This is a genomic window from Streptomyces sp. NPDC001194 (assembly GCF_042896985.1).
Taxonomy (GTDB): Bacteria; Actinomycetota; Actinomycetes; order Streptomycetales; family Streptomycetaceae; genus Streptomyces.
Genome location: NZ_JBIAXU010000008.1, coordinates 113,674 through 226,942, shown reverse-complemented (window position 1 = coordinate 226,942; position 113,269 = coordinate 113,674). Strand labels below are relative to the sequence as shown.

The window sequence follows — 113,269 nt, the reverse complement described above, 5'->3', positions numbered from 1 at the left end:
TCCCCGGGGAGGTACGGGCCCTTGCGCGTTCGGGGGGCGGTCGGCCGGCTCAGCGCTCCGCGTCGTACGACTCGGTCAGCGTCCGCGCGCGCTTCACGTCGTCCGCGATGGCTTCGAGGAGGCCGTCCAGGGATTCGAACTTCGCCATGCCGCGCACGTACGCGAGGAAGTCCACGGTCACGTGCAGGCCGTACAGGTCCAGGCCGACCCGGTCGATCGCGTACGCCTCAACGGTCCGCTCGGTGGCGTCGAACTGCAGGTTCGTGCCGACCGAGATCGCGGCGGGCATCCGCTCGCCGCCCGCCGTGAGCCAGCCCGCGTACACGCCGTCCGCGGGGATCGCGGTGTGCGGTGGCGTCTCGACGTTGGCCGTCGGGAAGCCGAGCTCACGCCCGCGCTGGGCGCCCCGTACGACGATGCCCTCGACCCGGTGCGGCCGGCCCAGGATCTCGGCCGCGCCGTCCATGTCGCCCTCGGCGACCAGCCTGCGCGCCAGGGTGGAGGAGAACGGCACGCCGCCGCCCGCCTCGCCGCGCTCGACCAGGTCCACGACCTCGACCTCGTAGTCGTACGTGGCACCCAGCTCGCGGAGGAAGTCGACGTTCCCGGCGGCCCGGTGGCCGAAGCGGAAGTTCGGGCCCTCGATGACGGCGCGCGCGTGCAGCTTGTCGACGAGCACCTTCACGATGAAGTCGGCCGGGGAGAGCTGCGAGAACTCCGCCGTGAACGGCAGGATCAGCAGTGCGTCCACACCCAGCCCGGCCATCAGCTCGGCACGGCGGTCGTACGGGGCCAGGATCGGCGGGTGGCTGCCGGGGCGCACGACCTCGCTCGGGTGCGGGCTGAAGGTGACGACCACGGACGGGACGCCGAGCGCGCGGGCCTTGGCCACGGCCCGCCCGATGATCAGCTGATGGCCCCGGTGCACACCGTCGTACGAGCCGATGGTGACGACGCTGCGTCCCCAGTCCTGGGGGATGTCCTCCAAGCCACGCCAGCGCTGCACTGTGACCGCTCCTCGCCCGAACCGTGTAGGCCCTTTTACTGGTTGCCGATTGCTGGTCTAAGACTGCCATGCCCGTGCCCGGGGGCCAGCATCGGCATCTGGCCGGGGTCTGTCTCCGTCATATCGGGCGGTCGGCGCCCCGGCGGGGAAGGAGTGCGGAGGGCGAAAGCGCCCCCTTGCGCTCCCTCCAGTCACTCCGCGCGCCTGCCCGGACGGGTGAATACGAGGGCCCCGCTGGATAGAGACCTACCCGAGGGGGGTCGTGGAGCGGTGAGCGGCAGGCGATGTGCGCTCACCGCTCCACGTCGGAGCGGATCAAAAGACCAGCGGGTCGGGCGACGACCGGCGGATCAGCGGATCAGGCGAAGACCGCCAGCGACTTCGCCTTGCCGCCCTTGCTCTCCACGAGCCCGAGCAGTACGCCGTCCGGCCCGTAGACCGCCACGGTCCGTCCCGCGGGGTACGCGTCCGGCATGTCGATCCGCACGCCGTTGGCGAGCAGCGAGGCCCGCCGGGCGTCGAGGTCCCAGCGCGGGAAGGCCGCGGCCGCCGCCTCGCCGATCGGCATGACGGTCAGCTCCTCCTGGAGCTGGTCCAGGGTCCGTGCCCGGTCGATCTTGTACGGGCCCACCCGGGTGCGCCGCAGCGCGGTGAGGTGCCCGCCGACGCCCAGGTCGGCGCCCAGGTCACGGGCGAGCGCGCGGATGTACGTACCGCTGGAGCAGACGACGGAGACGACGAGGTCGACGACCTTGGTGCCGTCCTCGGCTTCCGCCTCGCGCATGTCGTACACCTGGAACGACGAGATGGTCACCGGCCGGGCCGGGATCTCGAAGTCCTCGCCGTCGCGGGCGCGCTTGTAGGAGCGCACGCCCTTGATCTTGATGGCGCTGACCTTCGAGGGGACCTGCATGATCTCGCCGGACAGCTTGGCGATGCCCGCGTCCACGGCCTCGCGGGTCACCGCGGAGGCGTCCGTGGAGGAGGTGATCTCGCCCTCCGCGTCGTCCGTCAGGGTGTCCTGGCCGAGGCGGATCGTGCCGAGGTACTCCTTCTCCGTGAGCGCGAGGTGGCCGAGGAGCTTGGTGGCCTTCTCGACGCCCAGGACGAGGACGCCCGTAGCCATCGGGTCGAGCGTGCCGGCGTGGCCCACGCGGCGGGTCTTGGCGATCCCGCGCATCTTGGCGACCACGTCGTGCGAAGTGAAGCCGGACGGCTTGTCGACGATGACAAGCCCGTCCGGCGTCTTCCCTGCGTTGTTGCTCATTCGGAGGCTGCGTCCTCGTCGTCCTCGTCGCCCGGCTTCTTGTACGGGTCGGCGTCGCCGGCGTACTGGGCGCCGGAGGACACCTCGCGCACCTGGGCGTCGGAGGTGCGCGCCTTCTCGAGGAGGTCCTCGATGGTCTTGGCGTTCTCCGGGAGGGCGTCCGCGACGAAGGTCAGGGTGGGCGTGAACTTGGTGCCCGCCGCCCGGCCGACCGCGGAGCGCAGTACGCCCTTGGCGCTCTCGAGGCCCGCCGCCGCGCTGGCGCGGTCCTCGTCGTCACCGTAAACCGTGTAGAAGACCGTGGCCTCCCGCAGGTCGCCGGTGACCCGGGTGTCCGTGATGGTCACGTGCGTACCGAGGCGGGGGTCCTTGACACCGCGCTGCAGCTTCTCGGCCACCACCTCCCGGATGAGGTCCGCCAGCTTCTTCGCCCGCGCATTGTCGGCCACTGGTCCGTCTCCTTCTTATGTCTTGCAGTCAGTCTTCATCACCGTGCAGCCGCCGTCTCACCGACAGCAGCTCCACTTCCGGACGTGCCGCGACCAGCCGCTCGCAGCGGTCCAGTACATCCGAGAGGAACCCCGCGTCCCCGCTGACCAGAGCGACCCCGATACGGGCCCTGCGGTGCAGATCCTGGTCGCCCACTTCGGCCGCGCTCACGGAGAACTTGCGTTGGAGCTCGGCGACGATGGGCCGGACGAGAGAGCGTTTCTCCTTCAGCGAGTGGACGTCGCCGAGGAGCAGGTCGAAGGACAGAGTCCCCACGTACATTCAGTTCCGGATATCCCGCCGGTTCGGGTTCGGTGGCCTGCCGGCCGTCGCGCGGCAGGGTCACCAGAACCGTACACGCAACGGCCGGGGCCGATCGACGGATATTCCGCCGACCGGCCCCGGGCTTACGACACGGTGCGAACCGCCTCGCGCTTACGCGCGGGGCTTCTCGCGCATCTCGTACGTCGCGATGACGTCGTCGATCTTGATGTCGTTGAAGGAACCGAGGTTGATACCACCCTCGAAGCCCTCGCGGATCTCGGTGACGTCGTCCTTGAAGCGGCGCAGACCGGAGATGGTGAGGTTCTCGGCGATGACCTTGCCATCGCGCAGGAGCCGCGCCTTGGTGTTGCGCTTGACCTCGCCGGAGCGGATGAGGACACCCGCGATGTTGCCCAGCTTGGACGAGCGGAAGATCTCGCGGACCTCCGCCGTACCGAGCTCGACCTCTTCGTACTCCGGCTTGAGCAGACCCTTGAGGGCCGCCTCGATCTCCTCGATGGCCTGGTAGATCACCGAGTAGTAGCGGACGTCGACACCCTCGCGGTCCGCCATCTGCGCGGCACGGCCGGCCGCACGGACGTTGTAACCGATGACGATGGCGTCGGAGCCCATCGCCAGGGCGATGTCGGACTCGGTGACCGCACCCACACCGCGGTGCAGGACGCGGATGTCGACCTCTTCGCCGACGTCGAGCTGGAGCAGCGAGGACTCGAGGGCCTCGACCGCACCGGACGCGTCGCCCTTGATGATGAGGTTGAGTTCCTGGACCAGACCGGCCTTGAGGACCGAGTCGAGGTCTTCCAGGGACACCCGGCGGACGCGCTTGGCGAAGTTGGCGTTGCGCTCACGCGCAGCACGCTTCTCGGCGATCTGACGGGCGGTGCGGTCCTCGTCGACGACGAGGAAGTTGTCGCCGGCGCCGGGGACGTTGGTGAGACCCAGGACCAGGACGGGGGTCGACGGACCCGCTTCCTCGACGTTGTTGCCCTTGTCGTCGAGCATGGCGCGCACTCGGCCGTAGGCGTCGCCCACGACCATCGTGTCGCCGACGCGGAGGGTACCGCGCTGGACGAGGACGGTGGCGACGGCACCGCGGCCGCGGTCGAGGTGGGACTCGATCGCAATACCCTGAGCGTCCTGCTCCGGGTTGGCGCGGAGGTCGAGCGAGGCGTCGGCGGTGAGGACGACGGCCTCGAGCAGGGAGTCGATGTGCAGACCCTGCTTGGCGGAGATGTCGACGAACATCGTGTCGCCGCCGTACTCCTCGGCGACCAGACCGAACTCGGTGAGCTGACCGCGCACCTTGACCGGGTCCGCACCCTCGACGTCGATCTTGTTGACCGCGACGACGATCGGGACGCCGGCGGCCTTGGCGTGGTTCAGCGCCTCGATCGTCTGCGGCATGACGCCGTCGTTGGCCGCGACCACGAGGATCGCGATGTCGGTCGACTTGGCACCACGGGCACGCATGGCGGTGAACGCCTCGTGACCCGGGGTGTCGATGAAGGTGATGCGACGCTCTTCGTCGTTGACCTCGGTGGAGACCTGGTACGCACCGATGTGCTGCGTGATGCCACCGGCCTCGCCCGCGACGACGTTCGTCTTGCGGATGGCGTCGAGCAGTCGGGTCTTACCGTGGTCGACGTGACCCATGACGGTGACGACCGGCGGACGCGGCATGAGGTATTCCTCGCCGCCCTCGTCCTCGCCGAACTCGATGTCGAAGGTCTCGAGGAGCTCGCGGTCCTCTTCCTCCGGGCTGACGATCTGAACCTGGTAGTTCATCTCGCCGGCCAGCATCTCGAGCGTCTCGTCCGAGACGGACTGCGTGGCGGTGACCATCTCGCCGAGGTTCATCATCACGGCGACGAGCGACGCCGGGTTGGCGTTGATCTTCTCCGCGAAGTCGGTGAGCGAAGCACCGCGCGACAGGCGAACGGTCTCGCCGTTGCCGCGGGGCAGCATCACGCCGCCGACCGACGGGGCCTGCATGGCCTCGTACTCCTGGCGCCTCTGACGCTTCGACTTGCGACCGCGACGGGCGGGCCCGCCGGGACGGCCGAAGGCACCCTGCGTGCCACCACGGGCACCGGGACCGCCGGGACGGCCACCGAAGCCGGGACGACCGCCGCCACCGGCGCCGGCCGGGCCGCCGCCGAAGCCGCCGCCACCCGGACGCGGGCCGCCGAAGCCGCCGCCGCCCGCGGGACGCGAGCCGGGACCGGCCGGACGGCCGGCGAAGCCGCCGCCACCGGGACGACCGGCGCCGCCACCGGGACGCGCGCCACCGGCACCGGGACCACGGCCACCGGGGCCGCCGCCGGGACGGGGACCGGGACCGCCGGCAGCGGGACGCTGCGGCATCATGCCCGGGTTCGGACGGTTACCGCCGGGGGCACCACCGGGACGCGGGGCGCCGCCCTGCGGACGGGGCATGCCGCCCGGGGTCGGACGACCCGCACCGGGACCCTGCGGACGCGGAGCGCCACCGGGACCACCCTGCGGGCGGGGAGCACCCTGGCCGCCGCCGGCGCCGGGGGCACCGGGACGGGGAGCGCCGGCCGGACGGGGCGCCTGCGGGCGCGCCATGCCGGTGGAGCCACCAGAGGTGAACGGGTTGTTGCCCGGACGGGGACCGGCCGGACGGGCGCCCTGCGGACGCGGGGTCTGCGAACCGGGACCGGCGGGACGCTGTCCCTGACCGGGGGCGGTGCCGGCCGGGCGCGGGGCGCCGGGACGGGCGCCGGCCTGGCCGCCCTGGGCCGCGGGACGCTGCTGCGCCGGACGCGGGCCGGGGGTCGCACCGGGACCGGCGGGACGCTCGGTGCGCGCCGGGGCGGCCGGGGCCGCCGGAGGCGCGGAGAACTCGGTCGCCACGGGAGCCGCCGGAGCGGGCTTCGGGGCGGCCGGGGCCTTCGGGCCGGGACGCGGGCCGGAGGCGGCCGGGGTCACCGGGGCAGCCGCGGCCGGAGCCTCGGCAGCGGCCGGCTTGGGGGCCGGTGCGCCGGGCTTCGGCGCAGCGGGACGTGCAACGGCACCCGGGGTGGGAACCCCGGGCTTGGCGGGCGCGGCCTTGCGGGGCGCGCCCGGCTTCGCAGCGGACTTGCCGGCGCTGCCGCCGGGCCCCTGCAGTGCGTCAGTCAACTTGCGTACAACCGGCGCCTCGATCGTCGAGGACGCCGAACGGACGAACTCACCGAGTTCCTGGAGCTTGGCCATGACGACCTTGCTCTCAACTCCGAACTCCTTGGCGAGTTCGTATACCCGGACCTTAGCCACTTCGCTCCTTTTAGGTCCGGGTTACGCCGGACCGTCGCTACTTCATGGGCGTACTCATCGCGTACTCATCGAGTGCTCATCGCAATCTCGACCTACTTCCAACTCGCGAGGTACCTGACCGCACGGGGTATCCGTGCCGTACTACTTCTTACGGTGTCGCCTCGGCCACGACGGCCACGGCTTTGCTCAGTCCGGTCGTGTCGAGTGCTCCCGGGGACCGAAGGGCCCGGGGGAACGCTCTGCGACGGACCGCCTTGTCCAGACAGACCACGGCAGGGTGCACGTAGGCGCCCCGGCCGGGCAGCGTACCGCTTGGATCGGGGACGCATTCGTCCCCGATCGCCACGATGCGCAGCAGATCGCTCTTGGCCGCTCGCTCCCGGCACCCCACACAGGTGCGTTCGGGGCATGCGCGGGCTTGCGTCCGGCCAGACACGCCTAAGTCTACCTCCCCGCACCGACCTCACCCCTTCGGGCGAAAAATCGAACGGATGTTGTCGAGATCTGCTGTCTTGATCCTGTCTACCGGCCGGACAGCTCCGACCGGTACGGATTTATTCCCCGCCCCGGGCCCGGTCGGCGTCCGGGGACACCTCGGTGTCGGGGCGGATGTCGATGCGCCAGCCGGTGAGCCGCGCGGCGAGGCGGGCGTTCTGGCCCTCCTTGCCGATGGCCAGCGACAGCTGGTAGTCGGGCACGGTCACCCGGGCGGAGCGCGAGTCCCAGTCCACGACCTCGACCTTGCTCACCCGGGCGGGTGACAGCGCGTTCGCGACCATCTCCGCCGGGTCGTCCGACCAGTCCACGATGTCGATCTTCTCACCGTGCAGCTCGGCCATGACGTTGCGCACACGGGCGCCCATCGGGCCGATGCAGGCGCCCTTGGGGTTGAGCCCCGAGCGGGTGGACCGGACGGCGATCTTGGTGCGGTGGCCGGCCTCGCGGGCGATCGCCGAGATCTCGACGCTGCCGTCCGCGATCTCCGGGACCTCCAGCGCGAAGAGCTTCTTCACCAGGTTGGGGTGGGTGCGCGACAGGGTCACGGACGGACCGCGGACACCCTTCGCCACCCGCACGACGTACGCCTTGATGCGGAGGCCGTGCGTGTAGTCCTCGCCGGGGACCTGCTCCTGCACCGGCAGGATGGCCTCCAGCTTGCCGATGTCGACGAGGACGTTCTTGGGGTCCTTGCCCTGCTGGACGACGCCGGTGATGACGTCGCCCTCGCGTCCGGCGAACTCGCCGAAGGTCAGGTCGTCCTCCGCGTCGCGCAGACGCTGGAGGATCACCTGCTTGGCGGTCGTCGCGGCGATCCGGCCGAAGTCCGACGGGGTGTCGTCGAACTCCTTGGCCTCCTGCCCCTCCTCCAGGTCCCGCGGGTCCTCCGTCGCCCAGACGACGACGTGGCCGTTGGTGCGGTCGAGCACCACGCGCGCCCGCCGGAAACTTCCCTCGGTGCGGTGGTACGCGATGAGGAGGGCCGACTCGATCGCCTCGACGAGCAGGTCGAAGGAGATCTCCTTCTCCCGGACCAGACCCCGCAGGGCACTCATGTCGATGTCCACGGCTACGCCTCCTCTTCCTTCTTGTCCTTGCGGTTGAACTCGATCTCGACCCGCGCCTTGGCGATGTCGGAAAAAGCGATGCGGCGGGCGGTGGCCTTGCGGCCCTTCACGCCCGGGACCTCCAGGTCCATTCCCTCGTCGTCCACGTCGAGGATGCGGGCGATCAGTTCCCCGCCCTCGGCGAGCTGGAACTTCACGAGGCGGTCGATCGCCCGTACGTAGTGACGGTGCTCGGTCAGCGGGCGGTCGGCGCCCGGCGAGCTCACCTCGAGGACGTACTCGTCCTCGCCCATCACGTCGGATTCGTCGAGCTTGTCGGAGACCTCACGGCTCAGCTCGGCACACGCGTCCAGTTCCACGCCCTCGTCGGAGTCCACGATGATGCGCAGCATCCGGCGCTTGCCGGCCTTGGACATCTCGATGTCCTCGAGATCCAGGCCCTTGGCGGCGACGAGCGGCTCCAGCAATCCGCGCAGCCTGTCGCTCTGGGTGGTGCTCATCCGGGTGACTCCTCGGCCGCGTGTGCTGTTGTGTTTACGTCGCGTGTCAGGTCAAAGGGTATCCGGTCGCGGAGGGTGTTGCCGTCCGTCGTGGAGACGGAGCCCCGGGTACGGTGATCACACCCTGCCCCGCCACCACTTTCGAGGACGCCTCCGTGCCCTGGACTCCGCCTTCGCGGCCCTCTCGCAGGAGCCTGCTCGCCGGCGCCGCCGGCGCCGCCGGCGTGGCCGGCGTGGCCGGCGCCGCGCTGCTCACCGGGTGCTCCGACGGGGGCGGCTCGCCCGACACCGGGGGCGGGGTTCCACTCGAACGGCGGATGCGCGAGACGGCCGTTCGGGAGAGCGAACGGCTGCTGGAACGTTACGACGCCACGGCCGCCGCCCATCCGGCCCTGGCCGCGCGCCTCGCGCCGCTGCGCGCCGCGGTCGCCGCGCACGCGGGGGCGCTGGCCTCCGCGGACCCCGCGCCCGGCAGGCCCCCGGGCTCCGCCCCGCCGTCCGCCTCGCCGTCGTCCGCCGCGGCCGGCGCCCCCGTGGCGAGTGCCGGTCCCGTGCCGCCGAAGCCCGAGGAGGCCCTGACCGCCCTGGCCGACGCCGAGCGGAGCCTCGCCGAGGCGCGGACCGTCACCCTCGCCGGGGCGCCCGGGGAGCTGGCCCGGCTGCTGGCCTCGGTGGCCGCCTGCGGCGCCGTACACGCCTACCTGCTGACCTCGCCCCAGGGAGACAAGCCGTGACCCCCGAACCCTCCGCCGGCCGCGCCCTGGAGGCGGCGCAGGCCGCGCTCGCCGCCGAGCACGCGGCCGCCTACGGCTACGGGGTCATCGGCGCCCGGGCCGCCGCCGGCCGGTCGGCCGAGGCCCGCGAGGCGTACGGCGGCCACCTCTCGCGCCGGGACGCGCTCGCCCGGACGGTGCGCGAGATGGGCGGCGCGCCGCGGCCCGCGGAGGCGGCGTACGCCCTGCCCTTCGAGGTGCGCGGCCCGGCCGACGCCGAGCGGCTGGCCGCCGAGATCGAGGACCGGGTGGCGGGCGCCTACTCCGACCTGGTGCGGGCGGCGGAGGGCCGGCTGCGCCGCGAGGCGGCCGACGCGCTGAGTGCCGCGGCCGTCCGCGCGGCACGCTGGCGCGGGGTCGGCGTAGCCTTCCCTGGGCTCACGGAACGTGGAGAACGAGCCCGGACCAGCTGAAAGGGATCACGCACGCATGGCTTTCGAACCGCCGCAGCGGCTTGTACGGGCGCTCGGCGAGACGCCGGATTCGGCGCAGAACGCGGACTGGCTGGGGCAGTTGCCCCGGCTCGCCGAGGAGGCGCCGGCCCGGCGTGGGGTGCGGGTCCAGCGGGTGCAGGCCCCCGGCGGCCGGAGCAGTCTGGTCCTCCTCGTCCACTACGCCGACGGGACGCCGGCCGCGCTGAAGCTGGCTCCCCCGCGGGCCCGGCCCGACCGGGAGCTGGCCGCGCTGGCGCACTGGGGCGGTTTCGGCGCCGTACGGGTCCTCGACACCCGGCACCACGAGGAGGACGGGGCGCTGCTGCTGGAGCGGCTCCACCCGGAGGTCTCGCTGCGCTCCCTCCCGGACACGAAGGCCCTGCTGGAGGCGTGCGGGACGCTGCGCAGGCTCTGGGTGGCCCCGCCGGCCGGGCACCCGTTCGAGACGGTGGCCGAGCGCACGGCCCGGCAGGCGGAGCTCCTGCGCAAGGCTCCGCCGGAGGCGGAGGCGCTGGCCTCCTCGGCGCTCGCGGTCCGCGAGGAGCTGACCGCGCTGCCCGGTGAGGAGCTGCTGCTGCACGGGAACTTCCGGCAGGGCAAGGTGCTGGCGGGCGAGCGCGCGCCGTGGCTGGCGGTGGGGCCCGATCCGCTGGTCGGGGACCGTGCGTACGACCTGGCGCGGCTGGTCCGGGACCGGCTGGAGGACCAGGTCGCCTCCTCGGCGGGGGCGGCGGGCGCCCGTCGCCGGGTGAACAAGCTGGCCGACTCCCTGGAGCTGGACCGGGACCGGCTGCGGGGCTGGACGCTGTTCCGCGCGGTGGAGTCCGGCAACCGGGCACTGGCCGCGGGACGGCGCCGGGAGGCGGAGCTGCTGCTGGAGTTCGCGGCCTGGCTGTAGGGCATACCGTGGATACGGGCGGGCAAGTGCCCCGCAGGAGGCCGTCATGGTCCAGGAACTGCTGACAGCGGCGATCGCGGCCGGCGCGGCGGTCGCGGTGTACTCGGGTGTGGCCGCGCGGGTGGTGCGGCAGTACGAGCGGGGCCTGGTCTTCCGCTTCGGCCGCCTGCGGCAAGGGGTCCGGGGGCCGGGATTCACCATGATCCTCCCGTTCGTCGACCGTCTGCACAAGGTCAACATGCAGATCGTGACGCTGCCGGTGCCCGCTCAGGAGGGCATCACGCGGGACAACGTCACGGTGCGGGTGGACGCGGTCGTGTACTTCAAGGTCGTGGACCCGGCGAACGCGATCATCGAGGTCGAGGACTACCGCTTCGCGGTCTCGCAGATGGCGCAGACCTCGCTGCGCTCGATCATCGGCAAGTCCGACCTGGACGATCTGCTGTCCAACCGGGAGCAGCTGAACCAGGGGCTGGAGCTGATGATCGACAGCCCGGCGGTGGGCTGGGGCGTGCAGATCGACCGGGTCGAGATCAAGGACGTCTCGCTGCCGGAGACGATGAAGCGGTCGATGGCGCGGCAGGCGGAGGCCGACCGCGAACGGCGGGCGCGCGTCATCAACGCGGATGCCGAGCTGCAGGCTTCGAAGAAGCTGGCCGAGGCGGCGGCGGTGATGTCGGAGCAGCCGGCGGCGCTGCAGCTGCGGCTGCTGCAGACGGTGGTGGCGGTGGCCGCGGAGAAGAACTCCACGCTGGTCCTGCCGTTCCCGGTGGAACTCCTGCGCTTCCTGGAGCGCGCGGCCCCGACCCCGGCGCCGGGCGGGACGGAGCCGGCCGGGGCGGCGGGGCCCGCGCCGCAGCCCCCGCCCGCGGTCGCCGCGCCGCCGCCCCCTCCCCAGGTCACCGGGCCGGACCCGGGACCCGCCACCGACACCGACAGCGACAGCGACACCGCCTCCGGCGGGCCGGAAGCGGACTGACCGCGGGGCCGGAAGGCGGGAGGCGGGAGGCGGATCAGGCCGTCGTCACCCGGGCGAGGGCTTCCGCCAGGGGGAGTTCCTCGCGCGTGCCCGTGGCACGGTGCTGGAGTTCGACCACCTCGTCGGCCGAGCGGCGGCCCGCCACCAGGATCCACGGGACGCCGATCAGCTCGGCGTCCGTGAGCTTCACGCCCGGGGACAGGCCCGGGCGGTCGTCCAGCAGGACCCGCAGCCCGGACTCCGCGAGGGCCTCGGCCGCCCGCTCCGCCAGCGCGAGCGGTACGGCCTTGCCCGCCGCCACGACGTGGACGTCGGCCGGGGCCACCTCCGCCGGCCAGGCCAGACCCCGTTCGTCCGCGGTCTGTTCGGCCAGCGCGGCCACCGCCCGCGAGACGCCGATGCCGTACGAGCCCATCGTGACCCGCACCGGCTTGCCCTCCCGGCCCAGCACGTCGAGCCCGAAGGCGTCCGCGTACTTGCGGCCCAGCTGGAAGATGTGCCCGATCTCGATCGCCCGGTCCAGCCGGAGCCCGGCGCCGCAGCGGGGGCAGGGGTCGCCCGGCTCGACGACGACCACGTCGAGGTAGCGGTCCACCTCGAAGTCCCGTCCGCAGACGACGTTCCGGGCGTGCGTGTCCGCCTTGTTGGCGCCGGTCACCCACGAAGTGCCGGGCGCGACACGGGGGTCGGCCAGGTAGCGGACCTTGCCCAGGCCCTGCGGGCCGACGTAGCCGCGCACCAGGTCGGGGCGGTCGGTGAAGTCCTCGGCCGTCACCAACTCCACCACGGCCGGGGCGAGATGCTCGCCGAGCTTGCCGAGGTCCACCTCCCGGTCACCGGGTACGCCCACGGCCGTGATCTCGCCGTCGACCTTCACCAGGAGGTTCTTCAGCGTCGCCGAAGCGGGCACGCCGAGGTGCGCGGCGAGGGTCTCGATCGTCGGGGTGTCGGGGGTGTCGACCTCCTCGATCGCGGGGTGCTCGGCGTCCACCGGGGCCAGTGCGAAGGTGACGGCCTCCGTGTTCGCCGCGTAGTCGCAGGACGGGCAGTCGACGAAGGTGTCCTCGCCGGCCGGCGCGGGCGCGAGGAACTCCTCCGACGCCGAGCCGCCCATCGCGCCCGACACCGCGGAGACGATGCGGTGGTCCAGGCCGAGGCGTTCGAAGATGCGCTGGTACGCGGCCCGGTGGAGGGCGTACGACTCGGCGAGGCCCTCGTCGCTCACGTCGAAGGAGTACGAGTCCTTCATCTGGAACTCGCGGCCGCGCAGCACGCCGGACCGCGGCCGGGCCTCGTCGCGGTACTTGGTCTGGATCTGGTAGAGCATGACCGGCAGGTCCTTGTAGGACGTGCACTGGTCCTTCACCACGAGGGTGAAGATCTCCTCGTGGGTGGGGCCGAGCAGGTAGTCCGCGCCCTTGCGGTCCTTGAGCCGGAAGAGCAGGTCCCCGTACTCCGACCAGCGTCCGCTGACCTCGTACGGCTCCTTCGGCAGCAGCGCCGGGAGCAGCACCTCCTGGGCGCCGATCGCGTCCATCTCCTCGCGGACGATGCGGGAGACGTTGTCGAGGACCTTCTTGCCGAGCGGCAGCCAGGTCCACACGCCGGCGGAACTGCGGCGGACGTATCCGGCGCGGACGAGGAGCCGGTGGCTGAGGGTCTCGGCGTCGGCCGGGTCCTCGCGGAGGGTCTTGGCCATGAGGCGGGACATGCGCTGCACGTGTTGCGATGACATGCCGGGAGGCTACCGGGGGTGCCCGGCGCCCCGGTAACCGTTTCAGGGGCGGCGCAGCGGCAGCGGGGCGCCCATCACGGCGTACGGGAGGCTGGCGCTCGGGAAGTGCACCTGGCGGGCCAGGTCCGTGTAGCCGAGGGCCCGGTAGAGCCCGCGGGCCGGGCTCTCGGTGTCGATGGCGGAGAGGATGGAGCGGGGCTCCTCGGCGGCGTCGGTGAGCCGGGTGATGAGGGTGCGGCCCACGCCGCGGCCCTGGAAGCCGGGGTGGACGTGCAGCTCGGTGATCACGAAGGAGCGGTCGAGCCATCCGTCGACCCCCTCGGACCGCAGGTACGGCTCGACGACGGAGGACCACCAGTACGCCCGGTCGTTCGGCATCCCGTACACGAACCCGGCGAGGGCGCCGTCGTCGGTGAACGCGCCGAGGGCGCGGGCTCCGCGGCAGGTCATGTGGCGCTGCACGATGTAGCGCCGGATGCCGACCTCCTCCGGGCTGAGCCCGAAGGCCACGGCCTGCACGCGCAGGGCCTCGTCCACGCGGTCGGCGAGGTCGAGGGGAGCGATGCGGAGTCCGGCGGGCCGGTCGGGGCCGTCGCCCTCGGGGGTAGGCAGCATGCCGCGACCTTACTGGGCGTCCCGCGCCGGCGTCCGTACGGCCCCCGGACCCGCGCGCAGCCGGTGGGGACTCGCGGGGGCGAGCCGTGCGGGCGGCGCGTTCAGAACAGCACGCTCATGAACGCGCCCACCTCGCGGAAGCCGACGCGGCGGTAGGCGGCGCGGGCCGCCGTGTTGAAGTCGTTGACGTAGAGGCTGACCACGGGAGCGATGTCGCGCAGTGCGAAGTCGACGACGGCGGCCATCCCGGTCTCGGAGTGCCCGCGGCCGCGGAACTCGGGGTCGACCCACACGCCCTGGATCTGGCAGGCGCGGGCGGTCGCGGCGCCGATCTCCGCCTTGAAGACGACCTTGCCGTCCTCGATGCGGGCGAAGGAGCGGCCGGTGCCGACCAGCTCGGCGACCCGGGCCTGGTAGAGCAGGCCGCCGTCGCCCGCCATCGGCGAGACGCCGACCTCCTCGGTGAACATGGACACGCACGCAGGCATGATCACGTCCATCTCGTCCTTGCGGATCCGGCGCACGAGGGGATCGGGACGCACCTCGGCGGACGGCTGCTCGGTGACCATGAGCGGCTGGTGGGAGCGGACGTCGCGGGCGGGTCCCCAGCTGGGCTCCAGGAGCCGCCACAGCAGCCGGGTGGCCTCGGCGGGGCCGACGATGGAGGAGCAGCGGCGGCCGGTGCGGCGGGCCCGTTCGGCGAAGGCCCGGACGGCGTCGGCGTCGGCGCAGACGGGGACCAGGTTGGCGCCGGCGTAGCAGAGGGAGCGCAGCCGGCCGTCGGTGTAGTAGCCCCACATCTCGCCGCCCAGACGCCACGGGTCGAGTCCGGCGACCTGGACCCGGGAGGTGACGAAGGCGTTCTCGACCGGCTCGCGTCCGAGGACTTCGAGGGCGGCGTCGAGATCACTGGGCTCAAGGACCCGGGTGGTGGTCTGCGTCAACACTGGGGCCTCACCATACAAGTCTGCTGATCTCCGCACTGTACCCGGCGTCACCTGAGGATGCCTGGTCCCACGGGTCACGAAAAAGCCCCGGCCCCGCCCGCTAGCTGCGGGAACGGGGCCGGGGCCGGTGCGTGCGGGGCGCCGGGCGCAGGGCCCGGGCGACCGGCGTGCTCAGACGCCGATGGCGACGGTGGGCTCGCCGGAGGCGATGCCGTCCTTCTCCATCTGCTCGGCGATCTTCATCGCCTCTTCGATGAGGGTCTCCACGATCTTCGACTCGGGGACGGTCTTGATGACCTCGCCCTTCACGAAGATCTGGCCCTTGCCGTTGCCGGAGGCGACGCCGAGGTCGGCCTCGCGGGCCTCACCCGGGCCGTTCACGACGCAGCCCATGACCGCGACGCGCAGCGGGACCTCCATGCCCGTGAGGCCCGCCGTGACCTCCTCGGCCAGCTTGTAGACGTCCACCTGGGCGCGGCCGCAGGAGGGGCAGGAGACGATCTCCAGGCGGCGCGGCTTGAGGTTCAGCGACTCCAGGATCTGGATGCCGACCTTGATCTCCTCCACCGGCGGGGCCGAGAGGGAGACGCGGATCGTGTCGCCGATGCCCTCGGAGAGCAGCGCGCCGAAGGCCACGGCGGACTTGATGGTGCCCTGGAAGGCCGGGCCGGCCTCGGTGACGCCGAGGTGCAGCGGGTACTCGCACTGGGCGGCGAGCTGGCGGTAGGCGTTGACCATCACGACCGGGTCGTTGTGCTTGACCGAGATCTTGATGTCGCTGAAGCCGTGCTCCTCGAAGAGGGAGGCCTCCCAGAGCGCGGACTCGACGAGCGCCTCGGGGGTGGCCTTGCCGTACTTCTTGAGCAGTCGCGCGTCGAGGGAGCCGGCGTTGACGCCGATGCGGATCGGGGTGCCCGCGTCCTTGGCGGCCCGCGCGATCTCCTTGACCTTGTCGTCGAACTGCTTGATGTTGCCCGGGTTCACGCGGACGGCGGCGCAGCCGGCGTCGATCGCGGCGAACACGTACTTGGGCTGGAAGTGGATGTCGGCGATGACCGGGATCTGCGACTTCTTCGCGATCACGGCGAGCGCGTCGGCGTCGTCCTGCGTCGGGCAGGCCACGCGCACGATGTCGCAGCCGGAGGCGGTCAGCTCTGCGATCTGCTGGAGCGTGGCGCCGATGTCGGAGGTCCTGGTGGTCGTCATCGACTGCACCGAGATCTGTGAGTCGCCGCCGACGGCCACCGAGCCGACCTGGATCTTGCGGCTGACCCTGCGGTCGGCAAGCTTCGTCGGCACGGCCGGCATTCCGAGTGAGATGGCAGTCATCTGCTGTGCAACCCCAAGGTGTGGATCAAGGTCCCGAGATCGGCGGGCTCCAGGCTTCGAGATTACGCCAATCACGGGGGCGCTCACGCATCCGAGGGGCCGGAACACCCGAACGTAGGGAGCCGGGCACGAAGCGTGCCCGGCTCCCTTACTGCTCCTGTACGTCCCGTACGGCTGCGGACGTACTAGGTGATCTTGATCGGGTTCACCACGTCGGCCACGAGCACGAGCAGCGTGAAGCAGACGAACACTCCGGCCACCACGTAAGCGGCCGGCATCAGCTTCGCCACGTCGAACGGGCCCGGGTCGGGGCGCCGGAACACGCGCGCCACGGTGCGCCGGACGGACTCCCACAGGGCGCCCGCGATGTGCCCGCCGTCCAGCGGCAGCAGCGGCAGCATGTTGAACAGGAACAGCGAGAGGTTGAAGAACCCGACGAGCTGGAGGAAGAACACCAGCCGCTGCTCGGCCGGGATGTCCAGGGTGGCGATCTCGCCGCTGATCCGGGCGGCGCCGACGATGCCCATCGGGGAGTCGGGCTCGCGCTCGGCTCCGCCGAAGGCCGCGTTCCACAGCGCCGGGACCTTGGCGGGCAGCTTGAGCAGCCCCTGGACGCTGTTGTCGACGACCTCGCCCATGTGGTCCACGGACTGGCCGAAGGACAGCGGGGCGATCTCGCTCTTCGGGGTGAAGCCGAGCCAGCCGGCCGTCACGTACTCGCCCTTGACGTACCCGCCGTGGCCGTCGGTCTTGGCGACCTTGTTCTCGATCAGGTTGACGGGGAGGGTCTGCTGCTGCCCGCCGCGCACGACCGTCACGGTGGCGGGACCGACGGTGTCGCGGATCTGCTTCTGCAGGGCGGCCCAGTCGGTCAGCTTGTGGCCGTTGAACGCCACGATCCGGTCACCCGCCTGGAGCCCGGCGGCCTTGGCCGGGGCGACCGGGTCGCCCGCCTTGCAGACCTCGCGCTTCTCGCTCTGCTGGATGACGCACGGCGAGACGTTCGCGACCTGCGTGGTCGTCTGGCTGATGCCGAAGCTCATCCAGACGCCGAAGAAGATCGCCAGCGCCAGCACCAGGTTCATGAACGGGCCCGCGAACATCACGATCACGCGCTTCCACGGCCTGCGCGTGTAGAACAGCCGCGTCTCGTCGCCGGGCTGGAGCTCCTCGTACGCCGCCGAGCGCGCGTCCTCGATCATCGAGCGGAACGGCGAGGTCGACCGGGCGGTCACCTTGCCGTCCTCGCCGGGCGGGAACATCCCGATCATGCGGATGTAGCCGCCCATCGGGATGGCCTTGATCCCGTACTCGGTCTCGCCCTTGTTCCGCGACCAGATGGTCGGGCCGAAACCGACCATGTACTGGGGCACGCGGATGCCGAAGAGCTTGGCCGTGGAGAGATGGCCGAGCTCGTGCCACGCGATGGAGACGAGCAGACCGAATACGAAGATGAGTATTCCGACCACCGTCATGAGTGCTGTCATGCGCGCGCCTCCACGGCGGCCCGGGCCGCCATCTCCTGTGCCCGGGCCCTGGCCCAGGTCTCCGCTTCGAGGACGTCCGCGACGGTCAGGGAAGTTCCCGCGTCCGGCGTTCCGTGCTCATCGACCACGGCAGAGACCGTATCCATGATTGCTGTGAACGGCAGCCGACCGGCCAGGAACGCTTCCACGCACTCCTCGTTCGCCGCATTGAACACGGCGGGGGCGGTGGAGCCCAGGGTTCCCACGTGCCGGGCCAGGCCGACCGAGGGGAAGGCCTCGGTGTCCAGCGGGAAGAACTCCCAGGTCGAAGCCTTGGTCCAGTCGAACGCGGGGGCCGCGTCCGGGACGCGCTCGGGCCAGCCGAGGCCGATCGCGATGGGTCCGCGCATGTCCGGCGGGGTGGCCTGGGCGAGCGTGGAGCCGTCGGAGAACTCCACCATCGAGTGGACGTAGGACTGCGGATGGACCACGACCTCGATGCGGTCGAAGGGGATGTCGTAGAGCAGGTGCGCCTCGATGACCTCCAGCCCCTTGTTGACCAGCGTCGCCGAGTTGATGGTGATCACCGGGCCCATGGCCCAGGTGGGGTGCGCGAGGGCGTCCTCGACGGTGACTCCGGCCAGCTCGGCACGGGTACGGCCGCGGAAGGGCCCGCCGGAGGCGGTGACCACGAGCTTGCGCACGTCGGCCCGGGTGCCGGCGGCGAGGGCCTGGAAGAGGGCCGCGTGCTCGGAGTCGACCGGGATGATCTGGCCGGGCTTCGCGAGGGCCTTGACCAGCGGGCCGCCGACGATCAGCGACTCCTTGTTGGCCAGGGCGAGGGTCCGGCCGGCCCGCAGCGCGGCGAGGGTGGGCGCGAGGCCGATGGAACCGGTGATGCCGTTGAGGACCGTGTGGCACTCGGACGCGGCGAGCTCGGTCGCCGCGTCGGGCCCGGCCAGGATCTCGGGCAGCGGCTCCGAAGCGCCGTACTGGGCGTTCAGGGCCTCCTTCAGGGCCGGTACGACGTCTTCGCGGGCGACGGCCACGGTGTTCACCCGCAGCTGCCGGGCCTGCTCGGCCAGGAGCCCGACGCGCCCGCCGGCGGCGGACAGGGCGGTCACCCGGAACCGGTCCGGGTTGCGCAGGGCGAGGTCGATGGCCTGGGTCCCGATGGACCCGGTGGATCCGAGGATGACGATGTCCCGCCGGCCGGCCGCGGGGTCGAAGAGGAGGTGCGGATCGGCAAGGGGGGCTGGGCGGTCGCTCATGCCCCCCATTGTTGCCGCAACTCAGGGGCGCGTGGACACGGAGTCCCCGTCGGTGACCCGCAGCAGCAGGTGCGGGAGCGTTCCGGCGAAGTCGGGGAGGGTGCGGGCCACCCGCCACCAGGCGTCCGGGTCCTCGCCGAGGGCCAGTGCGAACAGCCGGTCCGCCTCGGCGCGGGCGCCGAGCACGGCCCCGGGGCGGTCGTGCCGGTCGGGGTGGTCCACGTCACCGAGCCAGTGGTCCTCGTCCAGCGCCCAGCAGGCGGGCAGTTTGTGCCGGACCACGTCGGCGCCCGTGAGCAGGCCCCGGTCCAGGCAGTCCCGCACCCAGCGGACGTCCTCCTGGACGGTCTCCATCGGGACGGCGAGGCTGGCCAGGGCCAGTTCCCGCTCCACTCCCCCGGTCACCGGCTCGGCGGCGGTCGGGGCCAGCCGGCGTACGGCGCGCGCGAGGGCCCCGTCGGGCCCGGTCCCGCGGACCACGGCGGCGGGCGCGGCCGGGCCCTGCGGTCCGGGCGTGCCTCCCGCGACCACGGCGGCCACCAGCTCCGGCAGCGGCCCCGCGAAGCCGGGGGCGTGCCGCAGCAGTTCGGACCAGAGCCGGGGATCGTCCCCCAGCGGGGTCAGGGAGCGGGTGACGGCCGTGCGCATCCCCGCCTGTTCGGGCAGGTTCCAGCGCAGGCCCGGGCCGGGCGGGAGATCGCCGAGGAGCAGCGTGCGGCGGGCCGGGGCCACGTGGGCGACGAGCTCCTCGTGGGTGAGCCGGCCCATCCGGACCGCGCGGACGGCGGGGCGGTGCCAGGAGCGCCCGTCCGGTGCGGCGGCGGGGGTGGCGAGCAGCGCCCGTACGGTCTCGTCGGGGAGTTCCGCGGCGAGCAGCAGCGCCTCGACGGCGCCGGCCGGCAGCGGCTGCCGGGCGTGCTCGGCGGCCAGCCCGCCCGGGTCGAGTGCGTACGGGAGCCGCAGGACGTCGAGGGCGACGCGGGGCCTGCGCACGCCGTGCCGGCGCAGCAGGCCGGTCAGCTCCGCGGTGGTGAGGGCGCCCTCGGCGGGGTCGCGGCCGAGCTCGGCCCGCAGGAGGGGCGGCAGTTCGGGCGGCGTCCGGCGGCGGGCGTACCGGGCGGGGCCGGGCAGCCCGGGCAGGGGCCGCCCGACCACGCGGGGGTTGCGGGCTATGAAGTGGCGGTCCGCCTCGCTGCCGTGGCGCAGGAGCAGCGTGACGGCGGAGGCCGGGAGCCACTCGTCGCGGCACAGGTACTTGCGGGTCGGCCCGTCGAGCCGGCCCAGCAGGTCGAGGGCGATGTGGTCCGGTGCGTGGCGCAGGACGTGCGCCACGCACCAGGCCAGCCGCCGGCTGCCCCGGTCTTCCACGGCCGTCGACATCGCTGTCCGCCTTGCCCTCGTGCCGATGGGCGTACGCCCACCCGTGCCCGTGCACCCGTACATCAGTGCGCCTGAGGTCGATCCTCTCAGGTCAGCGGAGGGGACGGTGCACGTTTTTGTGACTCGACGGGCCGGGAGTGGCGTCCGCGATCCAGGGGCCGTCGCCGGAGGGGTCGAGCACGCCTTCCTCGAGCCAGGTGTAGGTGCCGGACAGGACGCCCGCGACGACCTTGCGGTCCAGGTCGTCGGTGTTGGACCAGAGCCGGCCGAAGAGCTCCTCGACGCGGATCCGGGACTGCCGGCAGAAGGCGTCGGCCAGCTGGTAGGCCTCGCGGCCGTGTTCCCCGGAGGCCCGCAGGTGCTCGGCGCGCACGCACGCCGCGCTCATGGCGAAGAGCTCGGCGCCGATGTCGACGATCCGGCCGAGGAAGCCCTGCTTGGTCTCCATCCGGCCCTGCCAGCGGGACATGGCGTAGAAGGTGGAGCGGGCGAGTTTGCGGGCGCTGCGCTCGACGTAGCGCAGGTGGACCGAGAGATCGGGGTGGCCGCCCGGGTGGAAGGCCCGGTACGTGCCGGGGACGTGGCCGGGGCCGGTGGCCAGCTTGGGCAGCCAGCGGGCGTAGAACCCGGCGGCGCGGGCTCCGGCCCTGGCCTTGTCGCCGAGGTCCTTCTCGGGGTCGATGAGGTCGCCGGCGACCGACAGGTGGGCGTCGACGGCCTCGCGCGCGATCAGCAGGTGCATGATCTCCGTGGAGCCCTCGAAGATCCGGTTGATCCGCAGGTCCCGCAGCATCTGCTCGGCGGGCACGGCGCGTTCTCCGCGGGCGGCCAGCGACTCGGCGGTCTCGAAGCCGCGCCCGCCCCGGATCTGGACGAGCTCGTCGGCCATCAGGCAGGCCATCTCGCTGCCGTAGAGCTTGGCGAGGGCGGCCTCGATGCGGATGTCGTTGCGGTCCTCGTCGGCCATCTGGGAGGCCAGGTCGACGACGGCCTCGAGGGCGAAGGTGGTGGCGGCGATGAAGGAGATCTTGGCGCCGACGGCCTCGTGCCGGGCCACCGGGCGGCCCCACTGCTCGCGCACGGCGGACCATTCGCGGGCGATCTTCAGGCACCACTTCCCGGCGCCGACGCACATGGCGGGCAGCGACAGCCGGCCGGTGTTCAGCGTGGTCAGCGCGATCTTCAGCCCGGCGCCCTCGGCGCCGATGCGCTGCGCCGCGGGCACCCGGACCCGGTGGAAGCGGGTGACGCCGTTCTCCAGGCCGCGCAGCCCCATGAAGGCGTTGCGGTGTTCGACGGTGATCCCGGGGGAATCGGCCTCGACGACGAAGGCGGTGATCCCGCCGCGGTGGTTCTCCGACTTCGGTACGCGGGCCATCACCACCAGCAGGTCCGCTACGACCCCGTTGGTGGTCCAGAGCTTCACCCCGTCGAGGACGTACGCGTCCTCGCCGTCGGGCACGGCGGTGGTGGCCAGCCGCGCCGGGTCGGAGCCGACGTCCGGCTCGGTGAGCAGGAAGGCGCTGATGGCGGTGGTCGCGCAGCGCGGCAGGTAGGTCTCCTTCTGCTCCTGCGTGCCGAACATCTTCAGCGGCTGCGGGACGCCGATCGACTGGTGCGCGGAGAGCAGGGCCCCGATGGCGGGGCTGACGGAGCCGACCAGGGCCAGCGCCTTGTTGTAGTACACCTGGGTGAGGCCCAGGCCCCCGTACTTGGGGTCGATCTTCATGCCGAGGGCGCCGAGCTCCTTGAGCCCGCGCACGGTCTCGTCGGGGATCCGCGCCTCGCGCTCGATGCGCGCCCCGTCGATCTCGGTCTCGCAGAACGCCCGCAACCGGGCCAGGAAGGCCTCGCCGCGCCGGACGTCTTCGTCCGCGGGCATCGGGTGCGGGTGGATCAGGTCGAGCCGGAAGTGCCCCAGGAAGAGTTCCTTGGCGAAGCTGGGCTTGCGCCAGTCCTGTTCCCGGGCTGCTTCCGCGACCTGCCGTGCCTCGCGCTCGGTCACCTTGGGCTGTGTTGCGGACATGAGGGGACTCACCTCGCCGCCGGAGTCGGTGGGACCGGCCTACTGGCCGGTGCTACCTGTGAGTCGTACCCAATCCGGGCGCGCGGGAAAAGGGGGACGGCCGGAGCCCCCGCACAGTGGGCTCCGGCCGTCGGCTTTTTGGCCGTACGCGAATCAGATGTCGAGGCCGGTCAGGACCAGGACTCGCTCGTACGTGTAGTCGTCCATCGCGTAGCGGACACCCTCACGGCCGACACCCGACTGCTTGACGCCGCCGTACGGCATCTGGTCGGCACGGTAGGACGGCGCGTCGCCGACGATCACGCCGCCGACCTCGAGCTCGCGGTGGGCGCGGAACGCGGTCTGGATGTTCCGGGTGAAGACGCCGGTCTGCAGGCCGAACTTCGAGTCGTTGACGGCGGCGAAGGCCTCGTCGGTGTTCTCGACCTTCGTCAGCGTCAGCACCGGCCCGAAGACCTCCTCGACGGCGAGGGTGGTGTCGGCGGGCAGGTCCGCGATGACGGTGGGCTCGTACGAGGCGCCCTCGCGCTTGCCGCCGGTCAGCAGCTTGGCTCCGGCCGAGACGGCCTCGTCGACCCAGGACTCGACGCGCTTGGCGGCGTCCTCGGAGACGAGGGGGCCGACGTCGGTGGCGTCGTCGTTCGGGTCGCCGGTGACCTGGGCCTGGACCTTCGCGACGACCTTCTCGACGAGGCGGTCGTAGACGGAGGCGTCGGCGATCACGCGCTGCACGGAGATGCAGGACTGGCCGGCCTGGTAGTTCGAGAAGGTCGCGATGCGGGTCGCGGCCCAGTCGAGGTCGGCCTCGGAGGACCAGTCGTCCAGGACCACGGCGGCGGCGTTGCCGCCGAGCTCCAGGGTGCAGTGCTTGTGGGGCACCGACTGCTGGATGGCGTAGCCGACCTTGTCGGAGCCGGTGAAGGAGATGACGGGCAGGCGCTCGTCCTTCACCAGGGCCGGCATCTTGTCGTTGGCGACCGGCAGGACCGACCAGGAGCCGGCCGGGAGGTCGGTCTCGGCGAGCAGCTCGCCGAGGATCAGCCCGGAGAGCGGGGTGGCCGGGGCCGGCTTCAGGATGATCGGCGCGCCGACGGCGATGGCGGGGGCCACCTTGTGGGCGCACAGGTTCAGCGGGAAGTTGAACGGCGCGATGCCGAGGACCGGGCCCTTGACGAAGCGGCGGGTCAGGGCGAGACGGCCGACGCCACCGGCGTCGGTGTCGAGGCGCTGGGCCTCTCCGCCGTTGAAGCGGCGGGCCTCTTCGGCGGCGAAACGGAACACGGACACCGCACGGCCGACCTCACCGCGGGCCCACTTGATGGGCTTGCCGTTCTCGGCGGAGATCAGCTGGGCGATCTCCTCGGTGCGCTCGGCGAGGCGCTTGGACACGTGGTCCAGGGCGGCGGCGCGGACGTGGGCGGGAGTCGCGGAGAACTCGGCCGTCACGGCGTACGCCGCGGCCACGGCCTCTTCGACCTGGGCGTCGGTGGGCACGCTGACGGTGCCGACGAGCCGGTTGTCCCACGGGGAGTGGACGTCGAAGCTGTCCTCGCCGGTGGCCTGGCGGCCGGCGAGCCAGAAGGCGTGGGTGGAAGTCATGCGAATCCCGGCCCTTCGAGTGTGTGCGGGGTCCTTGTCCCCTCCACCGTAGGACTCCGTCCGGGTTTCGGTGTTTAGCCGGGGTGGAGCATGCCGGGCACCGGCCGCGCCGCTTTGTCAGTGTCGCGCCGCGGGCTGACGCCGCGCGGGGTCGGTTTTCGGCCCGGCTACGCGGCGGGCGAGGTGGCCTTCAGGGCGAGCCACAGCTCCATGCGGACGTCCGGGTCGTCGAGGGAGCGGCCGAGGATCTCCTCGACCCTGCGCATCCGGTAGCGCAGCGTGTGCCGGTGCACCCCGAGATCGGCCGCCGCCGCGTCCCACTGCCCGTGCCGCGACAGCCATGCCCGCAGCGAGGCCACCAGGTCCCCGCGCCCCTTCTCGTCGTGTTCGCGCAGCGCCCGCAGCGTGCCGTCCGCGAAGGCCCGCACCGCCTCGTCCGCCAGCAGCGGCAGGACCGACCCCGCCGCCAGGTCCTCGTGCTCCACCATCGGCCGCCCGCGCCGCCGGGCCACGGCCAGCGCCTGGTCGGCCTGTCTGAACGCCGCCGCCACCTCGGAGGGCACCGCGGCGGCGGACAGCCCCATCACCAGCTCGTCCGGCTCCGGACCGGCCGCCTCCCGCCCGCGCCGCGACTCCAGCGCGTCCGCGTGCTCCGTGGTGGCCTGCACCGCCGCGCCCCCGTCGGCCGCCAGCACCACCAGCCGCCCCGGCTCCGGCACCACCAGCAGGGCCTCCCCCGCCCGGGCCGCCGCCGACTCCACCGCGTCGGCCAGCAGCGCCAGCCCCTCCGGCTGCGCGGTCCCCTGCAGTGCCGGCTCCGCCACGATCAGCCGGAAGGGCGCCTCCAGCAGCGCCCCGTACAGGTCCCCGGCCACCGCACGGGCGTGCTCGGCCTCGCCGTCCAGCAGCATCCGCAGCACCGCGGCCCCCAGCCGGGACTCGGCGTCGTGCAGCGACCTCGACCGCTCGGTGGTCAGGGTCAGGAGGGCCACCGCCGAGTGCACGGCGTACCGCTCGGCCGTGCCCAGCGGTGCCCCCGTGCCGACGGCGAGCGCGCCGCGGGCCCGCCGGCCCGTCCCGAGCGACTGGAGCTCGACGCGGTCCTCCGACCCGCCGACCACCGCGCTCGCGGGCGCCGGGCGCTCCCGCAGCCGCTCCACGTCGGGGGTCAGCCGGGCGGCGCGCCGCGCCGCCCATTCCGGGGCGGCCGCGACCACCGCGCCCGAGGTGTCGTACAGGGCCGCCCAGCCGTGCACGTGCGCCGCCAGCCTGGCCAGCAGCTCGGCCGGCCCGTCGGCGGAGAGCGCGGCCCGGGTCAGTTCGCGCTGCGCCTCGAAGCCGGCGGTCACCGCGCGGTACTGGTCGGCGGCCAGCGCCGCCGAGACGGCCTTGCTGATCGCGAGGAAGGGGGTCCTGCGCGGTACCTCCAGCAGCGGCAGGTCCTCGGTCCGCGCGGCTTCGACCAGGGCCTCGGGGATCGCCTCGTAGTTCACGCCGACGGCGAAGCCGATGCCGACGACCCCGGCCGCGGCGAGGCGGCGTACGTACCGGCGCATCTCCTGCGGATCCTCCGCGTCCAGCTTCATAGCGGTGATCAGGAGCAGCTCGCCGCCCTCCATATAGGGGACGGGGTCGGCGAGCTCGCTGACGTGGGCCCAGCGCACGGGGGTGTCGAGGCGGCCCTCCCCCGCCCGGACGCTGAGCTTGAGCGCCGAGTGCTGGACGAGTGAGGCGAGGGTGAGCGGCATCGGGTTCCAGGGGCCTTAGAGGAGGGAGGGGTACGAGAGAAGGGAGAGGCGCCGGAATTTCGCCTTGTCGTATGAACGACCCCCCTCGATTCTGCCACCTCGTACGGGTCGGCTCAGCCTGTCGCGAGCAGCCGCACCAGCAGGGGAGCCGCCCGCTCCCCCTTGACCGAGGTCAGCGAGAGCACGGCGTACCCGGGCGGTACGGCGTGCGCCAGCTCGGAGGCGGACCACCGCTCCCGCTCCACCTGCCGCACGGTCACCGCGTCCGTGGTCACGGCCTTGCCGGTGACCAGCTTGCGGAAGGCGTGGATGGCCCGGGTCAGCGGCTGGTCGGCGAAGACGGTCCGGTGGGTGACGTCGCGCGTCTCCACCCATTCGGTGCCCCAGGCCTCTGCGAAGCGCTTGCCGTCCCAGGTGGTGACCCCGGAGAAGGCCATCCGGCAGCCCACCGCCCCGAGCAGCGGGGTGCGCAGCGCCTCCGGTACGTCGTCCAGCGTGCGCAGCGTGAGCAGGACGCCCGCGTTCGCCGAGCGGAGCCGCTGCAGGCCGCGCACGGTCTGCGGGGTCAGGGTGTGCGAGGCGTCGTCGAAGGCGAGGAAGGCGAACAGGGACCGGTCGGCGCGGGCCGCGGCGCAGGCGTTGAACTGCGCGAGCAGCAGCCGGGCCAGGATCCGGGAGGCGTCGGCGTGGCCGCGTTCGGGCAGGTCGACGCGGACGCGCAGCGGGTGCTCCAGGGCGCCGGGCGAGAGGGAGAAGGGCCTGCCCTGCCCGGTGGCGTCGGCGGCTTCGACGTTGAAGAAACCGGCGAAGGCGGGCCGGTCGAGGAGCGCCACCCGGTCGGCGAGGGCCGGTCCCGGGTCGTCGTGGGCCCCGTGCTGGCGTTCGCGCGCGTCGAGTTCGCGGAGCATCACCTGCGCTCCGGCGTCTTCGAGGGCGGTGCGCAGTCCGCCGAGGGCGCCCGGGACCTGGTCGAGCAGTTCGCGCAGTTCGGGCACGGCGGGGAAGCGGCCGTACGCGGCGCGGAACGGGCCGAGCAGCTGGGCGAGGGCCGTCGCGGCGCGGCGCACCTCGATGCCGGGGACGTCTCCGACGAAGGCCTCGGCGAGCAGGGTGGCCGCCTCGTCGGCGTCGGTGGTGCCGCCGTAGAGGTCGAGGTCGTGGACGGACCCGGGGTCGCCGACGCGGACCACGACGTCGTACGCGGTGTCGGGCCCGAGCTGGGCGCCGGCCGCGGCGACGACGATGACGGCGGCCTGTCCGGCCAGTGCCTGGAGGGCGAGCGACTCGACGACGGGCCGCACCAGCTGCCGGGTCTTGCCCGCACCGGAGGGGCCGACGGCGAGCAGCGAGGTGCCGAGCACGGCGGGGTCGAGGGCGAGGCGGGTGCCGCGGCGGCCGTACGGGTTGCGCGGGCTGTCGTCGACCGTGCCCAGCAGCACCTGCCGGGCCAGCAGATCGTGGCGCGCTGCCCGGACGGGCAGGTCCCGGGCGCCGGAGGGGTGGACGCAGGCGCCCGCGCCCTTGTCGCGGACGGAGTCGGCGAAGGCCACGGCCCGGGAGGGTTCGGCCCGTACGGACTCCCAGGCGCGCCGGATGCGCGCGTAGTCCACGTCGTTCATGCGGCCGGACCCGGCCTCGGCGCCGAGGCGGTCGGCGAGCTCCCCGAGCCCGGCCCCGCGCAGCTGCGGCCAGGCGGCGGGGTCGTCCGGTCCGCCCTCCTCGGGGCGGTCCGGTACGGCGGCCTGCACGGCCCGCACGGGTCGGCTGCGGAGCATCCGGCGGGCCAGCTCGGGCCAGCGGCCGAGCCGCCCGAAGCCGACGACCAGGGCTGCGCCGACCAGGGCGTACCAGATGTACGAGGCCACCACCGAAGGCAGCTTCCCGGCCCAGGAGTCGGGCGTGAACATGTAGAGCGGCCAGAGCCAGAAGCCGCCCAGGTAGCCGTTCCACAGCAGGGACCACAGCAGCAGCCCGGCCAGCAGGGCGATCAGCGCGCCGCTGATCAGCTGCCGGGTCGGGGTCCGCTCGGGCTCCTCGGCGGCGCGCGGCACGTGGCCGTACGTCCACACGCCGGGGCCGTCGGAGCTGCGCGGGGTGCGCAGCCAGTCGGCGAGGGAGGGCCCGGGGCCGGCGGGTGCGTGGGCGGGCTTCGGCGGGAGGCCCGACGGCGGGCCCGCGGGCGGCGGCCCGGCCGGCGGCGGGCCCGCGGGGCGTGGGACGTGCCCGGCGCGCGGCGGCCGCTTCTCGTCCGTGCCGTACGTGCCGTCGGTGTCCATGAAACCCCTGCCCCCTGCCCGTGCCTGCGCTGCGTCGCTCAATGTAGTTGCCCGCAGGCGCCCGTGGGCCCCGTACGGGCCCCTGTGTCCGCAGCGTCCACAAGACAGGCGGCGGGTCCTTCCTATGGCCGTCGCGGACAAGGACACGCGGGCACCACTCCCGAACGGAGCATGCAGTACCCCCTCCCCCGGGCCTAGCCTGCGGACAAAGACACAAGTGCGTCCGAAAACACCCCCCAGGAGCCCTCCATGACCGCTGTTCCGCAGGAGCGCAAGATCGTCACCGCGATCCCCGGCCCGAAGTCGCAGGAGCTGCAGGCGCGCCGTCTGCAGACGGTCGCCGGCGGCGTGGGCTCCGTGCTCCCCGTCTTCACGGCCCGCGCGGGCGGCGGCATCATCGAGGACGTCGACGGCAACCGCCTGATCGACTTCGGCTCCGGCATCGCCGTGACCTCGGTCGGCGCCTCCGCCGAGGCCGTCGTGCGCCGCGCCTCCGCGCAGCTCGCGGACTTCACGCACACCTGCTTCATGGTCACGCCGTACGAGGGCTACGTCGAGGTCTGCGAGGCGCTCGCCGAGCTGACCCCGGGCGACCACGCGAAGAAGTCGGCGCTGTTCAACTCCGGTGCCGAGGCCGTCGAGAACGCCGTCAAGATCGCCCGTGCGTACACCAAGCGCCAGGCCGTCGTCGTCTTCGACCACGGCTACCACGGCCGCACGAACCTCACGATGGCGCTGACCGCGAAGAACATGCCGTACAAGAACGGCTTCGGCCCGTTCGCCCCCGAGGTCTACCGCGTCCCGGTCGCCTACGGCTACCGCTGGCCCACCGGCGCCGAGAACTGCGGCCCCGAGGCCGCCGCGCAGGCGATCGACCAGATCACCAAGCAGATCGGCGCCGACAACGTCGCCGCGATCATCATCGAGCCCGTGCTCGGCGAGGGCGGCTTCATCGAGCCGGCCAAGGGCTTCCTGCCGGAGATCGTGAAGTTCGCCAACGAGAACGGCATCGTCTTCGTCGCCGACGAGATCCAGTCCGGCTTCTGCCGCACCGGCCAGTGGTTCGCGTGCGAGGACGAGGGCATCGTCCCCGACCTGATCACCACCGCCAAGGGCATCGCGGGCGGTCTGCCGCTCGCCGCCGTGACGGGCCGCGCCGAGATCATGGACGCCGCGCACGCGGGCGGCCTGGGCGGCACCTACGGCGGCAACCCGGTGGCCTGCGCCGGTGCGCTGGGCTCCATCGAGACCATGAAGGAGCTCGACCTCAACGCCAAGGCGAAGAAGATCGAGTCCGTCATGAAGACCCGTCTGACGGCCATGCAGGAGAAGTACGACATCATCGGCGACATCCGCGGCCGCGGCGCCATGATCGCGATCGAGCTGGTCAAGGACCCGGTCTCCAAGACCCCGTTCCCGGAGGCGGCCGGCGCGCTCGCCAAGGCCTGCCACGCCGAGGGCCTGCTCGTCCTCACCTGCGGCACCTACGGCAACGTGCTCCGCTTCCTCCCGCCGATCGTCATCGGCGAGGACCTGCTGAACGAGGGCCTGGACCTCATCGAGGCGGCGTTCGCGGCCATCGGCACGGACGTCTGAGCGACCTTCCGAACACGAGAGCCCGCCGCTACCCCCGGTAACGAGCAGGCGCTGTGAAGAAGATGTGGGGGGCCGATGGCAGGAGCGCGTTCCTGCTGTCGGTCCCCTTTCCGCTGCCGTACGGTTTCTGCAGATGAGTGAGACACCCCGCTCCCGGGAAACCGGTGGCGACACCAGTACCGGGCTTCCCCAGCGCCGCACTGGGCCTGCGTTCGCGCACACTCCTCACCGATCGGACGGCCGTTCGCCCCAAACCCCCCGGGGCGCCCGGCAACCCGATCCGGCCGGCCGTCCCGGAACCACCCCCCCTGTTCCGGGACGGCCGGCCATCCTCCTCCTTCTCTCCCTGCTGGGCCTCGCCCTGACGACCTGGCAGGTCCTGGTCTCGGGTCCGCTGCTCACGCCGGACGAGCACCTCAGCGCAGCCCTGGTCCGCACGCTCCCCGACTCCGTCACCGAGCGCCTCTCCGACCTGGGGAACGTGCCGGTCGCCGTACCGGTCCTGGTCCTGGCGATGGCGTACTCCGTCCGGCGTTCGCGCTCCTGGGCACCGGCCCTGACGGCGGGTCTGGCGATGGCGCTGGTCCCGGCCGCGATCGTGCCGCTGAAGGAGTGGACCGCCCGCCCCGGCCCCCTGGAGCCGTGGGCCGCCGGCTACTTCCCCTCGGGCCACACGGCCACGTCGGCCGTCGCGTACATCGGCGCGGCCCTGCTGGTCTCCCCGTACGCACGGCGCCCCTGGCCGCTCGCCGCGGCGCTCCTCCTGACGGCCGCGACGGCCACCGGCCTGATCCTGCGCGGCTGGCACTGGCCCCTGGACGTCCTGGCCAGCTGCTTCCTGTGCACGCCCCTGCTCCTGGCCGTCGCGCACGCCGTGCGCCGTGCGGTCGTGCCGGAGCCCGACGAGGCTCCGGCACATTCCGCCTAGCCTCCGAAGTAGGCGTCGAAGTTCTTCGAGAACTCCCAGGCGCCGAAGCGGTCCCAGTTGACCGACCAGGTCATCAGCCCGCGCAGGGCGGGCCAGGTGCCGTGGGTCTGGTAGGTGCCGCAGCCGGTCTTCTTCGTCAGGCAGTCCAGCGCCCTGGTCACCTCGGCGGGCGAGGTGTGGCCGTTGCCCGCGTTCGTCGTGGCCGGGAGGCCGATCGCCACCTGGTCCGGGCGCAGCGGCGGGAAGACGCGCGCGGCGTCGCCCGCCACCGGGAACCCGGTGAGCAGCATGTCCGTCATGGCGATGTGGAAGTCCGCGCCGCCCATGGAGTGGTACTGGCCGTCGAGGCCCATGATCGAGCCCGAGTTGTAGTCCTGGACGTGGAGCAGGGTGAGGTCGTCGCGCAGGGCGTGGACGACCGGGAGGTAGGCGCCGGCGCGCGGGTCCTGGCCGCCCCAGGGGCCGGATCCGTAGTACTGGTGGCCCAGCTGGACGAAGAAGGTCTCCGGGGCCATGGTCAGGACGAAGTCCGGGCCGTACTTGGCCTTCAGCGTCTTCAGGGCCGAGATGAGGTTGACGATCACCGGGGTGGTGGGTGCGCGGAAGTCGGTGTCGCCCGTGGCGAGGGAGAGGGAGTGGCCCTCGAAGTCGATGTCGAGTCCGTTGAGCCCGTACTCGTCGATGATCTTGCCGACGGAGGAGACGAAGGTGTCGCGGGCGGCCGTGGTGGCGAGCTGGACCTGGCCGTTCTGACCGCCGATCGAGATGAGGACCTTCTTGCCGGCCGCCTGCTTGGCCTTGATGGCCGCCTTGAACTCGGCCGCGGACTCCGCGTTCGGGCATTCGCTCACGGGGCAGAGCGAGAAGCGGATGTCCCCCGAGGTCACCGATGTCGGTTCGCCGAAGGCGAGGTCGATGACGTCCCAGGAGGCGGGCACGTCGGCCATCCGGACGTAGCCGGAGCCGTTGGCGAAGCTCGCGTGCAGGTAGCCGACCAGGGCGTGGGCCGGCAGGCCGGGGTTGCCCGGGTTGCCGCCGCCGCTCGTCGTGGAGGCGGAGACGGGGGCGCTCTTCGCGGACTCGCCGGCCGCGTTCACCGCGCCGACCCGGAAGGTGTACGAGGTGGACGCGGTGAGTCCGGTGACCGTCGCCGAGGTCCCGGTGACGCTCACGGGCGCGGCGCCGTCCCGGTAGAGCGTGTAGGACGTGGCGCCGGCGGCGGCCGACCAGGACAGGTTCAGACTGCTCGCGGTGGCGCCGGACGCCGTCAGGCCGGTGGGGGCGGCCGGGGGCCGGGGCTGGCCCGGTCCCGAGCCGCCCGGGTCGGGGCCGACGAGCGTGACGTCGTCGGTGAGGTGGGCGGGCTGGCCGTACCAGCCGTGCGTGTAGATCGTCACCGAGGTGGTGGCCGCGCCCGTGCGGAACGTCGTGCTCAGCTGCTTCCAGGCGCCCGGGGTCTGGGTCCAGGTGGACACGTCGGTGGTGCCGGTCCCGGCCGCGCCGAGGTAGACGTACGCCCCCTGCACCCATGCGGTGAGCGTGTACGCGGAGTCGGGTTTGACGGTGACGGTCTGGGAGCAGCGGGCGTTGTCCTGGCCGGCCGGGGTGGCCCTGAGGGCGGAACTCCCGCCGTGGACGGGGGTGGCGACGACGGCTCCGCCGGCGCCCGAGCAGCTCCAGCCGTCGAGTCCGGCTTCGAAGCCGCCGTTGCGGGCGAGGTCGGCGTCGGCCGCCGCGGCCGGCGGGCCCGCGGCGAGGAAGGCGGCCACCGCGAGGGCGGCCGCGGTAAGGAAGGACATGCGTCTGCGCACAACTGCCTCCGGAACATGGGGGGATGGAGCCAGGCCACCGGTGATGCGGCAGCGGCGCCCAACATGGTCCAGACCAATGCCCTTGTCAAGGCTTCCGGCCCTCCTTCCCCGCCGCCCGGGCCGCGGCCTCGTGCATCGCGAGCTCCAGCAGCGCCGGATCGGTGAGCGTCCCGCTGCCGTCCGGCGGCACCAGCCAGCGCACCCCGCCCGTGGCGCGGCCGGGATACGGCACCACGATCCACGTCCCGCGCCCCGCCCCCCGCACCCCGGTGCCGATCCAGCGGGACGCCGTGCCGGGAGGCACGAAGAAGCCCAGCCGGGGTGTCGTCGTGCGGCCGCGCCGCACGGCGCCGGAGTCGGCGAGCACCGGGCCGGGCCGGCCGGGGAGCCGGGTCAGGACGTCGAGGGCGCCCTGTCCCAGCTCCCCGGGCAGGATCAGCACGTCCCACTGCCGGCCGGCGGGCAGCAGGGCGACCCCGAGGGGGCTGCGCTCCCACTCCCACCGGCAGGCGTCGGGATCCGGCGCCACCGACACGAGCCATTCCACCGCGGCCTTGATGTCCGAGCCGTGCATCGCCCGGCCTCCGTTCTCTCGGTGAGGGTTCCTCACCGGAAGAGAGCGGGGCCGGGCCGGGCGATGACGCGGGTTTTCCCACCCCGTGGTGGTGAAGCGGGTCACGGCATGAAACGCGGCGCGCGCCGGGGCGTGGCGGGTCGTCAGGGCTCGGCGGGGTCGGGGCCCGGCGGCGGTGGGGGTCCGGCGGCGTCAGCTGTCGAAGCCGAGGCCGAACCTGTCCATGACCTTCAGCCACAGGTTGCGGCGGCCGCCGCGGGCGTCCGCCCTGGCCAGGGACCACTTGGTGAGGGTGATGCCGGTCCAGGCGAAGGGCTCGGGCGGGAACGGCATCGGCCGGGACTTCACCATCTCCAGCTCGGTCCGCTCGGTGCGGGCCCCGTCCAGCAGGTCCAGCATCACGTCGGCGCCGAAGCGGGTGGCACCGACCCCGAGCCCGGTGTAGCCGGCCGCGTAGGCGACCTTGCCCCCGTGCGCGGTGCCGAAGAAGGCCGAGAAGCGCGAGCAGGTGTCGATGGCCCCGCCCCAGGCGTGGCTGAACTTGACGCCCTCCAGCTGCGGGAACGCGGTGAAGAAGTGCTGCGCGAGCTTCAGGTACGTCTCGGGGCGGTGGTCGTACTCGGAGTCCAGCTTGCCGCGGTAGGGGTAGATGGCGTCGTAGCCGCCCCACAGGATGCGGTTCTCCGGGGTGATGCGGAAGTAGTGGAACTGGTTGGCGCTGTCGCCCAGGCCCTGGCGGTTCTGCCAGCCGATGGCCTTGAGCTGGTCCGCGGTCAGCGGCTCCGTCATCAGCGCGTAGTCGTAGACCGGGACCGTGAACGGCCGGATCCGCTTGACCAGCGAGGGGAAGATGTTCGTGCCGAGCGCCACGCGCCGGGCGAAGATCCGCCCGTACGGGGTGCGTACGGCCATCCCGGCGCCCGAGGCGGCCAGCGACAGGCCCCGGGTGTTCTCGTAGATCCGCACGCCCAGCGACAGGCAGGCCTCCTTGAGGCCCCAGGCGAGCTTCGCGGGGTTGAGCATGGCGACGCCGTCGGTGTCCCACAGGCCCGCGAGGAAGGTCGGCGAGTCGACCTCGGCGCGCAGCTCCTCGCGGTCCAGCCAGCGCGAGCCGCCCGCGAGGCCCAGCTTCCCGGCCTCCTCGTACAGCTCGCGCAACTCCTCGACCTGGTGCGGTTCGGTGGCCACGTCGATCTCGCCGGTGCGCTCGAAGTCGCAGTCGATGCCGTAGCGGGCGATGGCCGCCTCGATCTCGTCGAGGTTGCGGGCGCCCATCTCCTCCAGCTTGGCGAGCTCGCCCGGCCAGCGGGCCATGCCGTTGGCCAGGCCGTGCGTGAGGGAGGCCGCGCAGAAGCCGCCGTTGCGGCCGGAGGCGGCCCAGCCCGCCTCCTTCGACTCGATCAGGACGACGTCCCGGGCGGGATCGCGCTCCTTGGCGATGAGCGCGGTCCACAGTCCGCTGTACCCGCCGCCGATGACGAGCAGGTCGCAGGCCTCGTCGGAGGTCAGCGCCGGCTGCGCCGCGGGCTTGCCGGGGTCGTCCAGCCAGTACGAGACCGGCAGTGCTTCGGACAGGGACTGAGCAACACTTCGCATGGCGACTGGGGCCATGTCTTCCAACTCCCCACAGAGTTACTTGGGCTGTGCGTTCTTGCGGCGGTTGCCGACCGTCTGGCCGACGAGCACCACCAGCACCGCGATGACGAACATCGCCGTGCCGATGACGTTGATCTGTACAGGCGTACCGCGCTGGGCCGATCCCCACACGAACATGGGGAAGGTGACGGTGTTGCCCGAGTTGAAGTTGGTGATGATGAAGTCGTCGAACGACAGCGCGAACGAGAGCAGTGCGCCCGCCGCGATACCGGGTGCCGCGATCGGCAGGGTGACCCGTACGAAGGTCTGCACCGGGCCCGCGTAGAGGTCGCGGGCGGCCTCCTCCAGCCGCGGGTCCATCGAGAGGACGCGCGCCTTGACGGCGGCGACGACGAAGCTGAGGCAGAACATGACGTGGGCGATCAGGATCGTCCAGAAGCCCAGCTGGATGCCCATGTTGAGGAAGAGGGCGAGCAGCGAGGCCGCCATCACGATCTCGGGCATGGCCATCGGCAGGAAGATCAGCGAGTTGACCGCGCCGCGCGCCCGGAAGCGGTAGCGCACGAGCGCGAAGGCGATGGCCGTGCCGAGGACGGTGGCGCCGATGGTGGCCCACACGGCGATCTGGAGCGACAGGGACAGCGAGCCGCACAGGTCGGCGACCCCGCAGGGGTCCTTCCAGGCGTCGAGCGAGAACTCCTGCCAGGCGTAGTTGAACCGCCCGGCCGGGTTGTTGAAGGAGAAGACCGTCACGACGACGTTCGGCAGGATCATGTACGCGAGCGTGCCGAGGCCGAAGATGACGACGAGATTGCGCCGGAGCCAACGCATCAGACCAGGTCCTCCGTCCCCGCTCGGCGGATGTAGATGGTGACCATGATCAGCACGATGGCCATGAGGATGAAGGACAGCGCGGCGGCCGTCGGGTAGTCGAGGATGCGCAGGTACTGCGACTGGATGACGTTGCCGATCATCCGGGTGTCCGTCGAGCCGAGCAGTTCGGCGTTGACGTAGTCGCCGCTGGCCGGGATGAAGGTGAGCAGCGTCCCGGAGACCACGCCCGGCATGGAGAGCGGGAAGGTCACCTTGCGGAAGGTGGTGGAGGGGCGGGCGTACAGGTCCCCGGCCGCCTCGTGGAGGCGGGTGTCGATGCGCTCCAGCGAGGTGTAGAGCGGCAGGATCATGAAGGGGAGGAAGTTGTACGTCAGACCGCAGACGACGGCGAGCGGAGTGGCGAGCACCCGCTCCCCCTCGGTCATCCCGAGCCAGCTGGTGACGTCCAGGACGTGCAGGGCGTTGAGGACCTCCACGACCGGTCCGCCGTCGGCCAGGATCGTCTTCCAGGCCAGCGTGCGGATCAGGAAGCTGGTGAAGAACGGGGCGATGACCAGCACCAGCAGCAGGTTTCGCCAGCGGCCCGCCTTGAAGGCGATGAGGTAGGCCAGCGGGTACCCGAGCAGCAGGCAGAGCACGGTCGCGGTGCCGGCGTACAGCAGGGAGCGCAGGAACTGGGGGTAGTACTCGGTGAGCGCGTCCCAGTACGTCTGGAAGTGCCAGGTGACCTTGAAGCCCTCTTCGAGGGAGCCGGTCTGCACGGAGGTCGAGGCCTGGTAGACCATCGGCAGCACGAAGAAGACCAGCAGCCACAGGATGCCGGGGAGCAGCAGCCAGTACGGGACGAGCCGCTTGCGCAGGGACGCCTTGTGGACCGGGGGGTCGGCGGGGGCCACGGCCCGCGGCGGCGCGGCGGTGGCGGTCATGCGCCCTCCTCGACCGTCTCGATGCCGGCGTCTATGTCCTGGGCGGCGTCGAGGCCGAAGGTGTGCTCCGGGTTCCAGTGCAGGACGACCTCGGCTCCGGGGGCGAGGCGGGCGTCGCGCTCGATGTTCTGGACGTACACCTCCAGCTCCGGGCAGACGGGGCTGTCGATGACGAACTGGGTGGAGACGCCGATGAAGGAGGAGGCGGCTATCGTGCCGCGGACCTTGTTGCGGCCGGCCGCGACGGTGTCCTCCTCGTCCGCGTGGACCAGGGACATCTTCTCGGGACGCACCCCGACCAGCAGCTTCCCGCCGGCCTTGGGCGTGGTCGAACATCGGGCCGCGGGCAGCCTCAGCGTGGCGCCCGCCGAGCCGACCGTGACGTCGGCGCCGCCGGCCTCCAGGACCTCGGCCTCGATGAGGTTGGAGGTGCCGAGGAAGTTGGCGACGAAGGTGGTCTTCGGGTTCTCGTACAGCTCGGCGGGGGCGCCCAGCTGCTCGACCCGGCCGCCGTTCATCACGGCGACCGTGTCGGCCATGGTCATGGCCTCCTCCTGGTCGTGCGTGACGTGCACGAAGGTGATGCCGACCTCGGTCTGGATGCGCTTGAGCTCCAGCTGCATCTGGCGGCGCAGCTTGAGGTCGAGGGCGCCGAGGGGCTCGTCGAGGAGCAGTACCTGCGGGTGGTTGATGAGCGCGCGGGCGACGGCCACGCGCTGCTGCTGGCCGCCGGAGAGCTGGTGCGGCTTGCGCTGGGCGAACTGGCCCAGCTCGACCAGCTCCAGCATGTCGTCGACCTGCTTCTTGACGGACTTGATGCCTCGGCGGCGCAGTCCGAAGGCCACGTTCTCGTAGATGTTCAGGTGCGGGAAGAGCGCGTAGCTCTGGAACACCGTGTTGACCGGGCGCTTGTACGGCGGCAGGTGGGTGACCTCGCTGTCGCCGAGGCTGACCGTGCCGGTGGAGGGCTCCTCCAGGCCGGCGATCATGCGCAGGGTGGTGGTCTTCCCGCAGCCCGAGGCTCCGAGCAGGGCGAAGAAGGAGCCCTGGGGGATGGTGAGATCCAGCGGGTGCACGGCGGTGAAGGAGCCGTAGTGCTTGCTGATCCCGGCGAGGCGGACGTCGCCGCCCGCGGTCTTGTCAGTCATGGACCTGGGCCTTCGGTGGTGGTGTCGTCGGAAGGGTGCGGGGCGCGGAGGCCGGCACGGGTGCTCGTCAGGCTCCGATGAGCTTGGCGAACTTCTCTTCGTACGCGGTCTCTTCCTCACTGCTGAGGGAGCGGAAGGCGTGGGCCTTGGCCGCCATCGCCTTGTCCGGAATGATCAAGGGGTTGTCCGCGAGCGCGGGGTCGATCTTCGCGAGGTCTTCCTTGACGCCTTCGACCGGGCAGACGTAGCTGATGAACGCGGCCAGCCGGGCGGCGTTCGGCGGCTCGTAGTAGAAGTCGATCAGCTTCTCGGCGTTGGCCTTGTGCCGTGCATGGGCGGGGACCAGCAGGTTGTCGCTGGAGGTGATGTAGCCGGGCGCGGGGATCGCGTACTTGATGTCCGGGTTGCCGGCCTGGAGCTGGATGACGTCGCCGGCCCAGGCCAGGCAGGCGGCGAGGTCGCCCTTGTCGAGGTCCGCCGTGTAGTCGTTGCCGGTGAAGCGGCGTATCTGCTTGGTGTCCACGCCCTTCTGGAGCCGGCCTATGGCGGCGTCGAAGTCGGCGGTGGTGAAGTTCGCCGGGTCCTTGCCCTGGTCGAGCAGGGTCATCCCGACGCTGTCGCGCATCTCGGTGAGGAAGCCGACGCGGCCCTTGAGGGAGGGGTCGTCGAGCAGCTGCGTGACGGAGTCGACCTTCTTGCCGTCGGTGGCCTTCGCGTTGTAGGCGATGACGGTGTCGATGCCGGTCCAGGGGTAGCTGTACGAGCGGCCCGGGTCCCAGTCGGGGTTGCGGAACTGCGGGATCAGGTTGGCGTAGGCGTGCGGGAGGTGGGAGGGGTCCAGCTTCTGCGCCCAGCCGAGCCGGATGATGCGGGCGGCGAGCCAGTCGGTGACGACGATCAGGTCGCGGCCGGTGTCCTGGCCGGCCGCGAGCTGGGGGCGGACCTTGCCGAAGAACTCGACGTTGTCGTTGATGTCCTCGGTGTACTTGACCTTGATCCCGGTCCGCTTGGCGAACTCCTCCAGCGTGGGGTGGGACTTCTCGTCCTCGCTGGTGTCCATGTACTCGGTCCAGTTGGAGAAGTTGATCTCCTTCTCCTCGGCCGAGTGGTCGTCGGAGGCGACCGCCGTGTCGCCCGCACGCTTGGCCGGGGGGATGCCGCAGGCGGACAGGGAGGCCAGACCGCCGAGGGTGAGCGCTCCGACGCCGGAGGCGCGCAACAGCGAGCGGCGGGTGAGGGCGCCGCGCCCGCCGGTGATGCTGCGCCGCATCGCGGCGAGTTGCGCCGCCGAGAGGCGGTCGGGCTCGAACTGCTCCATGAGCTGCCCTTTCGGAAGGGGTGGCGCCGCTGGTCAGGCGGCCGGCTGCCACTCGGCGGAAGCCGAAGACGGTTAGATGCGGTCCCCGAAGACGGTGCGGTGCCAGTCCTTCTCGGCCACCGCCGTGTTGTCGTACATCACGTGCTTGACCTGCGTGTACTCCTCGAAGGAGTAGGCGCTCATGTCCTTTCCGAAGCCACTCGCCTTGTAGCCGCCGTGGGGCATCTCGCTGATGATCGGAATGTGGTCGTTGACCCAGACGCAGCCCGCCTTGATCTCGCGGGTGGCGCGCCCGGCCCGGTAGACGTCGCGGCTCCAGGCGGAGGCGGCGAGCCCGTAGGGGGTGTCGTTGGCCAGCTCGATGCCCTCGTCGTCGGTGTCGAAGGGCAGGACCACGAGGACCGGGCCGAAGATCTCGGACTGGACGACCTCGCTGTCCTGGGCGGCGCCGGAGACGAGCGTGGGCCGGTAGTACGCGCCCTCGGCGAGCTCGCCTCCCGGTACCTCACCGCCCGTGACGACGGTGGCGTAGCCGCGGGCGCGCTCCACGAAGCCCGCGACCCGGTCGCGCTGGGCGTGCGAGACCAGCGGACCGAGGTCGGTGGCCGGGTCGAAGGGGTCGCCCAGGCGGACGGTCTCCATCAGCTCGGCCACGCGGGCGACGAAGGCGTCGTGCAGGGGGCGCTGGACGTACGCGCGGGTGGCGGCGGTGCAGTCCTGGCCGGTGTTGATCAGGGAGGCGGCGACGGCGCCGTGCGCGGCGGCCTCCAGGTCGGCGTCGTCGAAGACCAGGAAGGGCGCCTTGCCGCCGAGCTCCAGGTGCAGCCGCTTGACGGTGGCGGTGGCGATCTCGGCGACCCGCTTGCCCACCGCGGTGGATCCGGTGAAGGAGGTCATGACCACGTCCGGGTGGCCGACCAGGTGCTCGCCGGCGTCCCGGCCGGCGCCGGTGACGATGTTGACCACCCCGTCGGGCAGGCCCGCGTCCTTGGCGGCCTGGGCGAACATCAGGGAGGTCAGCGGGGTCAGCTCGGCGGGCTTCAGGACGATCGTGTTGCCCGCGGCGATCGCCGGGAGGATCTTCCAGGCGGCCATCTGGAGCGGATAGTTCCAGGGCGCGATGGAACCGACGACCCCGATGGCCTCGCGGCGTACGTAGGAGGTGTGGTCTCCTGAGTATTCAGCTGCCGCCTGCCCCTGGAGGTGCCGGGCGGCGCCCGCGAAGAAGGCGGTGTTGTCGATGGTCCCCGGTACGTCGAACTCGGTGGACAGCTTGATCGGCTTGCCGCACTGCAGGGACTCCGCGTACGCGAAGTCCTCCGCCTGCTCGGCCAGCACGGCGGCCAGCCGGTGCAGGGCGTCCGAGCGCTCGCCGGGGGTGGCCGCGGACCAGGCGGGGAAGGCCCGCTTGGCGGCGGCGACGGCCTCGTCGACGTCGGCGGCGGAGGCCAGCTCGTACGTGAGCACCTCCTCGCCCGTGGCAGGGTTGACGACGGTGTGCGACTGCCCGGACGTACCGGACCTCAGCTGCCCGTCGATGTACTGCGCGCCGTCTGCGAAGCGGTCCTTGACCTGGAAGCGATTACCCATGACGCTCTCACGCTCTCCGTAGCTTCAGCTCGAATTGAGTGCCGATCCTGGCAGAGGTGTTCCCCACCGCCAAGTGATTCCGTTGTTGCCTTTTGATTACGCGACGGAATCGGTCGACCATGTGTCGAGGCGCGCCGCAAATCCCGTACGAAGTGTCAGTGGCGACTGCCACACTCGCGTGCATGGAGAAGATCGACACATTGATCGAGCAGGTCAGCCGCGGTGAGCGGGTGAAGTACCTGCCGTTCTGGGGGCATCGGCCGCTCCCCGACGGGAGGCTCGGCCCCAGCTGCATGAGCCAGTGGTGGCCGTCGCCGTTCACCGTGGGTGATGTCCGGTACGACACGGCCGAGCACTGGATGATGGCCGGCAAGGCCCGACTGTTCGGGGACGCCGAGGCGGAGCGCATCGCGCTGGGCGCGAAGACTCCGGCGGAGGCCAAGAAGGCCGGTCGCCTGGTGCGCGGCTTCGACGAGCAGACGTGGGCGCGGGAGCGGTTCGCGCTCGTGGTGGAGGGCAGCGTGCACAAGTTCGCGTCCACCCCGGCGCTGCGCGCGTACCTGCTGACCACCGGGGACCGGGTGCTGGTGGAGGCGAGTCCGATGGACCGCGTCTGGGGCATCGGACTCGCGGCGGACGACGAGCGCGCCCTGGACCCCTCGCGCTGGCGCGGTCTGAACCTGCTGGGCTTCGCGCTGATGGAGGCCCGCGACCGGCTGCGCGCGGAAGCCGTCTGACCTGGGACGGGCGGGACCTTAAATGCGTGGCGGGCGGGAGAGCGGGCCGCCTACGGTAGGACTCGTCCAGGTGCGCAGGCGAGACCTACTTCCACTCTTAATGGGCAGGTCGCGGGTTCGAATCCCGCCACCGGCTTCCGGGCCGGTGTAGCTCAGTCGGACAGAGCAGCACGTCGGTTTCGCCGACCTCGATCTCTGGACACCTACGTCACGCACCTCCCGGTGCGCGGGCTGCGGCTCCTTCTTTCCCAAGAATCCCAAGCCGCCGCCACCTTGATCTCGGGAGGCACGCGTGCGGGATGCCCGGTGCGCAGGCGACGGTTGCTTCGGGGACCAGGAGGTCGCGGGTTCGAATCCCGCCCGGCTCCGGCCGGTGGAGCAGCTCGGCAGCTCGCCTGGATAAAAGTCCGCCGCCGATTCCGATCTCGGGCATCCCGCACGTCACGCCTCCCGCACGTTCCACTGAATTCGGGGGGATTCACCATGGCTCGCTTCAACCTGCGCGCACCCAGGAAGGCTTCCGCCGCGGCGGGGCCCGCCTCTCCCGTGCGTTCCACCGGCGGCCGCGCCGCCAACCACCAGGGCGGCCGCGGCCACGTCCGCGACGCGCGCTCCGAGCTGTTCCTGCTCGCCGTCGCCAACTTCGTGACGCAGCGCACCTTCTACGAGAGCGGCGAAGCCCGCGACGACCGGTACTCCGCCCTCGTGCGCCGCCTCGCCGTCGAGGACGCCGCGTGGACCGCCGGCCTGCTGGGCTGGCTGCGCACGGACGGGAACATGCGGACCGCCTCGCTGGTCGGAGCGGCCGAGTACGTCAAGGCGCGGCTCGACGCCGGAGCCACCGGCGGCCCGTCGAACCGCGCGGTCGTGGACTGCGTACTGCGGCGCGCGGACGAGCCCGGTGAGCTGCTTGCCTACTGGACGGCGACGTACGGGCGCAGCGTCCCCAAGCCCGTCAAGCGCGGTATCGCCGATGCCGTGCGCAGGCTCTACTCCGCCGCCTCGCTGCTGAAGTACGACACCGCCTCCAAGGGCTTCCGCTTCGGCGACGTGCTCAACCTGGTGCACGCCTGCCCCGATCCCGCGAAGCCCTGGCAGGGCGAGCTGTTCCGGTACGCCCTCGACCGGCGGCACCGCCCCGAGACGGCGCAGGTGCCGGAGGGCAACCGCACCCTGCTCGCACACCGGGAGCTCATGGAACTGCCGGTGGAGGAGCGCCGGGCCGTGGTGACCGCGCCCGACGGAGCCGAGAGGCTCGCCGCCGCGGGCATGACCTGGGAGGCGCTGGCCGGCTGGCTCCAGGGGCCGATGGACGCAGCCGCCTGGGAGGCGGTCATCCCGTCCATGGGCGCGATGGCGCTGCTGCGGAACCTGCGCAACTTCGACCAGGCCGGCGTCTCGGACGCGGTGGCCGCACAGGTCGCGGCGAAGGTCGCCGACCCCGAGGTCGTCGCCCGGTCCCGGCAGTTCCCCTTCCGCTACCTGGCCGCCTACCAGCACGCGCCCTCGCTGCGCTGGGCGTACCCGCTGGAGCGGGCGCTCGGCCACTCGCTGGCCAACGTACCGGCCCTGCCCGGGCGGACGCTGGTCCTCGTGGACCGCTCGGGGTCGATGTGGTCTCCGCTGTCCGACCGCTCGCAGCTCAACCGGGCGGACGCGGCGGCCGTCTTCGGCGCGGCGCTCGCGCTGCGCGCCGAGAAGGCGGACCTGGTGCAGTTCGGGACGGACAGCAAGCAGGTCCCGTACGGCCGGGGCGAGTCCGTGCTGAAGGTGCTGGAGCGGTTCGAGGACCTCGGCGGCACCAACACCTCGGAGGCCGTGCGCAGGCACTACAAGGGGCACGACCGGGTCCTGATCGTCACCGACGAGCAGGCGGCGTACCACTACGGCGGCGACCCGACGGCCCTCGTCCCGGACGAGGTCCCGGTCTACACCTGGAACCTGGCCGGGTACCGGACGGGCCACGCGCCCTCCGGGTCGGGCAACCGGCACACCTTCGGCGGGCTCGGCGACGCGGCCTTCCGGATGGTCTCCCTCATCGAGGACGGCCGGGACGCCGACTGGCCGTGGGCCTAGGGGGTGTCTTGTCGATCAGGCCGGATCAGGGAGCGGTGGTGGGCGCCGTGGATCGCAAGGCGGACGAGGGAGGCGACGCGGAGCGTCGGCGACCGAGGACAACGCGGCGAGGCGCGGTGCCCGCAACCGCGAGCCCGGCGTGATCGGCAAGACGCCCCCTAGCGGGTGTCTTGTCGACCGGACTGGCCGGCGGGCGTACGGCGCAGGGCCGGGACCGGGCACGTGCTGCCCCGGCCCGGCCCTGCGCCGTACGCCCCGCGTGCGTGCCCGCCGCGTCAGACGTGCTCGCGCATGTGCGTGCGCGAGGACGACCCGCCGTCGTAGTCGTACTCGGAGCCGGAGCCGCTCCCCGGGTCCCCGAGCAGGACGCCGGCGATGACGAGCCCGATCATCAGCAGGCTGAGCACGATGCCGATCGCGCCCAGGATGATGCCGGCCAGGGCCATCGGGCCGTTGTCGGCCTCGCCGCGCTGGGCCTTGCCGCGGCCCAGGACGCCGAAGATGACCGCCGGGACGCCGAAGAGGAGCCCCAGGTAGCAGGTGACGACGCCGATGATGCCGAGCACGAGGGCGGTGACCCCGAAGCCGTTGCTCTTCTGCGGATACCCGGGGTACCCCGGGTATCCCGCGTAGCCCGGGTACCCCTGCTGGCCGGGGTGGCCCGGGTGGCCGTACGTCGGCTGCGCCGGCGGCGGTCCGGGGTACGCATAGCCCCCCGGGTCCGGCTGCGCCGGGTAGCCGTACGCGGGCGGCAGCGCCGGGCCGGGTATCTGCGCCGGAGGGGTGTCGCCCCCCGGCATCCCCGCGACCGTCTGCTGGTCGTGCACGGACGGCGGACCCGACACCCCCGGTGTGGCCTGCGGTTTCCCGAGCTCCACCGCCGGCCGCTCCGGCGGCGCCCACGGGTCGTTCGGCTCGGGGCTCTGATCGGTCATGCGGCGCCCCCCTCTCGTACGCCCATGCTATGTGCTGTCACCGACAGTCCCGGAGCTGCCTACGATGAAGCCCGATCTGTCCGCACGCGTCCTCCCGGAGGCTCTCCGATGCCCGACCTGACCCCCTTCATCGCGGGGCTGCCCAAGGCCGAACTCCACGTCCACCACGTCGGCTCGGCCTCCCCCCGCATCGTGGCCGAGCTCGCCTCCCGCCACCCCGACTCCGCGGTCCCCACCGACCCGGAGGCGCTGGCCGACTACTTCACCTTCACCGACTTCGCGCACTTCATCGAGGTCTACCTCTCGGTCGTGGACCTGGTCCGCACCCCCGACGACGTGCGCACCCTGACCTACGAAGTCGCCCGCGACATGGCCCGGCAGAACATCCGCTACGCCGAGCTGACCATCACCCCGTACTCCTCCACCCGCCGCGGCATCGACGAGAAGGCCTTCATGGAGGCCATCGAGGACGCCCGCAAGGCCGCCGAGACCGAGCTCGGCGTCATCCTGCGCTGGTGCTTCGACATCCCCGGCGAGGCCGGTCTGGAGGCCGCCGCCGAGACCGCGCGCCTCGCCGTCGAACTGCGCCCCGAGGGCCTGGTCTCCTTCGGCCTCGGCGGCCCGGAAATCGGCGTTCCGCGCCCGCAGTTCAAGCCTTACTTCGACGCCGCCCGCGCGGCGGGCCTGCACAGCGTGCCGCACGCCGGCGAGACCACGGGCCCCGAGACCATCTGGGACTCCATCCGGGAGCTGGGCGCCGAGCGCATCGGCCACGGCACCAGCGCGACCCGGGACCCGGAGCTGCTCGCCTACCTCGCCGAGCACCGGATCGCTCTGGAGGTCTGCCCGACCTCCAACATCGCCACCCGTGCCGTGACCGACCTGGACCTCCACCCCGTCAAGGAGATGGTGCGGGCGGGCGTGCTCGTCACCATCAACAGCGACGACCCGCCGATGTTCGGCTCCGACCTCAACAACGAGTACGCGGTGGCCGCGCGCCTCCTCGACCTCGACGAGCGCGGGCTGGCACAGCTGGCGAAGAACGCCGTCGAGGCCTCCTTCCTGGACGAGGCCGGCAAGGCGAAGCTCGGCACGGAGATCGACACGTACACCGACGCCTGGCTGGCGCGCTGACGGACCATCGGGAACGCCGACAATGGCAGCCATGCGCACCCTGACGGCCGTGGGCCACCGAGGCGATCCCTACCGTGCCCGTGAGAACACCCTGCCCTCGATCCGCTCCGCCTTCGCGCGCGGGGCGGACGCGGTGGAGATCGACGTACGGCTGACCCGCGACGGGCGGCCGGTCCTGCTCCACGACGAGACGCTCCAGCGGCTGTGGGGCCATGACGTGCGGCTCGACGCCGTCACGGCCCCGCAGCTGAAGGAGCTGACGGACGGCGGGATCCCGACGCTGCGCGAGGCCCTGATGGCGGCCGGCGCGGGCCGGGTGATGATCGACCTGCCCGGAGCCACGGCGGAGGCCGTGCGGACGGTCGTCGGCCAGGTACGGGAGTGCGGGGCCCGCGACCGCACGTACTACTGCGCCGGACCGGACACGATGCTGGCCGTGCGGGCCGCCGACCCGGGCGCCGAGATCGCGCTGACGTGGACCACGTCGGCGCCACCGCGCCGGGTGCTGATCGACGCGGTGGCGCCGTCCTGGCTCAACTACCGCTTCGGGCTGGTGGACCGGGAGCTGACGGACGCCCTGCACCGGGAGGGCCTGCTGGTGTCGGCCTGGACCGCGGACACGACCTGGGCGATGCGCAGGCTGATCGCGGCCGGGGTGGACTCCGTCACGACGAACCGGGTGGACGCACTGGCCCGCGTCCGGGCGGAACTCGGCGTACCCGGCCGGTGATACGGGCCTGGGGGGAGCGGGTCCGGCGCGCGGACCGGCGCTGGCAGGACCTCGGACTGACGCTGCTGGTCCAGGTGGCGACGACGATTCCGTTCGTCGTGCCGCGGGATCCGCTGGATTCGCCGGCCACCTGGCAGGCGTACCTGCTGACCACGCTCGGCAACCTGCCGCTGGTGTGGCGGCGGCGGGCGCCCCTGGCGGCGATCTTCGGGATGGTCGCGGCCGGCTCGCTCTACACGCTGGCGCTGGACGGCCCCGGGCAGCCGCTGCCGTACGCCCCGCTGATCGGCGTGTACACGATGGCGCTGCTGTGCCCGGCCCGGGCGCGGATCACCACGGGCGCGGTCCTGGCCGGGCTGATCCCCGTTTCCGTGGCGCTCAACACGGGGACCGCCAGGGAGCTGCTGTTCGCGCTGTTCGTCTTCGCGGCGGCGTACGCGCTGGGGCGGCTGCAGTACACCCGGCAGGCGTACACGGAGGCCGTCGAGGCGCGTGCCGCGGAGCTGGAGCGGGCGAACCGCATCGAGGCGGAGCAGGCGGCGGCGCGCGAACGGGCCCGCATAGCACGGGAGATGCACGACATCCTCTCGCACGCGGTCAGCATCATGATCGTGCAGGCGGAGGCCGGTCCGGTGGCGGTGCGCAGGGCCCCGGAGCGGGCGGAGGCGGCCTTCGACGCGATCGCCGAGACGGGGCGGGACGCGATGGCGCAGCTGCGGACCATGCTGGGGGTGCTGCGGACGGACCGGGCGGAGCAGGAGGCGGCTCCGCGGTCGCCGCAGCCCGGGATCGCGGAGCTGCCGGGGCTGCTGGAGCGGGTCCGGGGCAGCGGGGCGCGGGTCTCGTACGAGCGGACGGGCGCGGTGCGCCCGCTGCCGGCGGCGCTGGAGGCCACGGTGCACCGGGTGGTGCAGGAGGCGCTGACGAACGTGGTGAAGCACGCCGGGGCGTCGACCGCCTCCGTCCGGCTGGAGTACGGGCCGCGGGCGCTCACGGTGACGGTGACGGACGACGGGCGGGGTCCGGGACGGGCGGCCACCGACACCGCCTCGGGCACCGCCACCGCGACCGCGGGCGGGCACGGGCTGATCGGGATCCGGGAGCGGGCGGCGGCGCACGGCGGTACGGCGGAGTACGGTCCCGGACCCGGCGGCCTCGGCTTCTCGGTCCGCGTCGTCCTGGGGGTAGCCTCGCCGCTGGAGGTGGGGCGTTGACGATCCGTGTGGTGGTGGCGGACGACCAGGAGCTGGTGCGCAGCGGCTTCGCGATGATCCTGGACGCACAGGAGGACATCGAGGTGGTCGCGGAGGCCGGGAACGGCGCGGCGGCGGTGGCGGCGGTGCGGGAACTGCGGCCGGACGTGGCGCTGCTGGACGTACGGATGCCGGTGCTCGACGGGATCGAGGCGTGCCGGACGATCTCGGCCGGGAGCTCGTGCCGGACGGTGATGCTGACGACCTTCGATTCGGACGAGTACGTCTACGAGGCGCTGCACGCGGGGGCGAGCGGATTCCTGCTGAAGGACGTGCGGCGGGACGATCTGGTGCACGCCGTACGGGTGGTGGCGGCGGGCGATTCGCTGCTGGCGCCCTCGGTGGCGCGGCGGCTGATCGAGGAGTACACGGCGGCGACGGCGCGGCCGGCGGCCGCGGGGGCTCTCTGCGCTCGGCGGCTGGAGGTGCTGACGGCGCGGGAGCGGGAGACGCTGCTGCATCTGGGGCGGGGGCTGTCGAACGCGGAGATCGCCGCCGCGCTGGTGGTGAGCGAGCACACCGTGAAGTCGCACGTGGGCAACGTGCTGGCGAAGCTGGGGCTGCGGGACCGGATCCAGGCGGTGATCTGCGCGTACGAGACGGGCCTGATCGGGGTGGGGACGGGGGCCGGGGCTCCGGCCGGGACCTGGGCCGGCTCGGAGGTATCTCCCTCTGGGGAGTGAGGGGCGGGCGGACTGGTCCCTCTCGCCGGTGAGTTGTCGTACCGGTGGAGACCCCTCTTGGTGGTGATGCGCGGGAAACTCTCTGGCCTGCAGCATTGAGTCATCGGGGGCCGCTGGGGCCCGGATGACTCGCAGGGGGTTCCGCCATGAAGGCACGTACGCGCACGCTGATCGCCACCGCCTTGGTCCTGGGCGTCGCGGCCGGTCCGGCCGTCGCCCACGCCGCTCCGGCGCCGGATCCGGCGCCCGGCACGGCGACCGCGCCGGCGGCGGCCGGTTCTGTGAAGCCACCCCTCTACACGACCCCGCCCGATGCGGCGGCGTTGCGGAAGGCGATCGCCGGTGTCGGCCCCGGCAACAAGGACGCGACGGCCGCGCTGGTCCGTGTCGGTGGTACGAGCGGCCGCTGGGTGGGCAGTTCCGGCGTGGCGGATGTCCGCACGGGGCGCAAGGCGTTCGACGATGCCCGGTTCCGGGCGGGTTCGGTGACCAAGACCTTCACCGCGGCGGTGGTCCTCCAGCTGGCCGCCGAGGGCAGGGTCGACCTGGACCGGCCGGTACAGCAGTACCTGCCGGGGCTGCTGCCGTCCGGCCCGCACGGCTTCGAGCCCATCAGCGTGCGGCAGTTGCTGAACTACACGAGCGGCATCGCGGCGGCCGAGGGTCCGGGGGACTCGTTCGAGGCGCAGTACGCGCACCGGTTCGACGTGGTCGACCCGCACGCGCTGATCGCCGAAGCCGCGGCGAAGGGGCCCGAGTTCAGGCCGGGTGAGAAGCAGCACTACCTCAACATCGACTACACGGTCCTCGGCGTGCTGATCGAGAAGCTGACGGGCACGTCGTACGAGCAGGCCCTGTCCGCCCGCATCCTGCGGCCGCTGGGCCTGCGCCACACGTCGGTCCCCTCGCGTACGGAGAACCGGCTGGCGGGCCCGCACCACCACGGCTACCAGGCGGTGGCCGAGCCCGGCGGCGGGAGCCGGCTGGTGGACGTGACGGAGTGGAACTCCTCGTCCAACTGGGCTGCCGGGGACCTGATATCGACCACGGCGGACCTGGAGAGGTTCACCCAGGCCCTGTTCGCCGGCCGGGTGGTGCCGAAGGCGCAGCTGGAGGAGATGTTCACGGTGCCGGCGGTGGCGGACTTCGAGTCCGGGGAGGACGCCGTGCAGACCGCGGGGATGAAGCGGTTCGTCCTGGCGGACGGCACGGAGGTCTACGGCAAGACCGGCTCCCGGTACGGCTACAGCACCGTGATCGGCGGGGCGCGCGACCTCTCGCGCACGCTCGTCTACTCGGTCAACTCCACCGATGCCAAGGGCCGGGAGATGAACCAGGTGGCCTACGGGATCGTCGCGGCGGCCTTCGCCCGGTAGTCGTCCGCCGGCAGCGCCTCGAGGCGCTTGATCATGCGGCGGAGCACCAGCAGGGGTATGACCCCGAAGACGCCGAACGAGATGTCGATGAGGCTCCACCCGAAGGGGATGCCCCGGATGGGGCCGCAGATCAGGGCGAGCGGGATCACGCCGGCGCAGGCGATCATGCCGGCCTCGACGATCCAGATGTTGCGGACGGGGTCGCGGTGGACCCCGTAGAAGAAGACCGCGATCACCAGGTGCGCGAAGGCGAGCCAGTCGGTGCCGTAGAGGAGGAAGGGGTGGTCCCGGTCGGCTTGGTCCAGCCCGTCCCCCACCCGCCGCAGCCACGCGTGGGACACCAGGGAGTTGGCCCAGTGGAGTTCGCTGACGAGGGGGAAGGCGGTGAGGCCGCTGAGCACGAGGCAGACGATGAACAGGACCAGCCAGGCACGGATCCGCCGCTGAAGGGCGCTTCTCTCGCTCATGGAAGGAAGCCTACGCCTGTTTCTGAACGCGTTCAGCCAAATTCCTGAACATGTTCAGTTCCGCGACGGGATCGTGATCGTGATCGTTCCGGTGTCGCCCGGCGCTCAGAGTCCGACGATGGCGTTCCAGCGCTGGGCGAGGGAGCGGCGCTCGGCCGAGGAGATGTCCCGGGCCACGACGAGCCGCTTGCGCATCTCCTCGTCGGGGAAGATCAGCGGATTCTCGGCGAGTTCGGCGGTCTCCTTGTCCTCCGAGGCGGCCAGCACCTCGCGGGCGGCCGGGACCGGGCAGACGTAGTTGACCGCGGCGGCGAGCTCGGCGGCCACCTCGGGCTCGTAGTAGTAGTCGACCAGGGCCTCGGCGTTGGCCTTGTGCCGGGCCAGATTGGGGACGAGCAGGCTCTCCGCCCAGAGCTCGGCGCCCTCCTCCGGGACCACGAACCGGATGTCGGGGTTGTCGGCCTGGAGCTGGATGGCGTCGCCGGAGTACGCCTGACAGGCCAGGACGTCGCCCTTGCTCAGATCGGAGGTGTAGTCGTTGCCGGTGAAGCGGCGGATGTGCTTCTTCTTCACCATGCCCTCCACCCGGTCGCACATCCGGTGGAAGTCGGACTCGGTCCAGCGGGTGACGTCCACGCCGTCGCCCTGCATCAGCAGGGCGAAGGACTCGTCCAGACCGGAGAAGAGGGTGACCTTGCCGGCCAGGTCCGGGTGCCACAGGTCCTTGACGGATTTGATCTCCCGTCCCAGCGCCTTGCGGTTGTAGGCGATGCCGGTGATCCCCGACTGCCACGGGACGGTGTGCAGGCGGCCCTCGTCGAAGGCGGGGGACCGCAGCTGCGGGTCGAGGTGGGCCGCCACGTTGGGCTGCGCGGAGCGGTCCATCTTCTGGGCCCATCCCAGGTGGACGAAGCGGGCGGCCATCCAGTCGCTGACCACGACCAGGTCGTGGCCGGTCTCCTGGTGGTTCATCAGGGCCGGGCTGACCTTGCCGAAGAACTCGTCGTTGTCGTTGATCTCCTCGGTGTACCGGACCTCGATGCCGGTCTTCTCCGAGAAGGCGTCCAGCGTGGGCCTGCGCTCCTCGTCCTCGTCGTCGGTGTCGATGTAGAGCGGCCAGTTCGAGAAGGCGACCCGCTTGTCCCGGTCGGAGCGGTCCGGGCCCTCCCGCCGGTCCTCGGGGACGAAAGCGGCGGGCACGCCGCAGCCGGTCAGGGCCGCGAACAGGCCGGCGGCACCGAGGCCGCGCAGCGCCGCGCGGCGGGAGAAGGCGAGTTCAGGCATGGGCAAAGCCTCGGCGAACGGAGGAGGGCGGGCAATAGACATGTTGTCTACTGCCCGCCCTCTCAAGCCCCTTCGGTGATCGATGCGGTCCCCGCGGAGACCGATCAGCCGTCGAGCGAGGTCATCACGTGCTTGATGCGGGTGTAGTCCTCGAAGCCGTAGGCGGAGAGGTCCTTGCCGTAGCCGGACTTCTTGAAGCCGCCGTGGGGCATCTCGGCGACGAGCGGGATGTGGGTGTTGATCCACACGCAGCCGAAGTCGAGGTTCTTGGACATGCGCATCGCGCGGCCGTGGTCCTTGGTCCACACCGAGGAGGCGAGGGCGAACTCGACGCCGTTCGCGTACTCCAGGGCCTGGGCCTCGTCCGTGAAGGACTGGACGGTGATGACGGGGCCGAAGACCTCGTTCTGGATGATCTCGTCGTCCTGCTTGAGGCCCGAGACCACGGTCGGGGCGTAGAAGTAGCCCTTGTCTCCGACCTGGTGGCCGCCGGCCTCGACCTTGGCGTGCGCCGGGAGGCGCTCGATGAAGCCCGCGACCTGCTTGAGCTGGTTCGGGTTGTTCAGCGGGCCGTAGAGCACGTCCTCGTCGTCCGGCCGGCCGGTCTTCGTGTCGGCGGCGGCCTTGGCGAGGGCGGTCACGAACTCGTCGTGGATGGACTCGTGCACGAGCACGCGGGTGGCGGCGGTGCAGTCCTGGCCGGCGTTGAAGTAGCCGGCGACCGCGATGTCCTCGACGGCCTTGGCGATGTCGGCGTCCTCGAAGACGACGACCGGGGCCTTGCCGCCGAGCTCCAGGTGGACGCGCTTGACGTCCTTCGAGGCGCTCTCGGCGACCTGCATGCCGGCGCGCACCGAGCCGGTGATGGAGGCCATCGCCGGGGTGGAGTGCTCGACCATGGCCTTGCCGGTCTCGCGGTCGCCGCAGACGACGTTGAAGACGCCCTTGGGCAGCACCGAGTCGATGATCTCGGCCATCAGGACGGTCGAGGCCGGGGTGGTGTCCGAGGGCTTGAGCACCACGGTGTTGCCCGCGGCGATGGCCGGGGCGAACTTCCACACGGCCATCATCATCGGGTAGTTCCACGGCGCGACCTGGGCGCACACGCCGACCGGCTCACGGCGGATGATCGAGGTCATCCCGTCCATGTACTCGCCGGCCGAGCGGCCCTCCAGGAGGCGGGCCGCACCCGCGAAGAAGCGGATCTGGTCCACCATCGGCGGCAGCTCCTCGCTGGCCGTGAGGCCCAGCGGCTTGCCGGTGTTCTCCGATTCGGCGGCCACGAGCTCGTCCGCGCGCGCCTCGAAGGCGTCCGCGATCTTGAGCAGGGCCTTCTGGCGCTCCGACGGGGTGGTGTCGCGCCAGCCCGGGAACGCGGCCGCGGCGGCGGCCATGGCGGCGTCCACATCGGCCTGGCCGGAGAGCGGGGCGGTGGCGTACACCTCGCCGGTGGCGGGGTTGACCACCTCGGTGGTCCGCCCGTCGGCGGCGTCCTTGAACTCTCCGCCGATGTAGTTGCGCAGACGACGCAGTTCGGTGGTCACTCCAGCCACACTCCTGATCACATGTCCAACGATTGAGACGAATCCCAATCCTAGCCCCAAGGCGGACGCTTTCGGCAGGGCCGGATGCCACCAACTACGAAATCAGTGAGATCCAGGATGCCAAACAACGGATTTCATCGATTCCGTCTTGCGGAACAGACGACTCCTCGTGCACAGTGAGGTCGTGGTCAGTCGAAGCGCAGATTCCAGGAACAGACAACCGTCCCCTTCGGTCGATGCTGTGTCCCTGGCGATCATCGAGCAACTGCAGGAGGACGGGCGCCGTCCCTACGCAGCGATCGGCAAGGCCGTCGGCCTGTCGGAGGCAGCCGTGCGCCAGCGCGTGCAGAAGCTGCTCGACCAGGGCGTCATGCAGATCGTCGCCGTCACCGACCCGCTCACCGTGGGCCTGCGACGCCAGGCCATGGTCGGCATCAACGTCGAGGGAGACCTCGACCCGGTGGCCGACGCACTGACCCAGATGGCCGAGTGCGAGTACGTGGTCATGACCGCGGGCTCGTTCGACCTGATGGTGGAGATCGTCTGCGAGGACGACGACCACCTGCTGGAGACGATCAACAAGAAGATCCGCGCGCTCCCCGGCGTGCGATCAACCGAAAGCTTCGTTTATCTGAAGCTGAAGAAGCAGACCTACATGTGGGGAACTCGATAGCCCGTGAGCCAGGACCTCTCCAAGACCGCGTACGACCACCTGTGGATGCACTTCACCCGCATGTCGTCGTACGAGAACTCCCCCGTCCCCACCATCGTGCGGGGTGAGGGCACCTACATCTTCGACGACAAGGGCAAGCGCTACCTGGACGGTCTCGCCGGACTGTTCGTGGTCAACGCCGGTCACGGCCGCAAGGAACTGGCCGAGGTCGCCTACAAGCAGGCGCAGGAACTCGCGTTCTTCCCCATCTGGTCGTACGCGCACCCCAAGGCCGTGGAGCTCGCGGAGCGCCTCGCCGACTACGCCCCGGGCGACCTGAACAAGGTCTTCTTCACCACCGGTGGCGGCGAGGCCGTCGAGACCGCGTGGAAGCTGGCGAAGCAGTACTTCAAGCTGCAGGGCAAGCACACCAAGTACAAGGTCATCTCCCGTGCGGTCGCCTACCACGGCACCCCGCAGGGCGCCCTGTCCATCACCGGTCTGCCGGCCCTGAAGGCCCCCTTCGAGCCGCTGGTGCCCGGCGCGCACAAGGTGCCGAACACCAACATCTACCGCGCCCCGATCTACGGCGACGACCCCGAGGCCTTCGGCCGCTGGTGCGCCGACCAGATCGAGCAGGAGATCCTGTTCGAGGGCGCCGACACCGTCGCCGCCGTCTTCCTGGAGCCGGTGCAGAACGCCGGCGGCTGCTTCCCGCCGCCGCCCGGGTACTTCCAGCGGGTCCGCGAGATCTGCGACGAGTACGACGTGCTCCTCGTCTCCGACGAGACGATCTGCGCCTTCGGCCGCCTCGGCACGATGTTCGCCTGTGACAAGTTCGGCTACGTGCCGGACATGATCACCTGCGCCAAGGGCATGACCTCGGGCTACTCCCCGATCGGTGCCTGCATCGTCTCGGACCGCATCGCCGAGCCGTTCTACAAGGGCGACAACACCTTCCTGCACGGCTACACCTTCGGCGGACACCCGGTGTCCTCCGCGGTGGCGCTCGCCAACCTCGACATCTTCGACAAGGAGGGCCTCAACCAGCACGTGCTGGACAACGAGGACGCCTTCTTCTCGACGCTGAAGAAGCTGCACGACCTGCCCATCGTCGGCGACGTCCGCGGCAACGGCTTCTTCTACGGCATCGAGCTCGTCAAGGACAAGGTCACCAAGGAGTCCTTCACGGACGAGGAGACGGAGCGCGTGCTCTACGGCTTCCTCTCCAAGGCGCTCTTCGAGAACGGCCTGTACTGCCGGGCCGACGACCGAGGCGACCCGGTCATCCAGCTGGCCCCGCCGCTGATCGCGGACCAGGGCACCTTCGACGAGATCGAGGGGATCCTGCGCTCGGTGCTCACCGAGGCGTGGACCAAGCTGTAAAGAGCAGTGCCGACGAGCAGTAAATAGTCCGAACCACACGGCCCGGATCCCCCGTTCGAGTGAGAACGCGGGGGTCCGGGCCGCGTGCTGTCACCATCCAAGACGTTCATCTCTTTACATCTCATTGCGGCGCCAGTGACCGAACCGGTTCCGCTTCGTTCCCCCGGACGGAGGTGTACGCCATGGTGGCTCCACCGGACAACGCCCCACCGGACAATGACGTCCTCTGGGCACGGTCCGTTCACTACTCCCACAGCGGTTCGCCCGGCCTCATCGGAGTCTCGGTGGGCGTCCGCCAGGGCGAGGTCCTCGCCCTGACCGGCCCCCGCGGCAGCGGGAAGACCACCCTGCTGCGCTGCCTGTCCGGACACCTCGTGCCCGAGCAGGGCGAGATCTGGTTCAACAGCGTGCCCGTCCACACCATGGGGGCCCTGGCCCGCGAACGGCTGCGCCGCGACCGCTTCGGCTGGATCGGCCCCGATCCCCAGCTGCTGCCCGAGCTCAAGGTCTGGGAGAACGCGGCCCTGCCCCTTCTCGTCTCCGGCGCCTCCCACCGCTCCGCCAAGGCCGCCGCCTGCGAATGGCTGGACCGGCTCGACATCGGCGCCTTCGCCCGCAAGCGCCCTGCGGCGCTGACCCGCGCCGAGTCCCAGCGGGTCGCCCTCGCCCGGGCCCTGGTCAAGGAGCCCGCGGTCGTCTTCGCCGACGAACCCACCGCCCCGCTGCACCGCGCCGAGCGCGCCCTGCTGCTCCGTACGCTCACCACCGCGGCCCGCTCGCACGGGATCACCGTGCTGCTGGCCACCCACGAGGAGGAGAGCGCGGCCGTCGCCGACCGCCGGGTCGAACTGCTCGACGGCAGGCCCGCCGCGGCCGCGGCCGCCGTCAGCGCCGCCATCGGCGTGGGCGGCGTCGGCGGCCCGTCCGACGAGACCCCGGAGGGCCAGGCAGCGTGCTCGCTCTCCGCCTAGTCCGCGGCTCCCACCCGCTCGTTCAGCTGCGCCGGCTGCTGGTCGCCGCCGCGAGCGCCGGAACCGGATTCGTCCTGCTGTACGTGCTCGCCGGAGCCACCGCCCGGCCTGCCGGATCGTTCCCGCGCCTGCTGTGGGCCCTGGTCCCGCTCGCCGTCACCGTGCAGTTCGCGGTCGCCGTCGCCCGGACCGACCCCGCGACCCGGCCCCGGGAAGGACTGGACGCGGCCGGGCTCGGCCCCGTGCAGCGCGTGCTCGTCGCGGCGGTCTCCACCGCCGTCGCGTGCACCCTGGGCAGCGCCCTGGCCCTGGCCGCCTTCCTGCACCTGCGGGGCGAGCTGACGGGGCTGCCCTTCGACGGAGCCGGGGCCGGACTGCTGCACGCCGACCGGCCGCTGCCCGTGGCGGCCGCCCTCACCCTGCTGGCCCTGATCCCGCTGAGCGCCTGCACCGCCGCGGCCCTCGCCCTGCGCCCGCACCCGCCGCTGGCCCCGCAGACCGCCCTGCCCTGGGGCATCGCCCTGACCGCCTGCGGACTGGCCGTCGAGGCGTACGCGGGCCCCGGCGGCGCCGGGATGCCGGCCGGCTGGGCGCTCACCGCCGTCGGGCTCTCCCTCGCGGGACCGGGAATCGCCTACGCCTGCGGGGCCCTGGTCCAGGCGGTCCGCCCCGGCGCCATGCGGCTGCTGGCCGGGCGGACCCTCCAGGAGGAGGCGCCACGGCTGGGCCGGCCCCTCGGGGTGCTGTGCGCGGTCGGCGCGGGCGCCCTCACCGCGCTGGCCCTGCGCGGACGGGGCGGCTTCGGCGTCCCGCTCGGCCCGCTGACCGGACCGGCCTGCGCCCTGGTCGTGCTGTGCGCGGCCGCGACCCTGCTCACCCGGGCCGTCGAAGTCCGCCAGGACCGCTCGGCGACCCATGCGGCCCTGCGCGACCTGGGCACTCCGGGCACGGTCCTGCGTACGGCCGCGACCTTGCGCGCCACCGCCCTGGTGGCCGTGTGCGGACCCGTCGTGTGGGGTGTGGCACAGCTGACGTCGCTGGCATTGACCCGCTGACGAGGGCAGCCCATAGGGTGGGCCGAATGGTCAACGCAGACATCGAGATCGAGACGCTCGCCGAATTCGACCGGGTCGCGGCCCGCGGCTCGCTCAGCGGCTACCGGGTCCAGTCGGTCAACCTGCTGGAGCGCACCTTCGCCCTGCTGTCCGCCGACACCTCCGCGGCCGTCTTCCTCGGCTGCCCGATGGAGCCCGACGCCTCGGCGAAGGTGCGCGCGGACGGCGCGCTCGTCTTCCCGCCCGTCCCGGACCTGCCCTTCGACCCCTACCGCGGTCTGCTGTACACGGCCGACGAGCTGTTCACGGGACTGTCCGCCGGATACGAGGCCACCCCCGACGCCCAGTCGTACGCCTGGTTCCAGGAGACCAAGGCGGACGGCGACGTCTTCTCCTCGATGCTGCGGTCCGTCCACGACGACGCGATCTCCGACGCCCTCGACGAACACCTCGCCGGCGCCCGGGTGGTGGGCGTCATGGGCGGCCACGCGATGGCCCGCGGCGGCCTCGACTACCAGGGCGCGGCGGAGCTCGGACGGGAACTGGCCCGGTCGGGACTGACGGTGGCCACCGGCGGCGGCCCCGGCGCGATGGAGGCGGCCAACCTCGGCGCCTACCTGGCGCCCGCCCCGGACGAGGCCCTGCCGGAGGCCCTGGAGATCCTGGCCAAGGCCCCCTCCTTCGCCCCCTCGGTGTCCGACTGGGCCCGCGCGGCCTTCGCCGTACGGGACCGCTGGCCCGATGGAGGGGACTCGGTGGGCATCCCCACCTGGTTCTACGGGCACGAGCCGCCGAACGCCTTCGCCGGTCACATCGCCAAGTACTTCGCGAACGCCATCCGCGAGGACGGGCTGCTGGCCCGGTCCACCGCGGGCGTGGTCTTCCTGCCGGGCGCGGCGGGCACCCTCCAGGAGATATTCGACAACGCGACGCCGAACTACTACGAGTCGCGGGGCGAGCCGACCCCGATGGTCCTGGTCGGACGTACGCACTGGACCGAGCACCTGCCGGCGTGGCCGCTGCTGCGGGCGCTGGCGCGCGGCCGGGCGATGGAGTCGCGGATCGCGCTGGTCGACTCGGTGGAGGAGGTCCCCGCCGTACTCGCACGGATGAACGCGGGGAATGAGACGAAGTAGAGGGCGGCCCGAGGCAACTTCCCGGCCCGATCGCACGTCTGCCATAGGTAATCAAAAAGCAAAACCTGCCAGACGTGAACGGAGCCCTCGGTGCTCATAGGCCTGCTGACCGCGATCGCGGCGTCCATCTGCTACGGCACGGGGTCCGTCCTCCAAGCCGTGGGCTCGCGCAGGGCGGCCCGGATGTCCCCGGCCGCCGCGGGGGTGACCGCGCACGGCGGCCCGAACCTCTCGTCCACCGCGAAGGCGGCGATGACGTGGGAATTCATCGTCGGCACCATCCTGGACTTCGTGGGCTTCGGGCTGGGCGCGCTGGCCGCCCGGCTGCTGCCGCTGTTCCTCTCCCAGACGGTGATCAGCGCCAACCTGGTGATCACGGCCGTCCTCAGCGTGAAGATGCTGGGCATCCGGCTGACCCGCAAGGAGTGGACCTCGATCGGGGTCGTCTGCGCGGCCCTGGTGCTGCTGGCGACGGCGGCCGGCCACGAGGGCGGCCACCACGCCCCGATGTCCACGCACTGGTGGCTGTTCGCGGTGACCCTGCTGATCATCGCGGGCGGCACGGTGGCCGTACGCCTCCTCGGCTCCCGGGCCGCGATCCTGGCGGGCCTGCTGTCGGGCCTGGCCTTCGGCGCGCTGGGCGTCGGCGTCCGGATCCTCGACGGCATCGACCCGTTCGACCTGGGCACGCTGCTCGCCGACCCGGCGCTCTACTCCATCGTGCTGGCCGGTGTCGGCGGCATGTACCTGCACACCGTCGCCCTCCAGATCGGCTCGGTGAACGGCGCGACCGCCGCGCTGGTCGTCGGCGAGACCGTACTGCCGGGCGCGATCGGCGTCCTGTGGCTGGGCGACGCCTCCCGCCCGGGCCTGGCCTGGCTGGCGGTCCTCGGCTTCGTCCTGGCCGTCACGGGCGCGGTGGCGGTCGCCTGGTACGGCAACCACGAGGGAGCGCAGAGCCCGGCGGAGGAACCCGCTCCCGCCGGGGTCTGAGGCGCGCGGTCCGCAGCTCGCCCCGGGCCTCCCGAGCCCGTCCGGCGGGTGAGGACCGGGCCGGGCCGGGCCCGGGGAGCGGTGGAGGGCAGGGCCGGGAGTGGGGCTCCCGGTGGCTACGCCGCCGGAAGCACGACCACCTCGGCCGGGGCGAAGGCGACCGCGACCCGGTCCCCCACCTCCGGCGCACCGGCCAGCCCGCACTCCGCCTCCAGCTCCGGCCCCGCCTCCGGCCGCAGCCGCAAGGCGACGTGCGTGCCGCGGAACGTCCGCGCGAGCACCTCGCAGCGCAGTCCGTCGGCGTCGAGCACGACTCCGGCCGGCCGGATCAGAATGCGCCGCTCCCCTTCCGGCGACCCGGCCGGCACCCGCACCTTCCCCCACGCCGTCGCCGCGGCCCCGCCCGCCACCACCGCCGGGATCACGTTCTCGAAGCCGAGGAAGCGCGCCACGAACTCCGAAGCCGGCCGCTGCCACACCTCCAGCGGGGTCCCGGCCTGCGCGATCCGCCCGTCGCGCATCACCACCACCCGGTCGGCCAGTGCGAAGGCCTCCCCCTGGTCGTGCGTGACGGCCAGCACCGTGGTCCCGAGCCGGGAGAACAGCCCCCGCAGCTCCACCACCAGCCGCTCGCGCAGCCCCCGGTCGAGCTGCCCCAGCGGTTCGTCCAGCATCAGCAGCCGCGGCGAGGGGGCCAGCGCCCGGGCCAGGGCGACCCGCTGCTGCTCGCCGCCCGACAGCGAAGCCACCGAGCGGCCCTGGGCCCCGGGGAGCCCGACCAGCTCCAGCAACTCCGCGACCCGTGCCTCGTACGCGCCTCGCCCGGGCCCCGGCGCGAACCCGCGCCCGGAGCCCCGCATGCGCAGCCCGAACGCGACGTTCCCGCCCACGTCCCGGTGCGGGAACAGCTGGTGGTCCTGGAACATCAGGCCGACCCCGCGCCGGTGCACCGGCACCTTGGCCTGGTCCGCCCCGCCCAGCAGGACCCGCCCCGCCGAAACGGGCTGGAGCCCGGCCACCACCCGCAGCAGGGTGGACTTGCCGCTTCCGCTGGGCCCGAGCACGCACACGGTCTCGTGCTCGGCGACGTCCAGGTCGACCGCGTCGACGACGGCACGCTCGCCGAAGCGGACCGAGACCCCGGCCAGTTCGAGCAACGTCATCAGAACTCTCCCGAGGTCTTGTCGGGGCGCAGCCGCTCCAGCACCAGCAGGGACACCGCGCACACCAGCATCAGAATCGTGCTCAGGGCCATCGCCTGCCCGTAGTTCATCTCACCGGCCCGCCCCAGCAGCCGTGCCACGGCCACCGGCAGCGTCGGCCGGTCGGGCCGGGCGATGAAGACGGTCGCGCCGAACTCCCCCAGGGAGACGGCGAAGGCGAAACCGGCCGCGATCAGCAGCGCCCGCCGCACCAGCGGCAGGTCCACCTCCCGCCAGGCCCGCAGCGGCGACGCCCCGAGGACGGCGGCGGCCTCGCGCAGCCGCGCGTCCACCGCACGCAGCACCGGCAGCATCGTCCGCACGACGAAGGGCACTCCCACCAGCGCCTGCGCGAGCGGCACCAGGATCCACGAGGTCCGCAGATCCAGCGGCGGCTCGTCCAGGGTGATCAGGAATCCGAAGCCGACCGTCACCGCCGACACCCCGAGCGGGAGCATCAGCAGCGCATCGAACCCGCGCACGAACCGGCCCGCGCGCCGGGTCAGTGCCGCGGCCGCGAGCCCCCCGACGCCCAAGGCGATGGCGGTGGCGGCGAGCGCGTACTGCAGGGAGTTCCAGATGGCCTCCAGCGGGGGCACCAGGAACGTTCCGCCACCGGCGCCCGCGTCCTGGAGCGCCCGGTAGAAGCCGAACCCGTACCCGCCGGGCGCGTCGAGGGAGCGTTCCACCAGCACCGCCAGCGGGGCCACGATCAGCAGCGCCACCGTCAGCAGCACCCCGCCCAGCAGGGCCCGCTGCGCCGGCCCGCTCGGCCGGTGCCCGGTCCGCGCCGGGTCCACGAGCCGCAGTGCGGTCTCGCGCCGGCGCACGGTCCAGGCGTGGATCCCGAGGATCAGGCCGACCGCCACGAACTGGACCATCGTGAGGACGGCGGCCGTCGGCAGGTCGAGCAGCTGCGCGGTCTGGCGGTAGACCTCCACTTCCAGGGTGGCGTACGAGGGCCCGCCGAGGATCTGTACGACGCCGAAGGAGGTGAACGTGAAGAGGAACACCATCAGCGAGGCGGCGGCCACCGCCGGCCCGAGCGCGGGCAGCGTCACCCGCCGCCAGGCGGCGAACCGCCCGGCGCCCAGCACCCGGGCGGCCTCCTCCTGGCGCGGGTCCAGCTGCGCCCAGAGCCCGCCGACCGTCCGTACGACGACGGCGTAGTTGAAGAAGACGTGCGCGAGCAGGATCGCCCACACGGTCGTGTCCAGCCGGACGCCCCACAGCTCGTCCAGCAGTCCGCCGCGCCCGACCAGTGCCAGGAAGGCGGTGCCGACCACCACCGTCGGCAGGACGAACGGGACCGTGACCACCGCCCGCAGCAGCTGTTTGCCGGGGAACTCGAAGCGCGCGAAGACGTACGCGCCGGGGAGTGCGATCAGGAGCGTGAGCACCGTGGATGCGAACGCCTGCCAGGTGGTGAACCAGAGCACGTCGGCGATGTCGGGCCGGCTCAGCACCTCGCCGATCCGCCCGAACTGCCAGCCCTCGTCGGTCTTGAGCCCTCGGCCGACGATCGCGGCCACCGGATAGGCGAAGAACAGCCCGAAGAAGGCGAGCGGCACGGCCATCAGCAGGAGCCGGACGGCCGTACCGCGTGCGCTCTCGCGTCCTACTTCACGACGAGCGCGGACCATGCCTTGACCCACTGCTCACGGTTCTTGGCGATGGTCTCGGGAGCGACGTTCTCGGGCTTCTCGACGACCACGCCGTGCTTCGTGAACAGCTCCGGCAGCTTGGCGTCCTTCACCACCGGGTTCACGAACATCTGGAGCGGCATGTCCTCCTGGAACTTCTTGCTCACCAGGAAGTCGAGGAGCGCCTTGCCGCCCTCCTCGTTCTTCGCGCCCTTGAGCAGGCCCGCGAACTCGACCTGGCGGAAGCAGGTGCCGGTGGCCACGCCCGTGGGGGCCTCGGCCGGCTGCGGCTCGCCGTACAGGACCTCGACCGGCGGGCTGGAGGCGTACGAGACGACCAGCGGCCGGTCGCCCTTGGCCTTCTTGCCGCCCGCGGAGCCGGAGAAGCGCTCGTTGTAGGCCTGCTCCCAGCCGTCGACGACCTCGACGCCGTTGGCCTTGAGCTTGCTCCAGTAGTCCTTCCAGCCCTCTTCGCCGTACTTGCCGACGGAGGCGAGCAGGAAGCCGAGGCCGGGCGAGGAGGTCGCCGCGTTCTCGGTGACCAGCAGGTTCTTGTACTCCGGCTTGACCAGGTCGTCCAGCGTCTGCGGCGGGGCGATCTTCTTGTCGGCGAAGTACGCCTTGTCGTAGTTGACGCAGATGTCGCCGGAGTCGACGGGCGTGACCCGGTGCTCCTTGTCGAGCACGTACTCGGGCTTCACGTCCGCGAGGCCCTTGACCTCGTACGGCGTGAAGATGCCGTTGTCGAGGGCGCGCGAGAGCAGCGTGTTGTCCACACCGAAGAAGACGTCGCCCCGCGGGGAGCCCTTGGTGAGGATCTCCTGGTTGAGGGCGGCGCCCGCGTCCCCGGACTTCAGGACCTTCACGGTGTAGCCGCTCTGCTGCTCGAACTCCTTGAGGACCGTGTCGGTCACGTTGAAGGAGTCGTGCGAGACGAGCGTGACCGTCTTGGACTTCGGTGTCTCGCCGGAACCCGCGGACTCGTCCTTGGCGTCGCCGCCGCCGCAGGCGCTGAGCGTGGCGACGCCGAGCGCGGCCGCGAGCGCCGCGCCCGCGAACTTCTTGGTGGTGCTCACTGGTGAATTCCTCCTGGGATGACCAGGAGAAGACGCGGCCCTGCCCGGCGCTCAGTGCGAGCGGTCGCCGGGCAGGGCGCAACAGCTTGAGTGATGACCGAACTTCCTACCCCGAATGACCGGGGCGAGGTTCAGAGGGTCTGCGGATGACGGTTACCGCACTCTCAGCGCTGTGGCGCTCCCCTGTCGGAATATGCAATTGGTTCGGCCACAGGGTACCCCGTGGCCGAATCGGGCCCGCGAAAACCGCAGGCTAGCGCTCCGAGGCCGCCAGCTGGCCGCACGCGCCGTCGATCTCCTGGCCACGGGTGTCCCGTACGGTCACCGGCACGCCGTGGCGGGCGATGGCCTCGACGAAGGCCCTCTCGTCCTCGGGGCGCGAGGCGGTCCACTTCGAGCCCGGCGTCGGGTTCAGCGGGATCAGGTTGACGTGGACGCGCTTGCCCTTGAGCAGCCGGCCGAGGAGGTCGCCGCGCCAGGCCTGGTCGTTGATGTCGCGGATCAGGGCGTACTCGATGGAGATCCGGCGGCCGGACTTCTCGGCGTACTCCCAGGCCGCGTCGAGGACCTCGCGGACCTTCCAGCGGGTGTTCACGGGGACGAGGGTGTCGCGCAGCTCGTCGTCCGGGGCGTGCAGCGAGACCGCGAGGCGGCACTTGAAGCCCTCGTCGGCGAAGCGCAGCATCGCCGGGACCAGGCCGACGGTGGAGACGGTGATGCCGCGCTGCGACAGGCCGAGGCCGTCGGGCTCGGGGTCGGTGAGGCGGCGGATGGCGCCGACGACCCGCTTGTAGTTGGCCAGCGGCTCGCCCATGCCCATGAAGACGATGTTGGACAGCCGGGCCGGGCCGCCGGGGACCTCGCCGTCGCGCAGCGCGCGCATGCCGTCGACGATCTGGTGGACGATCTCGGCGGTGGACAGGTTGCGGTCCAGGCCCGCCTGGCCGGTGGCGCAGAACGGGCAGTTCATGCCGCAGCCGGCCTGCGAGGAGATGCACATGGTGACCCGGTCGGGGTAGCGCATGAGCACGGACTCGACGAGGGTGCCGTCGTGCAGCTTCCACAGGGTCTTGCGCGTGGTGTCGTCGTCGCACGAGATGTGGCGGATGACGCTCATCAGGTCCGGCAGCAGCTCGTCGCGGAGCTTCTCGCGCGAGCCCGCCGGGATGTCGGTCCACTCGGCCGGGTCGTGCGCGTACCGGGCGAAGTAGTGCTGCGAGAGCTGCTTGGCCCGGAAAGGCTTCTCGCCGATCGCGGCGACCGCCTCGCGACGCTCCTCGGGGGTGAGGTCGGCGAGATGCCGGGGCGGCTTCTTGGCCCCGCGAGGGGCGACGAAGGTGAGCTCTCCCGGGACAGGGCGGGCCATGGCTGGTACTCCTCGTAAGACGAAAGGCGCGCCGCAGAAGCAGCGCGCCCTTCAAGAGTAACCGCCCGGACCCACCCAAAGCCTTCAGACGTACGTCGTCCCAGCTCAGCGGGGTTGCCCTGGTGAACCGCCCGTCGGCCGGAAGCCGCGGAGCCCGATTTTCAGCCGGTGCCGACGAAGGCGGCGAGCAGCAGCCACACCACCGGGGCGGTGGGCAGCAGGGAGTCGAGGCGGTCCATGATGCCGCCGTGGCCCGGGAGCAGCGTGCCCATGTCCTTGATGCCCAGGTCCCGCTTGATCATCGACTCGCCGAGGTCGCCCAGCGTGGCGCTGACCGCGACCGTGAGACCGAGCAGCAGGCCCTGCCACCAGACGCCGCCGTCGATCAGGAACTCCATGCACAGCGCGCCGGCCGCCATGGCGAAGGCCACCGCGCCGAACAGTCCCTCGCGGGTCTTGCCGGGGCTGATGCGCGGCGCCAGCTTGGTCTTGCCGAAGCGCCAGCCCACCGCGTAGGCACCGGTGTCGCTGACCACGGTCAGCAGCAGGAAGGTGACCACGCGCTCCGGACCGTCGTCGGCGGTGAGCAGCATCGCGACGAAGGTGGCCAGGAAGGGCACGTAGAACGCCGCGAAGACGCCGGCCGTGACGTCCTTGAGGTAGTCCTCGGGCGGCTCGGTCATCCGCCAGACCAGGACCGCCAGCGCGGTCAGGGCCATGGCGACCCAGGCGCCCTCGGCCCCCCGGACGTATCCGGCGATGACCATGGCGGCGCCGCCGACCGCGAGCGGGACGAGCGGCGCCTTGATGCCCTTCTTCTCCTGGAGCCGGGAGGTGAGCTCCCACAGGCCCACGACGACGGCGACGACGATGACGCCGACGAAGACCGCCTTGACGATGAACAGCGAAGCGAAGATCACCGCGCCGAGGCCGACACCGACCCCTATGGCGGCACGCAGGTCTCGCCCGGCCCGCTTCTTCGGCGGCGGGGGCGAGGGGTCCTGCGGTGCCTGCGAGGGCGGGGGCGGGGGGCTGGGCATGGGCTCCTGCGGCGGCGTCTCGGCGCGGAACGGGGGGCCGCCTTCGGCGGCGGCCCCCCGATCGCGTGCTTCCCGGTCGTCGAAGTCACGGCCGGCGGCATCGGGCACGATGGGCATGGGCCGAGTGTGCGGGCCCACCAGCGCATCGTATGCGGGACCCGCCGGAACCGGCTCCGTGGCCCAGGGAGAGTCGTTCATCAGACCTCGAGGAGCTCGGCTTCCTTGTGCTTGAGCAGCTCGTCGACCTGCGCGACGTACTTCGCGGTGGTGTCGTCGAGCTCCTTCTCCGCGCGGCGCACCTCGTCCTCGCCGGACTCCTTGTCCTTGACGAGCTTGTCGAGGGAGTCCTTCGCCTTGCGGCGGACGGCGCGGATCGAGACCTTGGAGTCCTCGGCCTTGGTGCGCGCGACCTTGATGTACTCCTTGCGGCGGTCCTGCGTCAGCTCGGGGAAGGTCACCCGGATGATGTTGCCGTCGTTGCTGGGGTTGACGCCCAGGTCGGAGTCGCGGATGGCCTGCTCGATGTTGCGCAGGGCGCTCTTGTCGAACGGGGTCACGATCGCCATGCGCGGCTCGGGCACCGAGAAGGACGCGAGCTGGTTGATGGGCGTGATGGCGCCGTAGTAGTCCGCCACGATCTTGTTGAACATCGCCGGGTGCGCACGACCGGTGCGGATCGCCGCGAAGTCTTCCTTGGCGACGACGACGGCCTTCTCCATCTTCTCCTCGGCCTCGAGGAGGATTTCTTCGATCACCACGTGCTCCTGCATGTCAGATATGGATGGTTCAGGCGGGCGGGGCGGGCTCGGCCGAGCGGGGCCGGGCCCGGCGCCCGGATGCTCAGGCCCGGGTGCCCTGGTCGCTCACGAGCGTGCCGATCTTCTCACCCTTGACGGCGCGGGCGATATTGCCCTCGGCGAGCAGCTCGAAGACCAGGATCGGCAGCTTGTTGTCGCGGCACAGCGTGATGGCGGTGGCATCGGCGACCTTGAGGTCGCGGGACAGCACCTCGCTGTACTCCAGCGCGTCGAACTTCACCGCGTCGGGGTTCTTCTTCGGGTCGGAGTCGTAGACCCCGTCGACGCCGTTCTTGCCCATGAGCAGGGCCTCGGCGTCGATCTCCAGGGCCCGCTGGGCGGCCGTGGTGTCGGTGGAGAAGTAGGGCATGCCCATGCCGGCGCCGAAGATCACGACGCGGCCCTTCTCCAGGTGCCGTACGGCGCGCAGCGGGATGTAGGGCTCCGCGACCTGGCCCATGGTGATGGCGGTCTGCACGCGGGAGTCGATGCCTTCCTTCTCCAGGAAGTCCTGGAGGGCGAGGCAGTTCATGACGGTGCCCAGCATGCCCATGTAGTCGGACCGCGCGCGGTCCATGCCGCGCTGCTGGAGTTCGGCGCCGCGGAAGAAGTTTCCGCCGCCGATCACGACGGCGATCTCCGCGCCGTCACGGACCACCGCGGCGATTTCGCGCGCGATGGCATGGACGACGTCGGGGTCGACGCCCAGTCCTCCACCACCGGAGAAGGCTTCGCCCGACAGCTTCAGCATGAAGCGGCGGCCCTTCTTGTCGTGGTCGCTCTTGTCGTCGGAAGCGGTGTGGGGGTCCACGCCCTGATTCATGGAGATCTCCTCGTGCACATACGAAGAAGGCCATTGCCGGTGGGTCCTCGCGGTTCCCTCTACGGCAATGGCCTCCTCGTCAGATCTGCGGTCGTTCCGCGCGCACGCGGACGACTGCTTCAGACCCTACCGGGGTCCGGTGTCCGTCGTTGTAAGGACGGACTCAGATGCCGACCTTGATGCGCGAGAAGCGCACCAGGGTGACACCGGCCTCGTCCAGAACCTTCTGGACGGACTTCTTGGCGTCCAGGGCGTACGCCTGGCCGAGCAGCGTGTTGTCGCGGAAGAAGCCGTTGACACGACCCTCGACGATCTTCGGCAGGGCGGCCTCGGGCTTGCCCTCCGCGCGGGTGACCTCTTCGGCGACGCGGCGCTCGGACTCGACGACCTCGGCCGGGACGTCCTCGGCGGACAGCCACTTCGGCGCGAACGCGGCGATGTGCTGCGCGACGCCGCGGGCGACCTCGGCGTTCTCCTTGTCGAGCTCGACCAGGACACCGATCTGGAACGGCAGGTCGGGCATCGTACGGTGCATGTACGAGGTGACGTAACCGCCGGTGAACTGCGCGAAGCGGTCCAGGACGATCTTCTCGCCGAGGTTGGCGTTCGCCTCGTCCACGAAGGCCGTGACGGTCTTGCCCGGGGCGATCTCGGACGCGAGCAGCGCCTCGATGTCGGCCGGGGAGGTGGCGGCGACGTGCGCGGCCAGCTCGTTGGCGACGGCGAGGAACTTCTCGCCCTTCGCGACGAAGTCCGTCTCGCACTTCAGCTCGACGATGACACCGGAGGTGTTGTCGTCGGCGATGAGGGAAACGACGGCACCGTTCTCGGCAGAACGGCCCTCGCGCTTGGCGACGCCCTTCTGACCCTTGATACGGAGCGCCTCGACGGCCTTGTCGACGTCACCGTCGGAGTCGACCAGCGCGTTCTTGCAGTCCAGCATGCCGGCGCCGGTGAGCTCGCGGAGCTTCTTGACGTCAGCGGCGGTGTAGTTCGCCATGAGTCTGTGATTCTCTCTCGAAGTCGTAGATCTACGGGTGAACGGCGGAGGAGTCGCGCCCCAGGCGCGGCTCCCCCGCCGTCATCGTCCGTGCTGCGAGTGCCCGGCGGATGAACGCCGGGCTCTCTCAGAGGGTCAGGCCTGCTCGGCGTCGGCGGCCGGAGCCTCGACGACGGCCTCGGCCGCGGGGGCCTCGACAGCGGCCTCGGCCGGGGCGGCCTCGGCGGCGTCGTCGGCCTTCTTCTCGCCCTCGAGCAGGTCGCGCTCCCACTCGGCGAGCGGCTCGGCGGCGGCCTTCTCGCCCGGCTTCGAGTCACCGGTCGCAGCGCCGGAGCGGGCGATGAGGCCCTCGGCGACGGCGTCGGCGATCACGCGGGTGAGCAGGGTGACGGAGCGGATCGCGTCGTCGTTGCCCGGGATCTTGTAGTCGACCTCGTCGGGGTCGCAGTTGGTGTCGAGGATCGCGACGACCGGGATGTGGAGCTTGCGCGCCTCACCGACGGCGATGTGCTCCTTCTTGGTGTCGACGATCCAGACGGCGCTGGGGACCTTCGACATCTCGCGGATACCACCGAGGGTCTTCTCCAGCTTGGTCTTCTCGCGGGAGAGGACCAGGAGCTCCTTCTTGGTGAGACCCGAGGCGGCGACGTCCTCGAAGTCGATCGCCTCAAGCTCCTTCAGACGCTGAAGGCGCTTGTAGACGGTGGAGAAGTTGGTGAGCATGCCACCCAGCCAGCGCTGGTTGACGTACGGCATACCAACGCGCGTCGCCTGCTCGGCGATGGCCTCCTGGGCCTGCTTCTTGGTACCGACGAACATGATGGAGCCGCCGTGGGCGACGGTCTCCTTGACGAACTCGTAGGCGCGGTCGATGTACGACAGCGACTGGAGCAGGTCGATGATGTAGATGCCGTTGCGCTCGGTGAAGATGAAGCGCTTCATCTTCGGGTTCCAGCGACGGGTCTGGTGACCGAAGTGGACGCCGCTTTCCAGCAGCTCCCGCATCGTTACGACGGCCATGGCCATCTCCTTGGTTTCTCGGTTTGGTTCCTGACGCCCCACCGCGCCCTGCCCCCGACGAAGGGGACCGAGAGACGCTTTCACCCGGCCTGAGCGGCTGGTGCTGGGGCGTGCGAAGTCGACCCGGTGACCCGGATCGCCGTAAGAAGTGTACGGGACCGGGCGGTATGCCAGGTGACGCCGTTGTCCACACCCGGCCCGTCGTCCACAGGCCCGCTCACGCTCCGCGACGCGGCGGCAACCTGGACGGCATGACGACACTGCTGCTCACGCTGCTCCTGACCCTCGCCCAGGCGTTCTCCCCGGGCGCCCGGCCGCTCCCGCCGCCCCTGGTGGTGGCCCGCTGGTGGGACCCGCCCCCGACCCCGTACGCGGCGGGGCACCGCGGGGTGGACCTGGCCGCCCCGGTGGGCGCGGAGCTCCGGGCGGTGGGGCCGGGGCGGGTCCACCACGCGGGCCCGGTGGCCGGGCGCGGGGTCCTGTCCCTGACCCTCCCGGGCGGCCTGCGCACCACGTACGAGCCGGTCCGGCCGCTGGTGGCGGAGGGCGAGGAGGTCACGACGGGCCAGGTGGTGGCGGTCCTCACGGAGGGCACGCACTGCGCCGGCCCGTGCCTCCACTGGGGCCTCCTCTCGGGCACGACGTACCTGAACCCCCTGGCACTCCTGCCCCGGCCGACGCCCAGACTGCTGCCGGACTCAGCCGCGTACGCCCCGTAGGGCCATGGCCACGGCGGCTTCGGTGACCACACCGGGATCCTCGGCGGCGCCCAGCTCGATGCGCCGTACGGCCGCGTCGACGACCCCCTGCAGCAGCATCGCCGCGAGCCGGGGCTGCTCGTGCCCGAGGGCGCCCAGCGCCTCCACGATCATGGCCACGAGCCCCCCGTGCGCGGCACGGATCTTCTCCCGCGCCCCCGCGTCCAGCTCACTGGCCGAGATCGCGACCACCGCACGGTGGCGCCGGTCCCCGACCAGCCCCAGCTGGCTCCGCACGTAGGCCTCGACCTTGGCCTCGGGCGCATCGGCCCGCTCCATCGCCGCCTCGATCTCGGCGGCCCACACGGGGAAGTCCACCGCGCACAGCTCTTCGACCACGGCCGCGCGGGAGCGGAAGTATTCGTACACGGAGGACCGGGCGAGGCCGGTGCGCTCCGCGAGGGCGGGGAAGGTCAGCGCTTCCGTCCCGCCTTCGGACAGCAGGGAACGCGCGGCGTCCAGCAGGGCGCCGCGCTGCATCGACCGGTGCTCGGCCACGGAGGCCGCTCGAATCCTGGGCACACCTCCACTCTACGGAGGCGGCGCAAGCTCATCGCCCGACATCCGCCAGCTTGGCCCGCAGTTGGAGCACGGACTTGGTGTGGATCTGGCTCACCCGGCTCTCGGTGACGCCGAGTACGTTGCCGATCTCGGCCAGCGTGAGGCCCTCGTAGTAGTACAGCGTGACGACGGTCTTCTCGCGTTCCGGCAGGGTGTTGATCGCCCTGGCCAGGAGCCTGCGCAGCTCGCGGTCCTCGGCCACCTCGACCGGGTTGTCGGCGGCGGTGTCCTCCAGGGTGTCCATCAGCGAGAGCCGGTCGCCGCCCTCGCCGCCCGCGTGCAGCAGCTCCTCCAGGGCGACCACGTTGGCCAGCGACAACTGGCTGAACACGGCGTGGAGTTCCTCCACGGCGATGCCCATCTCGCCGGCCACCTCGTGCTCGGTGGGGGTGCGGCGCAGCTGGGCCTCGAGCACGGCGTAGGCCCGCTCCACGGACTTCGCCTTCTGCCGGACCGAGCGCGGGATCCAGTCCAGGGCGCGCAGCTCGTCGATCATCGCGCCCCGGATGCGGGTGATCGCGTACGTCTCGAACTTGATGGACCGGTCGATGTCGAACTTCTCGATGGCGTCGATCAGCCCGAAGACCCCGGAGGAGACGAAGTCGGCCTGCTCCACGTTGGGCGGCAGCCCCACGCTGACCCGGCCGGCGACGTACTTCACCAGGGGTGAGTAGTGCAGGATCAGCTGCTCCCGCAGCCGCTCGTCCCCGCTCTCCTTGTACGAGCGCCACAGCACCTCGAGGGACGAGGGCGCGGTGGTCCGCACGCTGCCGCGGGCAGCGGGGGGCACCGCAGCGCGGTCAGACCCTGAGGTGTGCTGGGGCATGCTTCGCCTTTGCCGGAGCCGGATTCCTTGGGAGCGTAGCGTGACGGAAGTGTCGCGGTGCGCGAAGAGTACGGGATCGCGCATGGGCACCGGAGCGTCCGGACTCGCGCGGGCGACCCGGGACCGGCGCCTGGCGCTCGGTCCCGGCGACTGCCACCGGGAAGACCGCGTCTCTCATCGGCTTCACTCTTTCACCGGAACACCCCAGGTCAACCACCGCCTCGCCGGGTGCCACCGGTTTGTGTGCCTCCCTCAGGGATTCGCCTGGTCAACTGCCAGCCCTCGCCCTGCCGTTCGACGAACCCCAGAGAGTGAAGTTCGTACAGTCTGCCGATGACTTCATCGGTGCCGGTGCCCGCGGCGAGGGCCACTTCCTCCGCGTGCGCGGGCCGGCCGGCCGGGAGGGCCTCGAGCACGCGGGCGGTGTCCCGGTGCAACAGGTCCCGGGCGAGCACGGGGCCGCGCCGCTCGGGAGCCAGTTCGCCCATGCCGCCGACGAGCTCGACCACTTCCGCTGCGTCCGTGACGAGCACGGCCTCGCCGCGCAGCAGTTCGTGCACCCCGCCCGAGAGCCCGCTGGTGGCAGGGCCGGGGACGCCCATGGTGAACCGGCCGAGCCGCTGGGCCCGCCGGGCCGTGACCAGGGAGCCGCTGCGGTGGGCCGCCTCGACCACCACGGTGCCGCGGGTCAGCGCGGCGATGACCCGGTTGCGCTGCACGAAGCGGCTCGGGGTCGGGTGGCTGCCCGGCGGCAGCTCCCCCAGGACGAGCCCCTGCGCGGCGATCCGGCCGAGCAGTTCGGCGTGCCCGCGCGGGTAGGCGACGTCCACTCCGCAGGCGAGCACCGCGGCGGTGGCCCCGCCCGAGGCGAGGGCGCCTCGATGAGCCGCGCCGTCGACCCCGTACGCCGCCCCGGAGACCACCACCCAGCCCCGCTCGGCGAGCCCGGCGGCCAGGCTCTGGGCCATGTGCGCGCCGTACGGGGTGCAGGCCCGGGCCCCGACCAGGGCGACGGAGCGCAGCGCCCAGGTCCGCAGGTCCGCTCTGCCGCGCAGCCAGAGCCCGACGGGCCGGGCGTCGCCGAGGTCGTCGAGCTGGGTCGGCCACTGCGGGGAGCCGGGGCAGACGAACCGCCCGCCACCGCGGGCGGCGACCGCCAGATCCCGCCGGGGGTCGGCGAGCGCGGCCCGTCTGCGGTAGCCCGCGAGCCGCTGCTCCCCGACCCCGGCCAGCGCCGCCGCCGCGCTCTGCGGCGGACCGGTCAGCAGCCGTATCAGCCCGGGGGCGCCGTGCTCGCGCAACCACCGCCCGCCGATCTCGTCGCCGGGCTCCAGCACCCGGGTCAGGGCGGCCCGCGCCAGCACCTCCGGACCGGGCCCGTCGGCCGTGCCCGGCCGGACATCCGGATCGGACCCGTCGGCCGGATCGGGCTTGCCCGGCGGTTCGGCCGTGTGGTCCGGCCAAGGCCCTCCGAACGGACCGGGCCCGCCCGCCGGCCCGGCGTCACCGGCCTGCCCGGCGTCACCGGTCTGTCCGGCCCGGGCGCCCGGGCCGGAATCGGCCGCCCACCCGGGCCCGTCGCTCCGCCACGGCCCCTCAGGGGGTCCGCTCCGCTGTGCGGCGGTCACGGCCCGACCTCCATGGCCAGGGCCGCGCCGCGGGCGATGCCGGTGCGCAGTTCGAGGGCCACGGCCACGTCCAGGGGCTCGGGGCGGTCCCGGCCGCGCAGGTCGGCCACGGTCCAGGCGACCCGCAGCACCCGGTCCAGCCCGCGGGCGGTCAGCAGCCCGCGCTCCAGGTCACGCTCGGCCTGTGCCAGCGCCCCGGGGGCCGCCTGCCAGCGGGTGCGCAGCTCGTGCCCCGGCACCTCCGCGTTGAGCCGCCACGGCGTGTCGGCGAGCCTCACCGCGGCGCGGTCCCTGGCCTCCCGCACCCGGTCGGCGACGACAGCGGTGGACTCCCCGCGGCCGCCGCGCCCGAGCAGGTCGGAGCGGGTGACCGGCTCGACCTCCACCCGCAGGTCCACCCGGTCCAGGAGTGGCCCGGACAGCCTGGCCTGGTAGCGGCGGATCACCGAGGCCGGGCATTCGCAGCCGGCCCCGAGCAGGGTGTGCCGCCCGCACGGGCAGGGGTTCGCGGCGAGCACCATCAGGAACCTGGCCGGCAGCCGCACCACCCCGGCGGCCCGGGCGATGACCACGTGCCCCGACTCCAGGGGCTGGCGCAGCGCGTCCAGCGCCTTCGTGCCGAACTCGGCGGCCTCGTCGAGGAACAGCACGCCCCGGTGCGCCAGGGAGACGGCCCCGGGCCGCGGCACCCCCGCTCCGCCGCCGACCAGGGACTGCATCGTCGCCGAGTGGTGGGGCGCGCAGTACGGGGGCCGGGCGACCAGCGGTTCCCCGGGCGGCAGCACCCCGGCGACCGAGTGCACGGCGGTGACCTCCAGGGAGTCCTGCCGGCACAGCGGCGGCAGGATCCAGGGGATCCGCTCGGCCAGCATCGTCTTGCCGGCTCCCGGGGGGCCGCTGAGGAAGAGGTGGTGGCCCCCGGAGGCCGCCACCTCCAGGGCGCGCCGGGCACCGTGCTGCCCGGCGACATCGGAGAGGTCGGGGAAGTCCGGGCTCTCGCCCTCCCCGGCCGGGCCCCCGCCGCGGGCGATCCCTGTGCCGATCCCCGCGCCCGGGACCACCAGCCCGGCCAGCATCGGATCGGGGCGCCCCGGCGGATCCGGTGGTTCCTCCTCGGGGACCTCCCCGTCGGTGAGGACCGCGATCAGCTGGCGCAGGCTGCGCACGCCGAGCACGCTGACATCGGGGACGAGCATGGCCTCGGCGGCGCACTGCTGCGGCACGACCACGTTCCGGTACCCGGCGTCGGCCGCCGCGAGCACCGCCGGCAGGATGCCCCGCACCGGCCGTACGCGGCCGTCCAGCCCCAGCTCCCCGATCAGCACCAGATCGGCGATGGCCGCGGGATCGACCAGCTCGGCGGCGCCCAGCACGGAGGCGGCGACGGCCAGGTCGAACCCCGCGCCCGATTTCGGTACGGAGGCCGGGCTGAGCCCGACCGTGAGCTTCTTCTGCGGCCAGGTCGCGCCCGAGTTCACGACGGCGGCCCGCACCCGGTCCCGGCTCTCGGTCAGGGTCTTGTCGGGCAGCCCCACCAGGGTGAAGGCGGCGAGCCCGGGCTCGAGATCGGCCTGGACCTCCACCACCACGCCGTCGACGCCCACCAGGGCCACCGAGCAGGCTCGTGCGAACCCCATCACGCCACCCCCCGGACGTGCTCCACCACGGGCGCGCCGCGCCGCGGCAGCAGGACTCCCACGAGGTCGATGCGCACCCCGCCCGCGGGCGGTCCTCCGTGGTCGGCGAGCCAGCGCCCGGCGAGCCGCCGCAGTCGCTCGGCCTTGCCGGGGCGGACGGCGGCCATGGGGTGTTCGAACTCCCCCGCCCGGCGTGTCTTGACCTCGCACACGACGAGGGCGTCCCCGTCCCGCGCGACGATGTCGATCTCCCCGCTGCGGCACCGCCAGTTGCGGGCGATCACCGTCATCCCGGCCTCGGCCAGCCGCCGCGCCGCGAGCTCCTCGCCGTACCGCCCCAATGCCTGCCGTGCCACGCCGTTCGCGTTCATCGGGCACCACCTCCGCCCCCGACGATCCCGCGGTCCCGCCCACCCCGTGGATCTTGGTGGACAGTGAGGGCATTGTGGACAACCCGCTCACCCCTGAGGGTGAATGCGGGGCGGCCGGGGCGGTGGGCGCGCGAGCGCGCGCAAGTGGCGAAGGACCGGGCGTCAGCTGCCCGGCAGCTCGAGATCGCTCTTGTTGAGCTCCTCGATGTTCACGTCCTTGAAGGTCAGCACCCGCACCTGCTTCACGAAGCGGGCCGGCCGGTACATGTCCCACACCCAGGCGTCGGCCATCGTGACCTCGAAGAACACCTCCCCCTGGACCGAGTGCACCTGCATCTCGTAGTCGTTCGTGAGGTAGAAACGACGTTCGGTCTCGATCACGTACTTGAACAGCCCGACGACGTCGCGGTACTCGCGATAGAGCTTCAGCTCCATCTCGGTCTCGTACTTCTCGAGGTCCTCGGCGCTCATGGCATGTTCCCCTTCAGCCGTGCGTCCCCCTATTGTGCGCCAGGCCCCCGCGCCCCTAAACGATTTCCGGGGCCAGGACCACCGGCGCACCCGGGGGACCATCGTCGAGCAGCGTACGGAGCAGCTCGGCGAGTCTGGTCGGGTACACCGTCTCATGGGCCGAGAGAAGTTCCTCGGAGGTCCACCACCTGGCACCGCTGACGCTGCGTCGCTCCAGCTCGGTGAGGCCTCCCAGCTCGGTCCGCGTCCGCTCGGTCCGGGCCAGGTAGTACCACTCGTCCTGCTCCCAGCGCCGACCGTCGAACGGGAACGAGCAGTACCGGTGCCACAGCACCGGCCCCAGATCCACCTCTGTGATCCCCGTCTCCTCGGCGAGCTCCCGCAGCGCGGCCTGCTCACGGGTCTCGTCGCCTTCGAGTCCGCCGCCCGGGGTGAACCACCAGTGGTCCGCGGGATTGTCCGGTTCGAAGCCGTGGAGCAGCAGGATCCGGTCGGCGGGGTCCAGCAGGATCACCCGGGACACCTTGCGCGGGCCGTCCGCGGCGGCCTCGTCAGCGGGCACCGGCAGGCTCCCTCCGCCGCCCGCGCCGCAGGACCCGTACGAGGGGCCCGTACGCGGCCCCCAGCAGCACCAGGGCGGCTCCGGCGACCACGACGGTCACCTGGAGGCGAAGCGGCCCCGGCCGCGAGGTCCCTCCGGGGAGGGAGGCGTAGGCGGCGGGCCGCTCCAGCATCTTCACCGTGGGCCACGCGAGGGCGTCGACCCGGGCCTGGACCGCGGACCGCGGCACGGTGCCCTGGCCGGCCTCCTGGAGGTGGGCCCGGGAGTCGAGCGAGGCGGCGCGCCGGTCGCCCAGCAGGAACAGGTTGCCCTCGGGCACCGTGACCTCGAAGGGGGTGTCGGAGGCCGGCAGGGGGGCGCTGTTCTCGGGCGCCCCCTCGGGCAGGGCGTGCTCGAGGTACGGCTCGTCGAGCTCCTTGCCGTTCACGGTGAGGCGGCCGCCCGTCCCGCAGCACTTCACGGTGTCGCCGCCGACGGCGACGACCCGCTTGACCATGGGCGTGTCGCTCCACAGGTGGTCGGTGAAGACGACCACGTCGCCGCGCCGCACCTGACCGCCGTCGATCCGCTGCGCGATCACGCGGTCCCCGGGGTTCACCGTCGGCATCATCGAGTCGGTCGGCACCGTGTACGGCCGGTAGGTGAAGGCCCCCCAGGCGAAGGCGCCCAGGAAGAGCACAAAGCCGACGGCCACGGCGACTCCCGACAACACGTTGCCGAGACCGCCGCGGCCGTCCTTGCCACCGCGTGTTCCTCCGGTACCGCGTATGCCCTCGGTACCGCTTGTCTGCGTATTCAGCGTTTCGCCCATTGCAGCGCCCCCACAGTTCCGGGATCGACGACCTGGGCGGCACCCTACCTGCCGGTAGTCCCGCTGGTCAGCCTCCGCCGGCGCCACATCACGACCGGAACCGCTCCGACGAGGCCCAGCGCGGCGGGACCGAGCCCGACGGGCGCCAGCCCGGCGGCCCCGAGGCCCATCGCGGTCGCCTTGGTCTGGTTGCCGATGCCCGGCTGGTCGAAGGTGTCCGGGATGGGCAGGGTCGCCCAGCGGGTGATCGGCCAGGCCACGACCACGGCCCGCCCGACGACCTTGTCGACCGGTACGAAGCCCTGGGTGGAGTCCTGCATGTGGTAACGGGAGTCCTGCGAGTTCTGCCGGTGGTCGCCCATCACCCAGATCTTGCCCTTGGGCACCGTGATCGGACCGAACGGGGCGTCGTCGCACGGGGTGTTGCCCGGGTAGATGTACGGCTCGTCGAGCTCCTTGCCGTTGACGACGACCGGTCCGCCCTTCTTGCACTCGACCGTGTCACCGCCGATGGCGATGGTCCGCTTGATCAGGTCCTTCTCGTCCGCGGAGGGCATCAGGCCGATCTTGCTGAGGATCGTCTGCGCGAAGTTGGGCTCCGGGGTGGGCTCCCCCGCCAGCCAGCTCGCCGGGTCGTGGAAGACCACGACCTCGCCGCGCTCGGGCTCCGAGCCGAACCACGGGGTCAGCTTGTCCACGAGGACCCGGTCGCCGCGCTGCAGGGTGTTCTGCATCGAGTCGGACGGGATCGAGAACGCCTGTACCAGGAAGGTCTTGATCAGCAGGGCGAGCAGCAGGGCGATGCCGATGAGGAGCGGGAGCTCCTTCCAGAACGAGCGGTGCGGGCGCGCCTCGGCACCACCGTCCTCGGCCTCGCGCTCGGCATCGTCCGGCCGCTCCTCGCCTTCGTCGCGTCCGGATCGCGCGCCTACCGCCACATCCCCCACATCCACTCCTCACTCGCAGATCGCCGCCCGCGCCGAACCAGGCACGGGCCCTCCCCTCCCTTAACGAGCGGGAGTTCCCTAAGGCGCGGGAGACCGAGGACACACTATGCGAACGGCGGGCCCCGGCGGCGCCCACGACGGCCGCGTCGCCCGCTCGGGGCCGGATCGGGGACCGAACGGAAGGTCGCGGGCTGTTCGAGCTTGCGCCAGTGGTCGAACGGCCAGGCGATGACGACCGCCTGCCCCACGACCCCGCCCTCGTCGATGGTGCCGTCGAAGGCCTCGTCGAGGTGGTAGCGGGAATCGGCCGAGTTCGCCCGGTGGTCGCCCATGACGAAGAGCCGCCCCTTGGGCACCTGTACCTCGAACCGGATTTCGGAGGGTGCGTTGCCGGGACTCACGTACGGCTCGTCGAGGGCCGTGCCGTTGACGGTGACGCGGCCCTTGGCGTCGCAGCACACGACGGTGTCGCCGCCGACGCCGATGACCCGCTTGATCAGATCCTGTTCGTCGGCGGAGGGCAGCAGGCCGATGAAGGTCAGCGTCTCCTTGATCTGCTTGACGCCCACCGGGTCCTCGGGCGGACGCGCGGCCTCGCCCTTCAGCCAGCCGCCGGGGTCCTTGAAGACGACGACGTCTCCGCGTTCGATCTTGGATCCGAACCACGGGGTCAGCTTGTCGACCAGCACGCGGTCGCCGATCCGGATCGTCTGCTCCATGGATCCGGACGGGATGAAGAAGGCCTGCACGAGGAAGGTCTTGAGGACGAGCGCGATGCACAGCGCCGCGATGATCAGCAGCGGTACCTCGCCCACCCGGCGGGTGCGTCTGCGCCGCTTGACCCGGCGGGCCAGCCGGCGCCGCGCCGCCCGGCCGCCGGTCTCGGCCGCGACGGGTTGCGCCTTGGCCCCTCGCCGCGACCCGGTCTCCCGCACCGGCCGCTCGGGGACCGCGGCGGGCTCGGGCTCCCGCTGCCGCTCGGGCTCCCGCCCCGGCTCGGGCTCCCGCCACGGCGCGGGGCCGCCCGGAGTCTCGGGTGCACGCCAGAACCGGGGCGCGGGCGGGGGCTGGGGCGTCCGCCTCGGCTCCGGCTCCGGCTCCGGCTCGGAGATCCGGCCGCCTCTCGAACGCCCCCGGCTACCCATGACCGCCGCCGGAGGGCACGGCCGGGGCGGGAGCCGCGGGAATGGACCCCCAGCGCGAGACCGGCCAGCCGATCCAGTCGGCCCGCCCGATCACCTTCTCCACCGGCACCATCCCCCCGCCCGGTTCCCCCAGGTGGTCCCGGGAGTCCCGGGACTGGGAACGATGATCACCCATGACCCACAGGGTCCCCAGGGGTACGACGATCCGGAAGGGCACCTTCGAGGGCCCGTCTCCCGGATACAGGTACGGCTCGTCCACCGGAACCCCGTTCACCTTGATCCGCCCGCCTGCATCGCAGCACACCACGTCGTCACCGCCGACGCCCACGACCCGCTTCACGAAGTCGGTCTCGGACGGCTCGCCGATCCCGAGCGCGGAGGCCGCGCCGTGCAGGGCCTCGCCGATCGGGTTGCCCTCGGCGCCCTCCCGTACGAAGGACCCCGTGCCGTCGAAGACCACCACGTCCCCGCGCTTCGGCTGGTCTCCGAAACGGTACGCCAGCTTGTTCACGAGCACCCGGTCCCCGACCCGCAGCGTCGGTTCCATCGACCGGCTCGGGATCAGGAAGGGCTGTACGACGAAATTGCTGAGCAGCAGCAGGAAGCACGTGCAGAGCACGCCGAGCACGGCGGCTCCCCGCAACGTCAGGAAGACCCGCCACCCCGGCAGCGCACGCCGCCCCCACAACGCAGAACGCGGCCGCCCCTCCCCCGGTTCGGGGGAGGAGTGGCCGCGCTGTGAGAGCTCTGCTTCGGTGTCCATCGAGGGGAGCCTATCCGGCCGCCCCCGGGACCCGGAGAGGAGATCAGCGGTCGCGCTTCTCCTTGATCTTCGCGGCCTTGCCGCGGAGCTCACGGAGGAAGTACAGCTTGGCGCGACGGACGTCACCGCGGGTGACGAGCTCGATCTTCTCGAAGATCGGGGAGTTCACCGGGAAGGTGCGCTCGACGCCGACGCTGAAGGAGACCTTGCGAACGGTGAAGGTCTCGGAGACGCCAGAGCCCTGGCGACGGATGACAACACCCTTGAACTGCTGGATACGGGAGCGGTTGCCCTCGATGACGCGGACGTGCACGTTGATCGTGTCACCCGGGCGGAAGGCCGGGACGTCGGAGCGGATCGAGGCGGCGTTGACGCCATCGAGCAGGTGAGACATGTTCTTCGTCTGCTTTCTTCGCACGACGCCACAGGCCGCCGGTGCGGGTTTCCGGAGAGAATTCGGGAGCCGCGTCACTCGGCGGGCGACTGTCCCCCTGTGGCAGGGGCGCACGCGAGCACACAGCAGCCGCCTATTCTTCCACGGCCTCCGGCCTACGCCAAAATCGGCCGTCGGCGGCGGGCCGCCAGCCCAGGATGCTCAGGATCTCGCGGTCCTTCTTGTCGAAGGCGGAGGCCTCGCAGCGCTCGATCAGATCGGGGCGGTGCCGCGCGGTCCGGCGGAATGCCTCGTCCCGGCGCCAGCGGGCGATCTTCCCGTGGTGGCCGCTGAGCAGCACTTCCGGGATGCCCCGGCCGCGCCACTCCGGGGGCTTCGTGTAGACCGGCCCCTCCAGCAGGTTCGCCATCTCGCCGGGCGCGAAGGAGTCGTCGCGGTGCGATTCGGCGTTGCCGAGGACTCCCGGCAGCAGCCGGGCCACGGCCTCGGTGATTACCAGGACGGCCGCCTCGCCGCCCGCCAGCACGTAGTCGCCGATGGAGACCTCGTAGACCGGCATGCGCGTGGCGTACTCGTCCATGACGCGGCGGTCGATGCCCTCGTAGCGGGCCGGCGTGAAGATCAGCCAGGGCCGCTCGGAGAGCTCGACGGCCAGTTCCTGGGTGAACGGGCGGCCGCTGGGCGTGGGGACGACCATGACCGGCCCGTGCGCACCGGACTCGTATCCGTCGGCCAGGGCCTCGTCGAGGGCCTCGCCCCACGGGTCGGTCTTCATGACCATGCCGGGACCGCCGCCGTACGGGGTGTCGTCGACCGTGTTGTGCCGGTCGTACGTCCAGTCCCGCAGGTCGTGGACGTGTACGTCGAGCTGCCCGCGGGCCCGCGCCTTGCCGACGAGGGAGACGTTCAGCGGCTCCAGGTACTCGGGGAAGATCGTGACGACGTCGAGACGCATCAGGCGTCGCCCTCGGGCTCGGCGTCCCGCGTGGAGACGATCTCGGCGCGGTCGTCGATCAGCCCGGGCGGCGGGGTGATGACGCAGCGCTGCTCCTCCAGGTCGATCTCGGCGACGATCTCCCCGACGAAGGGGATCATCACCTCGGTGCCGTCGGGGCGCTCGACGATGAAGAGGTCCTGCGAGGGCAGGTGGGAGATCTCGGTGATCCGGCCGATCTCGGTCCCGTCCTCGAGTACGACGTCCAGGTCCATCAGCTGGTGGTCGTAGTACTCGTCTTCTTCCTCGGGGAGCTCGGCCGGGTCGACGTCGGCGATGAGCAGGATGTTGCGCAGCGCCTCGGCGCCGGTGCGGTCCTTGACGCCGGCGAAGCGGAGCATCAGCCTCCCGCTGTGCACGCGGCCCGTCTCGATGGTCAGCGGACCCGCCGACGCCGGTTCGGTCCGCAGAACGGCACCGGGCGAGAGCCGCAGCTCCGGCTCGTCGGTCCGCACCTCGACGGTGACCTCACCCTTGATCCCGTGGGCGCGGCCGATCCGCGCGACAACCAGCTCCACTTGTGTCTTCTCCTGTTCAGACGACGACGGGCCGGGGCGGGCACGAATGCCCTCCCCGGCCCGTGCCGGTGATTCACGTTCTCGATGAACCAAGTCTCAGCGGACCTGGTCCACGTCGACGAGGTCGACGCGGATCCCCCGGCCGCCGATGGCGCCCACGACGGTACGCAGTGCACGTGCGGTGCGGCCGTTGCGGCCGATCACCTTCCCGAGGTCGTCCGGGTGAACCCGGACCTCGAGCACCTGTCCGCGACGCAGGTTGCGCGAGGCGACCTGCACTTCGTCGGGGTTGTCCACAATGCCCTTTACGAGGTGCTCAAGAGCCTCCTCGAGCATGCTCAGGCCTCGGTCGACTCGGCGGTGGCCTCAGCCTCGTCCGCCTTCTTGTCGGCCTTCTTCGCCTTCTGCGTGATGGCCTCGCCCTTGGTCTCGCCGATGCCCTCGAGGGCCTTGGCGAACTCGTCGAAGGAGCGACGCTTGCTCTCCTTCGTCTCCGGCTGCAGCAGCGGCGCGGGGGCCGGGAGGCCCTTGTGCGCCTGCCAGTCACCGGTGAGCTTCAGGATGGCGAGCACGGCCTCGGTGGGCTGGGCGCCGACCGACAGCCAGTACTGCGCACGCTCGGCGTTGACCTCGATGCGCGACGGGTTGTACGTCGGGTGGTAGATACCGATCTCTTCGATCGCGCGACCGTCCCGGCGGGTGCGGGCGTCGGCGACGACGATGCGGTAGTGCGGCTGGCGAATCTTGCCGAGGCGCTTGAGCTTGATCTTGACTGCCACTGGAGTGGTGTCTCCTGAACTTGACGTGGTTGGGCACATGAGATGCCACGTGGGGTTGCGGTACTCGGGTGCCCGATGGACGCGTCAGCCGGAGGAGAGAGGGGTCCTATGCGACTGTCGAGTACAGCTAGCCATTGTGCCACATGCCTGCGGCGCTTCTCGCGGGGAGTCCGGCCGGGGTCAGGAGGCTGCGGCCGAGACGGCGACCTCGGGGATGCGGAACGGCTTCATGCAGCCGCCGCACACGATCGGCGCCTGCGCCAGCACGGAGGGGACCACCCGCACGTTGCGCCCGCAGTCGCAGACCGCCTTGACGCGGACACCGCCACCCGAGGAGCCGTGCCGGGCGGCCGGCCCGCGGAAGCTGCGCTTGGTGTCGGCGGCCGTCGCGGCCGTGTGCGCCTTCAGCGCGCGCTGCAGCCGCTCCATGGTGGGGCGGTAGCGCTTCTTCGCCTCGGGATTGAGCGAGACCAGCGAGAAGCCGCTGCTGGCATGCGGCTCGTCGGAGTGGTCCAGCCCCATCTCCTCGGCGATCGCGAGGAATCTGCGGTTGTGGTAGCGGCCTGCTCGCGAGGTGTCGCGCACTCCGCGGGCGGCGGCGATGCCGTGGACTGCCTCGTGCAGCAGTCGCTCGAAGGAGAGTTCGGCGCCGCAGGCGGACGAGGACTCTCCGATCAGGGACTCGGGCGCGGCAAGGTCAGGCAGCTCGGGGTGGTACCGCTGAATGTCGGCCCACGCCTGCGCCAGCTCTGCGGCGAGAACAGGTGGTGTCGTGCTCACGTCGTGACAACGAGCCGGGGTGCCCCGGTGTTCCGATTCCGGGCCATTCCAAATTTTTTGCACGTACCAGTCAGTTCAGTCTCATGCGTCGCGACGAGGACGGGTGCGCCGATCCCAGGAGGAGTCGGTACGTAACGTCGACCAGCAGGGCCGGTCCCGGCGCACGGCTCGTGCCGTGCGCCGGGGCCCGCCCCGCGGGGGGGCGGGCGGGGGGGCGGACCCGCCGCCCCCGGGGGGTGGGGGCCGTACCGGCCCCCCCGCGGGGCGGGTCCCGGCGCACGGCTCGTGCCGTGCGCCGGGACCGGCCCTGCTGGTCGGACGGCGGCGATCAGTACGAGCGCGCGACGATCGCGAGGGTACCCGGGGCGTCGTCCGACTCCGGAACCGACCCGTCCGCGGCGATCAGGCAGCGTACGGAGACGGCCTGCTCGCCCAGCTTGGCCTCGCCCTCGGGGCCGAGGTCGGCCCACGGGATCCGCGCCCAGCCGCCCGCGACGGCGGCCTCGGCGGCCTCCTCGATGGTGGAGACGTCGGAGGTGCGGGCCAGGCGGCGCTCACGGGACTCGCGCAGCAGCTGCGCCTGGTCCTCCTCGAGCACCTTGGGCAGCAGGTCGGCGAGCGCGTCGATCTGCACGGGCTCCTTGCCGCCCGGGATCCGGCGGGCCAGCATCGCGGTGCCGGCCTCCAGGTCGCGGGGGCCGATCTCGACGCGGACCGGTACGCCCTTGAGCTCCCAGTCCACGGCGCGGCGGCCGAAGGGGGTGTCGACGCGGTCGTCGACGTGCACGCGGATGCCGGCGGCCTTCAGCTGCGCGCCGAGCTCACGGACCTTGGTGACGGCCTCGTCGCCCTTGATCGCCATGACGACGACCTGGACGTGCGCGAGGCGCGGCGGGACGCGCAGGCCGTTGTCGTCGCCGTGGGACATGATCAGGCCGCCGACCATGCGGGTCGAGACGCCCCACGAGGTCTGCCAGACGAGCTCCTGCTTGCCTTCCTTCGACAGGTACTGCGTGTTGAAGGCCTTGGCGAAGTTGGTGCCGAGCTCGTGGCTCGTGCCCAGCTGCAGCGCCTTGCCGTCGCCCATCATGCCCTCGAGGGTGAGGGTGTTGATGGCGCCGGCGAAGCGCTCCTTGGCGGTCTTGCGGCCGAGCACGACGTCGATGCCGAGCACGTTCGTCATGAAGTCGCCGTACACGTCCGTGTGGATGCGGGCGGCGTAGTCGCGGGCGTCCTCGTACGTGGCGTGGGCGGTGTGGCCCTCCTGCCAGAGGAACTCACTCGTACGGAGGAAGACGCGCGGACGCATCTCCCAGCGGACCACGTTCGCCCACTGGTTGATCAGCAGGGGCAGGTCGCGGTAGCTCTGGACCCACTTGGAGAAGTAGTCGTTGATGATCGTCTCGGAGGTGGGCCGGACCACGACCGGCTCGTCCAGCTCCTTGCCGCCGCCGTGCGTGACGACCGCGAGCTCGGGGGCGAAGCCCTCGACGTGCTCGGCTTCCTTCGTCAGGTACGACTGGGGGATGAACAGCGGGAAGTAGGCGTTCTGGGCGCCCGCGTCCTTGATGCGCGCGTCCATCTCCTGCTGCATCCGCTCCCACAGCCCGTAGCCGTACGGTCGGATGACCATGGTGCCGCGTACCGGACCGTTGTCGGCCAGTTCGGCCTTGTTGATCAGATCCTGGTACCAGCGGGGGAAATCCTCCGCCTGGGGGGTGAGAACGGGTGCCTTTGCCATGGCGCGAATGGTACGGCGCCGGGCGCACCGAGCGTGAATCGGGTGGCGCACTCCTCTGGACGCGGGGGCGAATGGGGAGTTCTCTGGCAACGGGGGCAAGGGGGCGACAAGGAATCAGGAGCGCTCTTTCGATGACACCGACGCCGACGGCGACGCTCGTCGCCCGTGACTGGGCGGAGATCCAGGAACGGATGCTGGTACCGCTGTACGAAGCGGTCTACGACCGGCTGGAGGTCGGGCCGGGCGACCGGCTGCTCGGCCTGGACTGCGGGTCCGGGCTGGCCCTGCTGCTGGCCGCGGGGCGGGGAGCCGCCGCGACGGGGGTGGAGGCGGATCCTGCGCGGCGGGCGCTGGCGCGCGAGCGGCTGCTGGACGTGGTCCCGGCCCCGCCGGACGGCGCGCGCCCGTACGACGTGCTGCTGGCCTTCTCGCCGTCCGCGGCGGCCCTGGACGCGGCCCTGCCCGCGCTCCGGCGGGGCGGTGCGGTGGTGCTGGCCGACTGGGGCCCGCCGGAGCGGTGCACGGTCCCCGCCGTCCTGGGCGGCGGTCCCGAGCCGCGGGACCTCGACGCGGCCGTGGCGCGGGCCGGGCTCGCGCCCGACGGGTCGGGGCGGGTGTTCTGCCCCTTCGGGTACGCGGACGTGGACAGCGCGGTGCGGGGGCTGCTGTCGACGGGGCTCTACGAGTCCTCGTCCGATCCGGCGCAGGTCGAGAAGGAGCTGACCGAGGCGCTTCACCCGTACGAGCGGCCGGACGGCGCCGTCTGGCTGCCGAACATCTTCCGCTACGTGATCGCCCGCGTGCCGTAGCCGCGACGGGGCCGGGCGGGACCTGCGCGGCCCCGGAACGGGGCGGGCCGGGCGCGGACCGGCCGCGAGGGGCCGCGGTGGCCGCGCGGCTACTTCGGTTCCCTCGGCTCCTTCGGCTCCTTCGACAGCCGGGGGATGCCCGCGGCCTCGTAGGCGGCCGGCTCGTCCAGGGTCTCGTTGGCCAGCAGGGCCTCGGTCAGCGCGTCGAGTTTCGGCCGGTGTTCGCGCAGCAGCCGGCAGGCCTCCTCGTAGCACTCGTCGACGATCCGCCGCATCTCGTGGTCCACGACGTCGAGGGTGGCGGGGGCCGCCAGCAGCCCGTACGGGCTCTGCGCGTCCGCCGGGATCGCGGTGAGGCGGCCGACGCGCTCGCTCATGCCCCAGCGGCCCACCATGCCGCGCGCGAGGTTGGTGACCTGTTCCAGGTCGTTCTCCGCGCCCGTGGTGATGACGTCGAACACGACGTGCTCGGCGGCCATGCCGCCCAGCGCGCCGATGATGCGGCCGCGGAGGTAGTCCTCCGTGTACGAGTAGCGGTCCGCGTCGGGGGTCGAGAGGGTGACGCCGAGCGCCCGGCCGCGCGGCACGATCGTGATCTTGCGGACCGGGTCGGCGCCCGGCTGGAGCATGCCCAGCAGGGCGTGGCCGCTCTCGTGGTAGGCCGTGCGGCGGCGCTCCTCCTCCGGCATGACCAGCGACCGTGCGGCACCCAGCTGGACCTTCTCCAGGGCGTCCATGAAATCGGCCTGGGTGACCTGGGTCTGCTTGCGCTTCACCGCGAGCAGGGCGGCCTCGTTGGCCAGGTTGGCGAGGTCGGCGCCCGTCATGCCGGGGGTGGTGCGGGCCACCTGGTCGAGGTCCGCGTCGGCGGCGAGCGGGATGTCCCGGGTGTGGATCCGCAGGATGGACTCGCGGCCGGCCCGGTCGGGCGGGGAGACCGACACCGTGCGGTCGAAGCGGCCGGGGCGGGTGAGCGCCGGGTCGAGCACGTCGGGCCGGTTGGTGGCGGCGATGACGACGACCCCCTCCGATCCGGAGAAGCCGTCCATCTCGGTGAGGATCTGGTTCAGGGTCTGCTCGCGCTCGTCGTGGCCGCCCATGGCGGCCCCGCCGCCGCGGGCCCGCCCGATGGTGTCGATCTCGTCGATGAAGACGATGGAGGGGGCCACCTTGCGCGCCTCGGAGAAGAGTTCGCGGACCCGGGAGGCGCCCACGCCGACGATCATCTCGATGAACTCGGAGGCGGAGGCGGAGAAGAACGGCACCCCGGCCTCGCCGGCCACAGCACGGGCGAGCAGGGTCTTGCCCGTGCCGGGAGGACCGGCGAGCAGCACCCCGCCGGGCATCCTGGCGCCCAGGGCCCGGTACCGCTGCGGGTTCTTGAGGAAGTCGACGACGTCGTTGAGCTCGCCCTTGACCTCGTCGATGCCGGCCACGTCGGCGAAGGTGGTGCGCTTGCCGCCCTCCAGCTCGACGGGTTTGGGCGGCTGTTTGCGGCCCAGTCCGCCGGCGCCGCCCATGGCCGAGCCCATGCGGCGGGCGATGAACACCCACAGGAGGACCAGCAGGAGCATCGGGGCGAGCGAGATCAGCAGATTGGCCAGGAAGCTGCGCTGCACGACGACCGGGGAGGCGGTGACGACGACGTCGTGCTTGCTGAGGTTCGCCCACAGGTCGTCGTCGGCGAAGGCCGGGCGCTGGGTGACGAACTTCGTGTAGTCGCCCTTGTCGCCGTCGGGCAGCGGCTGCTTGTTCTTCAGCTCGCCCTGGATGGCGTCGCCCTTGGAGTAGATCTTCGAGACGTTGCCGGCGGCGACCTGCTTGCTGAACTCGGTGTACGAGACGGTCGGCTCGTCTCCCTGGTTGAAGTACGACAGGGCCACGTTGGCGAGCAGGAAGACGATCAGTGCGGCGAGGGCCAGCCCGCGCCAGCCCCCGGGCATCTTCCTCTTGGGCGGAGGCGTCGGCGCGCCCTCGGAACGCCAGGGCGTGTCGGCACGGTCGCGAGGCGGTACGGGGGTGGGGCTGGGCACGTGGCCTCCTTACTGCCGTCCTCGTGGCCGACCATAAGGGATATAACGCACCATTGCGCCTGCGGGACGTACGGGAAAGGGCCCCGGCCGGATGATCCGGCCGGGGCCCTCCCCGTACGCCCGCGCTTACTTCATGAACTTCTTGAACTCGTCCGGAAGGTCGAAGTCCTGGCCGGACTGACCGCCGGCGGGAAGGCCGAAGGGGCTGCCGGTCGCGGGCGGGGCGCTCTGCGGGCCCTGCTCGCGGCGGGCGGCTGCCGCCGCCTCCTCTTCCTTGCGCTTCATCGGGTTGCCGCTCTTGCGCTTGCCCTTGGCCTGCTTGATCTGCTTCTTCTGCCGGCCGGGTCCGCCGCCCATCCCGGGGATGCCCGGCATCCCGGGCATGCCGCCGCCCTGGGCCATGCGGGACATCATCTTGCGGGCCTCGAAGAACCGCTCGACGAGGTTCTTGACCGCGCTGACCTCGGCACCGGAGCCCTTGGCGATACGGGCGCGGCGCGAGCCGTTGATGAGGTGCGGGTCCTGGCGCTCGGCCGGGGTCATCGACTTGATGATCGCGGCCATGCGGTCGACGTCGCGCTCGTCGATGTTGTTGATCTGGTCCTTGATCTGGCCCATGCCCGGGAGCATGCCGAGCAGCTTGGAGATGGAGCCCATCTTCCGGACCTGCTCCATCTGGGCCAGGAAGTCGTCGAGCGTGAACTCCTTCGGGCCCTTCGCCAGCTTGGCCGCCATCTTCTCGGCTTCGGCCTGGCTGAAGGTCTTCTCGGCCTGCTCGATGAGGGTGAGCATGTCACCCATGTCGAGGATCCGGCCCGCCATGCGGTCGGGGTGGAAGGCGTCGAACTCGTCGAGCTTCTCGCCGTTCGAGGCGAACATGATCTGCTTGCCGGTGACGTGCGCGATGGAGAGCGCCGCACCACCCCGGGCGTCGCCGTCGAGCTTGGACAGCACGACGCCGTCGAAGCCGACGCCGTCGCGGAAGGCCTCGGCGGTGTTGACCGCGTCCTGGCCGATCATGGCGTCGACGACGAAGAGGATCTCGTCGGGGCTGACGGCGTCGCGGATGTCCGCGGCCTGCTGCATCAGCTCGGAGTCGATGCCGAGGCGGCCGGCGGTGTCGACGATGACGATGTCGTACTGCTTGGTGCGGGCGTACTCGATGGAGTCCTTCGCCACCTGCACCGGGTCGCCTACGCCGTTGCCGGGAGCGGGCGCGTAGACCGCGACGCCGGCGCGCTCGGCGACGACGCTGAGCTGGTTGACGGCGTTGGGACGCTGGAGGTCGCAGGCGACGAGCAGCGGGGAGTGGCCCTGGCCCTTGAGCCAGAGGCCGAGCTTTCCGGCGAGGGTGGTCTTACCGGCACCCTGGAGACCGGCGAGCATGATCACGGTGGGCGCGGTCTTGGCGAAGCGCAGCCGCCGGGTCTCGCCGCCGAGGATCGAGACGAGCTCGTCGTTGACGATCTTGAGGACCTGCTGGCCCGGGTTGAGGGCCTTGGAGACCTCTTCGCCGCGGGCGCGCTCCTTGACGTTCGCGATGAAGGAGCGGACGACGGGGAGGGCGACGTCGGCCTCGAGGAGGGCGATACGGATTTCCCGCGCCGCAGCGTCGATGTCCTGCTCGGAGAGGCGGCCCTTGCCCCGGAGGGACTTGAAGGTCGCGCTGAGGCGGTCGGAAAGCGTATCGAACACGGTGGTCGCGATTCCTCGGGTCGGGGGCGTGTGGTCGCCCCCCAGGGTATCGGGCCCTCCCCCCGTCCGGGGACCCGCCCGTTTCCGGACGGGGGGGCGGGACCCCCGGGGGGTGCCGCGGTCAGTGGAGGGCGGCCTCCAGGGCGGCGGCCAGGGCGGCCGCGGCGGGGAGCGGGAGCGGTTTGCCGTCGGGGTCGACCACGTACAGGGAGTCCACGGCGTTCGCGCCCAGCGTCGACACGTGCGCGCTGCGCACCCGCACCCCGGAGGACTCGAGTGCGCGCCCGATCCGGTGCAGCAGACCCACCGCGTCGGGGGCCCGCACCTCCAGGACCGTGGCCAGCGAGGACACCTCCGGGACCGCCGTGACGCGGGGCGGCGGCGGGACCACGCCGCGCCGGCGCGGGTACGCCGCCTCGCGGTCCGCGAGCTTCGCCGGGACGTCCAGCGAGCCGTCGAGCGCCCGGATCAGGTCCGTCCGCAGCCGCGCCGCCTCGGGCAGCGCCCCGTACTGCGCCGCCACCCGCCAGTGCAGGACGAGCACCTCGCCCGCCAGATCGGACAGTTCCAGGGAGCGCAGGTCCGCGGCCCGGACCGTGAGCCGGTGCAGGGCCAGTACGCCGGCCACCGCCGGCAGGACCCCCGGCTGGTCCGGGACCGCCACCACGAGTTCGACGCCGACCGCGTCGTCCTCCTCCTGGCGCGCGTGCAGCGCCAGGACCGGCTCCCCGGTGCGCAGCGCCTCCACCGCGAGGCGTTCCTGCTCGGTCGTCGCGATGGCCGGTTCCGCCGCCGGCTGCGGCGCCCCCCGCAGCACGGAGGCCACCCGTCCCACCAGGTCCGCCACCAGTGAGCCGCGCCACGTGCTCCAGGCCGCCGGGCCGGTGGCCAGCGCGTCGGCCTCGGTCAGCGCGTGCAGGATCTCCAGCGTGCCGAGCGATCCCACGGCCTGCGCGACCGAGCGGACCGTGGCCGGGTCGTCGAGGTCGCGCCGCGTCGCGGTGTCGATCAGCAGCAGGTGGTGCCGTACGAGGACCCCGAGGACGGCGGCGTCCCGCTCGTCGAAGCCCACGCGTACGGCCACGTCGTGGGCGATCGTCTCGCCCGCCACCGAGTGGTCCCCCGGCCAGCCCTTGCCGATGTCGTGCAGCAGGGCGGCCATCAGCAGCAGGTCGGGCCGGCCGACCCGGCGGGTCAGGGCGGAGGCCCGTACCGCCGTCTCCACGAGGTGGCGGTCGACCGTCCAGGTGTGCACGGGATTGCGCTGCGGCCGGCACCGCACCCGCTCCCAGTCGGGCAGCAGCCGCGTGATCAGGCCTTCGGCCTCCAGCGCCTCCCAGACCGCCACCGTCGGCTCCCCCGCCCCCAGCAGGGTCAGCAGCTCCTCCCGCGCCTCGGCGGGCCACGGCACCGGCAGCGGCTTGGCCTGCGCCGCGAGCCGTCGTACGGCGTGCAGCGACACCGGCAGCCCGGCCTGCGCGGCCGCGGCCCCGAAGCGCAGCGCCAGTACGGGATCGCGGTCGGGCCGGGCGGCCAGGGCCAGGACCGCCTCGCCGTCGGACTCCACGACCCCCTCCGCCAGCGGGGCCCGCTCGGCCGCCGCTGCCCCCCGGGTGCCCAGCAGCCCGCGCAGCCTCGGCCGGGCCGCGCGGGCCCGCAGGACGCGCCCGACCTCCCGCCAGGTCACGTCCCCGGCGTACGCGACGACCCGCGCGGCCTCGTACACCTCGCGCAGCAGCGCGTCCGCGTCGAGCAGCCCCAGCTGGGCGGCCACCTGGTCCTGTTCCTGGAGCGCGAGCCGGTCGGTGGCCCGGCCGGTCACCAGGTGCAGCGCGTCCCGCGCGTCCAGCAGCCGCCGCCGGGCCTCGGCCAGCCCCTCGCGCGGGGCGTCGGCCAGCCAGGACGCGGCGACCGCCCGCAGCGCGGTGGCGTCGCGGAGCCCGCCGCGGGCCTCCTTGAGGTCGGGCTCCAGCAGGAAGCGCAGCTCCCCGGCCTGCTCGGCCCGCTCCCGGCACAGCGCGTGCAGCTGCGGGAGCCTCTTGGCGGCCTGGTTGCGCCAGTCGGCCAGTACCGAGGTGCGCAGGCCCGCGAGCAGCCCCGCGTCGCCCGCGACCGGCCGGGCGTCCAGCAGCCCCAGGTGCACCTTGAGGTCCTCGGCGGCGGTCTTGCGGGCCTCGCCGGGGGTCCGCACCGAGTGGTCGAGGGCGACGCCCAGGTCCCACACGGGGTACCAGATCCGGTCGGCCAGTGCGCTCAGTGCCCGCGGCTCCGCCTTGCCGTCGTGGAGCAGCAGCAGGTCGAGGTCGCTGCGCGGGGAGAGTTCGGCGCGCCCGTAGCCGCCGACGGCCACGAGGGTGGCGCCCCGCACCCCGGTCTCCCGCAGGGCCGTGGTGAACAGGGCGTTCAGCCAGTCGTCGGTCAGCCCGGCCAGCGCGGAACGCCGCGAAGGCCCGGACCGCGACTCCTCCTGGAGGAGTCGCAGCCGGGCCGCGGCGTACCCGCTGGGTCCCGAGCCGGACGGTTCGTCGGAATCGCCCGTCATGGTCTCTTCGACGCTCGTCACCCAGGAGCTCCCGTCGCCTAGAGCGCTTCTGCGCCGCGCTCGCCGGTGCGGACGCGGATGATCGCGTCCACGGGGACGCTCCACACCTTGCCGTCACCGATCTTTCCGGTGCGGGCGCCCTGCACCAGGACGTCCATCACCGATTCGGCGTCGTCGTCCTCGACGACCACCTCGATACGGATCTTCGGTACGAGGTCCACGGTGTACTCGGCGCCGCGGTAGACCTCGGTGTGACCGCGCTGGCGGCCGTACCCGCTGGCCTCGGAGACGGTGAGCCCCTGGACTCCGAACCGCTGGAGGGCGTCCTTGATCTCGTCGAGCCGGTGCGGCTTGACGATCGCGGTGATCAGCTTCATGCGTCAACCTTCTTGCTCGCGGCGGCAGCGGGGGCGTGTGCGGCGGTGCTCCGGGAGGAGGCGCCGCCACCGGCTCCGCTGAAGTCGTAGGCGGTCTCGGCGTGCTCGACCTGGTCGATGCCGGAGACCTCGTCGTCCTCGGTGACCCGCATTCCGATCGTCTTGTCCAGCAGGAAGGCGAGGACCGCGGACACGACGAGAGAGTAGGCGAGGACCGAGAAGACTCCGATGGCCTGCTTGCCCAGCTGTTCCAGGCCGCCGCCGTAGAAGAGGCCGGCCGCGTCCGACTGGACCCCGCCGGTGGCGAAGAAGCCCACGAGGAGCGAGCCGATGACCCCGCCGACGAGGTGGACGCCGACGACGTCGAGGGAGTCGTCGTAGCCGAACTTGTACTTGAGGCCGACCGCCATGGCGCAGACGAGGCCGGCGATGGCGCCGATGGCGATCGCGCCGAGCGGGGAGCAGGAGCCGCCGGAGGGGGTGATGGCGACGAGGCCCGCGACCGCGCCGGAGGCGGCGCCGAGGGTGGTGAAGGAGCCGTGGCGCAGCTTCTCGTAGGCGAGCCAGGCGAGCATGGCGGCGGCGGTGGCGACCTGGGTGTTGACGAACATGACCGCGCCCACGCCGTCGTCGTTGCCGAGCCAGGAGCCGGCGTTGAAGCCGAACCAGCCGAACCAGAGCAGACCGGCGCCGAGCATCACGAGCGGGAGGCTGTGCGGGCGCATCGGGTCGCGCTTGAAGCCGACGCGCTTGCCGATGACCAGGATGACGCCGAGGGCCGCGGCGCCGGCGTTGATGTGGACGGCGGTGCCGCCCGCGAAGTCGATGACGCCGAGCTCGAAGAGCCAGCCGCCGGCGCCCCACACCCAGTGGGCGACGGGGAAGTAGACGACGGTGACCCACAGGGCGCTGAAGAGGGCCCAGGCGCTGAACTTCACGCGGTCGGCCAGGGCGCCGCTGATCAGGGCGGGGGTGATGACGGCGAACATCAGCTGGAAGACGGCGAAGACGTAGACCGGGATGGTGTACCCGTCCCACAGCTCGGTGATGCCGATGCCGCTGAGGCCGACGTAGTCGGAGGACCAGCCGATGAGGCTGCCGGAGTCGGTGCCGAAGGCGAGGCTGAAGCCGTAGAGGACCCAGAGGATCGTGACGATCCCGAGGCTGATGAAGCTCATCATGAGCATGTTGAGGCTGCTCTTGACGCGGACCATGCCTCCGTAGAAGAAGGCGAGCCCGGGGGTCATCAGCATGACCAGGGCGGAGCAGATGAGCATGAACCCGGTGTTCGCGGCAGAGAGCGTCGGGGCGTCTGCCGCGAGGGTCGTGATGGCTGATGCCATCGGCGTCTCCTCGTCGTCGGTACGTTCGCGTGCGGGCGATCGTGAAAACCTGAGCGGCGCAAGGCGTAAGGCCGGGGGGTGGGGGCCTGGGGGCTGGCCGGTTATTGGCCCTGAGATTCGCGCAGGCCGGTTTCCGGCGGCGCCGCTGGGTGTTTCGCAGCCGTGACGAAGAGGTCTGCTGTGTTACGCGTCCATGAACGGGACCGGGACGTCAGCCGGCCGCGGCAGTACCCGGGGGACCTGGCTGGGGGAGCCTGATCGGGCTTCACGGGGTGACTGCCGCGGCCGGGGCCTTCGGGGGCGGCCGCGCGGGGCCGTCAGACGGCCTCGGCGGCCTCGGGGAGCCGGGAGGCGAGCTGGTCGGTCAGCCGGACCACGTCGGCGACGTCGCCGTACTCGCGGGCGGCGCTGTCGACGGTCTTGCGGATCCGTGTGTTGACCCGTTCGGACCGCACCTTTTCCGCCACCTTCAGGGCGTGGTCGACGAGGACGACGGCCTGCTCGGGCTCGCGCCGGAGCAGGTGCACGGTGGCCATGCCGATCAGGTTGAGGCTGTACGAGCGCTGGTGCTCCTCGTCCTTCTCGAAGAGGTCCACGGCCCGCTGCATCACGGGTTCGGCGAGGGAGGCGTACATGGGGCTGCGCCCGGCCACGTAGGCCAGGTCGCGGTACGAGTGGGAGTTCTCGCCGTTGAGCTCGGCCTCGGAGAAGAAGCGGATCCAGTCGGGTTCGGGCTCGCCTCCGAAGTCGACGTCGGAGAAGGTGTCCTCGGCCATCCGGACGGCTCGTTTGCAGCGGCTGGGCTGGCCCATGTTGGCGTAGGCGCGGGCCTCCATCGCATACAGCATGGCCTGGGTGCGCGGGCCGGCGCAGTCGCGGCTGCCGTACTGCGCGAGGTGGATGAGTTCCAGGGCGTCCTCGGGGCGGCCGAGGTGGATCATCTGGCGGCTCATGCTGGAGAGGATGTACGAGCCGAGCGGCTTGTCCCCGCCCTCCTTGGCGGCGTGCAGCGCGAGGACGAAGTACTTCTGCGCGGTCGGGTGCAGGCCGATGTCGTAGCTCATCCAGCCGGCCAGTTCGGCGAGTTCCGCGGCGACCTTGAAGAGCCGGCGCATGACGGGGGCCGGGTGGTTCTCCTGGAGCAGGTCGGTGACCTCGTGCAGCTGGCCCACGACGGCCTTGCGGCGCAGTCCCCCGCCGCACTGGGCGTCCCACTGGCGGAACATGACGGTGGTGGCTTCGAGGAGGCCGAGTTCCGGTTCGGAGAGACGGGGCGGGCGGTGGCCGCTGAGGGCGCCGGGCGCCCCCGCCTCGCGGGGGCCCGGGTCGACGGCGGCGACCGGGACGAGCCAGCGCTGCATGGGCTCGATGAGGGCGGGGCCGGCGGAGAGCGCGAGGGAGGTCCCCAGGAAGCCGCGGCGGGCCAGCATCAGGTCGCTGCGGGAGAACTCCCCCAGCAGCTCGACGGTCTGCGGGCCGGCCCAGGGCAGGTCGACGCCGGAGACGGAGGGCGTCTGGTGGGCGGTGCGCAGGCCGAGCTGCTCGATGGCGACGACGGAGCCGAAGCGCTCGGAGAACAGCTCGGACAGGATCCGCGGGACGGGCTCGCGGGGCTGCTCGCCGTCGAGCCAGCGGCGGACGCGGGAGGTGTCCGTGCTGATGTGGTGGGCGCCCATCTGCCGGGCTCGCCGGTTCACCTGGCGGGCGAGCTCGCCCTTCGACCAGCCGCTGCGGACGAACCAGGAGGTCAGTTGCTCATTGCGGGCCGCGGAGCCCGGGACCTCCGGCTCCACGCTCGTTCCGCTTGCGCCGTTGCCGCTCACTGGAACGCCCCCATCCACTCAGCCTCTTCACACGAAACCCTGGCTGGGGCGGCGAGCGCCGCCACGGACCTTCACAGGTCCTCCACACGTTGCCTCCGGCATAACCACGGACGGCCCGCCTTCGGGGTTTGGTGCACTGAAAGTAATCCTACGATCACCCCCTCCGCGAGGTCGATTCCAGAAACGCCACCATTCGCCACCCCTTTGAATGAACTAGCCACCCGCCAGGCGCGATTCACTTGACACCGAGGCGAAAACGATCGGATGGACGGGAGTGCGGTGGGGGCGCGCGCGGCGAGGAGTGCGCCGGGCAGCCCCTCCGGGCACCGGGCTCGCACCCGGCCCCGCATCCCGTCCCGTCGACGTCGTAACCACCTGCGCGTCCGACCCGTTGGAGGGGGCATGGGCATGGGCTTCACGATCGGCGGCAGCCGCAGCACCAAGGAGTTCCGTTCCGGCTCGCGGCGCCGCGGCCGGACCTCGGAGTGCACGGCGGTCGCGGAGTACACCGGACTGTGGGGCTGGGACGTGGTCCCCGGCGCCCGCGCCGCGGCCCCCGCCCGCGGCTGCTCCTGCGGTCATACGAATTGCAGCGCGCCGGGGGCGCATCCGCTGCCCCTCGCTCCGACCGTCCGGGCCGGCGCCACCCTCGACGAGGTCACCGAGGCCTGGAGCGGATACCCGGGCGCGGCGGTCCTGCTCCCCGTCGGCCGCACCTTCGACGTCATCGAGGTCTCCGAGGAGGCGGGGCGCCGGGCGCTGGTCCGCCTGGAGCGGATGGGCCTGCCGCTCGGGCCGGTCACGGCGACCCCGGACGGCCGGGCCCAGTTCTTCGTGGCCCCGGGCGCGGCCGCCGAGCTGCCGCAGCTGCTGTACCGGATGGGCTGGGACGACGCCGACCTCGATCTGCGGGCGCTGGGGACCGGAGCCTTCCTCACCGCCCCGCCGTCCGACTTCGCGGGCCTGGGCCCGGTCGGCTGGCTGCGCCCGCCCGCGCTGGACTCCGCGGGCGGCCCGCCGCAGGCCCGGCTGCTGCTGGGCACCCTCGCGTACATCTGCCACCGGCTGCGGCGCTAGGGGGCCCCGGAGGGCCTACGGCGGCGCCCCCGGGTTCCGGGCGGAACGCGGGGGCGCCGTCGTGCGTACGGTCTGCGCTCAGTCGCCGATCAGGGCGTCCACGAACGCCTCCGGCTCGAAGGGCGCGAGGTCGTCGGGGCCCTCGCCGAGGCCGACGAGCTTGACCGGGACGCCGAGCTCGCGCTGGACGGCGACGACGATGCCGCCCTTGGCGGTGCCGTCGAGCTTGGTCAGCACGATGCCGGTGATGTCCACGACCTCGGCGAAGACGCGGGCCTGGGTCAGGCCGTTCTGCCCGGTGGTGGCGTCCAGGACCAGCAGGACCTCGTCCAGCGGGCCGTGCTTCTCCACGACGCGCTTGACCTTGCCGAGCTCGTCCATGAGCCCTGTCTTGGTGTGGAGGCGGCCGGCGGTGTCGATGAGCACCACGTCGGCGCCCTCGGCGATGCCCTCCTTGACCGCGTCGTAGGCGATCGAGGCCGGGTCGCCGCCCTCGGGGCCGCGTACCGTACGGGCGCCCACGCGGTCGCCCCAGGTCTGGAGCTGGTCGGCGGCGGCGGCGCGGAAGGTGTCGGCCGCGCCCAGCACCACGGAGCGGCCGTCGGCGACGAGCACGCGGGCCAGCTTGCCCGTGGTGGTGGTCTTGCCGGTGCCGTTGACGCCGACGACCATCACGACACCCGGGGTGTCCATGCCGCTCTCGGTCTTCACGGCGCGGTCGAAGTCGGTGCCGACCAGGGTCAGCAGCTCCTCCTTGAGCAGGGCGCGCAGGTCCGCGGGGGTGCGGGTGCCGAGCACCTTGACCCTCTCGCGGAGCCGGTCCACGAGCTCCTGCGTCGGCACGACACCGACGTCGGCGATCAGGAGGGTCTCCTCGATCTCCTCCCAGGTGTCCTCGTCGAGGTGCTCGCGCGAGAGCAGCGTGAGCAGCCCCTTGCCGAGCGAGTTCTGCGACCGGGCGAGGCGGGCGCGCAGCCGGACCAGGCGGCCGGCGGTGGGCTCGGGCACCTCGATCTCGGGTGCGGCCGGCGCCTCGGGCTCGGCGGCGGTGGCGGGAGCCTCGGGAGCCGCAGCCTCCGCTTCGGGGAGGACGACCTCCTCGATGGTGCGGCGGGGCTCTTCCGCCGTCTCTACGGCGTCCTCCCCCACCTGCGGCTCGGCGGGCGGGGCAGTGATGGTCGGCGTGCTCGGCGGCGGCGAGGGCGGCAGCTGCTTCTTCTTGCGGCTGCTGACCACGAGCCCGCTGATCGCGCCGACCGCGACCAGGGCGATGACTACGGCAAGGATGAGGATGTCCATAACCCGTCCAGTATCGGCCACGGCGGCCCCGGACCCCCGACTCCTGCGGTTCCGGCAGGGCCGTAACCCTCCATTTGTGGACTTCGAGGCACATCTACGATGATGGGCGACTTACCCGTACGCCCTGCCCACCGGAGTACCGCATGCCTGCCGAGCCCGCCGACGGCGCGATAGCGACGCCGACCGAGACGTCCGCCGGGGCGCCCGTCGAGACCTCGGCCGAACGGTCGGTCGAGACCCGGGGCCTGGAGCCCGTCCCGGACGGCGAGCGCGGCGGCCGCGTCCGCGAGCTCGTGCCCACCTGGGTCGCCGCCAACATCAGCGTGCTGCTGCTGACCATGGGCGCCGGCCTGGTGATCTTCAACGAGCTCAACATCTGGCAGGTGCTGGTCGTCGCGATCGCCGCGCCCGTCGTCTCGTACGGGCTCGTCGGGCTGATCTCGATCGCCGGGAAGCGCGGCGGCGCCCCCGGCATGGCGCTCTCGCGGGCCGTGTTCGGCCAGCGCGGCAACCTGTTCCCCGGCGCCCTGATCTGGGTCGCCCGCTGGGGCTGGGAGACCATCAACGCGGTCAGCGGGGCCTTCGCCATGCTCACCGTGCTGGACCTGCTGTTCGGTGTGCGCAAGAACACCACCCTGATCGTGGTCACCCTGGTGCTCTTCGTCGGCTGCACCTTCCTGGTGTCCGGCCTCGGCATCAGCGCGCTGCGCGTGTGCTCGACCTGGTCGACGTACCTCTTCGGCGGCTTCAGCGTGCTCGTGCTCGGCTATCTGGTCGTGGAGAGCGACTGGTCCGCCGTCTTCGACAAGCCGGCCGGCTCGACCGCGATGATGATCGCCGGTATCGGCACCATCGCCGCGGGCGGCATCAGCTGGGTCCCGTCCGGCCCGGACTTCACCCGCTACCTGCCGCGTACGGCCTCGGCCAAGGGCATGGTCGGTGCGACGATCGGCGGCGCGGCCGTCGTCGTGATCCCGATGGTGCTGATGGGCGCGGTCATGGCGGTGGGCACCCCGGACCTGGCCACGGCGCAGGACCCGGTCTCCTTCATCGGCAATCTGCTGCCCGCCTGGATCGCGGTGCCGTACCTGCTGATCGCGCTCGTCGGCATGCTGCTGATCAACTCGATGTCCATGTACTCGGCCGGCTTCACGGCGCAGACCCTCGGCATCAAGGTCCCGCGCGCGGCGGCCGTCAGCGTCAACGCCGTCATCAGCCTGGTCTTCGGCTTCCTGCTGATGGTGGTCGCGACCAGCTTCTTCGGCTCGTTCATCTCCTTCCTGACCCTGCTGGCGGTGGCGTTCTCCGCGTGGATCGGCGTCTTCGGCGTGGACATGCTGCGCCGGACCTCGTACGACGGCGCCGCGCTGCTGGACACCACCCGCACCAGCGCCTACTGGTACCGGGGCGGGTACGCCTGGCAGGCCATGACCGCGTGGGGCGCGGCCCTGGTGGTGGGACTGCTCTTCACCAAGGTCGACTGGTTCGGCGGGCCGCTCGCCGGCACCTGGGTCGGCCGCAACGGCCTGGGCTGGGCGGCCGGCATCGTCACCTCGGGCGTGCTGTACGCCGTGCTGCCGCGCACGGCGGCCGCCGCGGGCTCCGCCGCCGCCGGGGCCGAGGAACCCGAGCCCGCGGCCGCCGGATCCCTGTCCAACTGACGCCACGTCAGCTACCGTCCCCCGGCGGGCCACCCGCAGGCCCGCGCACCCACATCCGGCGAAGGGGGACTTCTCCATGCCCATCACCGTGGCCCGGTTCAATCTCGTCGACCCGAACGGCACCCCCGAGACCCTCTCCGCCCGCTACAAGGCCGCGCTGGAGATGGCGCGGTACGCGGACGACCGCGGCATCGACACCGTCCAGACCGAGGAGCACCACGGCGCCGCCGACAACTGGCTGCCCTCGCCGTTCGCCTTCGCGGGCGCCGTCTTCGGCGCCACCCGCCGGATCGCGGTCACCGTCTCGGCGATCATCGGCCCGCTGTACGACCCGCTGAAGGTGGCGGAGGACATCGCGGTCCTGGACCTGCTGAGCGGCGGCCGCCTGGTCACGGTCGCGGGCATCGGCTACCGGCCCGAGGAGTACGAGCAGCACGGCGTCGAGTGGGGCCGGCGCGGCCGGCTCCAGGACGAGCTGCTGGAGACCCTGCTCCAGGCGTGGACGGGCGAACCGTTCGCGTACCGGGGCCGTACCGTACGGGTCACCCCGCGGCCCTTCACCCAGCCGCATCCGCTGCTCCTGGTCGGCGGCAGCTCCAAGGCGGCGGCCCGGCGCGCGGCCCGGCTCGGGCTGCCGTTCTTCCCCAGCGCGCACCTGCCGGAGCTGGAGGCGTACTACCAGGCCCAGCTCGCGGAGCACGGGACGGAGGGCTTCTGCATGATGCCCGCCGCCGAGACGCCGCTGCTGCACATCGCGGAGGACCCGGACCGGGTCTGGGCCGAGTACGGGGACCGCTTCCTGCACGAGGCGGGCATGTACGCGTCCTGGCAGTCGAAGGACATCCGCAGCGCCGTGCGGTCGTCCGCGCGCTCGGTCGCGGAGCTGCGCGCGGAGGGGGTGTACCGGGTGCTGACCCCGGACCAGGCGGTCGCGTACGCCCGGGGGGCGGGCGAGGCGGGGAACCTGGTGCTGCACCCGCTGTGCGGCGGGATGCCGCTGGACGAGGGCTGGCGCAGCCTGCACCTGCTCTGCGAACAGGTACTGCCCCGGCTCAAGGACTGAGCCGGGGCAGTATCGAGGAGAAGGGGTGTTGGCGGGGGTGGTTACCCCATCTCCTCCAGCGCCCTGCCCTTGGTCTCCGGCACCCATTTGAGGATGAAGGGGATCGAGAGCAGCGCGAAGAACGTGTAGATCATGTAGGCGCCCGAGAGGTTCCAGTCGGACAGCGACGGGAACGTGACGGTGATGACCCAGTTGGCGATCCACTGGGCCGCGGCGGCCACGCCCAGGGCGGCGGCGCGGATGCGGCCGGGGAACATCTCGCCCAGCAGCACCCAGACCACCACGCCCCAGGAGAGGGCGAAGAACAGGACGAAGAGGTTGGCCGCGACCAGGGCGGTGATGCCCTGCGCGTGCGGCAGCGAGATGTCGTCACCGGTTCCGGTCTTGAACGAGAAGGCCCAGGCCGCCGTGCCGAGCGACAGCGCCATGCCGATGGAGCCGATGAGGGCGAGCGGCTTGCGGCCGAGCCGGTCCACGAAGATCATCGCGATCACCGTGCCGATGATGTTCACGACCGAGGTCTCGAAGGAGTACAGGAACGAGGAGCTCGCGTCGATGCCGACCGACTGCCACAGCGAGGAGCTGTAGTAGAAGATCACGTTGATGCCGACCAGCTGCTGGAAGACCGAGAGGCCGATGCCGATCCAGACGATGGGCAGGAAGCCGAAGCGGCCGCCGAGCAGGTCCTTGAAGGTGGACTTCACCTCGGAGCGCATGGAGTGGTCGATCTCGCGGACGCGGGCGTCGGCGTCGATGCCCGAGCCCTCTACCTCGCGCAGCACCTCCTTGGCCTTCTCCGTGCGGCCGACCGAGACGAGGAAGCGCGGGGACTCCGGGATGACGAAGGACAGCAGGCCGTAGAGCACGGACGGGACGACCATCACGCCGAGCATCCACTGCCAGGCTTCCAGACCGCCGATCTCACCGCGCTGCTCACCGTCGGCGAGGTTGAGGATGCCCCAGTTGACCAGCTGCGAGACGGCGATGCCGATGACGATGGCCGCCTGCTGGAAGGAGGCGAGGCGGCCGCGGTAGGCGGGCGGGGAGACCTCGGCGATGTAGGCGGGGCCGATGACCGAGGCCATGCCGATGCCGAAGCCGCCGATGACGCGCCACATGGCGAGGTCCCAGAGGGCGAACGGGAGGGCCGAACCGATGGCGCTCGCCGTGAACAGGACGGAGGCGATCTGCATGCAGCGGATTCGGCCGATCCGGTCGGCGAGGCGGCCCGCGGTGGCGGCGCCGATGGCGCAGCCGATCAGGGCGGCGGCGATCACCTGGGCGAGTGCGGCCGATCCGACGTCGAAGCGTTCGCGGATGGCTTCCACGGCGCCGTTGATGACGGAGCTGTCGTAGCCGAAGAGGAAGCCGCCCATGGCAGCGGCCGCGGTGATGAAGATGACGTGGCCGAGGTGGTCGGGCTGGGACGCGTTTCCACCGCCCGACGCGGGTGCGTTCGCTGTGCTGGTCAAGGTGCGCTCCTGGGCCCGGCGGCGACGGCGGGCTGTGTGGGGGTTCCGTTGTTGCTTGCTCGTGTTCCTCTAGTGGCGCACAGCAAACTGCTTGCCACCACCTGAACGTCAACACGGCACAGCAGAGCCTATGGCTTCACTTTCCGAAGTCAATAGGGGAGATGAACCCGATTCTTCACAGAGCTGACCCCGAGGCGATCCCGGGTTGTGTTCATTAAATGAAGTGAAAGGGTCAACGAAGACGCTGGCTGATCACCTTGGAGACGCCGTCGCCCTGCATGGAGACGCCGTACAGCGCGTCGGCGACCTCCATCGTCCGCTTCTGGTGGGTGATCACGATCAGCTGCGAGCTCTCCTGGAGCTCCTCCATGATCCGGATCAGCCGCTGCAGGTTGGTGTCGTCGAGCGCGGCCTCGACCTCGTCCATCACGTAGAACGGGCTGGGCCGGGCCTTGAAGATGGAAACGAGCAGGGCGACGGCCGTCAGCGAGCGCTCGCCGCCGGAGAGCAGCGAGAGCCGCTTGACCTTCTTGCCGGGCGGGCGGGCCTCCACGTCCACGCCGGTGGTCAGCATGTTGTCGGGGTCGGTGAGGATCAGCCGGCCCTCGCCGCCGGGGAACAGCCGCGAGAACACGCCCTCGAATTGCAGGGCCGTGTCCCGGTAGGCCTCGGTGAACACCTGCTCGACGCGCTCGTCGACCTCCTTCACGACCTGAAGGAGGTCGGCCCGGGTCTTGCGGAGGTCCTCCAACTGCTCGCTGAGGAAGCGGTGGCGCTCCTCCAGCGCCGCGAACTCCTCCAGGGCGAGCGGGTTGACCTTGCCGAGCTGCTGGTACGCGCGCTCGGCCGCCCGCAGCCGCTTCTCCTGCTGGGCGCGTACGAAGGGACCCGGCTCGGCTTCGGCGTCCGGGTCCTCGCCTTCGGCGGGCGGGCTCGGCGGTACGGGCTGGTCCGGCCCGTACTCGGCGACGAGCCCCGCCGCCTCCATCCCGAACTCCTCGAGGGCGCGCGACTCCACCTGCTCGATGCGCAGCCGCTTCTCGGCGCCGAGCACCTCGCCCCGGTGTACGGAGTCGGTGAGCTTGTCGAGCTCGCCCTTGAGGTCGCGGCCCCGGTTCCGGGCCTCGGCGAGTTCCCGTTCGCGCAGGCCCTTGGCGTGCTCGGCGGCGGCGCGCTCCCCTTCGGCGCGGCGGAGCGAGACCTCCAGGTGGGCGAGGAGCTGCCGGGCCCCGTCGGCGACGGCGCGGGCGACCTCGGCCTCGTGCCGCAGCCGGACCCGGCGGCGCTCGGCGCGGGCGCGGGCCTCGCGTTCGGCGCGGGCGCCGCGGTCCAGGGAATCGGCCCGGCCGGCCAGCCCCTTGACCCGCTCCTCGTGCGTCCTGAGCTGCAGCCGGGCTTCCATCTCGGTCTGGCGGGCGTTGGCGCCGTCGGCGGCGAGCCGGTCCCGTACGGCGGTGTCCGGCTCCTCCTCCACCGGCATCTCCTCGGCGACGGCGAGCCGTTCGGCGCACTCCTCGACCTCGGCCAGCGCCTGCTCCAGCGCCTCCTGCGCCTTGGCCGCTGCGGCGGCGCTGCGCTCGGCCTCGCCGGCGGCGCCCTTCGCCTGCCCGGCGAGGCGCCCCAGCTGCTGCGCCACCCCGGCCCGGGCCTGTTCCCCGGCCCGGCGCCGCTCGCCGATCTCGTCGACCCGCGCGACGAGCTCGCGCCGCAGCTCCTGGGCCCGGTCCCGCGCGCAGGCGCCGTCCGCGCACTCGCCGTCCAGCCGCACCAGTTCCGCGTCGGCTTCGTCCACGGCGGCCTGTACCTCGATCAGGCTGGGCGCTCCGGCGGAGCCCCCGTGCGCGAGGTGCGCGCCGAGCACGTCCCCGTCCCGGGTCACGGCAACGAGACCGGGCCGCGCCCCGACGACCCGCTCGGCCTCGTCGAGCCCCTCGACGACGACGTACTCCCGCAGCACCCACCCCACGGCCCGCACGACCCCGGCATCCCCCTGCACGAGTTCCCCGGCGGGCACGGGGCCCGGGGCACAGCCCCGCCACGCGGTGGAGGGGGCGGGGGACGCGCCCCGCGGCCCGGCACCGTCGGCCTCGAACTCCCCCGGGTCCGGGGATTCGGCGGAACGCCCCGCCGGAGTCGGCGATTCGGCCGCACGGCCCCCCGGGGCCGGGGCCTCACGACCCCCCGGAGTCGGGGATTCGACGGAACGGCCCGCCGGGTACGGGGCCGCGGTGGGACGGCCGGCCGGGGACAGGGCGTCCGCGCCGGTGGCGGCCTGCCCCGGGAAGGGCGTCCCGGGCGCCGCACCCGCGCGGGGCCCGGCCTCCGGGGCGCCGCCCGGCGCTGCGGCCCGGCCCGGGAGGGGGTCCGCGGCCGAACGGGACGCCGGATCCGCGTCGTCCGCGCCGCCGCCCGCGGCGACCGCCTGGCCGGGGAAGGCGATCGCGGACGGCGAACCCGCCTGGGGCCGGGCCTCGCCCTGGTCCGGGATCGGGACCCCGGCCGGCGGAGGTGCGATCAGGAGCGTGGCCCGGCCCGCGTCCGTGGCGCGCAGGTGCCGGATGGCGTCGGCCGCCGCCGCCGGCGAGGACACCGCCAGCGCGTCCGCGGCCACGCCGAGCGCCGCCGCCACCGCCACCTCGTACCCGGGAGCCACCGACAGCCGCTGTGCCGCCGGCCCCAGCAGCCCGGCCAGCCGCTCGCGCGCGGCGAGCAGCGCTCCCGTGCCGTCCTTCCTGCGCAGCCCGAGCGCCAGGGCGTCGCGCCGCGCCGACACCGCCGCCCGCGACTTCTCCGCGGCCGCCACCGCGTCCCGCGCCTGCGCCAGCGCGGCCTCCGCCGCGGCCAGCTCCGACCGCGCCGCCGCGTACTCCTCGTCCACCGCCGGGTCTTCGAGTCCGCCGACCTCCTCGGCCAGCGCCTCGTACTCCGCCTGCGCGGCCCCGGCGCGGAGCTCGGCCCCGTCCCGCGCGGCCACCAGCCGGTCGATCTCCGCCTGCGCGGCCCCTGCCCGGGACCGGGCGGCGCCCAGCCGGCCCGTCAGCCGCGCCAGCCCCTCGCGCCGGTCCGCGATGGCCCGCGCCGCGTCCCGCAGCCGCCGCTCCTCCGCGGCCAGCGACCGCTCCAGCTCCGCCCGGTGCTCGACGGTGTCCTCCAGCGCCCGCGACGCCGCCTCCAGAGCGGCCGTCAGCTCCGCCTCCTGCTCGCGGATCCGCGCGGCCTCCCGCTCCATGTCCTGCGGGTCGCGGCCGCGGCGCTCCTCCTCCGGGGCCGCGGCCGAAGCGGACTTGACCCGCGCGTCGGCCAGGGACACGGTCCCCCGTACCCGCTCGGCCAGCTGCGACAGCTCGTACCAGGTCTGCTGAGCCCGCTGGAGCCGCGGCGTCAACTGCCGCACCGTTTCCTCCAGCTCCGCCTCGCGCCGCAGCGCCTGCGCCAGCTGGGCCTCGGCCGCCTCCTTGCGCTCCTTCAGCGCCGCCTCGTCCGCGATCTCCGCGTCGAGCGCGCCCCGCAGCGTCACCAGGTCGTCGGCGAGCAGCCGCAGCCGCGCGTCGCGCAGGTCGGCCTGGATGACGGCCGCCCGCCGGGCCACCGCGGCCTGGCGCCCCAGGGGCTTCAGCTGGCGCCGCAGTTCCTCGTTGAGGTCCTGCACGCGCGCCAGGTTCGCCTGCATCGCGTCGAGCTTCCGCAGCGCCTTCTCTTTGCGCTTGCGGTGCTTGAGAACGCCGGCCGCCTCCTCGATGAAGGCGCGCCGGCCCATCGGATCGGCGTGCAGGACGGAGTCGAGCTGGCCCTGTCCGACGATGACGTGCATCTCACGGCCGATGCCGGAGTCGGAGAGCAGCTCCTGGATGTCGAGCAGCCGGCAGGTGTCACCGTTGATCTGGTACTCGCTGCTGCCGCCGCGGAACATGATGCGCGTGATCGTGACCTCGGCGTACTCGATCGGCAGGGCGCCGTCGGAGTTGTCGATGGTCAGGGACACCTCGGCCCGCCCGAGCGGCGGACGCCCGGTGGTGCCGGCGAAGATGACGTCCTCCATCTTGCCGCCGCGCAGGGACTTGGCCCCCTGCTCCCCCATGACCCAGGACAGCGCGTCCACCACGTTGGACTTGCCCGAGCCGTTGGGGCCCACGACGCACGTGATGCCGGGCTCGAAGCGCAGGGTGGTTGCGGAGGCGAATGACTTGAAGCCACGCAGGGTCAGGGACTTGAGGTGCACGCCGCCGGACTCTACCTTTCGCGTGCGGTTTCACCCATGAAGGTGCAGGGCACAACCGACGTCAAAGGATTCGTCCCCCCACCTGGCCCAAGCAAGAAAGAAGGGACGCCGAAGCGTCCCTTGCAGATCATGCGGGGCTGGATTCGAGCGACGGGTAGAGCGCGGATCAGGTGAGCGCAGGCTCCGCCTGGGGTACGTCGATGTCGATGCGGTCCAGCAGCGAGTCTCCGTGCTGAGCGGCGGCCGCGTTCAGCGCGTCGTTTTCGGACTGAATCCGTGTGAGCTCGGACTCGAGGTCCTGGACGCGCTGCTGAAGCCGTCGCATCTCGGCGAGGAGTCGCGGATCGGAACCGCCGACGTAACCGAGAAGCGCCTTTGCCATGATGGATGGTCCTCCACACTGAGTGACCGACCGAAGCGGTGTGGGTCGTGAGGGAATCGCACCCGCGGATGTCCGACAGCGACTGTCAGTCACTGCGCTTCGTACTGCCAGCACTGCCAAACAGCTCAGGTGCGCGGGGCTTCCAGCGTCTCACCAAAAAGTTTGACGGTCAACACGATCACGCCCCGTATCGGCGGGCAGCCCGGTTCTCCCAAGGGACGTGGAGATCGTCCGCTGCTTCGAGCCTTCCACGGAACACCTCCTCCGGCAACGCCTCGACGGCGGAACGTGCAGATCCGGCCGGGTGCGGGCCGCCTGGAGATGTGATCAGTACATGATCAGCCGATCGGTCAACGGATCGCGAACCCGTCGTAGCCACCACGCGGTGTGCCCCAGATCTCTGTCACTCCGTCCACCCTCCCGGGCGTGTCGGCGGAGCGCAGCCAGTCGAGCAGCCGGTGGCAATTCTCACGTTGACCTTCGGCCACCACCTGCACTCGCCCGTCGTCGAGGTTGAGCGCGAACCCGAGGACTCCGCCGATCTCCAGCGCATTGGCCCTGGTGAACCAGCGGAAGCCCACTCCCTGTACACGGCCGCGCACCCACGCGGTCATGCGGACATCTTCGTTCATGCGTGAACGCTAACGGGGCGGGGAGATTCGCCCCACATCGCCCCGGCTCCCCTTCGCGTACAGTCGCGCAGCAGTGAACTCACCCATTTGGGTGCGTAAGGGATGATCTTGAGCCGCAAGGAAGGCACGTCGCCGATGGGACGCCACCGACTTCACGCCGCGCCGGTCCGCGACGGCAACCGCCGCACCCTCGTGCGCACCGCCCTGCTCGGAGGCGCCGTGGCCGTGGTCCTCGGCACCGCGGCGGTGACCACGGGCATGGTGCCGGTCGGCGGCTCCTTCCCCTATGTCGGCGTCAGCGCCGACGGCTCGACCACGAAGACGCAGGCCGGGGCCGCCACGGAGGCCTCGCCGAGCCCGGCCCCCGTGCCCGAGCGGCAGGGCGGCCTCGCCAACCTCTCCGGCCGCGCTTCCTCCGACCCCGACTCGGACGCCCCGTCGCCCTCGGCCTCCCGCTCGGCGTCCCCCTCGGCCTCCCCCTCGCCCTCGGCCCCGTCCGCCCCGTCGGCAACGCCGAGCCCCTCCGCCTCACCCACCCCGCCGGCCTCCGCATCGGCCCCCGCCAAGGTGCAGGCGAAGCCGCAGCAGAGCCCGCCGCCGGTCCCGGTGCCCGTGCCGCCGAAGAGCGCCGCGCCCAAGCCGCCCGCCCCGCCGGCCGCACCCAAGCCGCCGGCTCCGCCCGCGCCGTCGGCAACACCGACCCCGCACGCCCCGTCGGCAACGCCGGTCCCGACGCCCGACGACGGCCACTCCGCGGAGGAGACCGCCGTGGTCACCCTGGTCAACCAGGAGCGCGCGCAGGCCGGCTGCGGTCCGGTCCGGGCGAATCCGCCGCTCGCGGCGCTGGCCGGCGCCTTCAGCAAGGACATGGCCGCCCGCGGCTTCTTCGACCACACCGACCCCGACGGGAACACCCCGTGGGACCGCGCCACCAAGGCGGGCCTCTCCGGGCTCGGCGGCGAGAACATCGCCCGCGGCCAGGGCGACGCCCAGGCGGTCATGAACGCGTGGATGAACAGCCCCGACCACAAGGCGAACATCCTGAACTGCGAGTTCCGCACCCTCGGCGTCGGCGTGTACGTCGCCGCCGGCGGCCCCTGGTGGACTCAGGACTTCGGCTTCTGACAGGCAGTGCGCTTACCGATCGAAAGCGCACCCTTCTGGACAGCGCTGTCCGGAGTTAAGCTGGTCGGCATGGAGACTGAACCGCCGTTCGACGCCTTCGCGCGCGCGTGCCCCTCCCGGGAGACCCTGGAGCACGTCACGGGCCGCTGGGGCAGCCTCACGGTGGGCGCCCTGCGCGACGGCTCGTGCCGGTTCAACGAGCTGCGCCGCAAGGTCGACGGCGTGAGCGAGAAGATGCTCTCCCAGACCCTGCAGGCGCTGGAGCGCGACGGCATCGTCAACCGCGAGGCGCAGCCGACGAACCCGCCGCGCGTCGACTACGAGCTGACCCCGCTCGGCGTCGAGATCGCCGACCGGCTGCTCGCGCTCATCCACTTCCTCGAAGGCAGCATGCCCCGGGTCATCGACGCGCGGGAGTCCTACGACGCCACGCGCGGCGGCCGCTGACAGCGCGGGCAGAAGTAGCTGGACCGGTTCATCCACGGGCGGCGGCGCATCGGGGTGCCGCAGCGCCGGCAGGGCTCGTCCTCGCGCCCGTAGGCGTCGAGCGACCGGTCGAAGTAACCGGATTCGCCGTTCACATTGACGTACAGGCTGTCGAAGCTGGTGCCGCCGACGTCGAGGGCCGCGGTCATCACGTCCCGCACGTGGCCGAGCAGTTCCGTGCTCCGGGGGCGCGTCAGCGTGGCGGTGGCGCGCTCGTAGTGCAGCCGCGCCCGCCACAGTGCCTCGTCGGCGTAGATGTTGCCGACGCCGCTGATCAGGGACTGGTCCAGCAGGGCCCGCTTGACGGTGGTCCGCTTGGCGCGCAGCGCCGCGTGGTAGGCGGCCTCGTCGAAGAGGGGGTCCAGGGGGTCCCGGGCGATGTGGGCGATGACGTCGGGCAGCCCGTCGGGCGTGTTCTCGTGGAGCGAGAGCCCGCCGAAGGTCCGCTGGTCGACGAAGCGGAGCTCGGTCCCGGCATCGTCCGCGAAGCGCACGCGGATGCGCAGGTGCTTCTCGTCGGCGGCCCCTTCCGGCTGCACCAGGAGCTGTCCGCTCATGCCGAGGTGCCCGAGGACCGAGAGGTCCCGCCCCTCCAGGGGCAGCCACAGGTACTTGCCGCGCCGCTGCGGGACGCCGATCGTCCCGCCCGTGAGCCGGGCGGCGAAATCGGCCCCGCCCGCCGGGTGACGGCGTACCGCGCGCGGGTGGAGCACCTCGACGGCCGCGACCGTCCGGCCTGCCACCCAGCGTTCCAAGCCCCGCCGTACGACTTCGACTTCGGGCAGCTCGGGCACGGCGGTCCTCCGGGGGCGATGCGGTCGTGATGCGTTCTGGCGGCTCCCCGCGAGCGTACCGGCCCCGGGCCGGCCCGCCCCGCCCGGCCCGGAAACGGGGCCGCCCGCCCCTGCGCGGTGGCAGGGGCGGGCGGGATTTCCCGAAGGAAGGGCTCAGCCGTTCGGCGTCGGGTCGGCGGGCGTCGGCGCCCCGCCGTCCTCGGCCGATGCCGAGACCGCGGCATCGGCCTCGGTGCCGGCCGGAGCCGTCACCACGACCTGGGCGGCGGCGGATGCCGCGGCTTCCGCCGCGATCCGCTCGTCCGCCTTGGCCCGGATTCCGCGCCATGCGGACTCCGCGGCCTGCTGTTCCGCTTCCTTCTTGCTGCGGCCGGTGCCGGTGCCGTACGAGACACCACCGACGCGGGCGGCAGCGGTGAAGGTCTTCTCGTGGTCCGGACCGGTCTCGGTCACCAGGTATTCCGGTACGCCGAGGCCTTCGGCCGCCGTGAGCTCCTGGAGACTGGTCTTCCAGTCCAGGCCGGCCCCGAGGTTCGAGGACTTCTCGATGAGCGGGTCGAAGAGCCGGTGAACCAGCTCCGAGGCCGCGTCGAGGCCCTGGTCGAGGTAGACCGCGCCGATCACCGCTTCAAGGGTGTCGGCGAGGATGGAGGCCTTGTCCCGGCCACCCGTGCCCTCTTCACCCCGGCCGAGCCGGATGAAGGAGCCGAGGTCGAGGCCGCGCCCGACCTCCGCCAGTGCGCGCGAGTTGACCACCGCGGCCCGAAGCTTGGCCAGCTGGCCTTCGGGCAGGTCGGGGTGGGTCGTGTACAGCGTGTCCGTGACCACCAGGCCGAGCACGGAGTCCCCGAGGAACTCCAGGCGCTCGTTGGTGGGCAGACCGCCGTTCTCGTACGCGTACGAGCGGTGGGTCAGTGCACGCACCAGAAGGGCGGACTCGAGTCGATACCCGAGCCGCCCTTCCAGAAGCGTGTGGGACGAGGCCGCGTTGTTACTGTCTGCCTGCTTCTCAGCGTTGGACAGCTCAGACATTGCGCCTCTCACCAGCCGCTCAGACCTCGAGGACCTGGCGCTTGTTGTAGGTGCCGCAGCTCGGGCACGCGATGTGCTGGAGCTTCGGCTCCTGGCAACGCTCACACGAAACCAGGGTGGGGACCGCAGCCTTCCACTGCGACCGGCGGTGGCGCGTGTTGCTGCGCGACATCTTCCGCTTCGGAACAGCCACGGCTACTTCTCCTGCTTCTCGGCGGCGCCCTGAACTCCGTCAGAGGCAGTGCCGCTCATGTTGTCCTTCTCGTCGTCCTGATCGGTCACGACGAGTCCCTGCAATGCCGCCCAACGGATGTCGACGGCGTCATGGTGGTGGTCCGGGTCGTCGTTCAGGCTGAGCCCGCAATCGGGGCACAGTCCGAGACAGTCCTCCCGGCACACCGGCTGCATGGGCAGTGCGAGCACCACCACATCGCGCAGCACGGGTTCGAGGTCGAACAAGCCGTCCTCGAGGAAGAGCGTGTCCTCGTCGTCCTCGGCGTCGTCGGCCGGCTCCGCTTTGGTGCGGCTCCGGTCGTCGGCGTCAGGGTACGAGAACATCTCCTGGAAGTCCGCCTTGAGTTCGCGCTCGACGGACTCCAGACACCTTACGCACTCCCCTACGGCCGATGCACGGGCGGTGCCTGTGACAAGCACCCCTTCCATGACCGACTCCAGGCGGAGGCTGAGCTTCATCGGGGCGCCTTCCGGTACCCCGATGACGCCGACGAGACCGAAGTCCGCCGGTGTCGCGATCTCACGGGACAGCCGCTGCATGGCACCAGGACGCCGACCCAGCTCGTGCGTGTCGAACACGAGGGGGTTGCGGTGGTCGAGGCGGGTGTTCAGGGCCGTTCCTGCTTTCACAGATCGCTGAAGATCAAAGATTCCGCCACATAAGGGCAGCATGGATCGCGGTGCATACGCGCGACCGAAGGGCCAGGATACCCGGCGCTTCGCTCTGAGCCCAATCCGGCCTCAGCGCCCCTGCTCGTACTGGCGCAGCTGGTCCAGGTTGATCATGCTCGTGTCGAAGAAGCTGGTCTCGTCGAGCGCGGGCTGCTGGGGGTGCTGCTGGGCCTGCTGCTGGTGCTGCGCGGCCTGCGGCTGCTGCTGTGCCGCCTGCTGCTGGTAGGCCGCGTACGGGTCGGGCTGCTGCTCGTAGCCCATCGCCGCGTACGGGTCCGGCTGCTGGACCTGCTGCTGGTAGCCGTAGGGGTCCTGGTAGGCGTAAGCGTCCTGCGGCTGGGGCTGCTGCTGGTAGCCGTAGGCGTCGTACGCGGGCTCCTGCTGGGTCTGCGCCGGGATCACCGGGGCCGCGGGCTCCGCCAGGCCCGCCAGGAAGTCCGCGTCGCTCGCCGAGCGGGACTGCTGCGCGCCCGCGGCGTCCTGGGCGGCCATGTGCGCGCCGAGGTCGTCGGTGGGGACCCGGCCCAGCAGCTTCTGCCGGCCCCGGCCGACCGCCTCCAGGGTCTTGGAGAGGACCGCCTCGAAGGTCGCCAGCTTCGTGTCCACGTACGCGTCGGCCTGCCGGCGCTGCGTCTGCGGATCGTCGCTGCGCTCGGGCGCCTCGGCGTCCGGGAAGCCGTCCTCGTCGAGCCCGGGCCCGCGGCCCAGGAGCTTCTCGCGGCCGCGGTCGACGGAGCCGATGGTCTTGCTGAGCACGACCTCGAAGTTCGCGAGCTTGCTGTCGACGTAGTCGTCGGCCTCGGCGCGGATCTCCTCGGCCTCCCTGCGGGCGTCCGCCAGGATCCGGTCCGCCTCGGCCTGCGAGCGGCGCGCGACCTCGGTGTCGGAGATCAGCGAACCGCGCTGGGCGTGCGCCGACTCGATGATCCGCTCCGCCTCGCGGCGGGCGTCCTCGACCATCTGCTCCCGGCCCCCGATGAGCTCCTGCGCCTGCGCGAGCGAGCCGGGCAGCGCCTGGCGCACCTCTTCGAGCTGCGCGAGCAGCTCGGCGCGGTTGATCACGCAGGAGGCCGACATGGGCATGGACCGGGCGCCGCCGACGGCCGCGACGATCTCGTCGAGCTTCTTCTGCACGTCCATGGGGGCTCGCACTCTCTCGGCCTCGGGCGGTTCCTGAGACGGACGGGACGACTGTAAGGCCACCGGGTGAACGCCCGGCACCCGACTGACGGCCCGTCAGCGAGTCAGCGGTTCGCGAGCCGCTCCGTCAGCGCCGCGTGCACGTGCGGCGGCAGCAGGTGGGCGACGTCGCCGCCCCAGGTCGCGACCTCCTTGACCAGGGAGGACGACAGGAAGCTGTAGGTGGGGTTGGTCGGCACGAACAGCGTCTCGACGCCCGAGAGGCCCATGTTCATCTGGGCCATCTGAAGCTCGTAGTCGAAGTCGCTGACCGCGCGCAGGCCCTTGACGATGGCCGGGATGTCGCGCTGCTTGCAGAAGTCGACGAGCAGTCCGTGGAAGGACTCCACCTCGACGTTGCCGTAGTCGGCGGTCGCCTCGCGGATCAGCTCGATCCGCTCCTCGACGGTGAACAGCCCCTGCTTGGACTGGTTGATCATCACGGCGACGTGCACGACGTCGTAGAGCCGGGAAGCCCGGCCGATGATGTCGAGGTGTCCGTTGGTGATGGGGTCGAATGACCCGGGACAGACGGCTCGGCGCAACTTGGGTCCCTCGCTCTCCGATGCGGGCATCATGAGTCTTCGCAGGTGTCGGCGGCGCGACCGTACCAAAGGGTGCCTTCGCCGTACTTGCGGGAGCGCAGCGGCTCGAAGCCCGCGGGCCACGGGAAGGCGCCGCTGCGCGTACTGCGCTCCACGGTGACGAGCGCATCGTCCGTGAGCCAGCCATTGGCGCGGAGTGTGAGCAGGATCTCGCCAAGATCGTCATGGCCGACGGCGTACGGCGGGTCCAGGAAGACGACGTCGTACGGGTCCGCACCCGACGGGACCGCCACGATCTGCTCCGCCTTGCCCGCCCGGAACTCGGCGCCGGGCAGGCCCAGCGCCTTGATGTTGTCCCGGATCGCCTTGGCGGCCTTGGCCTCGGGCTCCACCAGCAGCGCGTGGGCCGCGCCGCGGGAGAGGGCCTCCAGGCCGACGGCGCCGGAGCCCGCGTAGAGGTCGAGCACCCGGGCCCCGTCGACGCCGTGCAGCGACTCCCAGGTGGAGAACAGGCCTTCACGC

At 72.0% G+C, this 113,269-nt stretch carries 102 protein-coding genes and 1 riboswitch (1 of these 103 cut by a window edge); of the genes, 26 read left to right on the top strand and 76 right to left on the bottom strand.

Annotation, left to right across the window (positions count from 1 at the left end):
* Positions 1-49 precede the first annotated feature (49 nt).
* The 8 genes from ACFY1T_RS19815 to rimP all read right to left on the bottom strand — a co-directional run bounded on the left by ACFY1T_RS19815 (position 50) and on the right by rimP (position 8,391).
* Positions 50-1,006: a bifunctional riboflavin kinase/FAD synthetase gene (locus ACFY1T_RS19815; RefSeq protein WP_030859754.1), complete on the bottom strand. Its 957-nt coding sequence runs from the start codon at positions 1,004-1,006 to the stop codon at positions 50-52.
* A gap of 358 nt (positions 1,007-1,364) precedes the next feature.
* Positions 1,365-2,273, bottom strand: coding sequence for a tRNA pseudouridine(55) synthase TruB (gene truB, locus ACFY1T_RS19810; protein WP_030859755.1), 909 nt, complete (start codon positions 2,271-2,273; stop codon positions 1,365-1,367).
* Positions 2,270-2,722: a 30S ribosome-binding factor RbfA gene (gene rbfA / locus ACFY1T_RS19805; RefSeq protein ID WP_030859756.1), complete on the bottom strand. Its 453-nt coding sequence runs from the start codon at positions 2,720-2,722 to the stop codon at positions 2,270-2,272. The genes truB and rbfA overlap by 4 nt, the downstream gene beginning before the upstream one ends.
* A gap of 28 nt (positions 2,723-2,750) precedes the next feature.
* Positions 2,751-3,044 carry a DUF503 domain-containing protein gene (locus ACFY1T_RS19800; protein WP_390789264.1) on the bottom strand — a complete coding sequence of 98 codons (294 nt, stop codon included), beginning with the start codon at positions 3,042-3,044 and terminating at the stop codon, positions 2,751-2,753.
* Between the two features lie 153 nt (positions 3,045-3,197).
* Positions 3,198-6,326: a translation initiation factor IF-2 gene (infB, locus tag ACFY1T_RS19795; protein WP_390789263.1), complete on the bottom strand. Its 3,129-nt coding sequence runs from the start codon at positions 6,324-6,326 to the stop codon at positions 3,198-3,200.
* A gap of 148 nt (positions 6,327-6,474) precedes the next feature.
* Positions 6,475-6,762: a YlxR family protein gene (locus tag ACFY1T_RS19790; protein WP_078622365.1), complete on the bottom strand. Its 288-nt coding sequence runs from the start codon at positions 6,760-6,762 to the stop codon at positions 6,475-6,477.
* Between the two features lie 118 nt (positions 6,763-6,880).
* A complete protein-coding gene (nusA, locus tag ACFY1T_RS19785; RefSeq protein WP_384714333.1) occupies positions 6,881-7,891 on the bottom strand; it encodes a transcription termination factor NusA in 1,011 nt (336 codons plus the stop codon).
* Between the two features lie 2 nt (positions 7,892-7,893).
* Positions 7,894-8,391, bottom strand: a complete 498-nt coding sequence (gene rimP, locus ACFY1T_RS19780) for a ribosome maturation factor RimP (RefSeq protein WP_030859760.1) — start codon at positions 8,389-8,391, stop codon at positions 7,894-7,896.
* Between the two features lie 155 nt (positions 8,392-8,546).
* Here rimP and ACFY1T_RS19775 point away from each other — a divergent pair, with 155 nt between their 5' ends.
* From ACFY1T_RS19775 to ACFY1T_RS19760, 4 genes are read left to right on the top strand one after another with little or no spacing between them, the layout of a single operon-like run.
* Complete coding sequence (locus ACFY1T_RS19775) at positions 8,547-9,125, top strand: hypothetical protein (protein WP_390789283.1); 579 nt, start codon at positions 8,547-8,549, stop codon at positions 9,123-9,125.
* A complete protein-coding gene (locus ACFY1T_RS19770; RefSeq protein WP_390789262.1) occupies positions 9,122-9,577 on the top strand; it encodes a ferritin-like domain-containing protein in 456 nt (151 codons plus the stop codon). The genes ACFY1T_RS19775 and ACFY1T_RS19770 overlap by 4 nt, the downstream gene beginning before the upstream one ends.
* A 16-nt stretch (positions 9,578-9,593) precedes the next feature.
* Positions 9,594-10,496 (top strand): aminoglycoside phosphotransferase family protein, encoded by a 903-nt coding sequence (locus tag ACFY1T_RS19765; protein ID WP_390789261.1) that lies wholly within the window; start codon positions 9,594-9,596, stop codon positions 10,494-10,496.
* A gap of 46 nt (positions 10,497-10,542) precedes the next feature.
* A complete protein-coding gene (locus tag ACFY1T_RS19760) occupies positions 10,543-11,475 on the top strand; it encodes a slipin family protein (protein ID WP_390789260.1) in 933 nt (310 codons plus the stop codon).
* A gap of 34 nt (positions 11,476-11,509) precedes the next feature.
* Here ACFY1T_RS19760 and ACFY1T_RS19755 read toward each other — a convergent pair whose 3' ends face one another.
* The 11 genes from ACFY1T_RS19755 to ACFY1T_RS19705 form a co-directional block, all read right to left on the bottom strand.
* Positions 11,510-13,210, bottom strand: a complete 1,701-nt coding sequence (locus ACFY1T_RS19755; protein ID WP_390789259.1) for a proline--tRNA ligase — start codon at positions 13,208-13,210, stop codon at positions 11,510-11,512.
* Positions 13,211-13,252: 42 nt separating this feature from the next.
* Positions 13,253-13,825 (bottom strand): GNAT family N-acetyltransferase, encoded by a 573-nt coding sequence (locus tag ACFY1T_RS19750; RefSeq protein ID WP_030859766.1) that lies wholly within the window; start codon positions 13,823-13,825, stop codon positions 13,253-13,255.
* Positions 13,826-13,926: 101 nt separating this feature from the next.
* The gene (locus ACFY1T_RS19745) at positions 13,927-14,772 is read right to left on the bottom strand and encodes a GNAT family N-acetyltransferase (protein ID WP_390789258.1); all 846 of its coding nucleotides are present in this window, start codon (positions 14,770-14,772) and stop codon (positions 13,927-13,929) included.
* Between the two features lie 171 nt (positions 14,773-14,943).
* Positions 14,944-16,101, bottom strand: a complete 1,158-nt coding sequence (ispG, locus tag ACFY1T_RS19740) for a flavodoxin-dependent (E)-4-hydroxy-3-methylbut-2-enyl-diphosphate synthase (protein WP_053693180.1) — start codon at positions 16,099-16,101, stop codon at positions 14,944-14,946.
* A 185-nt stretch (positions 16,102-16,286) separates the two neighbouring features.
* On the bottom strand, positions 16,287-17,588 hold the full coding sequence (locus ACFY1T_RS19735) for a M50 family metallopeptidase (RefSeq protein WP_390789257.1): 1,302 nt from the start codon (positions 17,586-17,588) through the stop codon (positions 16,287-16,289).
* Entirely contained in the window at positions 17,585-18,847 is a 1,263-nt protein-coding gene (gene dxr / locus ACFY1T_RS19730) for a 1-deoxy-D-xylulose-5-phosphate reductoisomerase (protein ID WP_030859769.1), read from the bottom strand. The genes ACFY1T_RS19735 and dxr overlap by 4 nt, the downstream gene beginning before the upstream one ends.
* A 12-nt stretch (positions 18,848-18,859) precedes the next feature.
* Entirely contained in the window at positions 18,860-20,218 is a 1,359-nt protein-coding gene (locus ACFY1T_RS19725) for a hypothetical protein (protein WP_390789256.1), read from the bottom strand.
* Positions 20,219-20,309: 91 nt separating this feature from the next.
* Positions 20,310-22,244 carry an acyl-CoA dehydrogenase family protein gene (locus ACFY1T_RS19720; protein ID WP_390789255.1) on the bottom strand — a complete coding sequence of 645 codons (1,935 nt, stop codon included), beginning with the start codon at positions 22,242-22,244 and terminating at the stop codon, positions 20,310-20,312.
* A 153-nt stretch (positions 22,245-22,397) separates the two neighbouring features.
* Positions 22,398-23,843, bottom strand: a complete 1,446-nt coding sequence (locus ACFY1T_RS19715; RefSeq protein ID WP_030859772.1) for an aldehyde dehydrogenase family protein — start codon at positions 23,841-23,843, stop codon at positions 22,398-22,400.
* 167 nt (positions 23,844-24,010) lie between these two features.
* Complete coding sequence (locus ACFY1T_RS19710) at positions 24,011-25,591, bottom strand: PucR family transcriptional regulator (protein ID WP_390789254.1); 1,581 nt, start codon at positions 25,589-25,591, stop codon at positions 24,011-24,013.
* 113 nt (positions 25,592-25,704) lie between these two features.
* On the bottom strand, positions 25,705-27,867 hold the full coding sequence (locus ACFY1T_RS19705) for an ATP-binding protein (protein ID WP_390789253.1): 2,163 nt from the start codon (positions 27,865-27,867) through the stop codon (positions 25,705-25,707).
* Positions 27,868-28,116: 249 nt separating this feature from the next.
* Between ACFY1T_RS19705 and gabT the strand changes: the two genes are divergently transcribed.
* Together gabT and ACFY1T_RS19695 are read left to right on the top strand one after the other, a co-directional pair.
* Complete coding sequence (gene gabT, locus ACFY1T_RS19700; RefSeq protein ID WP_030859777.1) at positions 28,117-29,463, top strand: 4-aminobutyrate--2-oxoglutarate transaminase; 1,347 nt, start codon at positions 28,117-28,119, stop codon at positions 29,461-29,463.
* A 133-nt stretch (positions 29,464-29,596) separates the two neighbouring features.
* Positions 29,597-30,391: a phosphatase PAP2 family protein gene (locus ACFY1T_RS19695; protein WP_390789252.1), complete on the top strand. Its 795-nt coding sequence runs from the start codon at positions 29,597-29,599 to the stop codon at positions 30,389-30,391.
* Here the strand turns inward: ACFY1T_RS19695 and ACFY1T_RS19690 are convergent.
* From ACFY1T_RS19690 to ACFY1T_RS19655, 8 genes are all read right to left on the bottom strand, one after another.
* Positions 30,388-32,190, bottom strand: a complete 1,803-nt coding sequence (locus ACFY1T_RS19690; protein ID WP_390789251.1) for a chitinase — start codon at positions 32,188-32,190, stop codon at positions 30,388-30,390. The genes ACFY1T_RS19695 and ACFY1T_RS19690 overlap by 4 nt on opposite strands.
* A gap of 97 nt (positions 32,191-32,287) precedes the next feature.
* The gene (locus ACFY1T_RS19685) at positions 32,288-32,776 is read right to left on the bottom strand and encodes a hypothetical protein (RefSeq protein WP_390789250.1); all 489 of its coding nucleotides are present in this window, start codon (positions 32,774-32,776) and stop codon (positions 32,288-32,290) included.
* Between the two features lie 192 nt (positions 32,777-32,968).
* Positions 32,969-34,387, bottom strand: a complete 1,419-nt coding sequence (locus tag ACFY1T_RS19680) for an NAD(P)/FAD-dependent oxidoreductase (RefSeq protein ID WP_390789249.1) — start codon at positions 34,385-34,387, stop codon at positions 32,969-32,971.
* A gap of 21 nt (positions 34,388-34,408) precedes the next feature.
* Complete coding sequence (locus ACFY1T_RS19675; RefSeq protein WP_390789248.1) at positions 34,409-35,203, bottom strand: ABC transporter permease; 795 nt, start codon at positions 35,201-35,203, stop codon at positions 34,409-34,411.
* Entirely contained in the window at positions 35,203-36,132 is a 930-nt protein-coding gene (locus ACFY1T_RS19670) for an ABC transporter permease (RefSeq protein ID WP_390789247.1), read from the bottom strand. The genes ACFY1T_RS19675 and ACFY1T_RS19670 overlap by 1 nt, the downstream gene beginning before the upstream one ends.
* The gene (locus ACFY1T_RS19665) at positions 36,129-37,280 is read right to left on the bottom strand and encodes an ABC transporter ATP-binding protein (protein WP_030859788.1); all 1,152 of its coding nucleotides are present in this window, start codon (positions 37,278-37,280) and stop codon (positions 36,129-36,131) included. Before ACFY1T_RS19665 ends, ACFY1T_RS19670 begins: the two co-directional genes overlap by 4 nt.
* A gap of 67 nt (positions 37,281-37,347) precedes the next feature.
* Positions 37,348-38,598 (bottom strand): spermidine/putrescine ABC transporter substrate-binding protein, encoded by a 1,251-nt coding sequence (locus ACFY1T_RS19660; RefSeq protein ID WP_390789246.1) that lies wholly within the window; start codon positions 38,596-38,598, stop codon positions 37,348-37,350.
* 72 nt (positions 38,599-38,670) lie between these two features.
* Positions 38,671-40,188, bottom strand: coding sequence for a gamma-aminobutyraldehyde dehydrogenase (locus ACFY1T_RS19655; RefSeq protein WP_390789245.1), 1,518 nt, complete (start codon positions 40,186-40,188; stop codon positions 38,671-38,673).
* A gap of 182 nt (positions 40,189-40,370) precedes the next feature.
* On the opposite strand from ACFY1T_RS19655, the gene ACFY1T_RS19650 reads away from it, so the two are divergent.
* Both ACFY1T_RS19650 and ACFY1T_RS19645 read left to right on the top strand, forming a co-directional pair.
* Positions 40,371-40,925: an NADAR family protein gene (locus ACFY1T_RS19650; RefSeq protein ID WP_390789244.1), complete on the top strand. Its 555-nt coding sequence runs from the start codon at positions 40,371-40,373 to the stop codon at positions 40,923-40,925.
* A gap of 483 nt (positions 40,926-41,408) precedes the next feature.
* A complete protein-coding gene (locus tag ACFY1T_RS19645) occupies positions 41,409-43,001 on the top strand; it encodes a TROVE domain-containing protein (RefSeq protein ID WP_390789243.1) in 1,593 nt (530 codons plus the stop codon).
* A gap of 275 nt (positions 43,002-43,276) precedes the next feature.
* Here ACFY1T_RS19645 and ACFY1T_RS19640 read toward each other — a convergent pair whose 3' ends face one another.
* Positions 43,277-43,936: a DUF4190 domain-containing protein gene (locus ACFY1T_RS19640; protein WP_390789242.1), complete on the bottom strand. Its 660-nt coding sequence runs from the start codon at positions 43,934-43,936 to the stop codon at positions 43,277-43,279.
* 108 nt (positions 43,937-44,044) lie between these two features.
* On the opposite strand from ACFY1T_RS19640, the gene ACFY1T_RS19635 reads away from it, so the two are divergent.
* The 5 genes from ACFY1T_RS19635 to ACFY1T_RS19615 all read left to right on the top strand — a co-directional run bounded on the left by ACFY1T_RS19635 (position 44,045) and on the right by ACFY1T_RS19615 (position 49,112).
* Positions 44,045-45,070: an adenosine deaminase gene (locus ACFY1T_RS19635; protein WP_390789241.1), complete on the top strand. Its 1,026-nt coding sequence runs from the start codon at positions 44,045-44,047 to the stop codon at positions 45,068-45,070.
* A gap of 22 nt (positions 45,071-45,092) precedes the next feature.
* Positions 45,093-45,800 carry a glycerophosphodiester phosphodiesterase gene (locus ACFY1T_RS19630; RefSeq protein ID WP_390789240.1) on the top strand — a complete coding sequence of 236 codons (708 nt, stop codon included), beginning with the start codon at positions 45,093-45,095 and terminating at the stop codon, positions 45,798-45,800.
* Positions 45,800-47,014 carry a sensor histidine kinase gene (locus tag ACFY1T_RS19625; protein ID WP_390789282.1) on the top strand — a complete coding sequence of 405 codons (1,215 nt, stop codon included), beginning with the start codon at positions 45,800-45,802 and terminating at the stop codon, positions 47,012-47,014. Before ACFY1T_RS19630 ends, ACFY1T_RS19625 begins: the two co-directional genes overlap by 1 nt.
* Complete coding sequence (locus ACFY1T_RS19620; RefSeq protein WP_390789239.1) at positions 47,011-47,736, top strand: response regulator; 726 nt, start codon at positions 47,011-47,013, stop codon at positions 47,734-47,736. The genes ACFY1T_RS19625 and ACFY1T_RS19620 overlap by 4 nt, the downstream gene beginning before the upstream one ends.
* 146 nt (positions 47,737-47,882) lie before the next feature.
* The gene (locus tag ACFY1T_RS19615; RefSeq protein WP_390789238.1) at positions 47,883-49,112 is read left to right on the top strand and encodes a serine hydrolase domain-containing protein; all 1,230 of its coding nucleotides are present in this window, start codon (positions 47,883-47,885) and stop codon (positions 49,110-49,112) included.
* Here ACFY1T_RS19615 and ACFY1T_RS19610 read toward each other — a convergent pair.
* The 3 genes from ACFY1T_RS19610 to ACFY1T_RS19600 all read right to left on the bottom strand — a co-directional run bounded on the left by ACFY1T_RS19610 (position 49,079) and on the right by ACFY1T_RS19600 (position 52,407).
* Entirely contained in the window at positions 49,079-49,579 is a 501-nt protein-coding gene (locus ACFY1T_RS19610) for a hypothetical protein (RefSeq protein WP_390789237.1), read from the bottom strand. The genes ACFY1T_RS19615 and ACFY1T_RS19610 overlap by 34 nt on opposite strands.
* A 105-nt stretch (positions 49,580-49,684) precedes the next feature.
* Positions 49,685-50,863, bottom strand: coding sequence for a PotD/PotF family extracellular solute-binding protein (locus tag ACFY1T_RS19605; protein WP_390789236.1), 1,179 nt, complete (start codon positions 50,861-50,863; stop codon positions 49,685-49,687).
* 104 nt (positions 50,864-50,967) lie between these two features.
* Positions 50,968-52,407, bottom strand: a complete 1,440-nt coding sequence (locus ACFY1T_RS19600; RefSeq protein ID WP_390789235.1) for a gamma-aminobutyraldehyde dehydrogenase — start codon at positions 52,405-52,407, stop codon at positions 50,968-50,970.
* Positions 52,408-52,576: 169 nt separating this feature from the next.
* On the opposite strand from ACFY1T_RS19600, the gene ACFY1T_RS19595 reads away from it, so the two are divergent.
* The 6 genes from ACFY1T_RS19595 (at position 52,577) to ACFY1T_RS19570 (ending at position 58,600) form a co-directional block, all read left to right on the top strand.
* The gene (locus ACFY1T_RS19595) at positions 52,577-53,080 is read left to right on the top strand and encodes an Lrp/AsnC family transcriptional regulator (RefSeq protein WP_030298396.1); all 504 of its coding nucleotides are present in this window, start codon (positions 52,577-52,579) and stop codon (positions 53,078-53,080) included.
* 3 nt (positions 53,081-53,083) lie between these two features.
* Positions 53,084-54,445 carry an aspartate aminotransferase family protein gene (locus tag ACFY1T_RS19590; RefSeq protein WP_030162551.1) on the top strand — a complete coding sequence of 454 codons (1,362 nt, stop codon included), beginning with the start codon at positions 53,084-53,086 and terminating at the stop codon, positions 54,443-54,445.
* Positions 54,446-54,627: 182 nt separating this feature from the next.
* Positions 54,628-55,416, top strand: a complete 789-nt coding sequence (locus ACFY1T_RS19585; RefSeq protein WP_390789234.1) for an ABC transporter ATP-binding protein — start codon at positions 54,628-54,630, stop codon at positions 55,414-55,416.
* The gene (locus ACFY1T_RS19580; protein WP_390789233.1) at positions 55,398-56,471 is read left to right on the top strand and encodes a hypothetical protein; all 1,074 of its coding nucleotides are present in this window, start codon (positions 55,398-55,400) and stop codon (positions 56,469-56,471) included. Before ACFY1T_RS19585 ends, ACFY1T_RS19580 begins: the two co-directional genes overlap by 19 nt.
* A gap of 26 nt (positions 56,472-56,497) precedes the next feature.
* The gene (locus ACFY1T_RS19575) at positions 56,498-57,607 is read left to right on the top strand and encodes an LOG family protein (RefSeq protein WP_390789232.1); all 1,110 of its coding nucleotides are present in this window, start codon (positions 56,498-56,500) and stop codon (positions 57,605-57,607) included.
* A 90-nt stretch (positions 57,608-57,697) separates the two neighbouring features.
* Positions 57,698-58,600 carry a hypothetical protein gene (locus ACFY1T_RS19570; protein ID WP_030859815.1) on the top strand — a complete coding sequence of 301 codons (903 nt, stop codon included), beginning with the start codon at positions 57,698-57,700 and terminating at the stop codon, positions 58,598-58,600.
* A gap of 116 nt (positions 58,601-58,716) precedes the next feature.
* On the opposite strand, the gene ACFY1T_RS19565 is transcribed toward ACFY1T_RS19570, so the two are convergent.
* The 9 genes from ACFY1T_RS19565 to rpsB all read right to left on the bottom strand — a co-directional run bounded on the left by ACFY1T_RS19565 (position 58,717) and on the right by rpsB (position 68,567).
* A complete protein-coding gene (locus ACFY1T_RS19565; protein WP_390789231.1) occupies positions 58,717-59,763 on the bottom strand; it encodes an ABC transporter ATP-binding protein in 1,047 nt (348 codons plus the stop codon).
* Positions 59,763-61,379 (bottom strand): ABC transporter permease, encoded by a 1,617-nt coding sequence (locus ACFY1T_RS19560; protein ID WP_390789281.1) that lies wholly within the window; start codon positions 61,377-61,379, stop codon positions 59,763-59,765. Before ACFY1T_RS19560 ends, ACFY1T_RS19565 begins: the two co-directional genes overlap by 1 nt.
* 41 nt (positions 61,380-61,420) lie before the next feature.
* Positions 61,421-62,521, bottom strand: a complete 1,101-nt coding sequence (locus tag ACFY1T_RS19555; protein ID WP_390789230.1) for a thiamine ABC transporter substrate binding subunit — start codon at positions 62,519-62,521, stop codon at positions 61,421-61,423.
* Positions 62,522-62,606: 85 nt separating this feature from the next.
* Positions 62,607-62,716: riboswitch (TPP riboswitch) on the bottom strand.
* Positions 62,717-62,774: 58 nt separating this feature from the next.
* Entirely contained in the window at positions 62,775-63,887 is a 1,113-nt protein-coding gene (rlmN, locus tag ACFY1T_RS19550; RefSeq protein ID WP_390789229.1) for a 23S rRNA (adenine(2503)-C(2))-methyltransferase RlmN, read from the bottom strand.
* A 161-nt stretch (positions 63,888-64,048) separates the two neighbouring features.
* The gene (locus tag ACFY1T_RS19545; RefSeq protein ID WP_390789228.1) at positions 64,049-65,125 is read right to left on the bottom strand and encodes a phosphatidate cytidylyltransferase; all 1,077 of its coding nucleotides are present in this window, start codon (positions 65,123-65,125) and stop codon (positions 64,049-64,051) included.
* Positions 65,125-65,682: a ribosome recycling factor gene (frr, locus tag ACFY1T_RS19540; protein ID WP_030162526.1), complete on the bottom strand. Its 558-nt coding sequence runs from the start codon at positions 65,680-65,682 to the stop codon at positions 65,125-65,127. Before frr ends, ACFY1T_RS19545 begins: the two co-directional genes overlap by 1 nt.
* 85 nt (positions 65,683-65,767) lie before the next feature.
* Positions 65,768-66,547 (bottom strand): UMP kinase, encoded by a 780-nt coding sequence (pyrH, locus tag ACFY1T_RS19535; protein ID WP_030162523.1) that lies wholly within the window; start codon positions 66,545-66,547, stop codon positions 65,768-65,770.
* Positions 66,548-66,710: 163 nt separating this feature from the next.
* Positions 66,711-67,547: a translation elongation factor Ts gene (gene tsf / locus ACFY1T_RS19530; protein ID WP_030859826.1), complete on the bottom strand. Its 837-nt coding sequence runs from the start codon at positions 67,545-67,547 to the stop codon at positions 66,711-66,713.
* 135 nt (positions 67,548-67,682) lie between these two features.
* Positions 67,683-68,567 (bottom strand): 30S ribosomal protein S2, encoded by an 885-nt coding sequence (rpsB, locus tag ACFY1T_RS19525; protein WP_390789227.1) that lies wholly within the window; start codon positions 68,565-68,567, stop codon positions 67,683-67,685.
* A gap of 251 nt (positions 68,568-68,818) precedes the next feature.
* Between rpsB and ACFY1T_RS19520 the strand changes: the two genes are divergently transcribed.
* Complete coding sequence (locus tag ACFY1T_RS19520; protein ID WP_390789226.1) at positions 68,819-69,286, top strand: M23 family metallopeptidase; 468 nt, start codon at positions 68,819-68,821, stop codon at positions 69,284-69,286.
* On the opposite strand, the gene ACFY1T_RS19515 is transcribed toward ACFY1T_RS19520, so the two are convergent.
* The 18 genes from ACFY1T_RS19515 to proS all read right to left on the bottom strand — a co-directional run bounded on the left by ACFY1T_RS19515 (position 69,266) and on the right by proS (position 84,253).
* Complete coding sequence (locus ACFY1T_RS19515) at positions 69,266-69,823, bottom strand: TetR/AcrR family transcriptional regulator (protein WP_030859832.1); 558 nt, start codon at positions 69,821-69,823, stop codon at positions 69,266-69,268. The genes ACFY1T_RS19520 and ACFY1T_RS19515 overlap by 21 nt on opposite strands.
* A gap of 52 nt (positions 69,824-69,875) precedes the next feature.
* Positions 69,876-70,712 carry an RNA polymerase sigma factor WhiG gene (gene whiG, locus ACFY1T_RS19510; protein WP_229336246.1) on the bottom strand — a complete coding sequence of 279 codons (837 nt, stop codon included), beginning with the start codon at positions 70,710-70,712 and terminating at the stop codon, positions 69,876-69,878.
* Between the two features lie 209 nt (positions 70,713-70,921).
* Positions 70,922-72,076, bottom strand: a complete 1,155-nt coding sequence (gene dprA, locus ACFY1T_RS19505; RefSeq protein WP_390789280.1) for a DNA-processing protein DprA — start codon at positions 72,074-72,076, stop codon at positions 70,922-70,924.
* 260 nt (positions 72,077-72,336) lie between these two features.
* Positions 72,337-73,977 carry a YifB family Mg chelatase-like AAA ATPase gene (locus tag ACFY1T_RS19500; RefSeq protein WP_390789225.1) on the bottom strand — a complete coding sequence of 547 codons (1,641 nt, stop codon included), beginning with the start codon at positions 73,975-73,977 and terminating at the stop codon, positions 72,337-72,339.
* Entirely contained in the window at positions 73,977-74,348 is a 372-nt protein-coding gene (locus ACFY1T_RS19495; protein ID WP_384716093.1) for a YraN family protein, read from the bottom strand. Before ACFY1T_RS19495 ends, ACFY1T_RS19500 begins: the two co-directional genes overlap by 1 nt.
* A gap of 162 nt (positions 74,349-74,510) precedes the next feature.
* Positions 74,511-74,819, bottom strand: a complete 309-nt coding sequence (locus tag ACFY1T_RS19490) for a DUF2469 domain-containing protein (RefSeq protein WP_006139554.1) — start codon at positions 74,817-74,819, stop codon at positions 74,511-74,513.
* Positions 74,820-74,874: 55 nt separating this feature from the next.
* Positions 74,875-75,381, bottom strand: coding sequence for an NUDIX hydrolase (locus tag ACFY1T_RS19485; RefSeq protein ID WP_390789224.1), 507 nt, complete (start codon positions 75,379-75,381; stop codon positions 74,875-74,877).
* Positions 75,371-76,192: a signal peptidase I gene (gene lepB, locus ACFY1T_RS19480; protein WP_390789223.1), complete on the bottom strand. Its 822-nt coding sequence runs from the start codon at positions 76,190-76,192 to the stop codon at positions 75,371-75,373. The genes ACFY1T_RS19485 and lepB (ACFY1T_RS19480) overlap by 11 nt, the downstream gene beginning before the upstream one ends.
* A gap of 44 nt (positions 76,193-76,236) precedes the next feature.
* Positions 76,237-77,130 carry a signal peptidase I gene (gene lepB, locus ACFY1T_RS19475; RefSeq protein ID WP_030859847.1) on the bottom strand — a complete coding sequence of 298 codons (894 nt, stop codon included), beginning with the start codon at positions 77,128-77,130 and terminating at the stop codon, positions 76,237-76,239.
* Between the two features lie 113 nt (positions 77,131-77,243).
* Positions 77,244-78,284 (bottom strand): signal peptidase I, encoded by a 1,041-nt coding sequence (gene lepB / locus ACFY1T_RS19470; protein ID WP_390789222.1) that lies wholly within the window; start codon positions 78,282-78,284, stop codon positions 77,244-77,246.
* A complete protein-coding gene (gene lepB, locus ACFY1T_RS19465; protein WP_390789221.1) occupies positions 78,277-79,047 on the bottom strand; it encodes a signal peptidase I in 771 nt (256 codons plus the stop codon). The genes lepB (ACFY1T_RS19470) and lepB (ACFY1T_RS19465) overlap by 8 nt, the downstream gene beginning before the upstream one ends.
* Positions 79,048-79,090: 43 nt before the next feature.
* Entirely contained in the window at positions 79,091-79,441 is a 351-nt protein-coding gene (gene rplS / locus ACFY1T_RS19460) for a 50S ribosomal protein L19 (RefSeq protein WP_008737520.1), read from the bottom strand.
* Positions 79,442-79,574: 133 nt separating this feature from the next.
* Positions 79,575-80,396 carry a tRNA (guanosine(37)-N1)-methyltransferase TrmD gene (gene trmD / locus ACFY1T_RS19455; RefSeq protein ID WP_390789220.1) on the bottom strand — a complete coding sequence of 274 codons (822 nt, stop codon included), beginning with the start codon at positions 80,394-80,396 and terminating at the stop codon, positions 79,575-79,577.
* Complete coding sequence (gene rimM, locus ACFY1T_RS19450; protein WP_030859857.1) at positions 80,396-80,953, bottom strand: ribosome maturation factor RimM; 558 nt, start codon at positions 80,951-80,953, stop codon at positions 80,396-80,398. The genes trmD and rimM overlap by 1 nt, the downstream gene beginning before the upstream one ends.
* 96 nt (positions 80,954-81,049) lie before the next feature.
* Positions 81,050-81,289, bottom strand: coding sequence for an RNA-binding protein (locus ACFY1T_RS19445; protein ID WP_030011889.1), 240 nt, complete (start codon positions 81,287-81,289; stop codon positions 81,050-81,052).
* A 2-nt stretch (positions 81,290-81,291) separates the two neighbouring features.
* Complete coding sequence (gene rpsP / locus ACFY1T_RS19440) at positions 81,292-81,732, bottom strand: 30S ribosomal protein S16 (protein ID WP_030859859.1); 441 nt, start codon at positions 81,730-81,732, stop codon at positions 81,292-81,294.
* A gap of 180 nt (positions 81,733-81,912) precedes the next feature.
* A complete protein-coding gene (locus ACFY1T_RS19435; protein ID WP_030298455.1) occupies positions 81,913-82,512 on the bottom strand; it encodes a hypothetical protein in 600 nt (199 codons plus the stop codon).
* Between the two features lie 328 nt (positions 82,513-82,840).
* Complete coding sequence (gene proS, locus ACFY1T_RS19430) at positions 82,841-84,253, bottom strand: proline--tRNA ligase (protein WP_030859861.1); 1,413 nt, start codon at positions 84,251-84,253, stop codon at positions 82,841-82,843.
* A 131-nt stretch (positions 84,254-84,384) separates the two neighbouring features.
* Here proS and ACFY1T_RS19425 point away from each other — a divergent pair, with 131 nt between their 5' ends.
* Positions 84,385-85,062, top strand: coding sequence for a methyltransferase type 11 (locus ACFY1T_RS19425; protein ID WP_390789219.1), 678 nt, complete (start codon positions 84,385-84,387; stop codon positions 85,060-85,062).
* An 89-nt stretch (positions 85,063-85,151) separates the two neighbouring features.
* Here the strand turns inward: ACFY1T_RS19425 and ftsH are convergent, their stop codons facing one another.
* The 6 genes from ftsH to ACFY1T_RS19395 all read right to left on the bottom strand — a co-directional run bounded on the left by ftsH (position 85,152) and on the right by ACFY1T_RS19395 (position 94,875).
* Positions 85,152-87,095 carry an ATP-dependent zinc metalloprotease FtsH gene (gene ftsH / locus ACFY1T_RS19420; protein ID WP_390789218.1) on the bottom strand — a complete coding sequence of 648 codons (1,944 nt, stop codon included), beginning with the start codon at positions 87,093-87,095 and terminating at the stop codon, positions 85,152-85,154.
* Positions 87,096-87,221: 126 nt separating this feature from the next.
* Positions 87,222-88,790 (bottom strand): signal recognition particle protein, encoded by a 1,569-nt coding sequence (gene ffh / locus ACFY1T_RS19415; RefSeq protein ID WP_030859867.1) that lies wholly within the window; start codon positions 88,788-88,790, stop codon positions 87,222-87,224.
* A gap of 121 nt (positions 88,791-88,911) precedes the next feature.
* On the bottom strand, positions 88,912-91,332 hold the full coding sequence (locus ACFY1T_RS19410; protein WP_390789279.1) for a [protein-PII] uridylyltransferase: 2,421 nt from the start codon (positions 91,330-91,332) through the stop codon (positions 88,912-88,914).
* Positions 91,333-91,370: 38 nt separating this feature from the next.
* Positions 91,371-91,709, bottom strand: coding sequence for a P-II family nitrogen regulator (locus ACFY1T_RS19405; RefSeq protein ID WP_099889273.1), 339 nt, complete (start codon positions 91,707-91,709; stop codon positions 91,371-91,373).
* Positions 91,706-93,052, bottom strand: a complete 1,347-nt coding sequence (locus tag ACFY1T_RS19400; RefSeq protein ID WP_030859871.1) for an ammonium transporter — start codon at positions 93,050-93,052, stop codon at positions 91,706-91,708. The genes ACFY1T_RS19405 and ACFY1T_RS19400 overlap by 4 nt, the downstream gene beginning before the upstream one ends.
* Positions 93,053-93,369: 317 nt before the next feature.
* Complete coding sequence (locus ACFY1T_RS19395) at positions 93,370-94,875, bottom strand: hypothetical protein (RefSeq protein ID WP_390789217.1); 1,506 nt, start codon at positions 94,873-94,875, stop codon at positions 93,370-93,372.
* Positions 94,876-95,283: 408 nt separating this feature from the next.
* Between ACFY1T_RS19395 and ACFY1T_RS19390 the strand changes: the two genes are divergently transcribed.
* Positions 95,284-95,952, top strand: a complete 669-nt coding sequence (locus tag ACFY1T_RS19390; RefSeq protein WP_390789216.1) for a bifunctional DNA primase/polymerase — start codon at positions 95,284-95,286, stop codon at positions 95,950-95,952.
* Positions 95,953-96,030: 78 nt separating this feature from the next.
* On the opposite strand, the gene ftsY is transcribed toward ACFY1T_RS19390, so the two are convergent.
* Positions 96,031-97,251 (bottom strand): signal recognition particle-docking protein FtsY, encoded by a 1,221-nt coding sequence (gene ftsY, locus ACFY1T_RS19385; protein WP_390789215.1) that lies wholly within the window; start codon positions 97,249-97,251, stop codon positions 96,031-96,033.
* A 143-nt stretch (positions 97,252-97,394) separates the two neighbouring features.
* On the opposite strand from ftsY, the gene ACFY1T_RS19380 reads away from it, so the two are divergent.
* Positions 97,395-98,912 (top strand): cytosine permease, encoded by a 1,518-nt coding sequence (locus ACFY1T_RS19380; protein ID WP_390789214.1) that lies wholly within the window; start codon positions 97,395-97,397, stop codon positions 98,910-98,912.
* 76 nt (positions 98,913-98,988) lie between these two features.
* Entirely contained in the window at positions 98,989-99,975 is a 987-nt protein-coding gene (locus tag ACFY1T_RS19375) for an LLM class flavin-dependent oxidoreductase (RefSeq protein WP_390789213.1), read from the top strand.
* Positions 99,976-100,016: 41 nt separating this feature from the next.
* Here ACFY1T_RS19375 and ACFY1T_RS19370 read toward each other — a convergent pair whose 3' ends face one another.
* The 4 genes from ACFY1T_RS19370 to ACFY1T_RS19355 form a co-directional block, all read right to left on the bottom strand.
* A complete protein-coding gene (locus tag ACFY1T_RS19370; RefSeq protein ID WP_390789212.1) occupies positions 100,017-101,447 on the bottom strand; it encodes a sugar porter family MFS transporter in 1,431 nt (476 codons plus the stop codon).
* 232 nt (positions 101,448-101,679) lie between these two features.
* Positions 101,680-105,666, bottom strand: coding sequence for an AAA family ATPase (locus ACFY1T_RS19365; protein ID WP_390789211.1), 3,987 nt, complete (start codon positions 105,664-105,666; stop codon positions 101,680-101,682).
* A gap of 166 nt (positions 105,667-105,832) precedes the next feature.
* Positions 105,833-106,048 carry a hypothetical protein gene (locus ACFY1T_RS19360; RefSeq protein WP_030859887.1) on the bottom strand — a complete coding sequence of 72 codons (216 nt, stop codon included), beginning with the start codon at positions 106,046-106,048 and terminating at the stop codon, positions 105,833-105,835.
* 350 nt (positions 106,049-106,398) lie between these two features.
* Positions 106,399-106,680 (bottom strand): acylphosphatase, encoded by a 282-nt coding sequence (locus ACFY1T_RS19355; RefSeq protein WP_030859890.1) that lies wholly within the window; start codon positions 106,678-106,680, stop codon positions 106,399-106,401.
* 135 nt (positions 106,681-106,815) lie between these two features.
* Here ACFY1T_RS19355 and ACFY1T_RS19350 point away from each other — a divergent pair, with 135 nt between their 5' ends.
* The gene (locus tag ACFY1T_RS19350; protein ID WP_390789210.1) at positions 106,816-107,805 is read left to right on the top strand and encodes a CAP domain-containing protein; all 990 of its coding nucleotides are present in this window, start codon (positions 106,816-106,818) and stop codon (positions 107,803-107,805) included.
* 69 nt (positions 107,806-107,874) lie between these two features.
* Positions 107,875-108,252, top strand: coding sequence for a winged helix-turn-helix transcriptional regulator (locus tag ACFY1T_RS19345; RefSeq protein WP_390789209.1), 378 nt, complete (start codon positions 107,875-107,877; stop codon positions 108,250-108,252).
* Here ACFY1T_RS19345 and mutM read toward each other — a convergent pair.
* The 7 genes from mutM to rsmD form a co-directional block, all read right to left on the bottom strand.
* Entirely contained in the window at positions 108,225-109,085 is an 861-nt protein-coding gene (gene mutM, locus ACFY1T_RS19340) for a bifunctional DNA-formamidopyrimidine glycosylase/DNA-(apurinic or apyrimidinic site) lyase (protein WP_390789208.1), read from the bottom strand. The genes ACFY1T_RS19345 and mutM overlap by 28 nt on opposite strands.
* 153 nt (positions 109,086-109,238) lie before the next feature.
* The gene (gene rnc / locus ACFY1T_RS19335; RefSeq protein WP_390789207.1) at positions 109,239-110,117 is read right to left on the bottom strand and encodes a ribonuclease III; all 879 of its coding nucleotides are present in this window, start codon (positions 110,115-110,117) and stop codon (positions 109,239-109,241) included.
* A 19-nt stretch (positions 110,118-110,136) separates the two neighbouring features.
* Complete coding sequence (rpmF, locus tag ACFY1T_RS19330) at positions 110,137-110,310, bottom strand: 50S ribosomal protein L32 (RefSeq protein WP_003965982.1); 174 nt, start codon at positions 110,308-110,310, stop codon at positions 110,137-110,139.
* Positions 110,311-110,312: 2 nt separating this feature from the next.
* Positions 110,313-111,023, bottom strand: a complete 711-nt coding sequence (locus ACFY1T_RS19325) for a DUF177 domain-containing protein (RefSeq protein WP_051805119.1) — start codon at positions 111,021-111,023, stop codon at positions 110,313-110,315.
* A 69-nt stretch (positions 111,024-111,092) separates the two neighbouring features.
* Positions 111,093-112,163: a DivIVA domain-containing protein gene (locus tag ACFY1T_RS19320; RefSeq protein ID WP_390789206.1), complete on the bottom strand. Its 1,071-nt coding sequence runs from the start codon at positions 112,161-112,163 to the stop codon at positions 111,093-111,095.
* Between the two features lie 104 nt (positions 112,164-112,267).
* Positions 112,268-112,747 carry a pantetheine-phosphate adenylyltransferase gene (gene coaD, locus ACFY1T_RS19315; RefSeq protein WP_199813636.1) on the bottom strand — a complete coding sequence of 160 codons (480 nt, stop codon included), beginning with the start codon at positions 112,745-112,747 and terminating at the stop codon, positions 112,268-112,270.
* A 29-nt stretch (positions 112,748-112,776) separates the two neighbouring features.
* A protein-coding gene (gene rsmD / locus ACFY1T_RS19310) for a 16S rRNA (guanine(966)-N(2))-methyltransferase RsmD (protein ID WP_390789205.1) crosses the window boundary here: on the bottom strand, positions 112,777-113,269 show its 3' portion. The gene runs 86 nt beyond the window's last position; 493 of the gene's 579 nt are visible here — the last part of the coding sequence; its start codon lies beyond the right edge, outside the window; it ends in the stop codon at positions 112,777-112,779.

Excerpts from the sequence above, each read along its gene's own strand:
- ACFY1T_RS19670 (WP_390789247.1), bottom strand. The coding sequence starts at position 36,132 with ATGACCGCCACCGCCGCGCCGCCGCGGGCCGTGGCCCCCGCCGACCCC.
- ACFY1T_RS19735 (WP_390789257.1), bottom strand. The coding sequence starts at position 17,588 with ATGACAGCACTCATGACGGTGGTCGGAATACTCATCTTCGTATTCGGT.
- lepB (WP_390789223.1), bottom strand. The coding sequence starts at position 76,192 with ATGGGCGAAACGCTGAATACGCAGACAAGCGGTACCGAGGGCATACGC.
- ACFY1T_RS19400 (WP_030859871.1), bottom strand. The coding sequence starts at position 93,052 with ATGGCATCAGCCATCACGACCCTCGCGGCAGACGCCCCGACGCTCTCT.
- ACFY1T_RS19410 (WP_390789279.1), bottom strand. The coding sequence starts at position 91,332 with ATGACGGGCGATTCCGACGAACCGTCCGGCTCGGGACCCAGCGGGTAC.
- ACFY1T_RS19350 (WP_390789210.1), top strand. The coding sequence starts at position 106,816 with ATGGGACGCCACCGACTTCACGCCGCGCCGGTCCGCGACGGCAACCGC.
- ACFY1T_RS19445 (WP_030011889.1), bottom strand. The coding sequence starts at position 81,289 with ATGCTCGAGGAGGCTCTTGAGCACCTCGTAAAGGGCATTGTGGACAAC.
- ACFY1T_RS19545 (WP_390789228.1), bottom strand. The coding sequence starts at position 65,125 with ATGAACGACTCTCCCTGGGCCACGGAGCCGGTTCCGGCGGGTCCCGCA.
- ACFY1T_RS19755 (WP_390789259.1), bottom strand. The coding sequence starts at position 13,210 with ATGTCATCGCAACACGTGCAGCGCATGTCCCGCCTCATGGCCAAGACC.
- ACFY1T_RS19690 (WP_390789251.1), bottom strand. The coding sequence starts at position 32,190 with ATGTCCTTCCTTACCGCGGCCGCCCTCGCGGTGGCCGCCTTCCTCGCC.
- ACFY1T_RS19665 (WP_030859788.1), bottom strand. The coding sequence starts at position 37,280 with ATGACTGACAAGACCGCGGGCGGCGACGTCCGCCTCGCCGGGATCAGC.
- whiG (WP_229336246.1), bottom strand. The coding sequence starts at position 70,712 with ATGCCCCAGCACACCTCAGGGTCTGACCGCGCTGCGGTGCCCCCCGCT.
- ACFY1T_RS19345 (WP_390789209.1), top strand. The coding sequence starts at position 107,875 with ATGGAGACTGAACCGCCGTTCGACGCCTTCGCGCGCGCGTGCCCCTCC.
- ACFY1T_RS19390 (WP_390789216.1), top strand. The coding sequence starts at position 95,284 with ATGGGCTTCACGATCGGCGGCAGCCGCAGCACCAAGGAGTTCCGTTCC.
- rplS (WP_008737520.1), bottom strand. The coding sequence starts at position 79,441 with ATGTCTCACCTGCTCGATGGCGTCAACGCCGCCTCGATCCGCTCCGAC.
- ACFY1T_RS19660 (WP_390789246.1), bottom strand. The coding sequence starts at position 38,598 with ATGGAGCAGTTCGAGCCCGACCGCCTCTCGGCGGCGCAACTCGCCGCG.
- proS (WP_030859861.1), bottom strand. The coding sequence starts at position 84,253 with ATGGCAAAGGCACCCGTTCTCACCCCCCAGGCGGAGGATTTCCCCCGC.
- dxr (WP_030859769.1), bottom strand. The coding sequence starts at position 18,847 with ATGGGGGGCATGAGCGACCGCCCAGCCCCCCTTGCCGATCCGCACCTC.
- ACFY1T_RS19800 (WP_390789264.1), bottom strand. The coding sequence starts at position 3,044 with ATGTACGTGGGGACTCTGTCCTTCGACCTGCTCCTCGGCGACGTCCAC.
- rlmN (WP_390789229.1), bottom strand. The coding sequence starts at position 63,887 with ATGGCCCGCCCTGTCCCGGGAGAGCTCACCTTCGTCGCCCCTCGCGGG.
- ACFY1T_RS19680 (WP_390789249.1), bottom strand. The coding sequence starts at position 34,387 with ATGGCCCCAGTCGCCATGCGAAGTGTTGCTCAGTCCCTGTCCGAAGCA.
- ACFY1T_RS19695 (WP_390789252.1), top strand. The coding sequence starts at position 29,597 with ATGAGTGAGACACCCCGCTCCCGGGAAACCGGTGGCGACACCAGTACC.
- ACFY1T_RS19500 (WP_390789225.1), bottom strand. The coding sequence starts at position 73,977 with ATGGGGTTCGCACGAGCCTGCTCGGTGGCCCTGGTGGGCGTCGACGGC.
- gabT (WP_030859777.1), top strand. The coding sequence starts at position 28,117 with ATGACCGCTGTTCCGCAGGAGCGCAAGATCGTCACCGCGATCCCCGGC.
- ACFY1T_RS19650 (WP_390789244.1), top strand. The coding sequence starts at position 40,371 with ATGGAGAAGATCGACACATTGATCGAGCAGGTCAGCCGCGGTGAGCGG.
- trmD (WP_390789220.1), bottom strand. The coding sequence starts at position 80,396 with ATGCGTCTCGACGTCGTCACGATCTTCCCCGAGTACCTGGAGCCGCTG.
- ACFY1T_RS19520 (WP_390789226.1), top strand. The coding sequence starts at position 68,819 with ATGACGACACTGCTGCTCACGCTGCTCCTGACCCTCGCCCAGGCGTTC.
- ACFY1T_RS19575 (WP_390789232.1), top strand. The coding sequence starts at position 56,498 with ATGGTCAACGCAGACATCGAGATCGAGACGCTCGCCGAATTCGACCGG.
- ACFY1T_RS19325 (WP_051805119.1), bottom strand. The coding sequence starts at position 111,023 with ATGCTGCCCTTATGTGGCGGAATCTTTGATCTTCAGCGATCTGTGAAA.
- truB (WP_030859755.1), bottom strand. The coding sequence starts at position 2,273 with ATGAGCAACAACGCAGGGAAGACGCCGGACGGGCTTGTCATCGTCGAC.
- ACFY1T_RS19380 (WP_390789214.1), top strand. The coding sequence starts at position 97,395 with ATGCCTGCCGAGCCCGCCGACGGCGCGATAGCGACGCCGACCGAGACG.
- ACFY1T_RS19655 (WP_390789245.1), bottom strand. The coding sequence starts at position 40,188 with ATGGGTAATCGCTTCCAGGTCAAGGACCGCTTCGCAGACGGCGCGCAG.
- ACFY1T_RS19375 (WP_390789213.1), top strand. The coding sequence starts at position 98,989 with ATGCCCATCACCGTGGCCCGGTTCAATCTCGTCGACCCGAACGGCACC.
- ACFY1T_RS19560 (WP_390789281.1), bottom strand. The coding sequence starts at position 61,379 with ATGGCCGTGCCGCTCGCCTTCTTCGGGCTGTTCTTCGCCTATCCGGTG.
- ACFY1T_RS19490 (WP_006139554.1), bottom strand. The coding sequence starts at position 74,819 with ATGAGCGCCGAGGACCTCGAGAAGTACGAGACCGAGATGGAGCTGAAG.
- ACFY1T_RS19425 (WP_390789219.1), top strand. The coding sequence starts at position 84,385 with ATGACACCGACGCCGACGGCGACGCTCGTCGCCCGTGACTGGGCGGAG.
- ACFY1T_RS19605 (WP_390789236.1), bottom strand. The coding sequence starts at position 50,863 with ATGCCTGAACTCGCCTTCTCCCGCCGCGCGGCGCTGCGCGGCCTCGGT.
- ACFY1T_RS19710 (WP_390789254.1), bottom strand. The coding sequence starts at position 25,591 with ATGCCGCTCACCCTCGCCTCACTCGTCCAGCACTCGGCGCTCAAGCTC.
- ACFY1T_RS19705 (WP_390789253.1), bottom strand. The coding sequence starts at position 27,867 with ATGGACACCGACGGCACGTACGGCACGGACGAGAAGCGGCCGCCGCGC.
- rpsB (WP_390789227.1), bottom strand. The coding sequence starts at position 68,567 with ATGGCCGTCGTAACGATGCGGGAGCTGCTGGAAAGCGGCGTCCACTTC.
- rnc (WP_390789207.1), bottom strand. The coding sequence starts at position 110,117 with ATGTCTGAGCTGTCCAACGCTGAGAAGCAGGCAGACAGTAACAACGCG.
- rimP (WP_030859760.1), bottom strand. The coding sequence starts at position 8,391 with ATGAGCACCACCCAGAGCGACAGGCTGCGCGGATTGCTGGAGCCGCTC.
- lepB (WP_390789221.1), bottom strand. The coding sequence starts at position 79,047 with ATGGACACCGAAGCAGAGCTCTCACAGCGCGGCCACTCCTCCCCCGAA.
- ACFY1T_RS19360 (WP_030859887.1), bottom strand. The coding sequence starts at position 106,048 with ATGGCAAAGGCGCTTCTCGGTTACGTCGGCGGTTCCGATCCGCGACTC.
- ACFY1T_RS19630 (WP_390789240.1), top strand. The coding sequence starts at position 45,093 with ATGGCAGCCATGCGCACCCTGACGGCCGTGGGCCACCGAGGCGATCCC.
- ACFY1T_RS19615 (WP_390789238.1), top strand. The coding sequence starts at position 47,883 with ATGAAGGCACGTACGCGCACGCTGATCGCCACCGCCTTGGTCCTGGGC.
- pyrH (WP_030162523.1), bottom strand. The coding sequence starts at position 66,547 with ATGAATCAGGGCGTGGACCCCCACACCGCTTCCGACGACAAGAGCGAC.
- ACFY1T_RS19610 (WP_390789237.1), bottom strand. The coding sequence starts at position 49,579 with ATGAGCGAGAGAAGCGCCCTTCAGCGGCGGATCCGTGCCTGGCTGGTC.
- ACFY1T_RS19675 (WP_390789248.1), bottom strand. The coding sequence starts at position 35,203 with ATGCGTTGGCTCCGGCGCAATCTCGTCGTCATCTTCGGCCTCGGCACG.
- ACFY1T_RS19640 (WP_390789242.1), bottom strand. The coding sequence starts at position 43,936 with ATGACCGATCAGAGCCCCGAGCCGAACGACCCGTGGGCGCCGCCGGAG.
- ACFY1T_RS19355 (WP_030859890.1), bottom strand. The coding sequence starts at position 106,680 with ATGAACGAAGATGTCCGCATGACCGCGTGGGTGCGCGGCCGTGTACAG.
- ACFY1T_RS19725 (WP_390789256.1), bottom strand. The coding sequence starts at position 20,218 with ATGTCGACGGCCGTGGAAGACCGGGGCAGCCGGCGGCTGGCCTGGTGC.
- ACFY1T_RS19760 (WP_390789260.1), top strand. The coding sequence starts at position 10,543 with ATGGTCCAGGAACTGCTGACAGCGGCGATCGCGGCCGGCGCGGCGGTC.
- ACFY1T_RS19685 (WP_390789250.1), bottom strand. The coding sequence starts at position 32,776 with ATGCACGGCTCGGACATCAAGGCCGCGGTGGAATGGCTCGTGTCGGTG.
- ACFY1T_RS19750 (WP_030859766.1), bottom strand. The coding sequence starts at position 13,825 with ATGCTGCCTACCCCCGAGGGCGACGGCCCCGACCGGCCCGCCGGACTC.
- ftsY (WP_390789215.1), bottom strand. The coding sequence starts at position 97,251 with ATGGACATCCTCATCCTTGCCGTAGTCATCGCCCTGGTCGCGGTCGGC.
- ACFY1T_RS19405 (WP_099889273.1), bottom strand. The coding sequence starts at position 91,709 with ATGAAGCTGATCACCGCGATCGTCAAGCCGCACCGGCTCGACGAGATC.
- tsf (WP_030859826.1), bottom strand. The coding sequence starts at position 67,547 with ATGGCGAACTACACCGCCGCTGACGTCAAGAAGCTCCGCGAGCTCACC.
- ACFY1T_RS19565 (WP_390789231.1), bottom strand. The coding sequence starts at position 59,763 with ATGACGTTGCTCGAACTGGCCGGGGTCTCGGTCCGCTTCGGCGAGCGT.
- lepB (WP_390789222.1), bottom strand. The coding sequence starts at position 78,284 with ATGGGTAGCCGGGGGCGTTCGAGAGGCGGCCGGATCTCCGAGCCGGAG.
- ACFY1T_RS19715 (WP_030859772.1), bottom strand. The coding sequence starts at position 23,843 with ATGACTTCCACCCACGCCTTCTGGCTCGCCGGCCGCCAGGCCACCGGC.
- ispG (WP_053693180.1), bottom strand. The coding sequence starts at position 16,101 with ATGACTGCCATCTCACTCGGAATGCCGGCCGTGCCGACGAAGCTTGCC.
- ACFY1T_RS19720 (WP_390789255.1), bottom strand. The coding sequence starts at position 22,244 with ATGTCCGCAACACAGCCCAAGGTGACCGAGCGCGAGGCACGGCAGGTC.
- ACFY1T_RS19495 (WP_384716093.1), bottom strand. The coding sequence starts at position 74,348 with ATGAACGCGAACGGCGTGGCACGGCAGGCATTGGGGCGGTACGGCGAG.
- ACFY1T_RS19585 (WP_390789234.1), top strand. The coding sequence starts at position 54,628 with ATGGTGGCTCCACCGGACAACGCCCCACCGGACAATGACGTCCTCTGG.
- ACFY1T_RS19320 (WP_390789206.1), bottom strand. The coding sequence starts at position 112,163 with ATGGACGTGCAGAAGAAGCTCGACGAGATCGTCGCGGCCGTCGGCGGC.
- ACFY1T_RS19765 (WP_390789261.1), top strand. The coding sequence starts at position 9,594 with ATGGCTTTCGAACCGCCGCAGCGGCTTGTACGGGCGCTCGGCGAGACG.
- ACFY1T_RS19635 (WP_390789241.1), top strand. The coding sequence starts at position 44,045 with ATGCCCGACCTGACCCCCTTCATCGCGGGGCTGCCCAAGGCCGAACTC.
- ACFY1T_RS19645 (WP_390789243.1), top strand. The coding sequence starts at position 41,409 with ATGGCTCGCTTCAACCTGCGCGCACCCAGGAAGGCTTCCGCCGCGGCG.